The organism is Streptomyces sp. HUAS 31 (assembly GCF_028198125.1).
Classification (GTDB): Bacteria; Actinomycetota; Actinomycetes; order Streptomycetales; family Streptomycetaceae; genus Streptomyces; species Streptomyces chartreusis.
Window position 1 is genome coordinate 6,026,665 of the sequence record NZ_CP116353.1, and the last position, 115,086, is coordinate 6,141,750.

99 protein-coding genes (2 of these 99 cut by a window edge) are annotated in these 115,086 nt (G+C 70.3%); 55 read left to right on the plus strand and 44 right to left on the minus strand.

Going from position 1 to position 115,086, the window contains the following annotated elements; genetic code table 11:
• Both PGH47_RS27040 and PGH47_RS27045 read right to left on the minus strand, forming a co-directional pair.
• Positions 1–1,093: the 5' portion of a DUF6879 family protein gene (locus PGH47_RS27040; RefSeq protein ID WP_271665562.1), read on the minus strand. Its footprint begins 176 nt before the window's first position; only the first 1,093 of its 1,269 coding nucleotides appear in the window; it begins with the start codon at positions 1,091–1,093; the stop codon falls past the left edge of the window.
• A 135-nt stretch (positions 1,094–1,228) separates the two neighbouring features.
• Complete coding sequence (locus PGH47_RS27045) at positions 1,229–4,429, minus strand: tetratricopeptide repeat protein (RefSeq protein WP_271665563.1); 3,201 nt, start codon at positions 4,427–4,429, stop codon at positions 1,229–1,231.
• A gap of 223 nt (positions 4,430–4,652) precedes the next feature.
• On the opposite strand from PGH47_RS27045, the gene PGH47_RS27050 reads away from it, so the two are divergent.
• The 5 genes from PGH47_RS27050 to PGH47_RS27070 all read left to right on the plus strand — a co-directional run bounded on the left by PGH47_RS27050 (position 4,653) and on the right by PGH47_RS27070 (position 13,426).
• Positions 4,653–6,686 (plus strand): thioredoxin domain-containing protein, encoded by a 2,034-nt coding sequence (locus tag PGH47_RS27050; RefSeq protein ID WP_271665564.1) that lies wholly within the window; start codon positions 4,653–4,655, stop codon positions 6,684–6,686.
• Between the two features lie 190 nt (positions 6,687–6,876).
• Entirely contained in the window at positions 6,877–8,154 is a 1,278-nt protein-coding gene (locus PGH47_RS27055; RefSeq protein WP_271665565.1) for a glycosyltransferase, read from the plus strand.
• The gene (locus PGH47_RS27060; protein WP_271665566.1) at positions 8,151–9,800 is read left to right on the plus strand and encodes an ArnT family glycosyltransferase; all 1,650 of its coding nucleotides are present in this window, start codon (positions 8,151–8,153) and stop codon (positions 9,798–9,800) included. Before PGH47_RS27055 ends, PGH47_RS27060 begins: the two co-directional genes overlap by 4 nt.
• Positions 9,797–10,987 carry a glycosyltransferase gene (locus PGH47_RS27065; RefSeq protein WP_126897888.1) on the plus strand — a complete coding sequence of 397 codons (1,191 nt, stop codon included), beginning with the start codon at positions 9,797–9,799 and terminating at the stop codon, positions 10,985–10,987. The genes PGH47_RS27060 and PGH47_RS27065 overlap by 4 nt, the downstream gene beginning before the upstream one ends.
• 9 nt (positions 10,988–10,996) lie before the next feature.
• Positions 10,997–13,426 (plus strand): galactose oxidase early set domain-containing protein, encoded by a 2,430-nt coding sequence (locus PGH47_RS27070; protein WP_271665567.1) that lies wholly within the window; start codon positions 10,997–10,999, stop codon positions 13,424–13,426.
• Here the strand turns inward: PGH47_RS27070 and PGH47_RS27075 are convergent.
• The 4 genes from PGH47_RS27075 to trhA form a co-directional block, all read right to left on the minus strand.
• The gene (locus tag PGH47_RS27075; RefSeq protein ID WP_271665568.1) at positions 13,414–14,142 is read right to left on the minus strand and encodes a Mut7-C RNAse domain-containing protein; all 729 of its coding nucleotides are present in this window, start codon (positions 14,140–14,142) and stop codon (positions 13,414–13,416) included. The genes PGH47_RS27070 and PGH47_RS27075 overlap by 13 nt on opposite strands.
• Before the next feature lie 33 nt (positions 14,143–14,175).
• Positions 14,176–14,805, minus strand: coding sequence for a TetR/AcrR family transcriptional regulator (locus tag PGH47_RS27080; RefSeq protein ID WP_271665569.1), 630 nt, complete (start codon positions 14,803–14,805; stop codon positions 14,176–14,178).
• 5 nt (positions 14,806–14,810) lie between these two features.
• The gene (locus PGH47_RS27085) at positions 14,811–16,352 is read right to left on the minus strand and encodes a DHA2 family efflux MFS transporter permease subunit (RefSeq protein WP_271665570.1); all 1,542 of its coding nucleotides are present in this window, start codon (positions 16,350–16,352) and stop codon (positions 14,811–14,813) included.
• Between the two features lie 104 nt (positions 16,353–16,456).
• Positions 16,457–17,203, minus strand: a complete 747-nt coding sequence (gene trhA, locus PGH47_RS27090; RefSeq protein ID WP_271665571.1) for a PAQR family membrane homeostasis protein TrhA — start codon at positions 17,201–17,203, stop codon at positions 16,457–16,459.
• A gap of 341 nt (positions 17,204–17,544) precedes the next feature.
• On the opposite strand from trhA, the gene PGH47_RS27095 reads away from it, so the two are divergent.
• Positions 17,545–19,368, plus strand: a complete 1,824-nt coding sequence (locus PGH47_RS27095; protein ID WP_271665572.1) for a phosphoenolpyruvate carboxykinase (GTP) — start codon at positions 17,545–17,547, stop codon at positions 19,366–19,368.
• 302 nt (positions 19,369–19,670) lie between these two features.
• A complete protein-coding gene (locus tag PGH47_RS27100) occupies positions 19,671–21,404 on the plus strand; it encodes an Ig-like domain repeat protein (protein ID WP_271665573.1) in 1,734 nt (577 codons plus the stop codon).
• Here PGH47_RS27100 and PGH47_RS27105 read toward each other — a convergent pair.
• From PGH47_RS27105 to PGH47_RS27130, 6 genes are all read right to left on the minus strand, one after another.
• Positions 21,394–22,017: a hypothetical protein gene (locus PGH47_RS27105; protein WP_271665574.1), complete on the minus strand. Its 624-nt coding sequence runs from the start codon at positions 22,015–22,017 to the stop codon at positions 21,394–21,396. The genes PGH47_RS27100 and PGH47_RS27105 overlap by 11 nt on opposite strands.
• Complete coding sequence (locus PGH47_RS27110; RefSeq protein ID WP_271668167.1) at positions 22,004–23,542, minus strand: vWA domain-containing protein; 1,539 nt, start codon at positions 23,540–23,542, stop codon at positions 22,004–22,006. Before PGH47_RS27110 ends, PGH47_RS27105 begins: the two co-directional genes overlap by 14 nt.
• Positions 23,542–24,711 (minus strand): toxic anion resistance protein, encoded by a 1,170-nt coding sequence (locus PGH47_RS27115; protein WP_271665575.1) that lies wholly within the window; start codon positions 24,709–24,711, stop codon positions 23,542–23,544. The genes PGH47_RS27110 and PGH47_RS27115 overlap by 1 nt, the downstream gene beginning before the upstream one ends.
• A gap of 14 nt (positions 24,712–24,725) precedes the next feature.
• Complete coding sequence (locus PGH47_RS27120; RefSeq protein WP_271665576.1) at positions 24,726–25,790, minus strand: hypothetical protein; 1,065 nt, start codon at positions 25,788–25,790, stop codon at positions 24,726–24,728.
• Between the two features lie 267 nt (positions 25,791–26,057).
• Positions 26,058–26,480, minus strand: coding sequence for an SCO4983 family protein (locus tag PGH47_RS27125; RefSeq protein WP_271665577.1), 423 nt, complete (start codon positions 26,478–26,480; stop codon positions 26,058–26,060).
• 97 nt (positions 26,481–26,577) lie between these two features.
• Positions 26,578–27,789, minus strand: a complete 1,212-nt coding sequence (locus PGH47_RS27130) for a pyridoxal phosphate-dependent aminotransferase (RefSeq protein WP_271665578.1) — start codon at positions 27,787–27,789, stop codon at positions 26,578–26,580.
• A 249-nt stretch (positions 27,790–28,038) separates the two neighbouring features.
• Between PGH47_RS27130 and PGH47_RS27135 the strand changes: the two genes are divergently transcribed.
• Positions 28,039–28,698, plus strand: coding sequence for a hypothetical protein (locus PGH47_RS27135; RefSeq protein WP_271665579.1), 660 nt, complete (start codon positions 28,039–28,041; stop codon positions 28,696–28,698).
• A gap of 294 nt (positions 28,699–28,992) precedes the next feature.
• Positions 28,993–29,922, plus strand: coding sequence for a trypsin-like peptidase domain-containing protein (locus tag PGH47_RS27140; protein ID WP_271665580.1), 930 nt, complete (start codon positions 28,993–28,995; stop codon positions 29,920–29,922).
• A 25-nt stretch (positions 29,923–29,947) separates the two neighbouring features.
• Here PGH47_RS27140 and PGH47_RS27145 read toward each other — a convergent pair whose 3' ends face one another.
• The gene (locus PGH47_RS27145) at positions 29,948–31,558 is read right to left on the minus strand and encodes an N-acyl-D-amino-acid deacylase family protein (RefSeq protein WP_271665581.1); all 1,611 of its coding nucleotides are present in this window, start codon (positions 31,556–31,558) and stop codon (positions 29,948–29,950) included.
• Positions 31,559–31,570: 12 nt separating this feature from the next.
• Positions 31,571–32,842: an amino acid deaminase gene (locus PGH47_RS27150; RefSeq protein WP_271665582.1), complete on the minus strand. Its 1,272-nt coding sequence runs from the start codon at positions 32,840–32,842 to the stop codon at positions 31,571–31,573.
• Between the two features lie 201 nt (positions 32,843–33,043).
• On the opposite strand from PGH47_RS27150, the gene PGH47_RS27155 reads away from it, so the two are divergent.
• The 5 genes from PGH47_RS27155 (at position 33,044) to PGH47_RS27175 (ending at position 37,473) form a co-directional block, all read left to right on the plus strand.
• Complete coding sequence (locus PGH47_RS27155; RefSeq protein WP_435887826.1) at positions 33,044–34,084, plus strand: sugar kinase; 1,041 nt, start codon at positions 33,044–33,046, stop codon at positions 34,082–34,084.
• Positions 34,081–34,842, plus strand: coding sequence for an IclR family transcriptional regulator (locus PGH47_RS27160; protein WP_271665584.1), 762 nt, complete (start codon positions 34,081–34,083; stop codon positions 34,840–34,842). The genes PGH47_RS27155 and PGH47_RS27160 overlap by 4 nt, the downstream gene beginning before the upstream one ends.
• Positions 34,839–35,249, plus strand: a complete 411-nt coding sequence (locus PGH47_RS27165) for a RidA family protein (protein WP_269640333.1) — start codon at positions 34,839–34,841, stop codon at positions 35,247–35,249. The genes PGH47_RS27160 and PGH47_RS27165 overlap by 4 nt, the downstream gene beginning before the upstream one ends.
• Before the next feature lie 115 nt (positions 35,250–35,364).
• Positions 35,365–36,843: a GntP family permease gene (locus PGH47_RS27170; protein ID WP_126903509.1), complete on the plus strand. Its 1,479-nt coding sequence runs from the start codon at positions 35,365–35,367 to the stop codon at positions 36,841–36,843.
• A gap of 54 nt (positions 36,844–36,897) precedes the next feature.
• Complete coding sequence (locus PGH47_RS27175; RefSeq protein WP_271665585.1) at positions 36,898–37,473, plus strand: hypothetical protein; 576 nt, start codon at positions 36,898–36,900, stop codon at positions 37,471–37,473.
• 21 nt (positions 37,474–37,494) lie between these two features.
• Here the strand turns inward: PGH47_RS27175 and PGH47_RS27180 are convergent, their stop codons facing one another.
• Complete coding sequence (locus PGH47_RS27180) at positions 37,495–38,844, minus strand: M14 family metallopeptidase (protein WP_271665586.1); 1,350 nt, start codon at positions 38,842–38,844, stop codon at positions 37,495–37,497.
• Positions 38,845–39,208: 364 nt separating this feature from the next.
• Here PGH47_RS27180 and PGH47_RS27185 point away from each other — a divergent pair, with 364 nt between their 5' ends.
• The 4 genes from PGH47_RS27185 (at position 39,209) to PGH47_RS27200 (ending at position 44,662) form a co-directional block, all read left to right on the plus strand.
• On the plus strand, positions 39,209–41,869 hold the full coding sequence (locus tag PGH47_RS27185; RefSeq protein ID WP_271668168.1) for an ATP-binding protein: 2,661 nt from the start codon (positions 39,209–39,211) through the stop codon (positions 41,867–41,869).
• A gap of 62 nt (positions 41,870–41,931) precedes the next feature.
• Positions 41,932–42,855, plus strand: coding sequence for an anti-sigma factor RsbA family regulatory protein (locus tag PGH47_RS27190; protein WP_271665587.1), 924 nt, complete (start codon positions 41,932–41,934; stop codon positions 42,853–42,855).
• A gap of 76 nt (positions 42,856–42,931) precedes the next feature.
• Entirely contained in the window at positions 42,932–43,288 is a 357-nt protein-coding gene (locus PGH47_RS27195; RefSeq protein ID WP_107903569.1) for a hypothetical protein, read from the plus strand.
• Between the two features lie 51 nt (positions 43,289–43,339).
• Positions 43,340–44,662 (plus strand): Nramp family divalent metal transporter, encoded by a 1,323-nt coding sequence (locus PGH47_RS27200; RefSeq protein ID WP_271665588.1) that lies wholly within the window; start codon positions 43,340–43,342, stop codon positions 44,660–44,662.
• Here PGH47_RS27200 and PGH47_RS27205 read toward each other — a convergent pair.
• The gene (locus PGH47_RS27205) at positions 44,659–45,924 is read right to left on the minus strand and encodes a hypothetical protein (protein ID WP_271665589.1); all 1,266 of its coding nucleotides are present in this window, start codon (positions 45,922–45,924) and stop codon (positions 44,659–44,661) included. The genes PGH47_RS27200 and PGH47_RS27205 overlap by 4 nt on opposite strands.
• Positions 45,925–45,988: 64 nt before the next feature.
• Complete coding sequence (locus PGH47_RS27210; protein WP_271665590.1) at positions 45,989–46,501, minus strand: SigE family RNA polymerase sigma factor; 513 nt, start codon at positions 46,499–46,501, stop codon at positions 45,989–45,991.
• A gap of 135 nt (positions 46,502–46,636) precedes the next feature.
• Here PGH47_RS27210 and PGH47_RS27215 point away from each other — a divergent pair, with 135 nt between their 5' ends.
• Positions 46,637–47,056 carry a hypothetical protein gene (locus PGH47_RS27215; RefSeq protein ID WP_271665591.1) on the plus strand — a complete coding sequence of 140 codons (420 nt, stop codon included), beginning with the start codon at positions 46,637–46,639 and terminating at the stop codon, positions 47,054–47,056.
• Positions 47,057–47,097: 41 nt separating this feature from the next.
• Here PGH47_RS27215 and PGH47_RS27220 read toward each other — a convergent pair whose 3' ends face one another.
• Positions 47,098–48,801: a chitinase gene (locus PGH47_RS27220; protein ID WP_271665592.1), complete on the minus strand. Its 1,704-nt coding sequence runs from the start codon at positions 48,799–48,801 to the stop codon at positions 47,098–47,100.
• A 275-nt stretch (positions 48,802–49,076) separates the two neighbouring features.
• Between PGH47_RS27220 and PGH47_RS27225 the strand changes: the two genes are divergently transcribed.
• From PGH47_RS27225 to PGH47_RS27290, 14 genes are all read left to right on the plus strand, one after another.
• Positions 49,077–49,886, plus strand: coding sequence for a hypothetical protein (locus tag PGH47_RS27225; RefSeq protein ID WP_271668169.1), 810 nt, complete (start codon positions 49,077–49,079; stop codon positions 49,884–49,886).
• Positions 49,887–49,945: 59 nt separating this feature from the next.
• On the plus strand, positions 49,946–50,653 hold the full coding sequence (gene cpaB, locus PGH47_RS27230; protein WP_271665593.1) for a Flp pilus assembly protein CpaB: 708 nt from the start codon (positions 49,946–49,948) through the stop codon (positions 50,651–50,653).
• Positions 50,654–50,662: 9 nt separating this feature from the next.
• Entirely contained in the window at positions 50,663–51,934 is a 1,272-nt protein-coding gene (locus tag PGH47_RS27235; RefSeq protein WP_271665594.1) for an AAA family ATPase, read from the plus strand.
• The gene (locus PGH47_RS27240) at positions 51,931–52,302 is read left to right on the plus strand and encodes a TadE/TadG family type IV pilus assembly protein (protein WP_271665595.1); all 372 of its coding nucleotides are present in this window, start codon (positions 51,931–51,933) and stop codon (positions 52,300–52,302) included. Before PGH47_RS27235 ends, PGH47_RS27240 begins: the two co-directional genes overlap by 4 nt.
• 1 nt (position 52,303) lies before the next feature.
• The gene (locus PGH47_RS27245) at positions 52,304–52,666 is read left to right on the plus strand and encodes a TadE/TadG family type IV pilus assembly protein (RefSeq protein WP_271665596.1); all 363 of its coding nucleotides are present in this window, start codon (positions 52,304–52,306) and stop codon (positions 52,664–52,666) included.
• Positions 52,667–52,679: 13 nt separating this feature from the next.
• On the plus strand, positions 52,680–54,017 hold the full coding sequence (locus tag PGH47_RS27250; protein WP_269645322.1) for a CpaF family protein: 1,338 nt from the start codon (positions 52,680–52,682) through the stop codon (positions 54,015–54,017).
• Between the two features lie 8 nt (positions 54,018–54,025).
• Complete coding sequence (locus PGH47_RS27255; RefSeq protein WP_271665597.1) at positions 54,026–54,973, plus strand: type II secretion system F family protein; 948 nt, start codon at positions 54,026–54,028, stop codon at positions 54,971–54,973.
• A 16-nt stretch (positions 54,974–54,989) separates the two neighbouring features.
• Positions 54,990–55,883 carry a DUF5936 domain-containing protein gene (locus PGH47_RS27260; RefSeq protein ID WP_030961375.1) on the plus strand — a complete coding sequence of 298 codons (894 nt, stop codon included), beginning with the start codon at positions 54,990–54,992 and terminating at the stop codon, positions 55,881–55,883.
• Positions 55,884–55,916: 33 nt separating this feature from the next.
• Positions 55,917–57,293, plus strand: a complete 1,377-nt coding sequence (locus PGH47_RS27265) for a sensor histidine kinase (protein ID WP_333938106.1) — start codon at positions 55,917–55,919, stop codon at positions 57,291–57,293.
• Positions 57,290–58,039 (plus strand): response regulator, encoded by a 750-nt coding sequence (locus tag PGH47_RS27270; RefSeq protein WP_271665598.1) that lies wholly within the window; start codon positions 57,290–57,292, stop codon positions 58,037–58,039. Before PGH47_RS27265 ends, PGH47_RS27270 begins: the two co-directional genes overlap by 4 nt.
• Before the next feature lie 133 nt (positions 58,040–58,172).
• Positions 58,173–58,364, plus strand: coding sequence for a Flp family type IVb pilin (locus PGH47_RS27275; RefSeq protein ID WP_271668171.1), 192 nt, complete (start codon positions 58,173–58,175; stop codon positions 58,362–58,364).
• 50 nt (positions 58,365–58,414) lie between these two features.
• On the plus strand, positions 58,415–58,975 hold the full coding sequence (locus tag PGH47_RS27280; protein ID WP_333938107.1) for a pilus assembly protein TadG-related protein: 561 nt from the start codon (positions 58,415–58,417) through the stop codon (positions 58,973–58,975).
• A 33-nt stretch (positions 58,976–59,008) separates the two neighbouring features.
• Entirely contained in the window at positions 59,009–59,587 is a 579-nt protein-coding gene (locus PGH47_RS27285; protein WP_271665599.1) for a hypothetical protein, read from the plus strand.
• Positions 59,588–59,595: 8 nt separating this feature from the next.
• Positions 59,596–60,225, plus strand: a complete 630-nt coding sequence (locus tag PGH47_RS27290) for an OmpA family protein (protein WP_271665600.1) — start codon at positions 59,596–59,598, stop codon at positions 60,223–60,225.
• Positions 60,226–60,241: 16 nt separating this feature from the next.
• On the opposite strand, the gene PGH47_RS27295 is transcribed toward PGH47_RS27290, so the two are convergent.
• Positions 60,242–60,607, minus strand: coding sequence for a DUF192 domain-containing protein (locus PGH47_RS27295; protein WP_271665601.1), 366 nt, complete (start codon positions 60,605–60,607; stop codon positions 60,242–60,244).
• Between the two features lie 60 nt (positions 60,608–60,667).
• Between PGH47_RS27295 and PGH47_RS27300 the strand changes: the two genes are divergently transcribed.
• Positions 60,668–61,546: an LLM class flavin-dependent oxidoreductase gene (locus PGH47_RS27300; protein ID WP_271665602.1), complete on the plus strand. Its 879-nt coding sequence runs from the start codon at positions 60,668–60,670 to the stop codon at positions 61,544–61,546.
• A 67-nt stretch (positions 61,547–61,613) separates the two neighbouring features.
• A complete protein-coding gene (locus PGH47_RS27305) occupies positions 61,614–62,090 on the plus strand; it encodes a GNAT family N-acetyltransferase (RefSeq protein WP_271665603.1) in 477 nt (158 codons plus the stop codon).
• Here the strand turns inward: PGH47_RS27305 and PGH47_RS27310 are convergent.
• Positions 62,075–62,572, minus strand: a complete 498-nt coding sequence (locus PGH47_RS27310; protein WP_271665604.1) for a DinB family protein — start codon at positions 62,570–62,572, stop codon at positions 62,075–62,077. The genes PGH47_RS27305 and PGH47_RS27310 overlap by 16 nt on opposite strands.
• Positions 62,573–62,624: 52 nt before the next feature.
• Between PGH47_RS27310 and PGH47_RS27315 the strand changes: the two genes are divergently transcribed.
• Positions 62,625–63,410: a class I SAM-dependent methyltransferase gene (locus tag PGH47_RS27315; RefSeq protein WP_271665605.1), complete on the plus strand. Its 786-nt coding sequence runs from the start codon at positions 62,625–62,627 to the stop codon at positions 63,408–63,410.
• A gap of 125 nt (positions 63,411–63,535) precedes the next feature.
• On the opposite strand, the gene PGH47_RS27320 is transcribed toward PGH47_RS27315, so the two are convergent.
• Positions 63,536–64,723: a winged helix DNA-binding domain-containing protein gene (locus PGH47_RS27320; protein WP_271665606.1), complete on the minus strand. Its 1,188-nt coding sequence runs from the start codon at positions 64,721–64,723 to the stop codon at positions 63,536–63,538.
• 908 nt (positions 64,724–65,631) lie between these two features.
• Between PGH47_RS27320 and PGH47_RS27325 the strand changes: the two genes are divergently transcribed.
• From PGH47_RS27325 to PGH47_RS27340, 4 genes are all read left to right on the plus strand, one after another.
• Positions 65,632–66,405 carry an isoprenyl transferase gene (locus PGH47_RS27325; RefSeq protein ID WP_271665607.1) on the plus strand — a complete coding sequence of 258 codons (774 nt, stop codon included), beginning with the start codon at positions 65,632–65,634 and terminating at the stop codon, positions 66,403–66,405.
• A gap of 344 nt (positions 66,406–66,749) precedes the next feature.
• Complete coding sequence (locus PGH47_RS27330; protein ID WP_271665608.1) at positions 66,750–68,075, plus strand: PhoH family protein; 1,326 nt, start codon at positions 66,750–66,752, stop codon at positions 68,073–68,075.
• A 421-nt stretch (positions 68,076–68,496) separates the two neighbouring features.
• Positions 68,497–69,210, plus strand: coding sequence for a transglycosylase SLT domain-containing protein (locus PGH47_RS27335; RefSeq protein WP_093747157.1), 714 nt, complete (start codon positions 68,497–68,499; stop codon positions 69,208–69,210).
• Between the two features lie 158 nt (positions 69,211–69,368).
• Positions 69,369–70,745 (plus strand): AI-2E family transporter, encoded by a 1,377-nt coding sequence (locus PGH47_RS27340; RefSeq protein WP_271665609.1) that lies wholly within the window; start codon positions 69,369–69,371, stop codon positions 70,743–70,745.
• 54 nt (positions 70,746–70,799) lie between these two features.
• On the opposite strand, the gene PGH47_RS27345 is transcribed toward PGH47_RS27340, so the two are convergent.
• A complete protein-coding gene (locus tag PGH47_RS27345) occupies positions 70,800–71,333 on the minus strand; it encodes an alkyl hydroperoxide reductase (RefSeq protein ID WP_107905220.1) in 534 nt (177 codons plus the stop codon).
• Between the two features lie 4 nt (positions 71,334–71,337).
• The gene (locus tag PGH47_RS27350; protein WP_126901580.1) at positions 71,338–71,892 is read right to left on the minus strand and encodes a peroxiredoxin; all 555 of its coding nucleotides are present in this window, start codon (positions 71,890–71,892) and stop codon (positions 71,338–71,340) included.
• Between the two features lie 134 nt (positions 71,893–72,026).
• On the opposite strand from PGH47_RS27350, the gene PGH47_RS27355 reads away from it, so the two are divergent.
• The 4 genes from PGH47_RS27355 (at position 72,027) to PGH47_RS27370 (ending at position 74,892) form a co-directional block, all read left to right on the plus strand.
• A complete protein-coding gene (locus tag PGH47_RS27355) occupies positions 72,027–73,028 on the plus strand; it encodes a LysR substrate-binding domain-containing protein (protein ID WP_271665610.1) in 1,002 nt (333 codons plus the stop codon).
• A 154-nt stretch (positions 73,029–73,182) separates the two neighbouring features.
• Positions 73,183–74,019 carry a MarR family transcriptional regulator gene (locus PGH47_RS27360; RefSeq protein WP_271665611.1) on the plus strand — a complete coding sequence of 279 codons (837 nt, stop codon included), beginning with the start codon at positions 73,183–73,185 and terminating at the stop codon, positions 74,017–74,019.
• 53 nt (positions 74,020–74,072) lie between these two features.
• Positions 74,073–74,459 (plus strand): roadblock/LC7 domain-containing protein, encoded by a 387-nt coding sequence (locus PGH47_RS27365; RefSeq protein ID WP_030959166.1) that lies wholly within the window; start codon positions 74,073–74,075, stop codon positions 74,457–74,459.
• Between the two features lie 4 nt (positions 74,460–74,463).
• The gene (locus PGH47_RS27370; protein ID WP_107903512.1) at positions 74,464–74,892 is read left to right on the plus strand and encodes a hypothetical protein; all 429 of its coding nucleotides are present in this window, start codon (positions 74,464–74,466) and stop codon (positions 74,890–74,892) included.
• A gap of 62 nt (positions 74,893–74,954) precedes the next feature.
• Here PGH47_RS27370 and PGH47_RS27375 read toward each other — a convergent pair whose 3' ends face one another.
• The 5 genes from PGH47_RS27375 to PGH47_RS27395 all read right to left on the minus strand — a co-directional run bounded on the left by PGH47_RS27375 (position 74,955) and on the right by PGH47_RS27395 (position 79,808).
• Positions 74,955–77,291 carry an ABC transporter permease gene (locus tag PGH47_RS27375; protein ID WP_271665612.1) on the minus strand — a complete coding sequence of 779 codons (2,337 nt, stop codon included), beginning with the start codon at positions 77,289–77,291 and terminating at the stop codon, positions 74,955–74,957.
• Complete coding sequence (locus PGH47_RS27380; RefSeq protein ID WP_271665613.1) at positions 77,288–77,977, minus strand: ABC transporter ATP-binding protein; 690 nt, start codon at positions 77,975–77,977, stop codon at positions 77,288–77,290. Before PGH47_RS27380 ends, PGH47_RS27375 begins: the two co-directional genes overlap by 4 nt.
• Positions 77,974–78,498: a PadR family transcriptional regulator gene (locus tag PGH47_RS27385; RefSeq protein ID WP_030952544.1), complete on the minus strand. Its 525-nt coding sequence runs from the start codon at positions 78,496–78,498 to the stop codon at positions 77,974–77,976. The genes PGH47_RS27380 and PGH47_RS27385 overlap by 4 nt, the downstream gene beginning before the upstream one ends.
• Positions 78,499–78,603: 105 nt before the next feature.
• Entirely contained in the window at positions 78,604–78,849 is a 246-nt protein-coding gene (locus PGH47_RS27390) for a hypothetical protein (protein WP_271665614.1), read from the minus strand.
• Positions 78,846–79,808, minus strand: coding sequence for an SPFH domain-containing protein (locus tag PGH47_RS27395; protein ID WP_271665615.1), 963 nt, complete (start codon positions 79,806–79,808; stop codon positions 78,846–78,848). The genes PGH47_RS27390 and PGH47_RS27395 overlap by 4 nt, the downstream gene beginning before the upstream one ends.
• Before the next feature lie 268 nt (positions 79,809–80,076).
• Between PGH47_RS27395 and PGH47_RS27400 the strand changes: the two genes are divergently transcribed.
• Positions 80,077–82,458: a transglycosylase domain-containing protein gene (locus PGH47_RS27400; RefSeq protein ID WP_271665616.1), complete on the plus strand. Its 2,382-nt coding sequence runs from the start codon at positions 80,077–80,079 to the stop codon at positions 82,456–82,458.
• A gap of 116 nt (positions 82,459–82,574) precedes the next feature.
• On the opposite strand, the gene PGH47_RS27405 is transcribed toward PGH47_RS27400, so the two are convergent.
• The 4 genes from PGH47_RS27405 to PGH47_RS27420 all read right to left on the minus strand — a co-directional run bounded on the left by PGH47_RS27405 (position 82,575) and on the right by PGH47_RS27420 (position 88,923).
• Positions 82,575–84,740 (minus strand): SpoIIE family protein phosphatase, encoded by a 2,166-nt coding sequence (locus PGH47_RS27405; RefSeq protein WP_271665617.1) that lies wholly within the window; start codon positions 84,738–84,740, stop codon positions 82,575–82,577.
• A gap of 283 nt (positions 84,741–85,023) precedes the next feature.
• Positions 85,024–85,719: a cytidylyl-2-hydroxypropylphosphonate hydrolase gene (gene fomD / locus PGH47_RS27410; protein WP_271665618.1), complete on the minus strand. Its 696-nt coding sequence runs from the start codon at positions 85,717–85,719 to the stop codon at positions 85,024–85,026.
• Positions 85,720–85,791: 72 nt separating this feature from the next.
• The gene (locus PGH47_RS27415) at positions 85,792–87,177 is read right to left on the minus strand and encodes a class II fumarate hydratase (RefSeq protein ID WP_271665619.1); all 1,386 of its coding nucleotides are present in this window, start codon (positions 87,175–87,177) and stop codon (positions 85,792–85,794) included.
• A 78-nt stretch (positions 87,178–87,255) separates the two neighbouring features.
• Positions 87,256–88,923 (minus strand): fumarate hydratase, encoded by a 1,668-nt coding sequence (locus PGH47_RS27420; RefSeq protein ID WP_271665620.1) that lies wholly within the window; start codon positions 88,921–88,923, stop codon positions 87,256–87,258.
• Between the two features lie 170 nt (positions 88,924–89,093).
• Between PGH47_RS27420 and PGH47_RS27425 the strand changes: the two genes are divergently transcribed.
• Positions 89,094–89,777: a DUF1707 SHOCT-like domain-containing protein gene (locus PGH47_RS27425; RefSeq protein WP_107903494.1), complete on the plus strand. Its 684-nt coding sequence runs from the start codon at positions 89,094–89,096 to the stop codon at positions 89,775–89,777.
• Between the two features lie 173 nt (positions 89,778–89,950).
• On the plus strand, positions 89,951–90,328 hold the full coding sequence (locus tag PGH47_RS27430; protein WP_269643755.1) for a WhiB family transcriptional regulator: 378 nt from the start codon (positions 89,951–89,953) through the stop codon (positions 90,326–90,328).
• 85 nt (positions 90,329–90,413) lie between these two features.
• On the opposite strand, the gene glpX is transcribed toward PGH47_RS27430, so the two are convergent.
• Positions 90,414–91,451 (minus strand): class II fructose-bisphosphatase, encoded by a 1,038-nt coding sequence (gene glpX / locus PGH47_RS27435; RefSeq protein ID WP_271665621.1) that lies wholly within the window; start codon positions 91,449–91,451, stop codon positions 90,414–90,416.
• Positions 91,452–91,577: 126 nt separating this feature from the next.
• Between glpX and PGH47_RS27440 the strand changes: the two genes are divergently transcribed.
• Positions 91,578–92,099 carry a DUF4245 domain-containing protein gene (locus PGH47_RS27440; RefSeq protein ID WP_271665622.1) on the plus strand — a complete coding sequence of 174 codons (522 nt, stop codon included), beginning with the start codon at positions 91,578–91,580 and terminating at the stop codon, positions 92,097–92,099.
• Between the two features lie 87 nt (positions 92,100–92,186).
• Here the strand turns inward: PGH47_RS27440 and PGH47_RS27445 are convergent, their stop codons facing one another.
• The 3 genes from PGH47_RS27445 to xseA all read right to left on the minus strand — a co-directional run bounded on the left by PGH47_RS27445 (position 92,187) and on the right by xseA (position 94,454).
• Complete coding sequence (locus PGH47_RS27445; RefSeq protein WP_125526083.1) at positions 92,187–92,777, minus strand: malonic semialdehyde reductase; 591 nt, start codon at positions 92,775–92,777, stop codon at positions 92,187–92,189.
• A 189-nt stretch (positions 92,778–92,966) separates the two neighbouring features.
• Positions 92,967–93,212: an exodeoxyribonuclease VII small subunit gene (locus PGH47_RS27450; RefSeq protein WP_030948889.1), complete on the minus strand. Its 246-nt coding sequence runs from the start codon at positions 93,210–93,212 to the stop codon at positions 92,967–92,969.
• Between the two features lie 9 nt (positions 93,213–93,221).
• Positions 93,222–94,454, minus strand: coding sequence for an exodeoxyribonuclease VII large subunit (xseA, locus tag PGH47_RS27455; protein WP_126901598.1), 1,233 nt, complete (start codon positions 94,452–94,454; stop codon positions 93,222–93,224).
• Positions 94,455–94,690: 236 nt separating this feature from the next.
• Here xseA and PGH47_RS27460 point away from each other — a divergent pair, with 236 nt between their 5' ends.
• Both PGH47_RS27460 and ppgK read left to right on the plus strand, forming a co-directional pair.
• The gene (locus PGH47_RS27460; protein WP_271665623.1) at positions 94,691–95,707 is read left to right on the plus strand and encodes a 4-hydroxy-3-methylbut-2-enyl diphosphate reductase; all 1,017 of its coding nucleotides are present in this window, start codon (positions 94,691–94,693) and stop codon (positions 95,705–95,707) included.
• A 29-nt stretch (positions 95,708–95,736) separates the two neighbouring features.
• Entirely contained in the window at positions 95,737–96,486 is a 750-nt protein-coding gene (gene ppgK, locus PGH47_RS27465; protein WP_271665624.1) for a polyphosphate--glucose phosphotransferase, read from the plus strand.
• Here ppgK and PGH47_RS27470 read toward each other — a convergent pair.
• Complete coding sequence (locus tag PGH47_RS27470) at positions 96,483–97,088, minus strand: DUF6542 domain-containing protein (RefSeq protein WP_271665625.1); 606 nt, start codon at positions 97,086–97,088, stop codon at positions 96,483–96,485. The genes ppgK and PGH47_RS27470 overlap by 4 nt on opposite strands.
• 463 nt (positions 97,089–97,551) lie before the next feature.
• Here PGH47_RS27470 and ychF point away from each other — a divergent pair, with 463 nt between their 5' ends.
• Together ychF and pglW are read left to right on the plus strand one after the other, a co-directional pair.
• Entirely contained in the window at positions 97,552–98,640 is a 1,089-nt protein-coding gene (ychF, locus tag PGH47_RS27475; protein WP_107903241.1) for a redox-regulated ATPase YchF, read from the plus strand.
• Positions 98,641–99,127: 487 nt separating this feature from the next.
• Positions 99,128–103,546, plus strand: coding sequence for a BREX system serine/threonine kinase PglW (gene pglW, locus PGH47_RS27480; protein WP_271665626.1), 4,419 nt, complete (start codon positions 99,128–99,130; stop codon positions 103,544–103,546).
• Between the two features lie 27 nt (positions 103,547–103,573).
• Here pglW and PGH47_RS27485 read toward each other — a convergent pair whose 3' ends face one another.
• From PGH47_RS27485 to PGH47_RS27495, 3 genes are read right to left on the minus strand one after another with little or no spacing between them, the layout of a single operon-like run.
• Positions 103,574–105,034 (minus strand): hypothetical protein, encoded by a 1,461-nt coding sequence (locus PGH47_RS27485; RefSeq protein ID WP_271665627.1) that lies wholly within the window; start codon positions 105,032–105,034, stop codon positions 103,574–103,576.
• Positions 105,031–106,401: a KGGVGR-motif variant AAA ATPase gene (locus PGH47_RS27490; protein WP_271665628.1), complete on the minus strand. Its 1,371-nt coding sequence runs from the start codon at positions 106,399–106,401 to the stop codon at positions 105,031–105,033. Before PGH47_RS27490 ends, PGH47_RS27485 begins: the two co-directional genes overlap by 4 nt.
• 22 nt (positions 106,402–106,423) lie before the next feature.
• Positions 106,424–106,894, minus strand: a complete 471-nt coding sequence (locus PGH47_RS27495; protein WP_271665629.1) for a hypothetical protein — start codon at positions 106,892–106,894, stop codon at positions 106,424–106,426.
• A gap of 150 nt (positions 106,895–107,044) precedes the next feature.
• On the opposite strand from PGH47_RS27495, the gene pglX reads away from it, so the two are divergent.
• Positions 107,045–110,800, plus strand: coding sequence for a BREX-2 system adenine-specific DNA-methyltransferase PglX (gene pglX / locus PGH47_RS27500; RefSeq protein WP_271665630.1), 3,756 nt, complete (start codon positions 107,045–107,047; stop codon positions 110,798–110,800).
• A gap of 54 nt (positions 110,801–110,854) precedes the next feature.
• Here pglX and PGH47_RS27505 read toward each other — a convergent pair whose 3' ends face one another.
• Both PGH47_RS27505 and PGH47_RS27510 read right to left on the minus strand, forming a co-directional pair.
• The gene (locus PGH47_RS27505) at positions 110,855–111,043 is read right to left on the minus strand and encodes a DUF397 domain-containing protein (protein WP_271665631.1); all 189 of its coding nucleotides are present in this window, start codon (positions 111,041–111,043) and stop codon (positions 110,855–110,857) included.
• Entirely contained in the window at positions 111,040–111,891 is an 852-nt protein-coding gene (locus tag PGH47_RS27510) for a helix-turn-helix domain-containing protein (RefSeq protein WP_271665632.1), read from the minus strand. Before PGH47_RS27510 ends, PGH47_RS27505 begins: the two co-directional genes overlap by 4 nt.
• A 143-nt stretch (positions 111,892–112,034) precedes the next feature.
• On the opposite strand from PGH47_RS27510, the gene PGH47_RS27515 reads away from it, so the two are divergent.
• Entirely contained in the window at positions 112,035–112,481 is a 447-nt protein-coding gene (locus tag PGH47_RS27515) for an ATP-binding protein (protein ID WP_271665633.1), read from the plus strand.
• 24 nt (positions 112,482–112,505) lie between these two features.
• Here the strand turns inward: PGH47_RS27515 and PGH47_RS27520 are convergent, their stop codons facing one another.
• Both PGH47_RS27520 and PGH47_RS27525 read right to left on the minus strand, forming a co-directional pair.
• Complete coding sequence (locus PGH47_RS27520) at positions 112,506–113,834, minus strand: 7-cyano-7-deazaguanine synthase (RefSeq protein ID WP_271665634.1); 1,329 nt, start codon at positions 113,832–113,834, stop codon at positions 112,506–112,508.
• Positions 113,831–114,535: a hypothetical protein gene (locus tag PGH47_RS27525; RefSeq protein ID WP_271665635.1), complete on the minus strand. Its 705-nt coding sequence runs from the start codon at positions 114,533–114,535 to the stop codon at positions 113,831–113,833. The genes PGH47_RS27520 and PGH47_RS27525 overlap by 4 nt, the downstream gene beginning before the upstream one ends.
• Before the next feature lie 437 nt (positions 114,536–114,972).
• Between PGH47_RS27525 and PGH47_RS27530 the strand changes: the two genes are divergently transcribed.
• Positions 114,973–115,086, plus strand: the beginning of a protein-coding gene (locus tag PGH47_RS27530; RefSeq protein ID WP_271665636.1) for a PglY protein. It continues 3,816 nt past the right edge of the window; only the first 114 of its 3,930 coding nucleotides appear in the window; its start codon is at positions 114,973–114,975; its stop codon lies beyond the right edge, outside the window.

Here is a 115,086-nt window from a genome sequence, read left to right on the forward strand (position 1 = left end):
CGCCGGCGTCCCCCCACTGGGGAGGCCGGAGCTCGACGCTGACCGGCTCGATCAGCGCCTGGGTGAGCGGGGTCGCCGTGGCAACGAGCTGGGGACGGGCGGCTCCCGGCTCCGACCACCGGTGCAGCGGACCCGGCTGCACCCGAAGCTCGATTTCCGCGGGAATCCCCGAGGCCGGGTTGTCGTCCATGAGGACCAGCAGAAGCCGGCAGGCATCGGGGGCGAGCTCTTCGGGGAAGGACCTGATGGGACCCATGAGCTGGGGCTGCTCCGCCATCGCCCACAGCTCGTGGAACTCGGCGGCGCGGTCCTCGACATGCGCCGACTCGGCCTTCAGCCAGGTCCCGGCCGGTTGGGACCACGGACCCCACTCGGTCTCCAGGCACAGTGCCCCGTCGAAGATGACCAGGTCACTCACCCGGGGCATCGACGGCAGCTGTGACCGCACCGCGATGCGCACTGATATGCCATGCCGAAGGTGTTTCTCGCAGAGTGCTCTGAGCTCGGGTGTGACCTCGTCCGGATGCCGCACGACGAACAGGCGCCGGATCTCCACGCCTCGTCTGCTGACGGCCTTCTCCTGGGCGGCGAGATACCGGTCCCCGGGCCCGCCGAACCAGAAGTCCCGGTCCGCCACGGTGGTGACGGCGTCGACGGTCATCCTGGCGCATTCGGTGAGGGAGATCAGCCACTCGTGGTCCTCGCCCGGCCTGTGCGCGCTCCCACTGCCGAGGCCCGCCAGCAGCTCGGCCAGGCGGGTCAGCCGCCTCCCGGCGAAGGCCTGCGCAAGGTCGCCGTCCCGTTCACGGATCCTCGTGTACGCGAGGACCAGCCGGGTCACCTCGTCGGAGCGGACCGGCGAGGGGTCGGCCGGGCGGAACAGCTCCGTCGCTGTGAGGACTTCGGCCGAGCGCTTTTCGAACTGTTCCAACCGCTTCCCGAAGTCCACCAGGTACTGCACGACCAGTGCCGCGCCGCCGATGGCGATGGACGCCGTCCACGCCCACGCCCGGCTCAGGTCCTGGGCCAGGACGACCGTGAGGAAGAACCCGCCCGTCATCGCCGACGCGGTCACCAGTATCTTGCGCGGCACGGTCGATCGGCGTCGCCGCCGGTTCCATGGCGCGGTCCGACTCCATCCTGACCCAGGTCCATTCATTGCGGTCCCCCCGCCGGACATGCGCTTCGTGCCGCACCTCGCACGCTCTGCGCCGAAAACCGGACCCTCTCACCGGGGCGAAGCCGCGACCGGTACTCCCATGACTTCCCGCGCATGCCGGTTCGGCACCATCCCCAACCGCCAAGCCTGCCAGCCGGCTTCCAGGTTCACGCCCCTTTCCAGCAACAGGCGGTACGCCTCCACGTAGTCGTCCAGCTTCGCGTCCCGCAGCGGATGGCCGGCCCGGGACAGCTGGGCCAGTTCCTCCTGGGCCACCGCCGTGCCGACCTCCACCCCGCCGGGGGCGGCGTACGGCAGCAGGGTGGAGCGCAGGAAGCGGGCCCAGTCCTCGCCGCGCCGGTCGCCGTACGACGCGAACAGGCCGATCGCGTCGTCGCACAGCGTCAGCGCCTGCTGGGTGCGGGCGTTCCCGGCGTCCACGACCGCCAGCTCCAGGCAGGTCCACGCCTCGCCGTGCGCGACGCCGATGCGCTGGAAGTCGGCGCGGGCGTCCACCAGGAGCTGACGGGCGAATCCGGAGTTGCGCAGGGAGCCCGTCTGGGCCGCCCGCTGGTCGCGGGTCACCCGTGCCGAGTGGTGCCGGGCGCACGCCAGCCCGTACACGTCGCGCATCCGCGAGAACATCGTCCGCGACCGCTCCAGCTCCCGTACCGCGAGGTCGAGGTTGCCCGTCTCCTCCAGGGACTGGCCCAGGTAGTAGAGGGACCACGCCTCGCCGCGCGCGTCCTCGTTGTCGCGGTGGCGGGCGGCCGCCCGGCGCAGGCCGTCCACCGCCGGGGACGGGTCGCCGGCGACCAGCCGGGCCCGGGACAGCTGGGTCAGCGCCCAGGCCTCGCCGCGGGCGTCGCGGGTGCGGCCGTACAGGTCCAGGGCCGCCCGCAGGTCCTCGTCCGCCCGCGGTACGTCGCCCATCCGCAGGCCCAGCTGGCCCAGCTGGAAGTGGGCCCACGCCTCGCCGTGCAGGGACTCGCCGGCCCGGTGCAGGGACAGGGACTCGGTCAGCAGGTCCAGGGACTCGGCGACATGGCCCCGGTCGCGTTCCACCGCCGCCAGCGCGTGCATCGTCCAGGCGCGGTCCGTCGACAGCTCGGGCGCCGACTGGAGGTCCAGGGCCTCGCGGAGCTTGGCGGCCGCCTCGGTGAGGTTGCCCTGGTGGTGCAGGGTGATGCCGAGGGAGCACAGGGCCCGGGCCGCGCCCGCGTCGTGCTGGGCCTCCATGTAGAGCTCGACCACCGAGGTCAGCGTCGCGCGGGCCTTGTCGAGTTCGCCGAGCTGCCGGGCCGCGATGCCGGTGCGCCACTGCACCGAGCGGACCAGCAGGCCCTTGTCCACGGCCTGCGCCAGCTCGCTGATCTCACCGAGCCGGTAGAGGTCGCCGCGCAGCAGGCAGTAGTCGCACAGGGCGCCCAGCAGGTTCAGCACCGCCGCCTGGTTGGCGTCCTCCGCGTGCCGCAGGGCCGCGGTGATGAAGCTCGACTCGTCGTCCAGCCAGCGCAGCGCGTCGTCCAGCGAGGTGAAGCCGTGCGGGCTGAAGCGGTCGGAGCGGGTCGACATGTTGCCGTCGACCAGCCGCAGCACGGAGTCGGCGAGGTCGGCGTAGTTCACGATCAGCCGCTCCTGCGCCGCCGTACGCTCCGCGGGTTCCTCCTCGTCGAGGAGGCGGGCCTGGGCGAAGGCGCGGACCAGGTCGTGGAGCCGGTGGCGGTTGCCGCGGACATGGTCGATGAGGCCCGACCTGGCCAGCTCCTCCAGATGACGCGTCGCCTCCGCCTCGTCCGTGGCGAGCAGGGCCGCCGCCGCTGCCGCGCCCAGCGAGGCCCGGCCCGCCAGCGCGAGCCGGCGCAGCAGCCGCCGGGCCGCCTCCGACTGGTCGGTGTAGCGCAGCCACAGCACCCGCTCGATCGGCTCCACCGGGCCGTACGCGCCCAGGTCCGTCGCCAGTGTGCGCGGTGAGCGCGGGCCCAGCGACGAGCCGGCGACGCGGAGCGCCAGCGGCAGGCCGCCGCACAACTGCCGGATCCGGTCGGCCGATTCGGCGTCGTAGGGGCCCGAGGCGTCCTGTGCCGCCGCGGTCAGCAGCTCCTCCGCGCCGGCCGCGTCCAGCGCCTCGACCGGGAGGTGGTGCACCCAGGCGGCGAGGTCGGGCAGGTCGAGGGGTTCGCGGGTGGTGACCAGGACCAGGCTGTCGGAGCGTTCGGGGACGAGGGTGCGGACCTGCTCGGCGTCCGGGGCGTCGTCCAGGACGACCGTGACGGGGAGGCCGGTGAGGTGCTGATGGTAGAGCTCGCCGAGCCGCTTGACCTGCTGCTCCGCCGACGAGCGCTCACGGAAGAGGAGTTGCTCGCGCGGGGCGCCCAGCCGGTTCAGCAGGTGCAGCAGCGCGTCTCGTGTCGACAGCGGCGGCTCCTCCGTGGTGTCGCCGCGCAGGTCCACCACGCACGCGCCGCGGAACTGGTCCTTCAGCTCGTGGGCCGCGCGGACCGCCAGTGCGGTACGGCCGCTGCCGGGCGGGCCGTGCAGGACGACGACCGTCGGCCTGGTCTCCGTACTCGCGCGTGCCGCCTGCACCCACTGCCCGATGCGGGCCAACTCCTGCCTGCGGCCGGCGAACGGGCCCGTCGGCTCGGGGAGTTGGGCGAACGACTGCTCCAGTACGTTGCGGCCGCGCGCGGCGGCGCTCTTGTCGGCGCCCCGCAGCCGCGGGCCCGTCTTCTTCGGGCCGGTGGACGCGCTGAGCACCCGCTGCTGGTCGAGGAAGGGGCGGATGCCGCGGACCTCCAGCGCCGTCAGCCATTGCAGGCGCAGCTGTTCCGGGCCGCCGGGCTGGCCGACGGCGCCCGCGCGCTGGTGTGCGGCGGGCAGATGCGTGCCGGCGACCTTGGCGACGGTGGCCGCGGCGCCGACGACGCCCACGGTGACGCCCGCGCCCACCGCGGTGCTCGCGCCGGTGCCGAGCGCCAGGTCGGACACGGCGGCCGCGACCGCGGCGACGCCGGCCACCATCAGGGGGGTGGCACCGCCCTCGCGTGCGAAGCGCTGCCCGAAGGTGAGCCGGCCGGCGTCCGCCTCGTCCAGTGCCCGGGTGTACGCCTCGTACTCCTCGGCGGCCGCCCCGGCCATGGCGTCGAGCGCGCCGCGCGCCCGTGACAGCAGCACCTGCCCCTCGATGCGGCCGCCCGAGCGCCGCACCTCCTCCTCGACGGCCCGAGCCAACAGCCTCTCGGCCTCAGTCCGATGGCTGTCCCGCATGTCACGTCCCCCTCCGGCAGCGATGGCGTTCTTGGTCAAGTGTGCTGCGGACGGGGCGTTGTGGGGAGAGGGCCGGGTGACGGGTACCGGATGCTGCGGTGAAGGATGCGGCGCCGGCAGCCGCGGCCAGGGGCCCGTGGCCGGGGGACCGGGGGGAAGTGACGTCGCCGTCCGGTGGACGCCTGACGCATGCCGGCGGGGGTACTGCGGCAGGATGGACCCCATGTCGAACCGACTGGCTCACGAGACGTCCCCCTACCTGCTCCAGCACGCGGACAACCCGGTCGACTGGTGGCCGTGGTCGGCCGAGGCCTTCGAGGAGGCCCGTAAGAGCGACAAACCGGTCCTGCTCAGCGTCGGTTACAGCAGCTGTCACTGGTGCCATGTCATGGCGCACGAGTCCTTCGAGGACCAGGAGACCGCCGACTACCTCAACGCCCACTTCGTCAGCGTCAAGGTCGACCGCGAGGAGCGGCCCGACGTGGACGCCGTCTACATGGAGGCCGTGCAGGCGGCCACCGGGCAGGGCGGCTGGCCCATGACGGTGTTCCTCACCCCGGACGCCGAGCCCTTCTACTTCGGCACCTACTTCCCGCCCTCGCCCCGCCAGGGCATGCCGTCCTTCCGCCAGGTCCTGGAGGGCGTGCGCGGCGCCTGGACCGACCGGCGCGACGAGGTCTCCGACGTCGCCGGGAAGATCGTGCGCGACCTCGCCGGGCGCGAGATCTCCTACGGCGGCCCCGAGGCCCCCGGCGAGCAGGAGCTCGCGGCGGCGCTGCTCGGGCTCACCCGCGAGTACGACCCGCAGCGCGGCGGATTCGGGGGCGCGCCGAAGTTCCCGCCGTCCATGGCGATCGAGTTCCTGCTGCGCCACCACGCGCGCACCGGCGCCGAGGGCGCGTTGCAGATGGCCCAGGACACCTGCGAGCGGATGGCCAGGGGCGGGATCTACGACCAGCTCGGCGGCGGGTTCGCGCGCTACTCCGTGGACCGGGACTGGGTGGTGCCGCACTTCGAGAAGATGCTGTACGACAACGCTCTGCTGTGCCGTGTCTACGCCCACCTCTGGCGTGCCACGGGCTCCGAGCTGGCCCGCCGCGTCGCCCTGGAGACCGCGGACTTCATGGTGCGCGAACTGCGCACGAACGAGGGCGGGTTCGCCTCCGCGCTCGACGCCGACAGCGACGACGGGACCGGCAGGCACGTCGAGGGCGCGTACTACGTGTGGACGCCGGAGCAGCTGCGCGAGGTCCTCGGGGACGAGGACGCCGACCTTGCCGTGCGGTACTTCGGCGTGACGGAGGAAGGCACCTTCGAGGAGGGGTCCTCCGTCCTCCAGCTCCCGCAGCAGGACGAGCTGTTCGACGCCGGGAGGATCGCCTCGATCCGTGAGCGTCTGCTGCGGCGGCGTGCGACACGCCCCGGGCCCGGCCGGGACGACAAGATCGTCGCCGCCTGGAACGGCCTCGCGATCGCCGCCCTCGCCGAGACCGGCGCCTACTTCGACCGCCCCGACCTCGTGGAGGCGGCCCTCGGCGCCGCCGACCTGCTGGTCAGGCTGCACCTCGACGAGCAGGCCCGTATCGCCCGTACCAGCAAGGACGGCCAGGTCGGCGCGAACGCGGGCGTGCTGGAGGACTACGCCGACGTCGCCGAGGGCTTCCTCGCGCTCGCGTCCGTCACCGGCGAGGGTGTCTGGCTGGAGTTCGCCGGGTTCCTGCTCGACCATGTGCTCGCCCGCTTCGTCGACGAGGAGTCCGGCGGCCTCTACGACACGGCCGCCGACGCCGAGCGGCTGATCCGCCGCCCGCAGGACCCCACCGACAACGCCGCCCCCTCCGGCTGGAGCGCGGCGGCCGGCGCGCTGCTGAGCTATGCGGCGCAGACCGGTGCCGAGCCGCACCGCACCGCCGCCGAACGGGCGTTGGGCGTGGTGAAGGCACTCGGTCCGCGCGTGCCCCGGTTCATCGGCTGGGGACTCGCGGTCGCCGAGGCCAATCTCGACGGGCCGCGGGAGGTCGCGGTGGTGGGTCCGACGACGGACGACGCCGCCACAAAGACCCTCCACCGCACGGCACTTCTCGGCACCGCGCCGGGTGCGGTCGTCGCCGTGGGGACTCCGGAGAGTGGCGAATTCCCGCTCCTCGCCGACCGCCCGCTGCGGCAGGGTCAACCTGCCGCTTACGTCTGCCGTAACTTCACCTGCGACGCCCCGACCACCGACCCCGAACAGCTGCGAACCGCTCTGACCAGGTAAAACGGTAGTGAGCAAAGGGCAGTTACGCAGCCTGTGTTCGAATTGTTCACTCTCGGGGCTCGTTGTGATGAAACGCGCTCTTCATCAAAACGGCCTGCGGGCTTCACAGATCCCTCTTAATGTCTACACAGTTCCGCGACAGGTGTGACTCGCTGTCGCGGCAGGGGGCATTGGGATCTGGGGGGATCTGTTGCTGACGTCTGTCTTCATAGCCGTCGTCTCGCTGGCCTTGTTCTGGATGGCGGCTTTCACCCTGTGGTGGCAGATGCACGCGTGGCGTACGCCCGAAGTGCTCGCCTCCACCCGGTTCAGCAGCCCGGACGGGGGCGAACACCTGTCATTCTCGCTGCTGCTACCGGCACGGCACGAACAAGCCGTGCTGGACCACACGATCCAGCGACTGCTGGAGTCCACACACACCGACTTCGAGATCATCGTCATCGTCGGACACGACGACCCGGAGACCACCGAGGTGGCCGAGAAGGCCGCCTCGCGTGATCCGCGCGTCCGCGTGGTCGTCGACACGCACGAGAAGAAGAACAAGCCGAAGGCCATGAACACGGCGCTGCCGCACTGCCGCGGCGACGTCGTCGGGGTCTTCGACGCCGAGGACCAGGTTCACCCGGAACTCCTCGCGCACGTCGACCACGCCTTCCGCACCACCGGCGCCGACGTCGTGCAGGGCGGGGTCCAGCTGATCAACTTCCACTCCAGCTGGTACAGCCTGCGCAACTGCCTGGAGTACTTCTTCTGGTTCCGCTCCCGGCTGCACCTGCACGCGCAAAAGGGGTTCATCCCGCTCGGCGGCAACACCGTCTTCGTACGGACGGCCGTGCTCAGGGAGGCCGACGGCTGGGACCCCGACTGCCTCGCCGAGGACTGCGACCTGGGTGTCCGTCTCTCCAGTGTCGGCAAGAAGGTCGTCGTCGCCTACGACTCCGACATGGTGACCAAGGAGGAGACGCCGGGCAGCCTGATGTCGCTGCTGAAGCAGCGCACCCGCTGGAACCAGGGCTTCCTCCAGGTCTACCGGAAGAAGGACTGGCGGCAACTGCCCACCTTCGGGCAGCGGTTGCTCGCCCGGTACACCCTCATGACACCGTTCATGCAGGCCTTCACCGGGCTCATCATCCCGCTCAACATCGCGATCGCGGTCTTCGCCGACGTGCCGGTGAGCGTCGCCTTCATCACCTTCCTGCCGGCCGTCACCGCGCTCGTCACGTTCGTCTTCGAGATCGTCGGACTGCACGACTTCGGCAAGCAGTACGGACTGCGCGTCCGCTTCGTGCACTACCTGAAGCTCGTCGTGGGCGGTCCCTTCTACCAGGTCCTCCTCGCCGGGGCCGCCGTCCGCGCCGTGTGGCGTGAGCAGCGCGGCCAGAACGACTGGGAGCTGACCAGCCACGTCGGTGCGCATCTCGCCGATGCCGAAGTGGCCCGAGACCTCCGAGAGGACGTCCCCGCGTGACCTCCACCCTTCCCGCGGTGACCGCTCCCGAGGTCCCCGCGCAGCGGCAGCCTGCGCCTGTGGCGCGTCCGACCGGTCGAACGACCCCACCGCTCCGGCTGCGTTCGTCCCGGCCCGACCTGATCCTGTGCGGCGTACTCCTCGTCGCGATCCTCGTCGTGCAGGGCTGGAACATCGCCGACTACCCGACCCTCAGCGACGACGAGGGCACCTATCTCGCCCAGGCCTGGGCCGTCCAGGAGGGCCGGGGCCTGGCCCACTACACCTACTGGTACGACCACCCGCCGCTCGGCTGGATCCAGCTCGCCCTGCTGACCTGGATACCGGCCGCGCTCAGCCCCGAGTCGATGACCGTCGGCACCATGCGCGCCGCGATGCTCGTGATCAGCGCCGCCGGCGCGGTCCTCGTCTATGTGATCGGGCGGCGGCTGTCGCTGCCGCGCTGGGCCGCCGGGCTCGGCATGGTCCTGTTCGGGCTCTCGCCGCTGTCCGTCGTCCTCCAGCGGGAGATCTTCCTCGACAACCTCGCGGTGATGTGGACGCTGCTGGCCTTCGCGCTCGCCGCCTCCCCGAGCCGTCATCTGTGGCACCACTTCGGAGCCGGGATCGCCGCCGCGACAGGGGTGCTGACCAAGGAGACGATGCTCTTCGTCCTCCCCGCGGTGCTCATCACCATGTGGCGGCACAGCCACCGCGACACCCGCAAGTTCGCCGTCACCGGCGCGGTCACCGCGTGTGCGCTGATCGGCCTGTCCTACCCGCTGTTCGCCCTGCTGAAGGGCGAGCTGCTGCCGGGCAGCGGGCACGTCTCGCTGTGGGACGGCATCAAGTACCAGATGACCAGACCCGGTTCGGGCTTCATCCTCGACCAGGGCTCCGGCTCCTGGGGCGTCCTGCAGTCGTGGCTCTACTACGACCGCGTCCTCATCGTCGGCGGCCTCGCGGGCGGACTGCTGCTCCTTCTCACCTGGCGCTGGTCGGTGACTGCCCGGGCGCTGGCCGGCCCGTCGTTCACGGTGGTCATCCTCGCCCTGGTGGCCATGCGCCCCAGTGGCTACCTGCCCGCGATGTACGTCATCCAGGCGCTGCCGTTCCTCGCCCTGGTCCTCGCCGGAGGCACCGCCTCCGTCGCCCACGCCGTGCTGCGGCGATGGCGCTCCGAGGCCGAGCACCGGTACCTGACCGGCGGACGGTACGCCCTCGCGGCCGTACTCGCGATCTCCGCCGGCGCCTATGTCGTCCCGCGCTGGTACGACGGTGACCGCACCGCGGTCACCGCCGACGCCAACGCGCCCTACCGGGCCGCCTCGAAGTGGCTGTCCACGGAGGTGCCGGACCCCGGGGACACCCGCGTCCTCGTCGACGACGCGCTCTGGCTGGACCTGGTGCACGCCGGGTACGAGCCCGGACTCGGCGTCATCTGGTTCTACAAGGCCGACCTCGACCCGGCCGTCACGAAGACGATGCCGCGCGGCTGGAAGGACCTCGACTACGTCGTCGCCTCCCCGACGGTCCGGCGCGACGCGGTCGACCTGCCCAACGTCAAGGCGGCCATCGAGCACTCGAAGCCGGTCGCCGTGTTCGGCCGCGGCGAGGACCGCATCGAGATCCGCCAGATCCAGACCGCCTCCGGAGGCGTCCGATGACCCAGGAATTCACCGCCCCCGGACAGCTCGGCGAGCCGTCCGTCGAAGCCGTCGAGGTGCCCGAGCCGGGCGCCGTCACCATCGTCGTGCCGACCTTCAACGAGTCGGCGAACGTACGGCAGTTGCTGCATCAGATCACCGAGTCGGTGCCGTCCCGGCTGCCCTGCGAGGTGGTCTTCGTCGACGACTCCACCGACGACACCCCGCAGGTCATCGAAGAGGCCGCGCAGGACTGCCCGTTCCCGGTCACCGTCATCCACCGCGACGAACCCGTCGGCGGGCTCGGCGGCGCGGTCGTCGAGGGGATGAAGGCGGCCGGCTCGGACTGGATCGTCGTCATGGACGGCGACTGCCAGCACCCGCCGTCCCTCGTCCCGGAGCTCGTCGCCACCGGCGAACGCGCGAACGCCGGGCTCGTCGTCGCCTCCCGGTACATCAAGGGCGGCAGCCGGGCCGGGCTCGCGGGCAGCTACCGCGTGGCCGTGTCGCGAATGGCGACCTGGCTGACGAAGTCCCTCTTCCCGCGCCGGCTGCACGGCATCAGCGACCCGATGAGCGGCTTCTTCGCGATCCGCCGCAGCGACATCGCCGCGGAGGCGCTCAAACCGCTCGGCTACAAGATCCTGCTGGAGCTGGCCGTCCGCAGCCGCCCGCGCGCGGTGACCGAGGTGCCGTTCGTCTTCCAGGAGCGGTTCGCGGGGGAGTCCAAGTCCACGGCGGCGGAGGGCCGGCGCTTCCTGCGGCACCTCGCCGGGCTGCGTACGGCCGACCCGCTGTCCCGGATGGTGGTGTTCGGGCTCATCGGGCTCACCGGGTTCGTGCCGAACCTGGCCGCGCTGTGGGCGATGACGCACATGGGGCTGCACTACCTGCCCGCGGAGATCGTCGCCAACCAGTTCGGCGTGGCCTGGAACTTCCTGCTCATCGAGAAGCTGCTGTTCCGCGACCGGCGGCAGCACCGGCACTGGGCCGACCGCACCGCCCGGTTCGCGCTGCTCGCCAACGCCGACCTGGTGCTGCGCATCCCGCTGATCGCGCTGCTGGTGGGCCAGTTCGGTCTTGCCGTGCTGCCGGCGACCGCGCTGGCCCTGGTCATCACGTTCGTCCTGCGCTTCGTCGGTACCGAAGCGCTGGTCTATCTGCCGCGCCGCCGTATCGGTCGGCAGCGCGGTAGCCGCACCGCATAGGAGAGCCGCATGGACAAGCGCCTCGTCAGCAGACACCGAAGAAGGACCGCACTGGTCGGGGTGGGCGCCCTGACCGCCGGTCTGCTCCTCACCTCGCCCCAGTCCGCCTCCGCCGCCAACCTCATCAAGAACCCCGGCTTCGAGACCGCCGGCAGCGACGACATGCCCTACTGCTGGAAGAAGTCCGGCTGGGGCGACAACGACTTCACCTTCGAGACCGTGGCCGACGCCCACTCGGGCTCCAAGGCCATGAAGGTCACGCTCACCCGCCGGGTCGAGGGCGACCGCAAGGCGCTCATCACCGAGTCCGCCGAGTGCGCGCCGGTCGTCACGCCGGGCAAGCAGTACGACCTGGGGCTCTGGTACAAGTCGACCACCCCCGACACCTCGGTCACCCTGTTCCGGCACGACGCGACGGCGGGCTGGCAGTACTGGACCGACCTCAAGACGCTGGAGATGGCGGCCGGCTGGGCCGAGGCGACCGTACGCACCCCCGAGGTGCCGGCCGGCACCGACCGGATCGCCTGGGGCGTCTCCGTCTACGGCACCGGCTCGGTCACCACCGACGACTACACGATGGACCAGGTCGCCGACCCCGTCCCGGACCCGGTGTGCACGGGCACGGCCGAGGAGTGCGCGAACGGCCGCTGGGACGTGCTGCCCACGCAGAACCCGGTCCGCTCCATGCACTCCGTCGTCCTCAACAACGGCAAGGTGCTGCTGATCGCGGGCTCCGGCAACAGCGAGCAGATGTTCGAGGCGGGCACGTTCACCAGCGCGGTCTACGACCCCGAGAACGGCACGTACAAGCAGATCCCCACGCCGAAGGACATGTTCTGCGCCGGGCATGTGCAGTTGCAGGACGGCCGGGTGCTCGTGATGAGCGGCAACAAGGGCTATCCGTCGGCCGACGGCACGATCGGCTACCAGGGGTACAAGGACTCGTACATCTTCGACCCGGTCACCGAGGCCTACAGCAGGACCAATGACATGAACGACGGCCACTGGTATCCGTCGGCCACCGTGCTCGGCAACGGCGATGTGATCTCCTTCGGCGGTCTGAAGGAGGACTCGACCGGTTCGGTGACCGCCGAGCTGTGGTCGGACGCCGAGCAGAAGTGGCTGGAGCTCTGGAAGGTCAACCAGACCTGGTCGTACTGGGGCCTGTATCCGTCGATGATCCTCATGCAGGACGGCCGCCTCTTCTACTCCGGCAGCCATGTCTTCGGCAACAACATCCCCGGCACGGGCTCGGCGATCTACGACTACGGCGCCAACACCGTCACCCAGATCCCCGGCCTCCGGAACAAGGACCAGCGCGACCAGTCCGCGAGCGTGCTGCTGCCGCCCGCCCAGGACCAGAAGGTCCTCACCATCGGCGGCGGCAACATCGACTCCAACCCGGACGCGAACCGCCTCACCGACGTCATCGACCTCAAGCAGCCCAACCCGTCCTACGTCGCGGGACCGCCGCTGCCGCAGGGCACCGTCGACCTCGGCAACGGCAAGGTCCCGCAGACCGGCAACCAGGGCAAGATGTACGTCTCCGCCGTGCTCCTGCCCGACGGCAAGGTCCTGGAGACGGGCGGCGCGCTGCACAACCGGGCCGACCCGGTGTACGAGTCGTCGATCTACGACCCGGCGACCGGCACCTTCGACCCGGTGGCCGCGGACCCGGAGGAGCGCGGCTACCACTCCTCGGCGTTCCTCCTGCCCGACGGCCGGGTGATGGCGACGGGCGACAACCCGGGCAACGGCAGCTGGAACCACGACGTGTCCATCTACACCCCGCCCTATCTCCTCAAGGGCCAGCGCCCGAAGATCACTTCGGTGATCGACACCGAGTGGACGTACGGCGACACCCAGCGCATCACCGTCGACCGCCCGATCGCCAAGGCCGAGCTGATCCGCCCGGCGGCCGTGACCCACTCCTCGGATCCCAACCAGCGGTTCGTGGATCTGCCCCTGTCCGTCGACGGCGACAACGTCGACCTGAACGTGACGAGCAACCCCAACCTGGCCCCGCCCGGCTGGTACATGCTCTTCGCGGTCGATGCCAACGGGGTGCCGTCGGTGGCCAAGTGGGTCCATCTGCAGGGTCCTTCGGCGCTGAGCGCCACGGACTCATCCGCGCACGTCCATGACTTCGCCGACAACCTCAAGGGCAAGGTCACGGGCCCCGGCAAGAAGCGCACCTCGCAGAAGGTCGGCCCGACCGTCTCCGGCTGCGACCGCCACTACGGCTCCGTCAACGTCTGTGTCCCGACGGACTTCCCGCCGACCGTGAAGGCGACGACGAAGTCCCGCTGCGACTGGCTGAAGAAGAACGACTACGGCCGTCTGAAGGTCAACGGCAAGGACGACCCGCTGCGCCTTGACCCGGACAAGGACGGAGTCGCCTGCGGGAAGGGTGATGTGACCGGGCGTCAGCTCGGGTAGTCGGCGAGGGCGCGCTCCACGATGGCCACCAGCTGCTCGTGGTGCGCGCCCTTCCAGTACGCCCGCTTGCACTGGGTGCACTGCGCGAACACGTCGTACGACCGCTGAGTCCCGCCCTGCAGCTGCTCGGCGACCTCCTCCTTGGTCACCTCCTTGAGCAGCCCGTTGCACGCGGTGCAGCGGGTCCAGGGGCGCAGCTCGGGCCGGAACCGGTCGAGGATGTCGTGCAGTTGCTCCTCGGGCCGCGTGCTGTACACATACGCGCCGGCCCACAGCTCACGGCGCCGCAGCAGCCCCCGGTCACGGCTCAGCATGACCCGCTTCTCGGCGGCCGACAGCGAGGCGAGCGCGGGGTCGCCGATGTCGGTCGACTCGTAGGCGGTGTCCACGCCGAGCAGACGCAACCGCCGGGCGAGGGTGCCGAGGTGGACGTCGAGCAGGAAGCGCAGGGGAGCGCCGGGGACCCGCTGGGGGCGTGCCACGGGCCGTACCGAGACGGACCCGCCGGACGCGGGGACGTACGACACCGGCATCTCGCGGCCGTCCACGACGACGGCACCGACCTCGGTGAGCGGGACGCCGAGGGACTCCACGACATGGCCGAGGGTCGAGACGCCGTCGGTGGTGATCCGGGCGGCACCTTCCTGGCGCCGGCCGTTGGGCAGGAACACCCGCAGCTCGGGGGCGAACTCGACATGGATCTCGGGACCGTTCACCCGGCCAGGATGACACGGGCCGGGGCGGGTGCCTCAGCTCTTTTTCGCGGGGAGGCCGTGCTCGATGACGTCCAGGGCCCGGTCCACCAGATCGCGGAGCTCGTCCTGGCAGTCGTTCTCCGCCCAGGTGATGTTGGCCTCCATCAGGCCGCCGACCAGGGACATCGCGTAGACCCGCACTTCGAGTGAGTCCGCGTCCAGACCGTGGCGCTCGGCGATGGCGCCCCGCAGCAGGAGTCCGGTGGCCGACATGCTCTCGATCATCCGGGCGCGGACGGCGGGGATCTGGACCGCCAGGTGCGCCCGGATCCGGACCGCCTCGGGATCCACGGCGAGCAGCTCGTCCATGGACCGGTGGAGCACGTACCGCACCGAGTCCAGCCAGGACTCCGACGCGGGCCGGGCACGCAACTCCTCCAGCATCAGAGGGTCGTACTCGTCCGTGAGGACGATGTCCTCCTTGGTCGGGAAGTAGCGGAAGACGGTGGACGGCGACACCTCGGCGCGCTCGGCGATCTGCTCGATCGTGGTGGCGTCGTAGCCCTGTTCCTTGATCAGTGCGTACGTCGCGTCGCGGATCGCCGTCCGGGTCTTGATCTTCTTCCGCTCACGAAGCCCCAGCTGGGGAGGGTCGGTCGGGGGAGAGGACTGTGCGGGGGTCATGGGTGTCATTGTCGGGCATCGGCCCCCTCGGCAGCCATGTGCGGGGTCCCGGGCCGCTCCGCATCCGGTGTTCCCGGCAGGAACGCCGCCGCGAGCAGGGCGGAGACCAGGGCCGCGATCCCGCACACCAGCAGCACGATGCCCATGCCGTGGACGTACGCACTGTTCGCGGAGGCCGCGAGCTCGGCCGAGCCCGCCCGCTCGGCGACGAGGTGCGCCGCGACCACGGACTCCCCGGCGGTGTCGGCGGCGCCCGCGGGCAGCCCGGTGACGTCGAGCCGGTCCCGGAAGGCGCCGGCGAGCAGGCTGCCGAGCAGGGCGATACCGATCGCGCCGCCCACCTGACGCAGGGTCATCAGCAGCCCGGAGCCGCTGCCGGCCCGGTCCCGGGGCAGGGCGCTCAGACCGCCGTTCATGGCGGGGATGAGCGAGAGGCCGAAGCCGAGGCCGGTGATGGTGAGCCACAGTGCGACGAATCCATAGCCGGAGTCCACCGTCGTACGGCTGCCGAGGAACCCGGCGAAGGCCAGCACGACCAGGCCCGCGCTCACCGCGGCACGCGCGCCGAAGCGGGCGACGACCTTCGGGGCGAGGCGGGAGGCGACCAGGAGTCCGCCCATCATCGGCAGCAGTCGCACGCCGGTGCCCAGGGCGTCGTGGCCGAGGACGGCCTGGAGGTAGGGCGGCAGCACGAACAGCAGGCCGGTCAGGATGAACGTCACCAGGGTGGCGGCGACGGTGTTGAACAGGAAGCCGCGGTGGGCGAGCAGCTTCATGTCGAGCATGGGGCGCTCGACCCGGCGTTCGCGCACCACCAGCGCGGCGATCAGGAGCACGGCCGCCCCGAGAGTGCCCAGGACCAGCGGGTCGCCCCAGCCCCGGGTGGGTGCCTCGATGATCCCGTAGACGAAGGAGCCGAGCCCGGTCGCGGCGAGCGCCGTGGAGACGGTGTCGACCTCGGGGGAGGCGGGGTCCTTGGTCTCGGGGAGCAGGAAGAGGCAGGCGGCGATGCCGATCGCGGCCATCGGGACGTTGATCAGGAAGACCGAGCCCCACCAGAAGTGGTTCAGCAGCCAGCCGCCGATGATCGGGCCGAGCGGCAGGCCGAGCGCGGAGGCGGCGGAGGCGATGCCGACGGCCTTGGTGCGCTCCTCGGGGCCGAAGAGCGTGGGCAGCACTGACAGCGAGAGCGGGGTGACCAGGGCCGCGCCGACGCCCATCACCGCGCGTGCGGCGATCACCGCGTTCACGTCGCCGGCCAGCGCGCCGACGAGCGAACCGGCGAGGAAGACGCCGAGCCCGGTGACCAGCATCCGCCGCCGCCCGAACCGGTCGCCGAGCAGGCCCGCCGGAAGCATCAGCGCGGCGAAGACGACGACGTACGCGTCCGCCATCCATTGCTGCTGGCCGGTGGTGGCGCCGAGGTCGGCGGCCATCGTCGGCAGCGCCACATTGAGGATCGTCATGTCGAAGCCGAGCGTGAGCATGCTCGCGACCAGGGCGCCGAGCGCCCACCAGCGGCGGGTATCTGTAGTGGCAGTAACCATGAAATGAGAGTAGCTCTCAAAAGGGAGTTGCTGTCAACGTGTAGAGGGCGTGAAAAAGGGCCACGGCTCGGAAGCCGTGGCCCTCGAAGGCGCTGTGCGGTGGGCTATGCGTGCTGGTAGGCCACCAGGGAGATCCCCACGTAGTGGACGACGAACGCGGCCAGCGTGAAGGAGTGGAAGACCTCGTGGAAGCCGAACCAGCGCGGTGACGGGTTCGGCCGCTTGATGCCGTAGATCACGCCGCCCGCGCTGTAGAGCAGGCCGCCGACGATCACCAGGACCAGTACCGCGATGCCGCCGGAGCGCATGAAGTCCGGCAGGAAGAAGACCGCCGCCCAGCCCATCGCGATGTAGCAGGGGGTGTACAGCCAGCGCGGGGCGCCGACCCAGAAGACCCGGAAGACGATGCCGGCCGCGGCGGCCGCCCAGATGCCCCACAGCAGCCACTGCCCCTTGGCCCCCGGCAGCAGCAGCATCGTCAGCGGCGTGTAGGTGCCCGCGATGATCAGGAAGATGTTGGCGTGATCCAGTCGGCGCAGGACCCCGTCCATGCGCGGACTCCAGTTGCCCCGGTGGTACAGCGCGCTCACGCCGAACAGCAGGCAGGCGGTGAGGGCGAAGATCCCGCAGGCGATACGGCCGCGCGCCGAGTCCGCGAGGGCGGTGAGCACCAGGCCCGAGACGAGTGCGGCCGGGAACATGCCCAGATGCAGCCAGCCCCGGAGTCTGGGCTTGATCTCCTCCGAGAGCTGCTGGGCGTGGTGCGCGATCTGGTGCGGCAGCGAGGGCGCGCCGGAACCGCGGCCGGCGGCCGGCGTGTCCGTTGGCGCGTCGGGGACGGGCGCAGTCATGCGGGCATCGTACCTACGGAACCGTAAGTTACGCGTCAGAGCGGCCAGATGGGCGCCCTTAAGTGGCCATCGTCTCACGGGGTACCCGCAATGGACCCACCCGGGGTGAAGCGGTGGTGACCCATCGAAAACATCTGGATGAGTGGCGATGCTCACGCCGCTCACCTGTGACGCCCTCTGGACATATGGGCGGACGCGTCGGATGATCAAATGAGTGCGGTCGGCACCGGATGAGCGCGGAAGATCGGAACGCCGATCCGATCCGCGAAGCATCCGGGTCGTGGCCCCCGCGGGGCACACAAGGGCATATTCAGGACAAAATCCCTCTTTTAGGAGCAACCGTGGCGCGCGACATCGCGGCTCCCCCCGTCGTCCCCACCAACCACCGCGAGCTGGTCTCGTGGGTGAACGAGATCGCAGAACTGACGCAGCCGGACAGCGTGGTCTGGTGTGACGGATCCGAGGCCGAGTACGAGCGCCTGAGCGAGGAACTGGTCGCCAAGGGCACCTTCAAGAAGCTCGACCCGATCAAGCGCCCCAACTCCTACTACGCCGCCTCCGACCCGACCGACGTCGCGCGCGTCGAGGACCGGACCTTCATCTGCTCCGAGAAGGAGGAGGACGCCGGCCCGACGAACCACTGGATGGACCCCGCCGAGATGCGTGAGGTCTTCGCCGGCGAGAAGGGCGTCTTCCGCGGCTCGATGCGCGGCCGGACCATGTACGTGGTCCCGTTCTGCATGGGTCCGCTCGGCTCGAAGCTCTCCGCGATCGGCGTGGAGATCACCGACTCCGCCTACGTCGCCGTCTCCATGCGCACCATGACCCGCATGGGCCAGGCGGTCCTCGACGAACTCGGCGACGACGGCTTCTTCGTGAAGGCCGTGCACTCCGTCGGCGCCCCGCTGGCGGAGGGCCAGGAGGACGTCCCCTGGCCGTGCAACCAGACCAAGTACATCTCCCACTTCCCGGAGAGCCGCGAGATCTGGTCCTTCGGCTCCGGCTACGGCGGCAACGCGCTGCTCGGCAAGAAGTGCTACGCCCTGCGCATCGCCTCCGTCATGGCCCGCGACGAGGGCTGGCTCGCCGAGCACATGCTGATCCTCAAGCTGACGCCGCCGCAGGGCGAGTCGAAGTACGTCGCCGCCGCCTTCCCGAGCGCCTGCGGCAAGACCAACCTCGCCATGCTGGAGCCCACGATCTCCGGCTGGACCGTCGAGACCATCGGCGACGACATCGCCTGGATGCGCTTCGGCGAGGACGGCCGCCTCTACGCGATCAACCCCGAGGCCGGCTTCTTCGGCGTCGCGCCCGGCACCGGTGAGCACACCAACGCCAACGCGATGAAGACCCTGTGGGGCAACTCCGTCTTCACCAACGTCGCCCTCACCGACGACAACGACATCTGGTGGGAGGGCATGACGGAGGAGACCCCGGCCCACCTCACGGACTGGAAGGGCAAAGACTGGACGCCCGCCTCCGGCGTCCCGGCCGCCCACCCCAACGCCCGCTTCACCGTCCCCGCCGCGCAGTGCCCGATCATCGCGCCCGAGTGGGAGGACCCCAAGGGCGTGCCGATCTCGGCGATCCTGTTCGGCGGGCGCCGCGCCACCGCCGTACCGCTGGTGACGGAGTCCTTCGACTGGAACCACGGCGTGTTCCTCGGCGCCAACGTGGCCTCCGAGAAGACCGCCGCCGCCGAGGGCAAGGTCGGCGAGCTGCGCCGCGATCCGTTCGCGATGCTGCCCTTCTGCGGCTACAACATGGGCGACTACATGGCCCACTGGGTCGACGTGGCCAAGGACAAGGACCAGTCCAAGCTGCCGAAGATCTACTACGTCAACTGGTTCCGCAAGAACGACGAGGGCAAGTTCGTCTGGCCCGGCTTCGGCGAGAACAGCCGCGTGCTGAAGTGGATCGTCGAGCGCCTGGACGGTAAGGCCGAGGGCGTCGAGACCCCGATCGGCGTCCTGCCGGCCAAGGGCGCCCTGGACACCAAGGGTCTCGAACTGTCCGAGTCCGAACTCGACTTCCTGCTCACCGTCGACAAGGAGATCTGGCGCGAGGAGGCCGCGCTCGTCCCCGATCACCTCAACACCTTCGGCAACCACACGCCGAAGGAGCTGTGGGACGAGTACAACGCGCTGGTGCAGCGCCTGGGCTGACAACTGCCCCCAATAACGCCGCGGCCGGCTCCGATCGTGCCCTGACCAGCAGTATCGTCACGGCCGGCCGCGGTGACAGCACCACAGACCGGCGAGGTTCCGTACAACGGCGTACGGGGCTCTGGGCCTGTCGTGGTCATCCCGTCCGCCCCGATGGGAAGGCCGCGGCAGGCCCTCGCCTGTATTCGCTCGCCTGTACGGTCGCGCCGCCTTGATCGCGGTATACGCACCACTGTTACATGGTCTCCACAGGAGCGTCACTCATCGCAGTGGACGCTCAATTCAGCCTGTGGGGGGCACAGTTGAATACTGCACACCGCTCCAGACGTCTCGCGGCCACGCTGCTCGCCGCCGCACTCGCCGGGACCGGCCTGACCGTCGCCGCCGCGCCCGCGGCCCACGCGGCGGCCTCCGAGGCGGTGGCCAAGCTGCCGATCACCTCGTACTCCGCGCTCGCGGTGGACTCCGCGCACCAGCGGGTCTACATCGCCGACAGCAACATGGGCAGCTACAGCAACCCCGGTCAGATCGCCGTCTACAACTTCCAGGGCGAGCGGATCACCACGATCGGCACCACCCAGCACATCTCCGGCCTCGCGCTGAACGCCGACGGCTCCACGCTCTACGTCGGCGGCCGCGAGGTCATCTGGCGCTACGACACCAGCACCTACACCTCGAACGGCCTGTACGTCTCCACCGACACCTGCGGCCGCAGCCTCGCCTTCTCGGGCGGCCAGGTGTACTACACGACGCCGTACTCGTACTACACCTCGCAGTGCGACACCACGCTGACCTACCTGGACGCCTACGCGCCCGCCACCAACACCGTCGCGCGCACCGACTGGCAGGACTCCGGCAAGCTCCAGCTGGAGGCCGGTCCCGGCGACCGGATGCTGATGGGCCAGCCCCTCAACTCCTCCGCCACCAACCCGTTCCTGACGGTGTACGACGCCGGCGGCGGCTCGCTCGTGCGAGGCGCGGCCCGGCGCTTCGCCGACGCCGACGGCACGGGCGCCCTGAACCTGAAGGACATGGCGTTCTCCGCCGACGGCAGCAAGGTCGCCGTCGCCGACGCGAGCGCCGGGACACGGCTGCTGAACACCGGCGACCTGTCCGACGCGGCCGAGGGCTACCGGGCACTGCCCGCCGGAGCCGTCGCCAGCGCGGTCGCCTTCGGCGGCGACGGCAAGTACATCGCGCGCGGCGCCTCGGCCACCGGCTCCACGCCGGACCTGCTGGTGCAGCCCGCCGACCCGGCCGACGCCACCGCCCCGCTGGAGTTCGCCTTCGAGGGCAGCCTCGACGGCGACCGGGTCGCGGCGCGCGGCCTGGAGTGGGCGGCGGACGGCTCCCGGCTGTTCGCGGTCACCACCAACGCGGCCGGCAACCAGTACTGGCTGCACATCATCCAGCCCCCGGCCGTCCAGTACGACACCCGCTTCACCGGCGGCCTCACCCACAGCCCCGCCCAGGCCGCAGCGGGCGAACCGCTCGCCGTGCGCGGCAAGCTGGAGCAGGACGGGCCCGCGCCCGCCGAGCCCCTGAAGGTCAGAGCGACCCGCACCGACGCGAGCGGCACCCACGATCTGGGCACCTTCACCGTCAAGGACGACGGCACCTTCACCGTCCTCGACGAGCCCGGCCTCGTGGGCGACGCCACCTACAAGGTCTCCTACCTCGGCGACCTGACCCACCGCCCCGCCGAGGACATCACCACCACGGTGTCCGTCGGCAAGGCGCCCACCTCGATCGCGCTCACCGCGCCCGAGGAGGGCTCGCTGAAGACGGGCGTCGAGATCACCGGCACGTTCACCGCACAGGGCAAGGCGCTGCCCGAGCGGGCGGTCCTCAAGGTCACCCGGACCGACCGGCTCGGCACCGGGACGCTGTCGTCGGTGACGGTCGCAGCCGACGGCACCTTCACGATCAACGACCTGCCCCGCACCCGCGGCGACGCGGACTACACGGTCAGCTGGCCGGGCGACGACCTGCACAACGCGTCGTCCGCCTCGGCGACGGTGTACGTCAGGCGGTAAGTCCGCCCCCGGTCCCGCCCCGGTCCTCCAGGTACCGGGTGTGGGTCTCCTGGCGGCGGGCCTCCACCTCGCGCAGGCCCGCCGCCAGCTTCTCGGCGTCCTTCCTCAACAGACCCAGCTGCCGTTCCAGATGCAGCTCCGGCGACTCGCTCCCCGGCGACATCCGCGTCCACCACCGCGTCCGTACGAAGCTGTCGACGGCCTCGGGCAGATCGCGCCGCACGATCCGGGAGAGCACATGCACGCCCTCCGGGTCGTGCGCGAGCAGCTCGGCGACCCAGCCCTTGTCGAGCAGCGCCGTCAGCAGCTCGGTGAGCTCACGCAGCCGGGCCGCGGCCGTCACCGACAGCTCGACGTCCGTCAGATAGCCGCGCACCCGCTCGAAGTCGCCCCGCAGCTCGTCCAACTGGGCCGAGGGGTCGGGGAATTCGGGCGGCGCGGGCCGCTCCGGCGGGGCGATCAGCGCGCCCGCGCCGTACAGCCCCACGACCACGGCCGGCCAGTACGGTCCCGCCACCCCCGTGAAGGTCAGCACCAGGCCGACCAGTCCGCACGCGCTCCCGGCGATGTTCTTGCGGGACTCCAGGTACGCCACTGCCCTACTGGTAGCCACGGATCTCCTCGAAGGCGCCGTCCAGCGAACCCTTCCGGGCGTCGAAGAGCCGGCCGCCGGTCAGCTCGGCGATGTTCTCCAGCTCCGACCTGCTGGAGTCGCCGAAGAGGATGGGGAAGACGGGCGTCGCGCGCCGCTCGCGGTCCAGGCCGGCGTAGAAGGCGTGGAAGCCGGCCGAGTCGGCGCCCGCGGTGTTCTCGCCGTCCGTCATCAGCACGATCGACGTGAACGTGTCCCTGCCGGAGCCCAGATGCTGGTACGCCGCCTGCAGCGAGGTGTAGATCGCGGTGTCGCCCTCGGCGGTGAGCGCGTCGGTCTCCTCGCGGATGCCCGCGAGCCCGGCCTTCGGGTCGGCCGGATCCACGACATGGGTGGCCACGCTCTTCACGCCCGACCCGAACGGCATCAGCGTGACCTCCTCGCGTTCGCGGAAGTCACCGGTGAGGTCGCTGAGCGCCTTCTTCAGCTGCTCCAGGCGGTCGCCCTCCATCGAGCCCGAGGTGTCGAGGACGTAGACCGTCCTGGACGGGCGGCGCAGCTCGTTCTCGTACGACTCCAGCAGGCCGTCGGCGACGGAACGGGTGCCCGGGAAGGGCAGTTCGCGCCGCCGGCCGGTGTCGAGGCCGGGAGCGGGGTCGACGGAGCTGACGACCGGGCGGCGATGGGTGCGCTCGGTGATCAGCCGCTGGATGCCGTCGCCGCGCAGCGCCTCGGTGAGGCGGCGGACGTCCTCGCGGGTCGCGGTGTTCGTCGACGCGAGGGAGGAGAGCGGGTAGTCGGCGGTGACGACGCCGTCCTTGGGGCGGATCACGGTCAGGCCCGGGATGCCCTTGAGGACGGACTCGTAGTTCAGCAGCGCGTCGACGTTCCCGCGCCGCTTGTACGCCGTCGCCAGCCAGCCCGACGAACCGGACGTCAGCTTCTGCCCCTTGAAGAACTCCTTCAGCCGGGGCGTGGCCTTGGCGACGTCCGCGTCCGTCAGGGCGGACTGCGCGCCGGACAGGGCCGAGGCGACGGAGACCAGGGTCGCGAAACCGGAGTTGGAGCGGGCCGGGTCGGTCATGCCGTAGGTGAGCCTGCCGTCCTGGACGGCCTGCTCGATCTGCGACCAGGTGACGTCGTCGGGCTCGAAGCCCAGCTTCCCGAGCTGCGTCGACCTGATGCCGACGGCGACCGGGCTCGACATGACCGGCGTCTCCGAGACGACCTTCCTCGCCGCCTCGGGCCGCAGCCGCAGATAGTCGTTCGAGGACAGCCACAGCGCGTCGTACCGGCCGTCCGCCTTGCCCTTCGCCAGCAGTTCCACGGCGTCGAGGGTGCCCATGTAGGTGGGCCGGACCTCGATGCCGGTGTCGTCGGCGATCCGGTCAAGGACCGGGGCCATGTCGCTGAGCTCGCTGGAGGCGAGGACGCGCAGGGACCCCGGTCTCGGGGCGTTGTCGGGTTCGTCGGACGCCTTGTGCGAGGTGCAGGCGGTCAGGAGCGCCAGGGCGGCGAGCGCCGGCGCGAGGACGCGTGCTCTCATCATCCGAGACCGCCTTCCAGCGCGCCCTGCGAACGGCTGCGCTCCAGGTAGCCGCTCGCCTGCTGGAGTTCGGCGGTGAGGTTCTCCACTGTCGCCGCCATCGCCTCGGTCGCCTGGACCTTGTAGCTGTCGATGGTGTCGAGGGTGCGGTAGATCTGCTGGAAGGCGTTACGGAGCGTCTCCGCTCCCACCGCCGGATCGGCGGCGATGCGCTGGATCTCGCCGCTCTGCGTGGCGAGCATCTCGGCGTTGCCGCGGATGAGGTCCTCGGTCGTGCCGCGCAGGGCGTTGACCTGCTCGATGACCTTCTTCTGGTTGTCGAGCGCGGAGGCCAGCATCACGGAGATCCGCAGCGCCGAGACGGTGGTCGTGGCCGCCCGGTCGACGCCCTTGACGAGCTCCTCGTTGTTGCGGCGTACGACGTCCATGGCGAGGTAGCCCTGCGCGCACACCGCGAGCTGGGTGAGCAGGTCCTGGTGCTTCTGCCGGACCGGGAAGAGGATGTCGGCGCGCAGTCCGTCGGCCTGCTGCGGGTCGGCGACCTGGCCGATGTGCTGCTCGACCGCGGTGTCCAGGGCCTCCGTCAGCACGACGTACTCCTGGAGCTTGCCCATGGTCTCCCACAGCCGCACCCGCTCGCTCTGGAGCGCGGCGTTGTCGCGCCGCAGCTCGTCCTGCCCGCCGCGCAGCGACCCCACGATCCTGTTCAGGGTCCCTTGTGCGGAGGCGTACTTCGCGACGTGGTCGCGCAGCTTGTTGCCACCGGGCAGCCTGGAGAGGAACTTGCGTCCCCTGGAGGCCGGCAGGTCCCGCGGGTCGAGGTCCTCCACCACCCGGCGCAGCTCGACCAGCGAACCCGCGACCTGCGACTGGGCGTCACCGCCCTTGTCCGGCAGGCTCCGGATCGTCCGCTCCAGCATGCGGTTGGACTGCGCGGCCGCCGTCCGCATCTCCCCGGCGCCGAGCGCAGTGATCTCACCGACCTTGCCGGCGAACTCGGGGGAGCGGGCGTCGAGTCCGGCGAGCCCCTCCACATAGGCGGTCGCCTTGCCGGCCATGTCGCTGCGGACCCCGTCGTCGACCGGGACGAGTCCGCCGGCCTTCTCGCGCGGCACGGCGGCAACCGGCTCCGGCGGAGTCAGGACGAAGGTGTCGTCGTTGGTGCTCATGTGCTGTTGCCCCCTTATCCGCGCGCCCGTCGGGCCAGCTCGTGCAGCACCCCGGAGGTGGGCACGGCGGCTTGGTGGACGCCGGTCAGTTCCTGCTTCAGGTAAGTGGTGTCCGAGGCGAACCCGGCGGCCTCGCCCTGCGGACGGAACCCGTGCCGGACCTCCAGCTTCCGCAACGCCGGGTCCGAGGACAGGAGTTCGGCGACGGCCTTGCCGTCCTCGGTCAGCGGTACGGCGGTGTGGTCGCTGTTGACCGTGGTGTCCGGGTAGAGGACGACCAGGTCCTCGGGCTGCTCTCCCCGGGCCAGCAGGGAGGCGACCTGGGACTCGTAGACCACGACCAGCGGATTGCCGGCGCCGCTGACGAAGTCCCGGAACACGGCGTCGCTGCCGGACTGCTGGGCGCCCTGCACGCTCACCAGCTTGTGCAGCAGCGGTGCGGTGCGGTCGACCTCGGCGGCGCCGGCGACGACCTTGCCGCCGTTCTCCACGTAGGAGGCGGCGGCCAGGTACAGCGCGCCGGAGTTGGAGGTCTCGGGGTCGGTGCTGGACAGGTAGACCGTGCCCGTCAACTCCCCGTACTTCCTGGCGCCCTTGAGCTGCTGCCAGGTACGGTCGGCGCGCGCCGCGTCCAGATAGGCGGCCATCTTCAGGGTGCCGCGGTGGGCCTCGTCCAGCGTGGCCAGCCCGTTGCCCGCGAGCACCTCGGCGGCGTTCTTGTGCGCCACTACGACGAGGGGCGAGTAGAAGGGGCGGGGGAGTGTCCCCGTCACCTCGTACTTCGCGGCGAGTTCACGGGCGGGCGCCTGGCTCGACGGGAGCGCGAGGTCGTACCCCTTGAGGTCCAGCCCTTCCATGGCCCAGGACCCGGAGGTCTCGGCCTTCACGGTGTAGCCCTTGGCGGCGAGGGCCTTCACCACGTCGGGATCGGCGAAGAACTCGGCCTTCTCCGATCCGATCACTGCCTGCACGGTCTTCGTTGCCGTGCCCTTGTCCTCATTGCTGCGGCCTGCGACGACGGCGACCACCACGCCACCGATCAGCAGCACCGCGAGGACGATTCCTGCGATACGTCTCACGGGGTGGAGAGTGCTCGCGGAATCCAACGTTCCCCGTCAGAGGGGATGAACGGCAGGTGTCATACCGGTCCCGTTACAGCACGGGGTCGGGGGGCGCCCCTCCAGGGGCGCGGGGAACTGCGCGACCAGCCACGACGAACGGGCGGCCGCGAGCACGACGCGAACCCTTGCGGCGAGGCGACAGTCGGCCCGAGCCAACGCGGTGCTGTGGCGCCCGGTCCGCGCGTCGCTGCGGGTGCACGCGGACCGGGGCCGTTCAAAGGGGCTTCAGCTGACGCCGGTGAGTTCCTGCGGCTCGGCCTGCGCGGCGGCGTGCGCGTCCATCCGCTCGGCGGCGAGGATCGCGGCCGCGGTGTCGGCACGGGACGCGGCGACCACCAGCGCCCGCCCGGCAAGGGCATGCGCACGCCGGTGCAGTGCCGTGAGCTTCGTCTGACCGCCGGAAGCCACCGAACGGGCCGGCTTACGGCCTTCCCGCAGCCGGGCGACCTGGTCCGCGAGCCGGTCGCCCGCGACGTCCAGGTCCTCCGAGGGCGCCGTCGCGCGCAGCTCGTCCGTGACGGCGAGCAGCGCGGCGAGATGGCCCGCGAGCTGGATGTCCAGCTCCTCCTCGCGCGAGCGGTGGGGGAAGTCGGTGGTGCTGCCGGCCATCGTGCTGTGGACCGACTTGGTACGGATCGGTTCGTACATGGGGATGGCCTCCTGTGCGCTGACAGGAAACCATCCTAGCTTAGATTCTGTCTAAAGTTGAGCGGTTCACAAAGGCGGACCGCTTGTACACGCAGGGTCACGGCTGGCCGTAGCCGTCGAGGAACCGCCCGATCCGGCCCACCGCGTCCCGCAGGTCCGTGACCGTCGGCAGGGTGACCACCCGGAAGTGATCCGGCTCCGGCCAGTTGAAGCCCGAGCCCTGGACGACCATGATCTTCTCGCGCCGCAGCAGGTCGAGGACCATCTGCCGGTCGTCCTTGATCTTGAACACCTTGGGGTCGAGGCGCGGGAAGAGATACAGCGCGCCCTTCGGTCGTACGCAGGTCACGCCGGGGATCTGCGTCAGCAGCTCGTAGGCGACATCCATCTGCTCCTTCAGCCGCCCGCCCGGAAGCACCAGGTCGTTGATGGTCTGCCGGCCGCTGAGTGCTGCCACGACCCCGTGCTGACCGGGCATGTTCGCGCACAGCCGCATGTTCGCGAGGATGGTGAGGCCCTCGATGTAGGAGTCGGCGTGGGCGCGCGGGCCCGAGATCGACATCCAGCCCACCCGGTACCCGGCGACGCGGTACGCCTTCGACATGCCGTTGAAGGTGAGCGTGAGCAGGTCGGGGGCGACGGCGGCGGTCGGGGTGTGCGTGGCCCCGTCGTAGAGGATCTTGTCGTAGATCTCGTCGGAGCAGACGAGGAGGTTGTGCCGGCGGGCGATGTCCGTGAGCCCCCGGAGCATGGCCTCGTCGTACACCGCACCCGTCGGGTTGTTCGGGTTGATGATGACGAGGGCCTTGGTGCGGTCGGTGACCTTGCGCTCGATGTCGGCGAGGTCGGGCATCCAGTCGGACTGCTCGTCGCAGCGGTAGTGGACGGCGGTGCCGCCGGACAGCGACACGGCGGCGGTCCACAGCGGGTAGTCGGGGGCCGGGACCAGTACCTCGTCCCCGTCGTCCAGCAGGCCCTGCATGGCCATGACGATCAGCTCGGAGACGCCGTTGCCGATGAAGACGTGCTCGACGTCGGTCTCGACGCCCAGGGTCTGGTTGTGCATGACGACGGCCCGGCGCGCCGCGAGCAGGCCCTTCGCGTCGCCGTAGCCATGGGCCGACGACACGTTGCGGAGGATGTCCTCCAGGATCTCGGGCGGGCACTCGAAGCCGAACGCGGCCGGGTTGCCGGTGTTCAGCTTGAGGATCCGATGCCCCGCCGACTCGAGCCGCATCGCCTCCTCGAGCACCGGGCCCCGGATCTCGTAACAGACGTTGGCGAGCTTCGTCGACTGGATCACCTGCATGTCAAGGAGCTTACGGCCCGGTAACGGACCCTGGGTCGTGTTTTCCGACACGTGAGACGCGGGGGTTTGAGCTGTTATCAGCGGTAACTGTCCCAGGGGTCTCTCCCGTCCCTAGAATGCGCGCTCATGTCCAGCCCTTCTGAGCGCGAAAACGGGATGTACGGAGCGAACGGCGTGAATCACCCCGCCGCCACTCCCCCCGTTCAGGGTGTGGGCCGGGAGGGCGATGGGTTCCAGGCTCCTCCGAACGTGTATCACCCGTATGCCGAGTCGAATGCCGTGTACGAGGAGTACATGGACCCCGCGGCCGCACACGGCTGGCAGAACGCCTACGACGAGACGACCGAGCTGCCCGCGGTGGTCGAAGGGGCGACCGGCGCCCGTGAGGGCGACGGCTACGGCTACGTCTACGAGGACGGCCACGACTACGCCGACGACCCGGACAAGGGACGCGGCCGACGCCGGGCCCGGCGCAGGCCCGGTGTCTGGCGTTCGCCCCGCTTCGTGGTGGCGGCCGGTGCGGTGGGCGCGGTGTCGGCGGCGGCGCTGATGGCCGGGTTCGCCCTGTCCGGGTCCTCCTCGGAGGGTGGCACGCGGACCAAGAGCGATCGCACGAGCCCGACGCCCGACGGCTTGCCGACACCGGGAGGGGCCTCCGGGGGCGCGTCGGCAGGTGCCCACGCGTCCGGGAGCGCCGCCGCTTCCCGAAGCCCCTCTCCGAGCGACTCGGCGAGCCCGTCCGCGTCGGACGGCGCCGCCTCCGACGGTGGCACCGCAGAGCCCTCGGCCGATCCGACCGCCACGGGCACCGGCCCGTCCGCGCCGACGGTCACCCCGACCGCGAACGGCCCGGGCAACTCGGGCAACAAGCCGGGGCGGGGGCAGGGCAACTCGAAGAAGCCCGGTTGAAGGTCGGGCGGGGGAGAGTAGCGCTCGGGGCGTGACGCGCTGTACGGCTGCTCCCGCAGGAGCGGGTGCCGAGGCGGCCGGCGCCGACTGTGGTGATCTCGGCATCCTCTCGTGAACGTCCTGCGCCGCCGGGCCGGAGGCCCTCACTCACCGTGATAGGGAAACCCCTACGGCCCGAACTCGCCGGTAATCAACTCCTTGTCCGCACTCCCCTCTTGCGTGACAATGCGCATGACAAAAGTGCGGGTGGCCGGAGATTCTTCGGTCACCCTCCTCGTATGAGGGGACCCCCACATGAGAAAACCGCTCGGCGCCGCCCTCCTCGCCCTGGCGATAGCCGGGGCCGGCGCCGCACCCGCGGCCGCGGCTGACGTGGACACGGCCCAGTCCTTCGGCAAGGGTGTCGACACGAACTCGGTCACCTCCGTGGTCCAGGACACCGTCAACTCCGCCACGGAGAGCCTCGGCCAGGTCCTGAACCCCAAGGTCAAGGCCGTCAACTTCGCGGGTACCGTCTCGCTCAGCAACTGCTCCGGCTCGGTCGTCCGGTTCCCCGCCTCGGAGGACAACGACCCCGCGCTGGTGATGTCCAACGGCCACTGTCTGGAGACCGGCATGCCGGGCCCCGGCGAGGTCGTCGTAGACCGGGCATCCAGCCGGACGTTCGGTCTGCTCAACGCCAACGGCAGCCGGGTCGGCACGCTGCGCGCCAGCAAGATCGCCTACGGCACGATGACCGACACGGACGTGTCGATCTATCAGCTCACCACCACGTACGCGCAGATCAAGAGCTCGTACGGGATCAACGCGCTGACCATGGCCGACAGCCACCCGACCGCCGGCACGGCCATCACGGTCGCCTCCGGCTACTGGAAGCGGCTGTACAACTGCAACATCGACGGGTTCGCCTACCGCCTCAAGGAAGGCGACTGGACCTTCAAGGACTCGGTCCGCTACACCTCCGCCTGCAACACCATCGGCGGCACCTCCGGCTCCCCCGTCATCGACCAGGCCACCAACAAGGTCGTCGCCGTCAACAACACCGGCAACGAGGACGGCCAGCGCTGCACGGTCAACAACCCGTGCGAGGTCGACGAGAGCGGCAACGTCACTGTTCGCCAGGGCATCAACTACGCCCAGGAGACCTACCAGATCCCCGCCTGCTTCGGCGTCGACAACAAGCTCGACCTGAACGCGAGCGGCTGCGTGCTGCCCAAGCCGTAACACCTGGCGGCGGGCGGTCCGCACGTCACCGAGTCGTCCTGCGGACCGCCCGCCCCGCCAGCACATCCGTCCTGCGGCCGTCCTCCATCACGAAACGGCCGTCGACGAGGACGTACGGGATGCCCGTCGGCAGTCGCCGCGGTTCCTCGAACGTCGAGCCCGCCGCCACCGTCCGCGGGTCGAACAGCACCAGGTCCGCCCGGTACCCCTCGCGGACCAGGCCCCGGTCCGGCAGCCGCAGCCGCGCCGCCGGGCGCGAGGTCAGATGGGCCACGCACTCCTCCAGCGACAGCACCCCCAACTCCCGCACGTAGTGGCCGAGGTAGTGCGGGAAGGTGCCGTACGCCCGTGGATGGGGCTTGGTGCCCTGGAGGATGCCGTCCGAGCCGCCCGTGTGGACGCGGTGCCGCATGATCGTGCGCACGTTCTCCTCGTGCCCGACATGCTGGAGGATCGTCGAGCCGAGGCGGTCCTGAAGGAGCAGCCGGCGGGCGGTCACCCAGGGCGCCTCGCCGCGCGCGTCCGCCGACTGCCGCACGGTCCGGCCCACGTGGTCCACCAGGTCCGGGTCGCTCACCCCCGAGATCTCGATCGTGTCCCACTCGATGGGCACGCCGTGGCAGCCGTCCGCGCCGATGACCTCCATGTGGTGGCGGATCCGCTCGGCGGTGTCGTCGTCCGCCAGCCGGGCCAGGATCGCCTCCGGACCGCCCTCGCTCGCCCAGCTCGGCAGCATCGCGACGAGCGTCGTGCAGCCGGGCGTGTAGGGGTAGGTGTCCAGGCTGATGTCGGCGCCGTCGGCGAGCGCCTTGTCCAGCAGGGACAGCAGCTCCGGCGCCCGGCCCTCGTTCACGCCGAAGTTCATGGTGGCGTGCGCCAGGTGCAGGGCGCAGCCCGCCTCCCGGGTCAGGGCCACCATCTCCTCGTACGCCTGAAGGGCCCCGGCCCCGTAGGAGCGGTGGTGCGGGCAGTAGTAGCCGCCGTAGGACGCCACCACCCGGCACAGCTCGGTCAGTTCCGCGTCCTTGGCGTACATGCCCGGTGTGTACGTCAGCCCCGACGACAGGCCGACCGCGCCCTGCTCCAGGCCCTCCGCGACCAGCCGGCGCATCCGGTCGAGCTCGTCCGGCGTGGCCTCCCGGTCCTCCCAGCCGACGGCGAGCGCACGGACCGTGCCCTGGGGGATGAGGTATGCCGCGTTGACCGCGATGCCCCGGTCCAGGCGGTCCAGGTACTCACCCACGGTCCGCCAGTCGAAGTCGATGTCGTCGCCGAAGCCGTTCCAGCCGGTGATCGCGCGACGGACCTCGGCGAGGGTGCGGTCGTCGACCGGGGCGTACGACAGGCCGTCCTGGCCGATGACCTCCAGGGTGACGCCCTGCGCGGCCTTCGCGCTGTGGTCGGGGTCGCGCAGCAGCGCCAGATCGCTGTGGGCGTGCATGTCGATGAAGCCGGGGGCGAGGACCAGTCCCTCGGCGTCCAGCTCCCGGCGCGCCTTCGGCCGCTGGCAGCCGGCCGCGGCGGCCTCCTGCACGATCGAGACGATCCTGCCGCCGTCCACGACGACATCGGCGCGGTAGGACGCACCGCCGCTGCCGTCCACGACCTCCGCGTCCCGGATGACGAGCTCTTCCACGACCGCCCCCTCCTAGAAGAACGTACGGATGTAGTCGACGACCGTCCCGTCAGCCTCGGCGACGGGGATCAGCTGCCACTTGTCGAACGACGTGCACGGGTGCGACAGCCCCATCCCGACCCAGTCCCCGACCTCCAGGTCCGCCTCCGCGGTCGTCGCCAGCCACGCGTGCTGGTCGGACAGGGCGGTCACCGAGATGCCGGTCGCCGGGCGCTCGGCGCCGTCGCGCCGGACCACCTGCGCGAACGGCAGGTCGAGGTCGTAGGCCGCGTCCCGCTTGCCCGCGTTGACGAAGGCCTGCTCGGGCGAGGGACGGGAGACGACCTGGGTCCACAGCCGGAAGGCGGGTTCGAGGGCGCCCTCCTGCGGGACCCGGTTGAACGGGGTCAGCTTGCGGTAGTGGCCGTCGTCGTGCGAGACGTACGCGCCCGAGCGCAGCAACTTCAGCACGGGTACGGAGAGTTCGGGGATCTCGGCGAACACGTCGGCCACCGCGTCGAACCAGGCGCTGCCGCCCGCGCTGACGACGATCTCCTCAAGGCCCGCGAACCGGCCCGCCTTGTCGAACTCGACGGCCAGCGAGACCAGCCGGCGCAGCCATGCGTGCACCCGCTCGGGGTTCGCCTGCGGGACCTCGCCCTCGTACCCGGCGACACCGGCCAGCCGCAGCGTGGACACACCCGCCACCGCGTCGGCGACGGCGGCGCACTCCGCCTCCGTGCGGACGCCCGTCCGGGCGCCCTCGCCGGCCGCCAGCTCCACCACGACGTCCACCGGCCGACTCGCGCCGGCGTCGCGCAACGCCGCGTCCATCAGCTCCACGCCGCGCACGGAGTCGACGTAACAGACGAGACGGAAGGCCGGGTCGGCGGTGAGCTCGGCCGCGATCCAGCGCAGGGCCGCGGCGTCGACCAGTTCGTTCGCCAGGAAGATCCGCTCGGTGCCGTACGCCCTTGCCACCCGCACCTGGTGCGGCACGGCGAGCGTGATGCCCCACGCGCCGTGCTCGATCTGCCGCTGGAAGAGCTGCGGCGCCATGGAGGTCTTGCCGTGCGGCGCGAAGGCGAGGCCGTGCCGGGTGGCGTACGTCTCCATCAGGTCGAGGTTGTGCTCCAGGCGCTCGGCGGAGAGCGCGAGCACGGGCGTGGCGAAGCCGCCGGTGAAGAGGTTGCGGCGCTGGGCCGCGAGCTGCGCGACGGTCAGGCCGTCGGCGTCCGGGGGGAGGCCCTTGAAGCGGTGGTCGACGCGTTCCTCGGCCAGACCGGCGAGCGCCTCGTTGCTCATGGAACCTCCCTGATCTGTGGTGTTGCATTTGCTGCAACGCCCATTGCGTATATCGCTTACCGCTGTCTAACATCTCGGCCAACCGCGGGTCAACGGAGCCGCCGTTCCACCCGCACAAGCCCTGGAGCTACGACGATCGTGACCATCACCGGACCCTGCAATGCCCCCGACGGCGTGGATGTCGTCGCGCTCGGCGAGTCCATGGTCACGTTCCTTCCCTCACGACCCGGACGCCTCGCCGACGTACCGTCGTTCGAGCGCGCGATCGGGGGCGCGGAGTCCAACGTCGCCTGCGGGCTCGCCGCCGCGGGGCACGCCGTGCGCTGGGTGAGCCGGGTCGGCGCCGACGGGTTCGGTGACCATCTGGTCGAGGCGATCGGGGCCCACGGCGTCGATGTCTCGGCCGTGGGGAGGGATGCCGCGCGGCCGACCGGCGTGTACTTCCGCACGGCGGGCGACCGGGCGACGGACACGCACGAGGTGGCGTACTACCGGGCGGGTTCGGCGGCGTCGGCGATGTCCGTGGAGAACGTGGACCTGGCCGCGGTGCGTTCGGGGCGGGTGCTGCATCTGTCGGGAATCACGGCGGCGTTGTCTCAGGACTGTCTCGGCCTGATGCGGGAGCTCATGGCACCGCGTGCGGGGCGCCCGCTCGTGTCCTTCGACGTGAACCACCGATCGGGGCTGTGGCGTGACGCCGACGGTCCGCGGGTGCTGCTGGAACTGGCGCGCGGCGCCGACGTCGTGTTCGTGGGCGAGGACGAGGCGGAGGAGGCCTGGGGGATCACGGGGGGACCGGACGCGGTGCGTGCGGCGTTGCCCGAGCCGCATGTGCTGGTGGTCAAGCAAGGGGGAGTGGGGGCTACCGCATTCGTGTCGGCTGCGGGTTCGTCGTGGCTGGTCGCGCAGTTCCCCGCGCCCCTGGGAGCGGCCCCCGCCCGGGGCACTTTCGAACCCGCCCTCGCTGTTGACGTCCTGGCGAGCACCGGTGCGGGCGACGCCTTCGCCGCCGGGTTCCTCTCCGCCACCCTCCGCGGCCTGCCCGTTCGGGACCGTCTCCGGCACGGCCACCTCTGGGCCGCCGCCACCCTCACCGCCCCCGGCGACCTCGCCGCACCCCCCGCCCGCGACACCGCCGACCGCCTGGCCGCCCTCGACGACGCCGGGTGGGAGAAACTTCGACTCGGCCCCGGCTGGACGCAAGCCATCGAGCGGGCCGACGAGGAGGTACGTACGCCATGAGCCAGACCGTCGACCGGGCGCTCAGCATCCTGCCGCTGCTCGCCGAGGGCCCCGCGGACCTGGGCCAGGTCGCCGACCGCCTCGGCGTCCACAAGTCCACCGCGCTGCGCCTGCTGCGCACCCTGCACGAGCACGGCATGGTCTACCGCCAGTCCGACCAGCGCTACCGCCTCGGCGCCCGCCTCATCGCCCTCGCCCAGGAGGCGATGGAGAACCTCGACATCCGCGAGATCGCCCACCCCCATCTCGCACGGCTGAACGAGAGCTGCGGGCACACCGTCCACCTCGCCGTGTACGAGGAGGACGAGGTGCTCTACATCGACAAGGTCGAGAGCCGCTACCCGGTGCGGATGTACTCACGGATCGGCAAGCCCGTCGCCATCACCGTGGCCGCCGTGGCGAAGCTGCTGCTCGCCGACCTGCCCGAGCACGAGCGCCGCCCGCTGGCCGAGAAGCTCGACTACCCCATGTACACGGCCCGTTCGACACCGAATCCGGAGGCCTTCCTCAGGGAACTGGCCAAGGTGCGCGAACAGGGCTGGGCCACCGACCTCGGTGGCCACGAGGAGTCCATCAACTGCGTCGCCGCGCCGATCCGCGGCGCCGACGGCCGTGTCGTCGCCGCGATGTCGGTCTCCGCCCCGAACGTCGTCGTCACCGCCGACGAACTCCTCACCCTGCTCCCGCTGGTGCGCCGTACGGCGGACGACATCAGCGGCGAGTACTCCGGCAGAAACTCAGCGAAGGGCACGGCATGACCGAGAAGACCGCACTCACCCCGAAGACCCACACCACGCCCCCGGCGAAGTTCTCGCACGGCGTGAAGAAGGGGAACATCCTCCAGGTCGCGGGCCAGGTCGGCTTCCTCCCCGCGGTCGAGGGGCAGCCCCCGACGCCGGCCGGTCCCACCCTGCGCGAGCAGACCCTCCAGACCCTCGCCAACGTCAAGGCGATCCTTGAGGAGGGCGGTGCCTCCTGGGACGACGTGATGATGATCCGCGTCTATCTGACGGACGTCGCCCACTTCGCAGAGATGAACGACATCTACAACACCTACTTCGAGGAGCAGGGGCTCACCCAGCCGCCCGCCGCCCGCACGACCGTCTACGTCGGTCTGCCCGCGGGCCTGCTCATCGAGATCGACGCGCTGGCCGTACTGGGCTGACGCCTCCTCAACCCCCCGCACCCCGTGAACGGCATGGCGGCCCGCACCCCCTGGGCGCCGTGCCGCGATCCCCCCTGCCCGAAAGCTCCATGTACTTAACCAGAGGACCCCCCAAATGCCCCATCCGCTCGCCGCGGCCGCCACCCCCGAGACCCCACCCCACACCGGCGGCCTGCTCCTCCTGATCGACGGTACGGCCGGTCTCCTCACCGTCGCCGCCATCGGCATCGCCCTGCTGCTCTTCCTGATCATCAAGACGCGCCTCCAGCCGTTCGTGGCGCTCCTCGCGGTCTCCATAGTCGTCGGCCTGATGGCCGGTCTCTCCGTCACCGAACTCTTCGGCACCGTCCAGCGCTCGGACGCCGTGTCCACCATCGAGTCGGGCATGGGCGGCATCCTCGGCCATGTCGCGATCATCATCGGCCTGGGCACCATGCTCGGCGCGATCCTCGAAGTCAGCGGCGGCGCCGAGGTGTTGGCGTCCCGACTGCTCAACCTCTTCGGCGAGAAGCGCGCGCCGCTCGCGATGGGCCTCACCGGCCTCATCTTCGGCATCCCGGTCTTCTTCGACGTCGGCATCTTCGTCCTCGCGCCGCTCGTCTACGCCGCCGCCAAGCGCTCCGGCAAGTCCGTCCTGCTGTACTGCCTGCCGCTGCTGGCGGGCCTGTCGATGACCCACGCCTTCCTGCCCCCGCACCCCGGCCCGGTCGCGGCGGCCGGCCTGCTCCACGTCGAGCTGGGCTGGGTCATCCTCATGGGCATCGTCTGCGGCATCCCGGCGGTGCTGGCCGCGTGGGTGTTCTCGGCCTGGATCGGCAAGCGCATCTTCGTCGCCGTGCCGCAGGACATGGTCGAGGCGGCGGACGAGGCGAAGCAGGCCGTGCTCGACGAGCAGCGGGCGGCCGGGGTCGAGCCCCAGGAGAAGCCGGTCCCGCTCGGCACGGTCCTCGCCATCATCGGTACGCCGCTGGCGCTGATCCTGGCCGCCACGTTCTCCTCGATCGCCCTGGACCCCTCCACCCCCCGCTCGGTGATCGAGTTCTTCGGCAACCCGTTCGTGGCCCTGACGATCGCCCTGCTGCTCGCCTACTACCTGCTGGGCATCCGCCGCGGCTGGTCCCGCAAGTCCCTGGAGACGGTGTCGACCTCCTCCCTGAAGCCCGTCGGCAACATCCTCCTGGTGGTCGGCGCGGGCGGCGTCTTCGGCGCCGTCCTCAAGGCCAGCGGCGTCGCCCAGGCCCTGTCCGACACCTTCAACGACGTGGGCCTGCCCGTCCTGGTGCTGTCGTACCTGATCTCGGTGGTCCTGCGGGTCGCCCAGGGCTCGGCGACGGTCGCCATCGTCACCACGGCCGGCATCGTGGCTCCCCTGCTCACCGGGGGCGACCACTCCCAGGCCTTCGTAGCGCTGGTGATCATGGCCATCTCGGCCGGCTCGATCTTCGCCTCGCACGTCAACGACGGCGGCTTCTGGATAGTCGCCAAGTACTTCGGCATCAGCGAACGTGACACGTTGAAGACGTGGACCGTGCTCGAAAGTGTCCTGTCGGTGGCCGGGTTCGTCGTGGCGGCGGTGCTGAGCCTGTTCGTGTAACGATGCGGGGGCTGGTTGCGCGGGACACAGGGTTGTCGACCATACTGCTCGGCTGTGGAGCAGCGCATAGGTTCAGGCAGCCAGCCCCTGGAGGGCGCCGGGTTCGACCCGGCCTTCATCCCCGGTCTCACCTCGCCCGCGTCCGTCGCGCCCAAGGGCGCGAAGAAGGAGGACGCGGCCGGCGAGGCCGACTCGGAGGAGACCGCCCTCGACGACGCCGACGAGCCCGGGACGGAGGCCGCCGACGGCATCGACGACATCGACGACGCCGATGACGACGCGGAGGACGCCGTCGACGAGGCCGATGAGGCGGACGACGAGGACGACGAGGAGGACGCCCCCGTGGACGGCCCCGTCTTCGAGGCCGCCGACCGCCGGGCCCGGATCGCCGTCGACCACAAGGGCGTTCGGCTCACCCTGGACGACCAGGAGTGCGAGTTCCGCTGGGACGAGATCGGCGCGATCGAGACCGAGTCCCCGCGCTTCGGGAAGCGCTACACCATCACGGTGCACACTCCTGACCGCCGCTGGTACCCGATCGAGATCGAGGCGACGGCCAGGGCGCGCTTCAAGGAATGGGACGAGCAGTTGGACGCAGTGCTGGACGCCTACTTCGAGGAATCCGACTGAGGGGCGCGGGGAACCGCGCACCTAGCTGCAGTACTGGGTTTCCTTCCCGATCGACCTGTACATGCAATCGGCGTTCTCCAGCAGCTGCAGCACCGCATCCCGGTTCCGGGACGTCTCCCGCTCGATGACCTCGTCGGGCGGGTAGAACCCGCCGCCCCCGGACCTCGGGTACATCTCGAAGGTGTACGAGAAGATCTTCTGGTTGCCCCACAGCCAGTCGTCGATCGACCCGTCGGTGATGTACAGATCGCTGGCCTGCTCCGGCGTGTAGCCGTTGCTCGCGGCCATCTTCTGCCCGACCGCGGCGAACGCGTTGCGGTCGTCGGCCGTCATCCCGGTCGCGGTGTCCGAGTACGTGTACCCGAACGGCCACAGCACCAGTTCGCTGTAGGTGTGGAAGTCGATCCCGGCCGTGATCTGCTGCTTGCCGCCGACGACCCGGCTGCGCACGAAGTTGGCGACCACCTTGACCTCGGGCGCCGACTCGGCGGACGCGCCACGGTACGTCTCCGAGGACGTCGAGCCCGACGAACCGCCGCAGCAGCCCCAGCGGTAGGCCCAGTTGCGGTTGAGGTCGGTTCCGACGGCCGACGAACCGGAGTTGGGCTGGCGGTTCTTGCGCCACGACCGGTAGGAGCCGGTGGCGATGTCGTACTCGCCGCCGTCGGGGTTGAGGTCGGGCACGATCCAGATCTCACGGTTGTTGACCAGACCCGTGACCCGGGAGTCGCTGCCGTAGTCGGAGGTGAGCTCGCGCAGCAGATACAGCGCCATCTCGACGGTGAGGTGCTCACGGGCGTGCTGGTGATGGGTGAACAGCACCTCCGGCTCGGCCTCGTCGGTGCCGACGTTGTCGCTGATCTTGATGGCGACGATGTTGCGGCCCTGGTACGACGTGCCGATGACGCGCTGGCTCGCGATGGAGGGGTTGGCCGAGACGATCGAGTTGATCTCGCTCGTCATCTCCGCGTAGTTGTGATAGCGCGAGTCGCCGGACGGGAAGTCGTAGAGCCGGACGTCGTCCTCGCCGGCTGACCGGTCGGGGACCGCGCCGAGCGGGGTGACGTCGTAGCCGAGCGACCTGAGCTTCTTGATCTGGTCGGCCCGGCCGGAGACGACGACGCCGTGGTCGTCGGTGGCGTCCACGGTCACGCCGGTGCGTTGAAGTGCCGTGCGGGCCTCGGCGCCGCCGTGCAGCCGGACCTCGTACTGGCGGATGTCGTCGGCCGAGGAGGCCGCCTTGGGGGCGCTGTCGGCGTTCGCGGACACGTTCGCCGAGATCGGCGCCGCGAGGGCGAGGGCGAGCAGTCCGGCGAGGGCGGCGGTTCGTCTGCCGCTCCGGCCGCCTGAGCCGCGTATGCGAAGTCGCATGAATTCTCCTTGTGGGAGTGGGGGGTGGGGTTCAGTGCGACGTACGTACTTGGTGCGGGTGTGGCGCTCATGGTGCGGCGGTGGCATGGACAGGTCAAGGGCGCGAGGGGGTTCGGGGGCGTGAACCATCCGAAAATCGGCCGCGCAGTGTACGCGCGCGGCCTTGGTGCCGAGCGGTCCCCGGGGAAGTCCACCCGGGGGTGTGAGCCGGGCGTGCGGGACCGTGCCGGGTGGGGGGAGTGTGGTGATCCGCGCAAGGGGGGAACGGCGGGAGCGGCGGCTTGGCGGGGACCGGCGCACCCGCCGCCTCCCGGGCCGCGGACTTCAGGCTCCCTTCGACATCACCCCGGAGGAACGGCTGATCATGGGCGGATCGGCGCCTGGACCGGATCGGCAGTTGCCGGTCGAGACGACCAGCTTCGTCGACCGGCGCGGCGAACTCGCCGCCGGACGCGAGCTGTTGGCCAGGGCCCGGCTCGTCACCCTGACCGGACCCGGCGGCGTCGGCAAGACGCGACTCGCCGCACGTCTGGCGGCCGGCCTGCGACGCACCTTCCCGGACGGCGTACGTTTCGTGCCGCTCTCCGGCCTGGACGACCCGGCGCTCGTGCCGCTCGCCGCAGCCGACGCGCTCGACCTGCCGGACCGCTCCGCGAGGCCGCCGCTCGACGCGCTGGTGGAGCAGCTGAAGGACCGCCGGCTTCTCCTGCTCGTCGACAACTGCGAGCACCTGCCGACCGCCTGCGCCGAACTCGCCGCGGCCCTGCTGCACGGCACGACCGGCGTACGGATCCTCGCCACCAGCCGCCACCGCCTCGGCCTCACCGAGGAACACCTCCTGGAGGTGCGGCCCCTGCCGGTCCCCGACCCGGACGGCGACCTGTCCGCGCCCGAGGGCTCCCCGGCGCTCGCCCTGTTCGCCGACCGGGCCGCCGCGGTGGTCCCCGGCTTCCGGCTCACCGCCGCCAACCGGGCCGCCGCGGCCCGCCTGTGCCGGCGCCTCGACGGGCTCCCCCTCGCCATCGAACTCGCCGCCGTGCGGATGCGGGTCCTCGACGTCGACCAGCTCCTCGACCGCCTCGACGACCGCTACCGCCTCCTCACCGGCGGCAGCCCCGCGTCCCTGCCCCGCCACCAGACCCTGCGCGCCGCCGTCGACTGGAGCCACGAACTGTGCACCGGGCGGGAGCGGTTGGTGTGGGCACGGCTGTCGGTGCTGGCGGGGAGCTTCGACCTGGAGGCGGCGGAGGCGGTGTGCGCGGCGACCGGCGGAGCCGACGGGGGTGAGGAGGAGCGGGCGGCCGTCCGGCCCCACGACGTCCTCGGCCTGGAGGCGGCGGAGGCGGTGTGCGCGGCGACCGGCGGAGCCGACGGGGGTGAGGAAGAGCGGGCGGCCGTCCGGCCCCACGACGTCCTCGGCCTGGAGGCGGCGGAGGCGGTGTGCGCGGCGACCGGCGGAGCCGACGGGGGTGAGGAAGAGCGGGCGGCCGTCCGGCCCCACGACGTCCTCGGCCTGGAGGCGGCGGAGGCGGTGTGCGCGGCGACCGGCGGAGCCGACGGGGGTGAGGAGGAGCGGGCGGACATCCGGCCCCACGACGTCCTCGACGCCGTCGCCGGCCTCGTCGACAAGTCCGTACTGTCCCGGGAGTCCGGCCCGGACGGCATCCGCTACCGCCTCCTCGACACCCTCCGCCACTACGGCCTGGACCGTCTGCGCGCGCTGCCCGGCGAGGAGCCCGCCGCACGCCGGCGCCAGCGCGACTGGATGCTGCGCCGCGCCGCCGCCTGCGAGCGGGCCTGGTTCGGACCGGGCCAGCGCGACATGGTCGCCCGGCTCCGGGCCGACCAGGACAACATCCGTACCGCCCTCGACTTCAGCCTCACCACCCGGGGCGAGCGTCTCGCGGGCCTGCGGCTGGCCGGCACCCTCTGGTTCTACTGGCACGCATGCGGTGCCCCGCGCGAGGGCCGGCACTGGCTCGACCGCGCCCTCGCCGCCAACCCGGAACCCACCCCCGAACGGGCCCGCGGCCTGTGGATCGCCGGCCTCCTCGCCGCCGGCACCCACGCCCTCACCGCGGGCCTCGCCCTCGCCCGCGACGCGCACCTCCTGGCCCAGGACCTCGACGACGCGGCGGAGACGGCGCACGCCGAGTACGTCATCGGTGTCATCACCCTGTTCATGGACGACCTGCCGACCGCGCTCAGGCACTTCGAGGCGAGCGTCGCGCGCGGCCCCGTACCCGGCCAGCACCTCAGCCTGCACGGCCTCGACCAGGTCGAACTCGCCTGCGCCCTCGGCTTCCTGGGCGAGGCCGACCGTGCCGTGGAGGTCTGCGAGGGCGCCCGCAGGATGTGCGAGCGGCATGGCGAGGAGTGGGTGCACTCCTACGTCCTGCGGATGCTCGCCCTCGCCCACACCGTGTGCCGCGACTGGCCCCGCGCCGAGCACCACGCCCGGCAGGCCCTGCGTCTGAAGATCGCCGTGCACGACGTCATCGGCATCGCCCTCACCCTCGACCTCCTCGCCCGCACCGCCGTCGAGCAGGGCACCCACGAGCGTGCGGCCGCCCTGCTCGGTGCCGCCGACCGCACCTGGACCGCCATCGACCGCGACCGCTGGGGCTCGGCGACCCTCACCTCCGCCCGCCGCGACAGCGAGGCCCGGGCACGTGCGGGACTGGGCCCGTCCGACTACGGGCGGGCCTACGAGCGCGGCGCCGCGCTCGACCTCGCCCGGACCGTCGAGTACGCCGTCGGCGACACCGTTCGGCCCCGCCGGCCCACGGCCGGCCGACGGACGAACGGCCGCCACAGATCCACCCCGTCGACGCCCGGCGTCCGCCTCACCCGCCGCGAGAGCGAGGTCGCCGAACTCGTCGCCCAGGGCCTCGCCAACCAGCAGATCGCCGACCGCCTGGTCATCGCCCGGCGCACCGCGGAGGGCCACGTCGAACGCGTCCTGCGCAAGCTCGGCTTCAACAAGCGCAGCCAGATCGCCGCCTGGGTGGCGGCGCAGCGCTGACACCCACGGCCCACAGCGCCGTCCCGACGCATCGACTCGCAATCCGAGGGGAGTCCGTACCGATGACCACCCGACCCGACCCGTCCACCCCGCCGCAGGACTGCTTCGACCACCGCATGGCGGTCTTCCGCAGCGACGACGAGTTCCTCGCCGCCGCCCTGCCCTTCCTCACCGAGGCTCTCGCGGCGCCCGACGAGCCGCCGCCGGTGGCCATCGCCGCGCCCGGCAACCTGGACCTCCTGCGCGACGCCCTCGGCGACGGCGTGAAGGACGTCGTCCTCGTCCCGCACACCGAGTGGTACACCGGCTCCGCCGCCAACGCCATCGCCCGCAGTGCCGGCCACCTCGCCGCCAACGCCGGTCCCGGCGGCCGTATCCATCTGCTCATGGAACCCGTGTGGGGCGGGCGGGCCGGACGCTCGCCGCGCGAGACCGCCGAGTGGATCCGCTACGAGGCGCTCGCCAACCTCCTGTTCGCCCCGCTCGCCACGACCGCCCTGTGCGCCTACGACACCCGGGTCGCCGGCCACGCCATCGTCGCCGCCGCCCGCCGGGCCCACCCCGACACCGGCGTCTACGTGGACCCGGTCCGGCTCGCCTCCGAGCTCGACGCCGTACCGCTGCCCGCGCCGCCCGTCGACGCCGAGTACCTGTCCGGTCCGGTCCCCGCCGCGGACGCCGTGCGTACCTGGGCCACCGTCCAGGGACTGTCCGCGGCGGACGGGGAGCTGTTCGCCACGGCCGTCACCGAGGCGGCCGCCACGCTCGGCCCGCTGGAGGGCGCCCTGCTGTGGGGCGAGGCCCCGGCGTGCGTGTGCGAACTGCGTGCCGTGCGCCCCGTCGACGACCCGCTGGCCGGGTTCGTACCGCCGCAGCGCCTGGAACCGGAACCCGGGCAGGGACTGTGGTTCGCCCGCCAGGTGTGCGCATATGTCGACGTCCGCGACGACCGGGAGGGTGCGAGCGTACGGCTCCAGTACGGGTAGCGGAGTCCGCACGCAGGTATGGAATCGGGTATTTCTCCCCCTGCGGCCGCGCCCTCGCACCCGTCACCCTGGACCCATGCTGTACGGCTCCTATCCCCAGCCGCCCCTGGGCGCAGGTCATCTGAGCGTCGAGTACGAGCCCCGCCCCGCCGCGGTCGGCGAGGCCCGCGCGGCGGTCCGCCGGCAGCTGGAGGGATGGGGGCTCGCGGACCTCGACGACCTGGTGGACATGGCGGAACGTCTGGTGAGCGACCTCGCCGCGAACGCCCTGCGGCAGGCGGCGACCCGCTTCCGGCTCACCCTGTCCGCCGCGCACGGGATCCTGCGCTGCGAAGTGCGCGACGGGGTGGGCAAGACGGTGTGGTTCGAACTCGGCACATGCCGGTGCGCGCCGGGACTTGTCGTGGGCGGGTCGTTCCGCGGCGCGGACTGATCCGGTCCCGCCCCCTTGCCGGGTCCGCCTCTTTACGCTTTCTTGATCTGCATGGCGGACACCACAGGAAACCCCACGGACACTGAGGCATCCTCCGACTCCGACACCCCCTCGGGTAAGTCCCGTTGGCGCTACATCGGACCAGGCATCGTCGTCGCCGCGACCGGCGTCGGCGCCGGCGACCTGGTCGCCACCCTCATCGCGGGCAGCAACTTCGGCTACACCCTGCTGTGGGCCGCCGTCATCGGCTGCCTGGTCAAGATCTCCCTCGCCGAGGCGGCCGGACGCTGGCATCTGTCCACCGGCCGCACCCTGTTCGACGGCTGGGCGAGCCTCGGCCGCTGGACCATCTGGTTCTTCGGCGTCTACGCCGTGATCTGGGGCTTCGTCTACGGCGCGGCCGCCATGTCCTCCAGCGCGCTGCCGCTGCAGGCCCTGTTCCCGGACGTGATGGACCTTGAGTGGTGGGCCATCGCCTGCGGTCTGCTCGGCCTGGTCTTCGTCTGGTTCAACAAGTACGCGGTCTTCGAGAAGGTCATGACGGTCCTGGTGGGCGTCATGTTCGTGGTGACGGTGTATCTCGCGATCCGCGTCACGCCCAACCTCGGGGACGCCTTCGCCGGACTGCTGCCCGTCCTGCCCGACGAGAAGGACTCCGTCCTCAACACCCTGGGCCTGATCGGCGGCGTCGGCGGCACCATCACCCTTGCCGCGTACGGCTACTGGGTCAACGCCAAGGGCTGGACGAACACCGGCTGGATGAAGGTGATGCGGCTCGACAACCGCGTCGCGTACATCACCACCGGCATCTTCGTGGTCGCGATGCTCTTCGTCGGCGCGGAGCTGCTGCACTCCGCGAACGTGGCCATCGCGAGCGGCGACAAGGGGCTGCTCCAGCTCAGCGACATCCTGGAGGAGGAGTACGGCACGGCGACCGCCAAGTTCTTCCTGATCGGCTTCTTCGCCACCTCCTACACCTCCCTGATCGGCGTCTGGCACGGCGTGAGCCTGATGTTCGCGGACTTCGTGGCCCGCTTCCGCGGCGAGGGCGAGCTGAAGGGCGAGGAGGTCGCCTCCGGCGCACGCGAACGGTCCTGGCCGTTCCGCGCGTACCTGCTGTGGCTGACCTTCCCGCCCATCGTCCTGCTCTTCCAGGGCGAACCCTTCCGCCTGATCATCATCTACGGCGTCCTGGGCGCCGCCTTCCTGCCGTTCCTCGCCGGCACCCTGATCTGGCTCCTCAACTCCTCGCGCACGCCCGCGCCATGGCGCAACGGCCCGCTGAGCAACCTGATGCTGGCGGTCGCCGGGCTGCTGTTCCTGGTGCTGTGCGTGAAGCAGGTCTGGGACCAGCCGTGGTCGGAGTTCTTCTAGCGGTACCGGTCCCACTCGGGGCTCAGGGCGATCTCCCGGAGCTGTTCCTTGCTGAGGGCGGGGGTCTTCCGGGTCGGGGCGTCGTGCTGGGTCCCGGCGTTGAGGGTGCTGACGACGACCCGGAAGCCGTCGGTGCGCAGGGTGTCGACGGTCCACATCACGGCGCCCGCGACGCCCTTGTCGCCGCCGCTCTCACGGAAGGCGACCTTCGTGCCGTCGGGCAGGGTCTCGGAGTCGCCGCCGAACAGTTCGTCCGCCACGTCGCCCATGCCGTGCTGGACGTCGATCTGGACATAGCTGCGGCCCTTGCCGTCGTCGAGGACGAGGTAGGTGTAGTCGCTGCCCTTCTCGACGACCTCGATGCCCTTGGGCAGGAGCGGCCGCAGGGTGCCGAGGACCGCCTCGGTGCTCGGCTCCTCGGGGGCGTCGCCCGGCGTGGCCGTCGCCGTGGGCTTCGTGGGCTTCTTCGGGTCCTCGGGGATGGAGTCGGCGATCGTGCGCCACACCTGTGCCGTCACCAGCTCCTTCAACTCGGCCGTGGACAACGGGGGTGCGCTGCGGCTGACCGGGGCGCCCTTCTCGGCGGCGGCGTTCCACTCGCTGACGGAGATGTGCCGGCCGGTCGGGGTGAGAAGGTCGGCGGACCACAGCTTGGTGTCGACGCGCCGGTCGGGATACTCGTAGCCCTGGAACAGCTTGAGCAGGGATCCGTCGGGCAGCCGTTCGGTGACGCAGCTGTCGTGCGGGACCAGCGCCTTGTCCGGGCAGTCCGTCGTCTCACGGGCCCGGTCGCTGCCGGGCTCGATCCGGTCGAGGCTCACGCCCACGGCCGCGGGGCCCTTTCCGTCGTCGAACACGAGCCGGACGTACGGCAGCATCAGCGGGCCCTCGTCGGTGCCGCGGGCCTCCTGCCCGCTGAACTCGCCCTCGGGGAGCAGCCCTTCGAGCGCCTTGACCAGCCGACTGCCCTGCACGGGGGGCGCGGTCGGGGTGGCCGAGGACTGCTGCGCCACGTCGGAGCTCGACGGCCGCGGGGCCGGCGTGCCGTTCCAGGGCACCAGCAGCGCGCCGCCCACCCCGACCAGGGCGATACCGGCGGCGCCGCCGGCGACCGCGGCCCGGCGCCTGAGCCGCAGCCGGCGTCCCCGTGCCCGGCCGGCGTCGGCGAGCGCGGTGCGGTCGGCCTCGAAGCGGTCGCCGAGGTCGTGCAGGGCGTGACCGAGTTGCCCTTCGAAGTGTTCCTCGTCGTGTTCCACAGGCATGGCAAACCACCGTTCGTCGGGGTCGGGTCGTCGGGAGGGGGCCGTGGGGCCGGCAGGGCGTGGGTCAGGAGGTCGCGTACTCGCCGAGGTCCTCGCCGAGCAGCGCGCGCAGCCGCCCGAGCGCCCGGGTGCACCGCGTGCGCACCGCCGCGGAACTGGAGTTCAGCGCGTCCGCCGTCTCCTCGACCGAGCGGTCCTCCCAGTAGCGCAGGACGACGACCGCCCGGTCCTTCGCGGGCAGCCTGGCGAGCGCCTGGAGCAGCGTCAGCCGCAGCGGTACGTCACCGGGCCCGCCCTCGACCGCGTGCTCCGGCAGCACGTCGGTGGCCCGTTCGGTGCTGCTGCGCCGCCGCTGATGGGCGAGGAAGGTCCGGGTGAGGACGGTCTGCGCGTAGCCGGCGGGGTTCTCCGCCCGGGAGACCCGCGCCCAGCGGACGTACAGCCGCCCGAGGGTCTCCTGCACCAGGTCCTCGGCGAGATGGGTGTCCCCGGCGGTCAGCAGACAGGCCGAGCGGTACAGGTGCCCGGCCCTGGCCACCGCGAACTGCGCGTAGTCGTCCGCGCGGGCCTGGCTCATGCGTCCCCCTGCTGCTGTGCGCCGGCTGTTCGTGAGGTCCCCACCTCACTGATGCGGCGGGACGGGGAGAATGTTTCACCGCAGCACCGAGAAGTTCACCGCGAGCACGAGAGACCAGGACTCAGGACCCGACGGATGACCCAGCAGCCACCCCCACCCGGCCCGGGCTTCGGCCCACCCCCACCGCAGTACGCGCCGCAGAACGCGCCCGCGCAACCCCCGTACGCCCCCGCACCGCCCGGGTATGCCCCGGTCCCGCCCCAGCCGGTGCCGGCGGGCCCGGAGTTCCTGGCCGTCGACAAGCGCAACGCGGTCGTCGTGGACGCGTCCGGCGTCGTCTTCGAGATGTCGGCCTTCACGATGGAGTTCCGCTGGCCGGAGATCCAGGGCGTGCACTACAAGGCGAGTCCGGACGGCAGGGCCCTGATGGTGGCCGTGGTGCATCTGGACGGCCGGTTCTTCGAATGCGTGGTGGAGGCCAAGCCGCGGGCGCGGCTCCAGGAGTGGTTCCAGCAGCTGGCCTGGGTGCTCGGCCACTACCGGCCGATGGGGTGAGGGGCCGCCGCGCCTCACCCCACCGGGGTTGAGCGCGGTGGTTACGGCAGCGCGTGCACGTGCGGCCCCACCGCGTTGGACCAGGCGTTGCCCGCCGTCGCGTCCCAGTTCGTGGACCAGGTCATCGCGCCCCGGAGGTCGGGGTAGGTCCTGGACGGCTTGAACGAGCCGCAGTTGGTGCCCTTGGCCAGGCAGTCCAGGGCGTTGTTCACGACCGACGGCGCCACGTACCCGCTGCCCGCGCCCCGGGTCGAGGCCGGCAGACCGAGGCCGACCTGGGACGGGGCCAGGCCGCCCTCCAGCTGGATGCAGGCCAGGGCGGTCAGGAAGTCCACCGAGCCCTGGCTGTAGACCTTGCCGTCGCAGCCCAGCATGGAACCGCTGTTGTAGTACTGCATGTTGACGACCGTGAGGATGTCCTTGATGTTCAGGGCCGTCTGGAAGTAGGAGTTCGACGTCGACTGCATGTCGATGGTCTGCGGCGCCATCGTGATGATCAGCGACGAGCCGGCCTTCGACGACAGCGAGCGCAGGGCCTGCGTCATGTAGGTGGCGTTGAGGCCGTTCTCCAGGTCGATGTCGACGCCGTCGAAGCCGTACGTCTGCATCAGCGAGTACACCGAGTTCGCGAAGTTCGCCGCCGAGGCGGTGTCGTTCACGGCCACCGTGCCGCGCTCGCCGCCCACCGAGACGATGACCTTCTTCCCGGCGGCCTGCTTCGTCCTGATGTCCGCCTTGAACTGGTCGACGGTGTAGCCGCCCAGCCCGGCCGAGTCCAGGTTGAAGGTCACCGCGCCCGGTGTCGAGGTCGCGTCGGCGAAGGCGACCGCGATGATGTCGTACTGCGACTGCACGTCGGCGAGCTTCTGGACCGTGGCGCCGTTGTTGAAGTTCTGCCAGTAGCCGGTCACCGCGTGCTTGGGCAGCGCGGGACCCACCGGCCCGGCCGTGGTCGTCCCCGTCACGGCCGCCGACTTCGGCGACTCACCGGCCGAGTTGGTCGCCGTGACCTGGAACGAGTACGACGTCGAGGCGGCGAGCCCGGTCACGGTCGCGGACGTGCCGGTCACCGCGGTCACCTTGGTGCCGCCGCGGTAGACGTTGTAGCCGGTCGCACCCGAGACGGTGTTCCAGGCCAGGGACACCGACGAGGAGGACGTGCCCGACACCGCGAGCCCGCCCGGTGCGCCGGGGATCGTCGGGGTGGGGTCGGTGCCCCCGCCGCCGTCCGGGCCGAACACCGACAGGTCGTCCGCGTAGTAGGCCGCCTGCCCGTACCAGCCGTGCGTGTACACCGACACCGAGGTCGTCGACGCGCCGGTGGTGAAGGTGGTCGACAGCTGCTTCCAGGACGACGAGTCCGGCGTCCAGGTCGACACGTCGGTGGTGCCGGTGCCCGTGACGCCCAGGTAGGTGTAGCCGCCCTGGACCCAGGCGCTCAGCGTGTACGTCGAGTTGGGCTTGACGGCCACGGCCTGGGTGCAGCGGGCGTTGTCCTGCCCGGCCGGGGTCGCCTTCAGCGCGGTGGCGCCGCCGTGCACCGGGGAGGAGACGGTCGTGCCGCTGTTCGCGGAGCACGTCCAGTTGCTCAGGCCGGACTCGAAGCCGGCGTTCTTGGCGTTGTTGACGTCCGCGGCGGACGCGTGGCCCGCGCCGAGGAAGGTCAGGGAGAGGGCGGAGGCGACGGCCGCAGCCCAGAGGCGTGCCGGTCTGCCACGGCGCCCCTGTCGTCTAAGTATGAACATGTCAACCAAGTTGGTCCAGACCAATCCGGGTGTCAAGAGATTCCGGTCATGGAGAATTGGTGTGCGCAACCTGCCCCGTTTTGCCGTGAGTTGTGCGCAGAGAGTTCCTTCCCGGCTGCACAAACGCTGTTCTCCGGTCATCAACCCGTGGATACAGTGCTGAGATAGTCACGCAATGAAGTCATTCCGGTGCACCGCAGTAACACCGGTGCACCGGACCGGGCGGGAACGGGGAGCGACGCGTGCCAACTGCCATCGCCGTGACCAGCGCCGACATGGCGCTGCCGGCGCAGGACGAGCGAACCGTGCCCGCCGTCGTGCTCCAGGACCTCGACCGCGAGCCGCTGGAGCGGTCGTTGGCGGGCATGCAGACACTCGTCGAGCAGCACGGCCATGTGATCGTCCTCTGCTCGACCGCCGTCTCCCGGGGCGTGCGGCAGCGGCTGCACACCGTACGGTCCCTGCTGGAGAGCGACCGGATCGCCGTCTTCCGTCCCGAACTGCCCCCGCTCGGACTGGCCGTCCTGGCCCGCCAGCTGCGCCAGCTCGCCTCCTGCGACCTCAGCCCCGGCGTCCTCGCCTCGGCCGGCCGGCTGCTCACCCACTACATACACGCCGGGGCGCTCCTCGGCTCCGTCACCCGGCTCGACCGCGTCCCCGTCGACCTCAAGTCGCACGCCAAGTCCTGGATGCCCGGCAGCCAGTTCGGCGTCCTCGCCCACCCCGCCCCGCAGCTTGTGCGCATCGCCCCCGGAGTCACCCTCCCCGGCCCGGAGTTCGGCACGTCGATGCTGGTCGCGCAGGGACAGCTGCAGTCCGACTGGGTCACCGCGACCCTGGCCAAGTCCTGGAACGCGCAGGGTCTGCGCGAGGTCGTCCTGCCCGCCGAGTCGGCCACCTGGTGGGGGACGGGCAAGCTCATCGAGTTCTGCGCCTACCTGCCCGAACTGTCGGTGCTTTACCAGCTCGTCACCTCGGTACGGCAGAACTCCTGTCACTGGTGCGGCATCGACGTCATCGGCGACCGCTGCGTCTTCTGCTCCGCCACCCCGCCCGTACACGAGCAACCGGCCCGCGCAGGCTGACCGGACCGAGCCCGATCCGACCGCCCCCGACCGATTCCCCCAATGAGGTTGCACGGTTCATGAACTCCCGTCAGCGCCGCGGCGTGATACTCCTGCTCCTGTCGCTCGTCTGCGCCCTCGGCGCCTTCGCCGGTGTCCTGTCCGTCATCAACGACGTGCAGTCCAAGGTCGGCCCGGAGGTCGACGCATACCGGCTCAAGAGAGACGTGGCGCCCTACACACCGCTCAGCGCGGGCCAGTTCGAGAAGATCGAGATGCCCGAGCGGTGGCTGTCGAAGAACGCGGTCACCAGCCTCCGCGAGATCCAGGGCAAGATCGCCGTCACGACCCTCAAAGCGGGCTCCCTGCTCCAGAGCGACATGATCGTCGACCAGCCGGCCCTGCAGACCGGCGAGCAGGAGCTCGCCATCATGATCGACGCCGCCACCGGTGTGGCCGGCAAGATCACCGCGGGCGCCAAGGTCAACGTGTACGCCACCTTCGAGGGCGCCCGTGACTCGGACCCCGACCAGTCCCGACTGATCGTGGAGAACGCCCGCGTCATCGACGTGGGCGAGCTGACCTCGCTCAAGCCCGACGAGGACGGCCGGCGCCGGGAGCCCACCGAGGCCGTGCCGATCACCTTCGCGCTGGAGCCGATCGACGCCCAGCGCCTGACGTACGCCGAGTCGTTCGCCGACGAGGTCCGGCTCGCCCTGGTGGCGCCCGGCTCCGACTCCGACATCCCCGCGACGAACCGCACGTACGAACTCGCCAAGGACAAGTGAGAGGCCCCCATGCCCACGAGGATCCTCCCGGCCGTCGGCGACGCGGACGCGGTCCGGTCCCTCACGACGCTGCTCAGCCAGCTCCCCGACGCCGAGCCGGTCGCCCCGGTCACCGACTCCACCCAGCTCGTCGACACCCTGGCCCGCCTGGCCGCCGAGTCCATCGACGAACTCCCCGAGGTCGTCGTCGTCCACGAACGCATCGGCCCCGTCCCGGCCCTGGAGCTCATCCGCGAGGTAGCCCTGCGCTTCCCCGCCGTCGGCGTCATCCTCGTCACCTCCGACGCCGGCCCCGGCCTCTTCCAGGCCGCCATGGACTACGGCGCGCGGGGCCTGGTGGCCCTGCCCCTGAGCTACGAGGAACTGGCCAGCCGGGTCAACGCGGTGGCCCAGTGGTCCATGGGCGTACGGCGCCATCTGGGCGCCGGCGGCGATGTGTTCAGCGGCGTCGGCGGCACCGTGGTCACGGTGAGCGGCGCGAAGGGCGGCGTCGGGGCCACCCTCGCGGCGATCCAACTGGCCCTGGCCGCCCAGGCGTCGGGCCGCAGCACCGCACTGCTCGACATGGACCTCCAGACCGGCGACATCGCCTCCTACCTGGACATCCAGTTCCGCCGCTCGGTCGTCGACCTCGCCGCCATCAACGACATCACACCGCGGGTCCTGGCGGACGCCGTGTTCCGGCACGACACGGGCGTGGCGCTGCTGCTCGCCCCCGGCGACGGCGAACGCGGCGAGGAGGTCACCGACCGGGCCGCCCGCCACATCGTCAGCGCCCTGCGCTCGCGCTACGAGGTCGTCGTCATCGACTGCGGCTCCCAGCTGTCGGGCGCGAGCGCGGCCGCCGTGGAGATGGCCGACACCGCCCTCCTCGTCACCACCCCCGACGTGGTCGCGGTGCGCGGCGCCAAGCGCACCGTGCGGATGTGGGACCGCCTCCAGATCCGCAAGGCGGAGGAGACCATGATCGTCGTCAACCGCCACACGCGCAGCGCCGAGATCCAGCCCGCCCTGATCCAGCGCATCACCGGCACGGCCATCGCCGCGACCGCCGTCCCCGCCGGCTTCAAGGAGCTCCAGGGCCCCGTCGACGCCGGCCGGGTGCACGAACTCGACCCCAAGAGCACGGTCAAGCAGGCGCTCTGGGCGCTCGCGGGGGAGCTGGGGCTGGTCAAGGGCACCGAGGCCGCGGTCCAGCCGCGCCGCAACGGCCGGGCGCGCGGCAGCGGCGGCGACCGGGCGGCGCTCACCTTCCGCAGGCGGAAGGAAATAGGGCGGTGAGGCGCAGCCGGGGCGACAGGGGTCAGGTGGCGGTCGAGTTCCTCGGGATGCTGCCGACGATCGTCATCACCCTGGTGCTGATGTGGCAGTTCGTGCTCGTGGGGTACACGTTCACGCTCGCGGGGAATGCTGCGGACGAGGCGGTCAGGGCGGGGACCGCGGCGGAGGGGCAGGCGGGCTGCGAGGAGGCGGGGCTGCAACACCTTCCGCAGGCGTGGCAGGGGGACGCCTCGGTGCAGTGCGGAGCGGGCGGCGGCTATGTCACGGCCGATGTGACGCTCCGGGTGCCGGTCCTCTTCCCCGGCGCGATCGGCTTCCCGTTCACGGTCGAGGGCCACGCCGGGGCCGTACAGGAGGAGAAGGACTGAGATGCCGTACCGACTCTTCCCCCGCCGTGCGGGCCGGGACCGCGGTCAGGTCGCCCTCGAATACCTCGGGTTCATCCCGGTCCTCATCCTCGTCGCGATGGCCGGTGTGCAGGTCGGGCTGATCGCCTACACCGCCCAGCAGGCGGGGACGGCGGCCAGGGCGGGGGCACGGGCCGCCTCCCTCGACGACAGCGCGCAGGACGGATGCGTCAACGCGATCAGCGACTGGCTGACCGTCGCCTGTTCCGAGGCGCAGGGAGGCGACGAGGTCACCGTCACCGCCACCGTCGACATCCCCTCGATCGTCCCCGGCTGGGACTTCGACCCCGCGCAGAAGACCGCCACCATGCCGCTCGACCACTGAACGAGGTACCCCCATGAGTCTGCGGTCCCGCATCAACACCCCGGAGGAGAACACCGGCCGGGGCGAGGACGGCCACCTGGTCTCCTCCTACCGGGCCAAGCTCCTGGAGGAGATCGACCTCGCGGAGATGAGCTCGCTGGCCGCGGCCGAGCGCCGGGCCCGCCTTGAGCGGGTGCTCGGGCACATCATCAGCCGCGAGGGCCCGGTGCTCTCGACCGTCGAGCGCTCGCAGCTCATCCGCAGGGTCGTCGACGAGGCACTCGGCCTCGGCATCCTGGAACCGCTCCTGGAGGACGCGTCGATCACCGAGATCATGGTGAACGGCCCGGACGCGATCTTCGTCGAACGCGCGGGCCGCGTCGAGCAGTTGCCGCTGCGCTTCCCCTCCCACGACCAGCTGATGCAGACCATCGAGCGGATCGTCTCCACGGTCAACCGGCGGGTCGACGAGTCCAACCCCATGGTGGACGCCCGCCTGCCCTCCGGCGAGCGCGTGAACGTCATCATCCCGCCGCTGTCCCTGACCGGCGCGACCCTCACCATCCGCCGCTTCCCGCGCTCCTTCACCCTGCACGAGATGACCGGCCTCGGCTCCCTCGACGAGCCCATGGTGTATCTGCTGGCCGGGCTCGTGCAGGCGAAGTTCAACATCATCGTCTCGGGCGCGACCGGCACCGGGAAGACGACCCTGCTGAACGCCCTGTCCGGGCTGATCCCCGAGTCCGAGCGCATCATCACCATCGAGGACTCCGCCGAACTCCAGCTCCAGCAGTCCCATGTGATCCGGCTGGAGTCCCGCCCGCCGAACGTCGAGGGCAAGGGCCAGATCACCATCCGCGACCTGGTCCGCAACTCCCTGCGCATGCGGCCCGACCGGATCGTCGTCGGTGAGGTCCGCGGCGGCGAGTCCCTCGACATGCTCCAGGCGATGTCGACCGGCCACGACGGCTCGCTGGCCACCGTCCACGCCAACAGTGCCGAGGACGCCCTGATGCGGCTGAAGACCCTCGCGTCCATGTCCGACGTCTCCGTCCCCTTCGAGGCGCTGCACGACCAGATCAACAGCGCCGTCGACGTGCTCATCCAGCTGACCCGGTTCCCGGACGGCGCCCGCCGGATCACCGAGATCGCCATCCTCGACAGCCACGGGGCGGAGCCGTACCGGCTGGCGACGGTCGCCCGCTTCCACGCCCAGCCCATGACGCCGGACGGCCGCGTGCACGGCGCCTTCGCGTACTTCCCGCTGCCCCGCCGCACCGCCGACCGCCTCTACATGGCGAGCCAGCCGATCCCGCAGGCCTTCGGCGTCGCCCAGTCACCGCTCGAGCTCGCCACCCGAGAAGCCAGGTAGGACCCCCCATGGACCTCCAGACCCGCATCACGCTCACCACCGGCGTCGCGCTCATGACCTGCGCGCTCGCCGTGGTGGGCGTACACGCCTACGCCGCCGGCCGGGCCCAGCGCCAGGCCCTGGTCGACCGGCTCTCCGCGACCGGCCAGCTCACCGGGGCCGGCGGCCGGCGGCGCCGCTTCGCCGACCTGGACCGGCGGCTGCGCCGGACGCGGCTGGGCAAGCAGCTGGAGCTGCGGCTGACGGCGACGGGCCTGGACGTCACCCCCGGCGAGTTCTTCGTCTACATGCTGGCGACGGTGGCCGGCCTGTGGCTGATCGGACAGGCCGCGCTGGCCCCCTTCTTCGGCCCGATCGCCGGCCTGCTGGGCGTGTGGGCCGCCGTCCAGTTCCTCAACTGGCAGCGGCAGAAGCGCATCGAGCAGTTCATCAACCAACTCCCCGAACTCGCACGCATCCTGGCCAACGCCGCCCATGCCGGACTCGCCCTGCGCACCGCGATCGGCCTGGCGGCGGAGGAGCTGGAGGCGCCGGCCGGCGAGGAACTCGCCAAGGTCTCCAACCAGCTCGCGCTGGGCGCCTCGATGGACGACGCCCTCGGCGAACTGGCCGAACGCCTCCCCTCCCGCGAACTGGTCGTCCTGGTGACCACGCTGGTGCTGTCCAACCGGGCCGGCGGCCAGGTGGTCAGCGCCCTGCGCAACCTCACCGAGACCCTGGAGGAACGCAAGGAGACCCGGCGCGAGGTCCGCACCCAGCTCTCGCAGGTCAGCATGACGTCGTACGCCGTCCCGGTCCTTGGCATCGGGTCGTTGTTCCTGATGAACGGGGTGAAGGACGGCGCCCTCGACCGGATGACCGGCTCGCCGCTCGGCCAGGCGGCGGTGCTGATCGCGTTCGGCCTCTACGCCGTGGGCTTCATCCTGATCCGCCGCATGTCGCGGATCGACGTCTGAGGGGCGGGGACGACTGATGGGAATCGGAATCCTCCTCGCGACGGTCATGGCCCTGGGCGTCTGGGGCGTCTTCGCCGCGATCCGCCTGTACCGGGCGGAGACCAGGCTGCCCAGCGACCTCGCGCTGGCCCTGGAGGTCGGCGCGACCCGCACCGGCGCCGTCGACTCGCTCGTCGACCGCATGGGCATGCGCTACGCGCCCGCCGTACTGCGCCTGATGGGCCCGAAACTGGTCGCCAGGTACCGCCGCAAGATCGACCTCGCGGGCAACCCCGGCGGCCTGACCATCGACCGCTACGCGGCCCGGCGCGCGGTGTACGGCTTCCTCGGCGCGGTCGGCTTCCTGGTGTTCCTGCTGCGCGGCCAGGTCCTGGTCGCACTGCTGCTCCTGGCGTTCGGCGCCTTCTGGACGGAGGTCGGCATCTGGTCGGCGATCCGGATCAGGAAGGACGAGATCGAGCGCACCCTGCCGGACTTCCTGGACGTCCTCGCGGTCGTCGTCAGCGCGGGCCTGGGCTTCCGCCAGGCGCTCGACCGGGTCGCCTCCAGGTACGAGGGCCCCTGGGCCGACGAACTGCGCATCACCCTGCGCCAGATGGACCTCGGCATGAGCCGCCGCCAGGCCTTCGCGGAACTGCGTCGCAGGAACGACTCCGAACAGGTGGCGATGTTCGTGACGGCGCTCCAGCAGGGCGAGGAGCTCGGCGCGCCGATCGTGGACACCCTGGTCGCCCTGGCCAAGGACATGCGCCGCACCGACGCCCAGAACGCCCGCCGGAAGGCGGCCCGCGCGGTCCCCAGGGCCACGCTGATGATCACGACGTTCATGGTCCCGGCGACGATGATCCTGCTGGGGGCGGGGCTGCTGCTGGGGTCGGGCACGGACTTCGGGTCGCTGACGGGGGAGTAGAGGGGAGGGGCCGTGGCGGGCATGCCGTTGAGGATGAGGACCGGGACGGGAGCGGGGCCGGACGCGCGGACGTCGCGGTTCGGCCTCGGGTTCCCGCGCGGGGGCCGGCTGTCCCGGCGCTCCGGACATGCCGCGCGCGGCGAGCTCCCCGGGCGGACCGAGCCGGCCGTGACGATACCGCTCCAGGTCAACGCCCTTCAGGCGATGTGCCGTCAGGTCTTCGGCTTCCGGCTCGCCATGATCGCCCTCTCGGCGCCGGCCGCCCTGCTCAACGCGGCGCCGGGGCTCGGCACCCGGCTGATGGGCGCGGCGGTCGTGGTCACCTTCATGGGCTCCTACGCCCTGTTCCGTGACTGGGAACGCTTCGGCCCGCTCCTCCTGCGCCACCCCACCCTCCTGGCCGCCGACACCCTCTTCACCTCCCTGCTGCTCGTCTCCGCCGGCCCGGACACGACCCTGGCCTACGTCAGCGTCTGCACCCCGCTCCTGGCCGGCATCGTCTACGGCTACCGGGGCGCCGCTCTCTTCGCGAGCGTGCAGTCCCTGATCCTGCTCCTTGCCTACGCCATCAACACCGACGCGAGATCGGCGAGCCTCGCGGACAAGCTGCTCCTGCCGGGCCTGTGCGTCATCACGGGCGCGCTGGGTTCGACCCTGCGCAACCTCATGCTCCGCTTCGGCACGGCCACCCAGGCCCTGACGACGGTCCAGGCACGCCTCGCGGTCACCGAGGCGGTGGGCGCGGAACGGGCCCGGCTGGCCCGCGAGATGCACGACTCGGTGGCGAAGACCCTGCACGGCGTGGCCCTGGCCGCCGACGGCCTTGCGGCCTCCGCGGCGACGGCCCCGATGGACCCGGCCCGCATCCGGGAACAGGCGGAACTGGTCGCCCGCTCCGCCCGCAGAGCGGCCGCGGAGTCCCGGGAACTCCTCGCGGACCTGCGCCGCGAGTCCGACCCGGACCGGATGACGGACGTCACCCCCGAACTGACGAGACAGACCGACGACTTCACGGCCCGCACGGGCCTACCGGCGACGTACGGCCCGACGGGCGACGCCCCCGCGCCTCCCGTTCCGCCCGCAGTGGCCCGCCAGCTCCTCACCATCACGGCGGAGGCCATGGAGAACGCCCACCGCCACGCCGACGCCACGAAGGTGGAGGTGCGGGCCGGCGTCCAGGACGAGGTGCTCCGCCTCACCGTCCGGGACGACGGCCGCGGCCTGCCGCCCGGCACCACCCTCGAACAGCTCCGCCGTACCGGCCACTTCGGCCTCCTCGGCATGGCCGAACGAGCCTCCTCGATAGGCGCCCGCATCCACTTCGGCAAGGGCATCCACGCCCGCGGCACGGAGGTCCGCCTGGAACTGCCGCTGGCGGCCCTCACGACGACGAAGGCGACCAACCCATGAAGACGGCCCAGTCACCCCCGCCCGCCACGCCCCTGCGCCTGGTGGTGGCCGACGACAACCCCGTGGTCCGGGCGGGCCTGAGAGCCCTGCTCTCCGCGCACGCCGACATAAGGGTCGTGGCCGAGGCGACGAACGGCCACGAGGCCTACGAGGAGGCCCGCCACCACCGCCCCGACCTGATCCTCCTGGACGTACGGATGCCGGGCACGGACGGCATCACCGCCCTTCCGCATCTCGTGCGGATCGCGCCGGTGATGATGCTGACGTACAGCGGGGAGTCGGAGACGGTCCGCGAGGCGCTGCGGCTCGGGGCCTCCGGTTATCTGGTCCACGGCGAGTTCACGGCGGACGAACTGATCGAGGCCGTACGGGAGATCAGGGCGGGCAGGACCCGGCTCACACCCACGGCGGCGGCTGCGGCAACGGCTTCGCTCGCTCAAGCAAACGATGAACTCCCAACTGTTACAGGGAATTCCCTCGAATCGCTTTCGCAAGTGCAATCAAATGTGGGACAGTCGTCCCCGTACCGGTCACGGTTCCGGCTGAGCAGGAGGGAGGCGGAGATCATGGACCTCATCGCGGCGGGCATGAACAACCAGCAGATCGCCGCCACCTGCTTCATCAGCGAGAAGACGGTCAAGAACCACATCAACCGGATCTTCGCCAAACTCCACAGCACGAGCCGAGCGGAGGCCGCCGCCAAGTGGCTCGGCACGGCTCCTGGTTCACACCAGGGACGGAGCTGACCGGCGATGACGGAGCGACGGTTTTCGGCCGAGGCCCGGAATTGGGCCCAGGGACCCTCTGGTGTTCGGGGAATTCCCGCTTACTTTTCTCCAGAGACTTCTCACAGCACTTTGGAGCCCAGAGGGGAACACCATGAGCAACTGGATCAACACCACCGTCACCTACCTGCGCTCGCGCACCGCGCGCGACGACAAGGGGCAGACGGCGGTGGAGTATCTGGGCATCATCGCGGTGGTGGTGGCGATTGTGTTGGCGATTACGGGGACGGACATCGGCGAGACGATCTACGAGGCCATCGTCGACAAGATCGACGAACTCACCTGATCAGGCGCCGCACGCACGGCGACGCAGGGCAGGCTTTCCCCATCTACATCATGGTGGTGGCGGGCCTGCTCTTTCTCGCGTTCGCGTACCTTGCGGTCGGTCAGGCGGCGGCGAACAGGAACGGTGCCCAGACAGCCGCCGACGCGGCCGCGTTGGCGGCGGCACAGGAGACCCGGAACCAAATGGCGGGGGACTGGTTGGAGGTCGTGGACGACCCCACGAAGTGGCAGGACATCCTCGACGGCGACGACGCGGTGTTCGACGCGTGCTGGCGGGCGTACGAGCTGGCGGACCAGAACGACGCCACTGTCGAGGGCTGTGTGGAATCGGAGCTGTTCGGCTACACGGTGTCCGTGGAGACCAACAAGTCCGTGGGCGAATCCATCGTCCCCGGCACGGAGGACTTCAAGTCGACGGCCTCGGCCACCGCCGTGATCGAGCCTCTCTGCGGGTTCGACCTCCCCGACGAGGACACCGACGGAGGCGACGGCAACGACACACTGCCGTTGCCGCAACTCACCTGTGACGACGGGAACTGGGAACCGGATCCTGATGACCCGGCCACCCTGCCGAAGCCCGAGGATCTCTTCGACGTCCATCTGGCCGACTGACCGCGAACGACGAATGACGAAGGAAGCAGAGGCATGAGCATTCGGTTCACCACGAAGGCCCGCAGGGGGATGGTCGCGATGACCGTCGCGGCCGGACTGGCCCTCGGCGTGGCCGGCTGCGGCAGTGGGGACGACGGCGGCAAGAAGCCGCAGAAGTCGGCGTCGGCCTCCAAGGACGACGGCTCCAACCCGAGGGTCCAGGAGGGATCGGATGATCCCCTTGCCGAGCTCAAGGGCGAGGACGGTCTGATCCTCACGATCACCTCTGCTCAGCGTGACTCAGGGGGCTTCGTCACTGTGAGCGGCGAGATCAAGAACGACGGCGCCGAGGCCGTTCGGGTCCCGATCCAGACACGGGGCGACGAGACCGAGATCACCCGGCACGGTGATTCGCTGGGCGGGGCCACGCTCGTCGACTCAAGCAACAAGAAGCGGTACTACGTGCTGCGCGACACCGACGGCCGTCCCCTGGCGACCACGGACATGCCGAGGATCAAGCCGGGTGCCTCCGTCCCGGTGTTCATGCAGTTCCCTTCGCCGCCCGAGAAGACGGCCGAAGTCACTTTCCAACTGCCGACGTTCGCCAGCGCCCCGATCACGATCTCCGGGTGAGGCTCCCCATGACCCGCACCCCCCGCCTCACCCTGACCCTCACCGCGGCCACGATCATGGTCGCCGCCAACGTTCTCGTGGCCACCACGGCCGACGCGGCCGACGATCCCAGCGTGCCGCCCGGGACCGAGGCGAGCGCCACCGCGCCCGTCGAGGTGGACGCCAACGACCCCGACCTCAAGCTGCCGGAAGGCGCGACGCTGGCCGAAGCCAAGGTTCTCGACATCAAGCAGGTGGTCGAGGACCAGGCCGGTGAGGAGCGCCGCGAGGACACCAACGCGGATGTGAAGTTCGCGCTCCAGGCCGAGGTCCTGTTCCCCAAGGACAGCGCGAAGCTGACCGGCGAGGCGAAGGCCCGTATCGCCTCCATCGCGGAGGAGATCGGGAAGCAGAACGCCACGAGGATCCGCGTCTTCGGCTTCACGGACAACCTGGGCTCCTCGGCCCATGGCGACGTCCTCTCCCGGAAGCGCGCCAACGCCGTACAGGGAGTCCTGGAGTCCGAACTGGAGGACTCCTCGGTGACGTACGAAGTGCGTGGGTACGGCGAGCAGTACCCGATCTCCTCGAACGAGACGGAGTCGGGCCGCAAGAAGAACCGACGTGTGGAGGTGTCCTTCCCGCGCTCGGACGGGTGACCGGCGATCCGGCGCCTCACTCCTCCGTCACGCTCACCCGGACACCCGCCCCCAGCCCCCACCCCGCCATCGCCCCGGCCTCCGCCTCCAGCACATGTCGTGAGCGCAGCCGGGGCAGGCCCAGCCGCCCCGGCGCCATGGTGCGTACGGCGATGACGCGCAGCCCGCGGTCGAGGTACGCCACGTCGATGGGCATGCGCATCCGGAACGTGTGCACCGAGCCGGCCGGCGTGAGCAGCATCGCGCCGTCGATGCCGTCCCGCCCGAGCAGCCCCTTCGTCCGGGCCCGGTACGACGCGGCGATCTCCAGCGGTACCCGCACCTCACCGTGCTCCCCGTGGACGACCAGCACCCCCCGCCCGTCTCGCAGGCGTCGCCCCATCCTCAGCCACCTCCAGGATTTTCTGTTGTCCGCCGAGTGCTACCCGGGTAGGAAGGCACCATGACCGGACTCGGCGCAGTATTCCGTCCCCAGCTGGCCCCCGAACGACTCCGATCCGTCGCCCGGCTCGCCGACGAGGCGGGACTCGAGGAGCTCTGGCTCTGGGAGGACTGCTTCCGGGAAGGAGGGATCTCCACCGCGGCCGCCGCCCTCGCCTGGACAGAGCGGATCAGGGTCGGCGTCGGACTGCTGCCGGTGCCGCTGCGCAACGTCGCGATCACCGCCATGGAGGCGGCCAGTCTCTACCGGATGTTCCCGGGGCGGCCGATCCTCGCCGTGGGGCACGGCGTGCAGGACTGGATGGGGCAGGTCGGCGCGCGGGTCGAATCGCCGGTGACGCTGCTGCGCGAGCATCTCGAAGTGCTGCGGGCCCTGTTGCGCGGCGAGCGGGTGACCGTCGAGGGCCGGTACGTCAGGCTCGACGACGTCGCCCTCGACTGGCCGCCCGCCGAAGCGGTGCCGATCATCGCCGGAGTCACCGGGCCCCGCTCGCTGCGACTGGCCGGTGAGGCGGCCGACGGGACGCTGCTCACCGCGTCGACACCGCCGGACGGCGTGCGCAAGGCGCGGCAGCTCGTCGACGAGGGCCGTGCGGCGGCCGGACGCGACGGCGCCGAGCCGCACGAGATCGTCGTGTATCTGCTCGCCGCCACCGGGCCCGACGCGTCCGCCCGGCTGAAGGCCGAACTCACCGCCGAAGGCGACGCGTCCGTGCCCGACCTCGGGGTCGCCGGGGACTCGGGAGCCGTGGCGAAGGCCGTGCAGCGGCTCGCGGACGCCGGCGCGGACACCGTCGTGCTCCAGCCGACGGGCGACGAGCCCGACCCGGAGGGATTCGTGCGGTTCGTCGCGGAGGAAGTACGGCCACTGGTGCCGTAGCCGCGTGCCCGCCGGGGCGCGGGCTGCTTCGGGGGCGTTGTCAGTGGTGCCTGCCAGACTCCGGAGGATGAGCGACGACACCGCCGACGTACGCATCCGAGCCGTGCTGGATTCCGACCTGGAGGCGTTCCTCGCCTACGAGCACGACCCGGAGGCCCTGCGGCGGTCGAGGTTCACGCCCCGGCCGCGGGACGCTTTCATGAAGCACTGGCGCACGAGCGTGCTCGGTGACGAGACGTGCCTCGTGCGGACCGTCCTGGCCGGGGACGAGGTGGCCGGCAGCGTCGTCTCCTGGTGGGACGGCGACCGCCGCTTCCTCGGCTACTGGCTGGGGCGGCCGTACTGGGGAAGGGGCGTCGGCACCAAGGCGCTGGCCCTCTTCCTCGACACCGAGCGGACCCGCCCCCTGTACGCCGACCCCTTCCACGCCAACACGGCCTCCGTACGCCTCCTCGAACACCACGGCTTCCAGCGGGCCGGCGTCGTCCACCACGGCGACGACGAGCACGTGCTGCTCGTGCTGGGCGCTCAGCCCCGCGGCTGATCCCCCGTCACCCCGTCGATCAGTTCCCGCAGGATGTCCATGTGGCCCGCGTGCCGTGCCGTCTCCTCGATCATGTGGACCAGCACCCAGCGCAGCGACACCTCACCGTCGCGCCAGTCCGGCCGCCCCAGATCAGTCAGCGCCCGCTCGGCGATCACACGGTCGGCCGCGGCCCGCGCACGGCCGTAGAACTCGACGATCTGCCGGGTCGTCTCCCCCTGGTCGGCACGCATGTCCTGGTCGGTGTACGGGTCGAACCACAGCGGCTCCACCTCGCCACCGAAGCTCGACACGAACCAGCCGTACTCCACCGACCCGAGGTGCTTGACCAGGCCCAGCAGATTCGTGCCGGTCGGCGTCATCGGCCGGCGCAGCCCCTCGTCGTCCAGGCCCCGAAGCTTCCACAGCACCGCGTCCCGGTGCCGGTCCAGGCTCGCCCGGAGCGTTTCCTTCTCACCCGCTGTGTACATCGCGTCCGTCATGGCGCCGAAAACTAGCAGCGGCCACCGACAACGCCCTGAGATCATCAGCCGCATGGGACAGGACAGCAGGGCCTTCGAGGAGCTTCTCGCCGAGGGCGCCGCCGTGCCCACCGAGGGCTGGGACTTCTCCTGGTTCGAGGGACGGGCCACCGAGGCGCGGCCCAGCTGGGGATACGCCGACTCACTGGCCGACCGGCTGGCCGGCGCGACCGCCGCGCTGGACCTGCAGACCGGGGGAGGGGAGGTCCTGGACTTCGCCCTCGGCCGGGCCCCGAAGGCCCCCGTGCTCACCGTCGCCACCGAGGGCTGGCCCCCGAACGTCGCGAAGGCCACGGCCCTGCTCGCCGCGCGCGGCGTCGCGGTCGTCGCCTCGCCCGAGGAAGCGCCGCTGCCGTTCGCCGACGCGGCGTTCGACCTCGTCACGAGCCGCCACCCGGTTCGGGCCCACTGGCCGGAGATCGCCCGGGTGCTGCGCCCCGGCGGCACCTACTTCGCCCAGCACGTCGGGCCGCACAGCGTCTTCGAACTCGTCGAGTACTTCCTCGGTCCCCAGCCCGAGGAGGTCCGCGGCGGCCGTGACCCCGAGCGGGAACGGGCCGACGCCGAGGCGGCCGGCCTGGAGATCGTCGACCTGCGCGCCGAGGAACTCCGCATCGAGTTCCACGACATCGCCGCGGTCGTGCACTTCCTGCGCAAGGTCGTCTGGATGGTCCCCGGCTTCACCGTCGAGGCCCACCGGCCACGGCTTGAGGACCTGCACGAGCGGATCGAGTCCGACGGCCCCTTCGTCGCCCACAGCACCCGCCACCTCTTCGAGGCCCGCAAGCCGGAGGCGTGAGCCCGGCGCGAGCAGGACGCCTGAGCGCCCCGCAGGGCCGGACATCGCAGCGTCCCGCAGGCCGGACATCGCAGCGCGCCCGGGCCGGACGGGCTGAGCCGCCCGCGGCCTCCGGGCGCCTTCCGCTACGCGTGCGCGCCGACGGTCACCTTCCCGATCACCAGCTCCGCCTTCGCCTCCAGCACCTCCCCCACCCGCTCCACCTGCTCGCCCAGCTCCCGCTCCTGCCGGGCCGTCAGCCCCCGCCCGACCGTCTCCACCGTGACGGTCGTACGACGCCCCTGCCGCCGCTGGTGCCAGACCCCGGCCACCACGCCGTCGACCAGCAGCACCGGAAAGTTCCCCGCCTGCCCGCCCGCCAGCGCCCGCTCGTACGCCTCCCCGGGGAACAGCGTCCGACGCGGCTGCGCTGCGATGGCGTACGCGTCGAAGTACGGCAGCAGCCGCACCCCGCGCACCCGCCCGCCCGGGAACTCCGTGTCGCCCGCCGCCACCCAGGCCGCCGCCCCCTCGAAGGCGATCTCCTCGATCTCCCCGGCCCCTGCCAGTTCGGTGAACAGGGAGTTCGCCCAACCGGGAGGTGCCGCCAGCCACTTGGCGAAGTGCTGGGGCGTGGCCGGGCCGTACGCGCGCAGATAGCGTCCGACGAGCTCGCGCAGGGCGGTCCCGCCCGGGGCCGGCGCGGCGGACGGCGGGCGGGTGTACGTCACCTTCCGGCCCCGGTTCGGGCCGAAGCACAGCGCGCCCGACTGCCCTGCCCGGTGCACGACCTGCCGCCAGCGCGGCCACAGGTCCTGGAAGGCGGGCATCACCAGGTCGCCGGCCCACGCGCCGGTGCGCGCCACGACCTCCTCGCCCAGCTCCTCCACGGTCAGGCACACCCCGTCGAGGGCGTCCGCGATCGCCGCCACGATCTGCTCCGCCTGCTCCTCCGTGACCCGGATGCCCGGCGGGAACGGGCTCGGGCCCGTCGGGATCGCCGTCAACGCCCCGCACCATCGGGGCAGTTCGGCGGCCGGGAGCAGATGCACGGTCCCGCGCGGCCCGAACGTCTTCACCAGCGATCGGTCCTCCCACAGCGCGGCCCGTACGTCCGCCCGCGTCACTCCGGCGGCCCGCACCCCCACCGACACCTCGGCCGCCGACAGCACCTGGGCGTGCGCGCCCAGCATCGCCCCGACGACCTCGGCGACCGGAGTGCCCGGTGCGGCGGGACGGGTCAGGAACTGCCGCTCCAGCCGTCGCGCACTCACCTCGTCCCAGGTGACCGCCCTGCCCGCGCCGCCCGTCCCACTGCCCGACTTCGCTGTCATGGACCGACCGTAGGCGGGATATAGGTCAGATTCTGTCCGCCGACCCGGGCCCGTGTGTCCACAAGGTGCAAATCGTGCATCCGTGAGCGAACGCCTCTGACTCCCTGCGCATCCAAGGAAGGCTCACCTTTTCCACATTGTTATGGCGGCCGACTCGATTTACTCCCAACCCTCACGTAAGTTCAGACCAAGGTAATTCGCGTACGCAAAGCTGCGCGGCGGCACCGCGCAGAGGAGGGGGCTGCGCGGTGCCATGCCCCGAGGTGCCCCTCCTGATGGACGCGCGTCGCATCGAAACCGCTTCCCCGCCACCGCCCGCCGAGGGCCGTCAATAGGGCGTTCGCGGTCGGGGTCACCCGCGCGGGGGAAGGCCGGACAAGTCGCCAGTTCCAGCCCCAAGGAGCGGCAAACCCTCCGGATCCATCCGCATCCCGCGCGTTTCCCCTGGAAATCAGGCCCGATCTCGCCACGAATCCGCCACGAAAGAGCCCTCTGACGGCCACCGGCCCGTCGCCGAGCGACTTCGGAGAGTAGTTGTGGCACGCCGATGCACGCAGCATCACTTACGAAGGGTTATGGTGGAAACCCCCCCTCGGGCCGGTCCGTCTCCCCCCCACGGACCGGCCCGTTTTATTTCCCGCGCCGACTCCGTGGGAGCAGCGGGACTGCCACACCCTCAGGGGCGCGGGGAACGCGCGACCGGCCCCCACCGAATCCGCACTCGCCAACGCGCCCCCGCACACCCCCACCCGCGGCGCCCCCACCCACCGCACCCCACAACCACGGCCCAGGCCCCGCAGGGGTAGGCTTCGCCCCCGGGGACCGCCATACGGACAGGAACCGCACTCGACTGCGCCGCGCGCAGCGCCACGCGCCTGTCCGATCCGTACGGAGGGGCTGACGAACACGTGAACCTGCGCGACAAGCTGCGCGGCCTGCTGGTCAGGCTGTACGCACGCCGGGTGGAAGGTCACCTGGACCACGCTCAGGTGCCGAAGCACATCGGCGTCATCATGGACGGCAACCGGCGCTGGGCGAAGGCCGCGGGCTCCACCACCATGCACGGTCACCGGGCGGGTGCCGAGAAGATCGAGGAGTTCCTCGGCTGGTGCACCGAGACCGACGTCGAGGTCGTCACCCTGTGGCTGCTGTCGACCGACAACTTCGACCGCCCGCAGGAGGAGCTCGGCCCGCTCCTCGGGATCATCGAGGACGTCGTGCGCTCCCTCGCCGCCGACGGCCGCTGGCGGGTGCACCACGTCGGCACCCCCGATCTGCTGCCCTCCCCGATGCAGATGACGCTGAAGGAGGCCGAGGAGTCCACCGCGCACGTCGACGGAATACTGGTCAACGTCGCCATCGGCTACGGCGGACGCCAGGAGATCGCCGACGCCGTGCGCTCGATGATCGTCGACGCCCACGACAAGGGCACCTCGATGGAGGACCTCGCCGACTCCGTCAGCGTCGAGCTGATCGGGCGCCACCTCTACACCGGCGCCCAGCCCGACCCCGACCTCGTGATCCGCACCAGCGGTGAGCAGCGGCTGTCCGGATTCATGCTGTGGCAGACGGCCCATTCGGAGTACTACTTCTGCGAGGTCTTCTGGCCGGCCTTCCGCAAGGTGGACTTCCTGCGTGCCCTGCGCGACTACGCGGCACGGCACCGGCGCTACGGCGGCTGAGCCCCTTCCGGCGCGGTCGCGGCCGTATACCGGCGCGACAAAACCAACCTTCTCCGGGACAGAAGTAACAAGGAGTTCACCAGCGCGCCGTCATATGCGCTGGCATGGCACCGCTTGTTCGAGGGCATAAGCCAAGCAGGTCGACACCCGAACCACGGGTGTCGTATCTCAGCGGGCGGCGCCGGAGCCGTCCGCCCGGGAGGCCCTTTGCACCAGCCCCACCGTGCGGTCACGGCACGGAAGAAGACGCGGGGGGCCGGTTTTCGGCCCGTGCACAGCGGCCGACGACCGGTCCAGCCCCACTCCGTCGCTCCCCGACCTCATCCGAGGGGGTACGTCCTTCCGTGGTGACCAGCACAAAGCGCCACAAGCCAGACCGGCGCACCTACGTTCTCGACACCAGCGTCCTGCTGGCCGACCCGAACGCCCTGAACCGCTTCGACGAGCACGAGGTCGTGCTCCCCATCGTCGTGGTGACGGAACTGGAGGCCAAGCGGCACCATCCCGAACTCGGCTACTTCGCCAGGCAGGCGCTGCGTCTGCTCGACGAGTTCCGGGTGAAGAACGGCCGACTCGACGCCCCCATTCCGATCGGGGACCTCGGCGGGACCGTCCGTGTCGAGCTCAACCACTCGGACCCCAGCGTGCTGCCCAGCGGCTACCGCCTGGGGGACAACGACTCCCGCATCCTCGCGGTCGCCCGCAATCTGCAGGCCGAGGGCTACGACGTCACCGTCGTGTCGAAGGACCTGCCGCTCAGGATCAAGGCATCGTCGGTCGGTCTCCTCGCCGAGGAGTACCGCGCCGAGCTCGCCATCACGGACTCCTCCGGCTGGACCGGAATGTCCGAACTGACCCTGTCGGGCGAACAGGTGGACATCCTCTTCGAGGAAGGGCATGTCCACGTCCCCGAGGTCGCCGACCTGCCCGTGCACACCGGACTGACGATCCACTCCGAGCGCGGCAAGGCGCTGGGCCGGGTCACGCCCGAGGGCAACGTCCGGGTGGTGCGCGGCGATCGGGAGGCGTTCGGCATCAAGGGCCGCAGCGCCGAGCAGCGGATCGCGCTCGACCTGCTGCTCGACCCGGACGTCGGGATCGTGTCGATGGGCGGCCGGGCCGGCACCGGCAAGTCGGCACTGGCACTGTGCGCGGGTCTGGAGGCGGTGCTTGAGCGCCGTCAGCACCAGAAGGTGATGGTCTTCCGGCCGCTGTACGCGGTGGGCGGGCAGGAACTCGGCTATCTGCCCGGCAGCGAGGCCGAGAAGATGAGCCCCTGGGCGCAGGCCGTCTTCGACACGCTGTCCGCGGTCACCAGCCGCGAGGTCATCGAAGAGGTCACCGCGCGCGGCATGCTGGAGGTACTGCCCCTCACCCATATCCGCGGACGCTCGCTGCACGACGCGTTCGTCATCGTGGACGAGGCGCAGTCCCTGGAGAGGAATGTTCTGCTGACCGTTCTGTCCCGAATTGGTGCTAACTCGCGGGTGGTTCTGACCCATGACGTGGCCCAGCGGGACAATCTGCGGGTCGGTCGCTACGACGGTGTCGTCGCCGTCGTGGAGAAGCTGAAGGGACATCCCCTCTTTGCCCATGTCACGCTGACAAGGTCCGAGAGGTCCCAGATCGCCGCCCTTGTGACCGAAATGCTGGAGGACGGCCAGATCTGACGGGTCTGTTAGGCCCTGCGGAGGGCTGCCCAACTTCATAGCGGTTACGCAGCAGTTGGCGTCGTCCGGAAAGGCAGAGAGCCTATCCGGGCGGCGCCTCGGCGTGTGCGGCTTTCCGAAAAACCCTAGGGACAAACAAGGTGTGAGCTTTCACACGCAACACAGAATTGCCTTGCGACGTCCGGGTGCGGCAGAGTCTCACTCCTGTCAGGCCCCGCATACGACACCCCTGTACCCCCAGCGGTACGGAACCACAGCAGCAACACCATCAACTGCATAGCGACGTCGTATGCCGCCCGAGTCACCACGCGGCGCTCCCCTCGCGGGAGTTGCCCACCGGGTCCGCGCCTCCCGTGACCGCGCAGTTGGGAGGCCAGAGCCAGGGGCACGATTGCGTCCGCCAGGGTCACCGAAGCGGGCGATGCTGGAAGGAAACCGTGTGAGTCCGATTTCGGTCAGGGGATTCGCAGTGGCCTCTGCCACCGCGGTCACCGCTGTCGGAAGCGTCGTCGGCGTTGCCTCGGGCAGCACCGCGCAGAACAACGACGCCGAGGCGACGGCTGCCGATTCGACGCTCCTCGCGGACATACCCGCGGGCCAGCAGGCCCAGGTGCAGACCGAGTCCCTGTCGGCGCAGGCGGATGTCCAGGCCATCGCCGCGGACGTGAGCGCAAAGAAGGACGCCGAGGAGGCCGCCCGCAAGGCTGCCGCCCAGAGCGCCATCGAGAAGAAGGAAGCCGCCGAGAAGGCCGAGAAGGCGGCGCAGGAAGCCAAGGAGCGCGAAGAGGCCGAGGCCAAGGCCTCCCGGTCCTCCGCGGCCGACTTCCCGGTCCAGAGCTCGTACAGCATCTCGCAGATCCAGTCGATGGCGCGTTCGATGGTGCCGAGCGACCAGTTCCAGTGCTTCAGCAACATCGTGGACCACGAGTCCGACTGGAACTACCAGGCCGTGAACCCCTCCTCCGGTGCCTACGGCCTCTTCCAGGCCCTGCCCGGATCCAAGATGTCGTCGGTCGGCGCAGACTGGCAGACGAACCCCGCCACGCAGATCAAGTGGGGCCTGAACTACATGAACGACCGCTACGGCAGCCCCTGCGGCGCCTGGGACTTCTGGCAGGCCAACAGCTGGTACTAGAGACTCCGCCGGGAACCGGCGGCGCTTCTCAACCCTGCATTGCCCCTCACCGTCTTTGGGTGAGGGGCTTTCGCGTTTCCCCGTGCGGTGCCATGTACGGTCGGATTCGACGACTCCAGGGGGGAGTGGTGGGGAAAGACGGGGGAAGAGGACGGATCATGTCGCGAATGCCAGGGTGGCTCGGCCGGGTCGGTGCCGGTCTGACCGAGATGAGTGAGCGGTTGGACGAGCGCCGGGCCGCGGTGGAACGGGAGAGCGACCGACCAGAGCCGGTGGGGCGGACCGCCGTCGCGACCGAGCCGCCCCCTGCCGCCGACCCGCCATCCGTGGACCACGTGCCACGGCCCCCCGACTACGCGCCCACGGCTCCGGCACCGCGCCCCGACCCCGCACAGGTCGTGCCGTGGGGCGTACGGGTCGCCGCGGAGGCCGGCTGGCGGCTGCTGGTGCTCGCCGGCACCGTCTGGGTGCTGATGCGGGTCATCAGTGCCGTCCAACTCGTCGTGCTGGCCTTCGTCATCGCCCTGCTGCTCACCGCGCTGATGCAGCCCTCGGTGGCCTGGCTGACCCGGCGGGGCGTGCCGCGCGGGCCGGCTACCGCGCTGACCGCGATCCTCGGCTTCGTCGTCATCGGGCTGATGGGCTGGTTCGTGACCTGGCAGGTCATGGAGAACATCGACAACCTCTCCGACCAGGTCCAGGACGGCATCGACGAACTGCGCAACTGGCTGCTCAACAGCCCCTTCCACGTCACCGACAAACAGATCAACGAGATCGCCGAGAACCTCCGGGAGGCGATCGGCGCCAACACCGACGAGATCACCTCGGCCGGCCTCGAAGGCGTCACCGTCATCGTCGAGGCGCTGACCGGCATCCTGCTGGCGGCCTTCTCGACGCTGTTCCTGCTCTACGACGGCAAGCGGATCTGGCAGTGGACCCTCAAGCTGGTCCCGGCCGCCGCCCGTCCGGGAGTCGCCGGCGCCGGGCCGCGGGCCTGGGCGACGCTGACGGCGTACGTGCGCGGCACGGTGGTGGTCGCCCTGATCGACGCCGTGTTCATCGGCATCGGCATCTACTTCCTGGACGTCCCCATGGCCGTCCCGCTCGCCGTCTTCATCTTCCTGTTCTCCTTCATCCCGCTCGTCGGCGCGGTGGCCTCAGGCGCCCTGGCGGTCGTGGTGGCCCTGGTGACGCAGGGCGTCTTCACCGCGGTCATGACGCTCGTCGTCGTCCTCGCCGTGCAGCAGATCGAGGGCCACATCCTCCAGCCGTTCATCCTCGGGCGCGCGGTCCGCGTGCATCCGCTGGCGGTGGTGCTGTCGGTGGCGGCCGGCGGCATGGTGGCCGGGATCGGCGGCGCGGTGGTGGCCGTGCCGCTGGTGGCGGTGTCGAACACGATCGTCGGATATCTGCGGGCGTACTCGCAGGAGGCGGCGCTGCGCCAGGCACCCGAACCCAGGGGCGCGACCGCGGTGGAGGTGGCTCCCGTGCAACCACCGCCCGCCGCCAAGGAGCCGGAGCCTTCGGAGCGATGACAAAGGGCCCGTTCACCTTCGAGGTGAACGGGCCCTTCGTCGTGCGGGGAAGCGCTACTCCGCCAGAACGGCCTCGGCGTCGAGCGTCACGGCGATCGCCTGGATCACCGACGCGATCTTGAACGCCTCCTGGACCGTCTCCCGGTCCACGCCGGCCTTGCGCAGCACCTGCTCGTGCGAGTCGAGGCACAGACCGCAGCCGTTGATGGCGGACACCGCGAACGACCACAGCTCGAAGTCGACCTTGTCGACGCCGGGGTTGCCGATGACGTTCATCCGCAGACCGGCACGCAGGTTGCCGTACTCGTGGTCGGACAGCAGGTGCCGGGTCCGGTAGAAGACGTTGTTCATCGCCATCACGGCGGCCGCGGACTTCGCCGCGGTGTACGCCTCGGGCGAGAGATTCGCCTCGGCCTCCGGCGCCAGCTCGCGCAGCACGATCGGGGAGCGCGCGGCGATCGCCGTGGCGAGCACCGTGCCCCACAGCTGCTGCGCCGGGAGGTCCGAGTTGCCGATGACCGAGCCCAGGTTGAGCTTCAGGTCCTTGGCGTAGTCCGGTATGCGGGACTTCAGGGAGTCGAGCGACATGTGGTCACTCTCCCGCGAGCAGCTTGACCGGGTCCAGGGTGTCCTCGCCCTTGCTCCAGTTGCACGGGCAGAGCTCGTCCGTCTGGAGGGCGTCCAGGACCCGCAGGACCTCCTTGGGGTTACGGCCGACGGAGCCGGCGGTCACCATGGAGAACTGGATCTCGTTGTTCTGGTCGACGATGAAGACCGCGCGCTTGGCGAAGCCGTCCTCGCCCTCGATGCCGAGGTCGCGCATCAGCTCGTGCTTGGAGTCGGCCATCATCGGGAACGGCAGGTCGCGCAGGTCGTCGTGGTCCTTGCGCCAGGCGTGGTGGACGAACTCCGAGTCACCGGAGAAGCCGAGGACCTGGGCGTCACGGTCGGCGAACTCCTCGTTCAGCTTGCCGAAGGCCGCGATCTCGGTCGGGCAGACGAAGGTGAAGTCCTTCGGCCAGGCGAAGACGATCTTCCACTTGCCCTCGTAGGTCTTGTGGTCGATCGTCTCGAACTCCTTGCCCTTCTCCAGCGAGACGCAGGCGGTCAGTTCGAACGCGGGGAACTTGTCACCGACAGTGAGCACAACTCTCCTTGCAGCGAGAAGACACCGATTCGGTACAGGTGTCTCCCTTGGGTTGGACCTTACCGATCCTGGCACAGGCTGCATTGATACGGGAAATAGCTACACTCGGTCAGGTTGATCGGAGCGTGCTATCAGTGACCGTGAGTAAGAGGAGACAGCCGAGTCTCGCCCAGCTACGGGCCTTCGCGGCCGTCGCCGAGCACCTTCATTTCCGGGACGCGGCCGCCTCGATCGGCATGAGCCAGCCCGCCCTGTCCGGTGCCGTCTCCGCCCTGGAGGAGTCACTCGGAGTGACACTGCTGGAGCGCACCACCCGCAAGGTGCTGCTGTCGCCCGCCGGTGAGCGCCTCGCCGTACGGGCGAAGGCCGTGCTGGCGGAGGTCGGGGCGCTGCTGGAGGAGGCCGAGGCGGTACGGGCCCCGTTCACCGGCGTGCTGCGGCTCGGTGTCATCCCCACCGTCGCGCCGTACCTCCTGCCCACCGTGCTGCGGCTCGTGCACGACCGCTATCCGCAGCTCGACCTCCAGGTGCACGAGGAACAGACCGCGAGCCTGGTCGACGGGCTCACCACGGGCCGCCTCGACCTGTTGCTGCTCGCCGTCCCCCTCGGGATGCCCTCGATCGCCGAACTCCCGCTCTTCGACGAGGACTTCGTGCTCGTCACCCCGCTGGGCCACTGGCTCGGCGGCCGCGAGGGCATCCCGCGCGAGGAGCTCAGGGCGCTCAACCTGCTGCTCCTGGACGAGGGACACTGCCTGCGCGACCAGGCGCTCGACATCTGCCGGGAGGCGGGTCGCGAAATGAAAGGGGTGGGGCGAAGCCCTTCGGTTGAGGGTGGTGGCGGGAGACGGGAGGGCGCTCCCGTGACCACGACGGCCGCCGGTCTGTCGACGCTCGTGCAGCTCGTCGCGGGCGGCCTCGGCTGCACACTGCTGCCGCGGACCGCCCTCAAGGTGGAGACGACCCGCAGCAGCCAACTGCTCACCGGCTACTTCGCCGAGCCCGCCCCCACCCGCCGGATCGCCCTCGCGATGCGGGCCGGAGCGGCGCGCGGAGCGGAGTACGAGGAGCTGGCGGCGGCCCTGCGAGAGGCGCTTCGGCCGTTGCCGGTATCGGTGTGCCAATCGGTCAAATGAGCGCCGAACACAGTTCTTTGAGTTATCCGGAAACTCAACTTCCGTCAACTAGCGACAGGTCGGATATCCCCCTCCGGAATATGCGCGCGGACTGATACACATTCCCCCCTCAGCGCTATGCGTCAGGCGTGTGTGCGAAACGACGAGGGGTGTGATGTCGGGCTACGAACACCTGGCACGGGCCCTGGCCGTCTGCGCGCGTGACGGCTTCACCGGAGAGCTCAGGGTCAGCGGAACGCCGGGCGGCACCTTCCACCTCGGCGACGGCCGGGTGGTCGCCGCCGAGTCCCCCGGCGCACCGGGCCCCGAGGCGCTGCTGCTGCGCTCCGGCCGGGTCAGCGGCGAGCAGTGGGCCGAACTGATGAGGGAGTCCGGGGGCTCGCGCTGGCCGGCGACCGCCCTCGTCGCACGCGGGTACGCGGGCGCCGCGCAGCTGCGGGTCGTGTGCGCGATGGCACTGCACGACGCCGTGTTCGCCATCGCCGCCGGCCGCGTCGACGACTGCGAACGCGTCCCCGCCTTCGAGCCGTTCGCGCAGGTCCCCGTGGGGGAACCGCCGCTCGGCCTGCTCCAGGGGGCGGCCCGCAGACTTACCGCGCTCACCGAGCTGCCGCACCCCGTCCACCCCGACCGTGAGCGGCCCGTGCCCGCACCGGCGCCCGCCGACAGGGACACCCCGCTCACCGTCCTGCGGCGCGAGCTGCTCGCCCACGCCGACGGCCGCCGTACCGCCCGGGACCTCGCCTTCCGGATCGGGCGGGGCGTGTACGCCGTGACGGTCGAGGTCGCGCGGATGCTCGGCGACGGACTGCTGGTCTGCGCCGAGGCGCCCGCGCCGATCCCCGTCCGCCCCTTTCCGGACGGCCACGCGCTGCGCCCGCGGGAACCCGCGCCCGTCGAGCCGCCGCCGCACCCGCCCTCGACCCCGACAGCTCTGCCCCGCCGAAAACCCGGCAGCTTCTTCCGCCTGCGGAACGGAATTACGAGATGAGTCCGAAATGAAGCAGCCGATCAGATGTGAAAAGAAATAGGAGAGTCGCGTACATGGATCACAAGGCCCTGGCACTGGAAATGCGTGGCCTGCGCGAACAGGTCACCGGGATCACCGACACCGCGGTCGCCGCCGCCGACGGCCTCCTCATCGCCGCGGACACCGCCGACACCATCGACCCGGAGGGCCTCGCCGCCCTCGCCGCGGCCGGTCTCGGTCTCGCCAGGCGCACCGCCGACGCCACCGCCCGCGGCACCCTGCGCCGCACGGTCACGTACGGCAGCCATGGCTGTGCCGCCTTCTTCGCCGTCGGTGACACCGCCCTGATGGTCGTGCTCGGCGACGAGGGCATGGACGTGGACCACCTGAACCGGGCGACGCAGTCCGCCCTGCGACGCATCGATCTGATCCTCACCGACAAGGCACCAGAGGGAGTTTGAAGGGATGGCGACGAAGCGCATGACCTCAAGTTTCTCCGACCAGGTGATGAGCCTGGTCAAGCACCTTCGCACCGACGCCCCGGACTGCGTGGCCTCCGGGGTGGTCGACATGTCCACCGGGATGCTGCTGTCGTACGAGACCGTCGAGAACCATCCGCCCGAGGTCCTGGACCTGCTGGCGGGCGCGACGCTCGACCTGTTCCAGGGGCGCACGGTCGTGATGATCGAGGACGTCTTCAAGGAGCGCCGCGGCATCAGCAGCGACAACCACTTCTTCCAGGAGATCCTGGTCAACAGTGAGAACCTCACGCACCTGTTCGTGCGGCTGACCGAGCAGCAGGACGTGGTGGCCGTCGTCGTCTGCCGCAAGTCGGTCAACGTGGGCATGCTGTTCGCCCAGGTCCGGCGGGTCGTACGGGAGTACAGCCTCTGAACGCGACGGCGGTGGGGTTCCCCGAAGGGAGCCCCACCGCCGTCAGCCGTGCGCCGTCCGTCCTACTCGGTGCGCAGCCCGTCCGGCCGCATCAGGCGCAGCAGCGGCGGCAGGCTGAGGACCGTCACCGCCAGGACGATGCCGGCGCCGACGCCCGTCATCGACAGCACGCTCGTCCAGTCCACGACGACCGGAGTGTTCGTCATCTTCAGCAGGACCGTGCCCAGGGTCATCCCCACCACCGAGGCCAGCAGCAGTCCGAGGGCGATCGGGATCGCCGTCTGCCACAGCACCGACAGGCTCAGCGTGCGGCGCCGGGTGCCGAAGGCGACCAGCGACGACAGCAGTTTCTTGCGGTCGCGCAACTGCTCCAGCTGGGAGACCAGCAGGCTCGCGCCGATCAGCGCCATGACACAGACGGCGCCGACGAACAGGCCGGTGCGGATGGTGCCGTAGCGTTCGGAGGTCTGCGTGGAGTACCAGTTCATCGGGTACGACAGCGGGTCGGCGGCCGTAGCGGTGTTCCGCACCAGGTCGTGCACGTCCGGCACGGAGCTGTCGAGCTGCAGGTACAGCTGCCCCCGCAGCGCCGGCTCGGCCGACGCGGGCAGCGCCTTCGGTGTGACGAGGAAGCCGCCGCGCTCCCGGCCCGTCAGGTCCTCGCGGGAGCGGGCCTCCTTCATGCCCTGCGGGATCTTCCAGGCGATCTCCTGCCGCTTCGGACTGCCCTCGTACGACGGGTCGAGGTACACCGTGCGGCCCGCCTCCTTCGCCAGCTTCGGGGTGTCCTCGTCCCACTCGGCGTTCGACACGTAGAAGATGTCGCCGTCGCGGCACGAGGGCAGCTCGGCCGCCTCGCGCAGGGACGCGCAGTCGCCGACGGTCATCTCGACGCCCGTCTCGGGGTCCTTGCGCCGCTCGCCCAGGTAGCCCTCGGCGTACGCGTAGACCCCCTCGACCCCCTTGGTGTCCCGGAACTTCTCCACCGCCGGGTCGAGCTGGGCATTACGGGACAGCGACACCTGCATCTGCGCACGCTCGACGTCCTTGCCGGAGGACTTCGTGTAGTCGCTCTCCACCCCGGCGAACAGCATCTGGAGCGCGATGGCACCGGCCACCGCCACCGCGACGCCGTTCACCATGCGGGCCGCCGTGCCGCTGCTCAACTGGAGCCTGCGGACCGCGAGCTGCCAGGCCACGCCGCCCGAGCCGAGCCGGGCGACGACCGCCTCGACGATCCACGGCAGCAGCGTGGTCACGCCGATGAGCAGCAGGAGCACACCGCCGATGACGAGGTACTCGTTGAAGGTGCCGTTCTCACGGCCCTGGCCGATCATCGGCCACAGCATCGCGAGGCCGCCGATCGGCAGCAGCAGCCGCCACCACAGTCGGCGTCGCGCGGGCTTCGCCGTACGCACCACGCCGAGCGGCTCGATCACCACGCCGCGCATCGCGAACAGCGTCACCAGCACGGCCGCCGCCGGGACGGCGAGGCCGACCAGCAGGGCCAGCGCGGGGGAGGGGTCGAGGTAGCTCGGGAACACACTGACCTCGAACACCTCGACCGAGCCCGCGATCTGGCGCCCGATCATGAAGAAGGCGGTGCCGAAGCCCAGGCCCAGCACGGCGCCCGCCAGTGCCTCGCCGGCTGCGACGCGGCGCACCATGCGCCCGTCGGAGCCGACCAGCCGCAGCGCCGCGAGCCGCCGGTCGCGCCGCTCGCCGCCGAAGCGCACGGCCGCGGCGATGAAGACGGCGACCGGCATCAGCAGCACCACGAAGATCACGATGACCAGCAGGAGCAGTACGGGGTCGGTCTCCGTCTCGGTGGGGCTGGTGTCCCCGAACCGGTCGATACGGGCGACCCGGGCTCCGTCGATGTGCTGCGCGAGGCCCTCGCCGCCCCGGAAGAAGGCGAGTTCGTGCGAGCCGATCAGCCCGCTCTCGCCGATGGTGCCGACGATCCGCTCCGGCAGCCGCTGGCGCAGCAGCTTGGCGTCGTCCGACTCCAGAAGCCGCTTCAGGGCGGGGGAGACCACCATCTCGCCCGTCGCGGGGAACTTCTCCAGCCCCGGCGGCAGCGGTGCCTTCGCGCCCTCGCGCTCCAGCGCCCGGCCGCGGATGTCCTTCTCGCGCCAGTCCGTGTCGACGTCCGCGATGAGCAGGCTGCGGTCGGAGCGCTCGAGGTCCAGGTGGCTGTAGTCGATGTCGGCGCGGGCGCTCTCGCGTTCGTGCCGGACCGACTGCATGTTGGGGACCGCGGTGGTGAGCAGCAGCAGCGCCACCCCGAGCCCCACGCCGACGGCCGTCAGCAGGGCACGGACCCACCCCTCACGTCCGCCCACGAAGGCGAACCGGACCCCCATTCCGAGGTCCCTGGCCCACTGACCTACGTTCATACGACCCGCTCCATGTCCCGGGACTTGCCGTCGCGTACGACGATCTCGCGGTCGGAGTACGCGGCGACCCGGGCCTCGTGCGTGACGAGGACGACGGCGGCGTTGGTGGATCGGGCGGCGTCCGTCAGCAGCTCCATCACGCGCTCGCCGTTGAGGGAGTCCAGCGCGCCGGTCGGCTCGTCGGCGAACAGCACGCGCGGGCTGGTGACCAGCGCACGGGCGACGGCGACGCGCTGCCCCTGACCGCCGGAGACCTCGCCGGGCCGCTTCTTGCGCAGGTCGTCGACCTCCAGTCGCTCCATCCAGGTGAGGGCGGTGCGCTCGGCCTCCTTGCGGGAGGTGCCGTTGAGCCGCAGCGGCAGGGCGACGTTCTCCACGCAGGTCAGCTCCGGCACGAGCTGCCCGAACTGGAAGACGAACCCGAACTCCGAGCGCCTGAGGGCACTGCGCTGGGCGTCGCCCATGGTGGCCAGCTCACGCCCGTTGTAGGTGATGGACCCCGAGTCCGGCGGCACGATGCCGGCGAGGCAGTGCAGCAGCGTGGACTTGCCGGAGCCGGAGGGCCCCATGACGGCGACGACCTCGCCGGGGTGGATGGAGAACTCGGCGCCGTCGAGGGCGAGGGTCGGGCCGTAGGCCTTGCGCAGGTCCTCGGCCGCGAGCAGGGAACCGGGAGGCGGAGTCACTTGGTCACCACCTCGGCGAGCTTGTCGAGACGCGCGGCGGTCAGCTCCAGCCAGCGCAGGTCGGCCTCGAGGTGGAACAGGGCGTGGTCGCAGATCAGCTGGTCGGCCAGGTCCCCCTTCCGCTTGCGGTCGGTGAGGATGCGCATCATGCGCAGGTGCTCGGCCCGCTGGGTGTCGAGGATGTCGGCGGCGTCGCGCCGGGTGAGCAGAGCCAGGACGACCTTGGTGTACAGGGTCGACTGGAGGTACGGCTCCGGCTTCTCGGGTGTCGCGAGCCACCGCTGGACGTCGGTGATACCGGCGTCGGTGATCGCGTACCGCTTCCGCTCGGGCCCGCCGCCGGGCTCGATGCCGTCGACCTCGACGAGACCGTTCTTCAGCAGCCGGGACATCGTCGAATAGACCTGGCCGTAGTGCAGCGGCCGGTCGTGACCGAACTTCTCGTCGAAGGCCCGCTTCAGGTCGTAGCCGTGACGGGGGCCCGATTCCAGGAGCCCTAGGAGGGTGTGACCGATGGACATGTCCAGGACTCTACACGGGGTGTATACGCCCTATGTATACGCGGAGTGTGTAGATCATGGCAGCGGGTGTGAAGGCCCAGGTGGGGCCCGATTGTCACGGTTCTGCTACTGAGGCTCGGGCGGCTTCACCGGCGGACGGCCCCTGCGGGGGATCGGCTTGGTGTCGCCCGGCAGCCGGCCCGCCTCCGCGAGGGCGCGCCGCAGCAGGAACTCGATCTGCGCGTTGGCGGACCGCAGTTCGTCGCCCGCCCAGCGCGCGAGCGCCTCGTACACGGCCGGGTCGAGCCGCAGCAGCACCTGCTTGCGCTGCGGCCGACCCTGAGGGGCCGAGCCCCCGGAAGGATCCGTCACTGGTAGAGCGTCCCGGTGTTGAGGACCGGCTGCGGGGCCCTGTCGCCGCAGAGCACCACCATCAGGTTGGACACCATCGCCGCCTTGCGCTCCTCGTCCAGTTCCACGATGTCCCGCTCGGAGATCCGGGCGAGCGCCGCCTCGACCATGCCCACCGCACCGTCGACGATCTGCCGCCGGGCCGCGACGACCGCCCCGGCCTGCTGGCGCTGGAGCATCGCGGAGGCGATCTCGGGAGCGTAGGCGAGATGCGTGAAGCGCGACTCGATGATCTGCACCCCGGCCGCCTCCACGCGCGCGTGCAGTTCGACCGCGAGCTTCTCGGTGATCTCCTCGGCGTTGCCGCGCAGCGAGAGGCCGCCCTCGTCATGGGCGTCGTAGGGGTACTCGATGGCGATGTGCCGCACGGCCGCCTCGGTCTGGGTGGAGACGAACTCCAGGAAGTCGTCCACCTCGAACGTGGCCTGCGCGGTGTCCTCCACCTTCCATACGACCACCGCGGCGAGCTCGATCGGGTTGCCGTAGGCGTCGTTGACCTTCAGTACGGCCGTCTCGTGATTGCGGACCCGGGTCGAGATCTTCGTGCGGGAGGTGAAGGGGTTCACCCAGCGCAGCCCGTCCTCGCGGATGGTTCCCCGGTAGCGCCCGAAGAGCTGGACGACCCGCGCCTCGCCCGGCGCGACCATGTTCAGTCCGCACATGGCCAATATCGCCGCGATGGCGACCAGGATGCCGACGATGATCAGGGCCGCCTTGGCGCCGCCGTCGGAGACCGTGCCGCCGGCGGCGATCAGCCCCGCGCCGACGAGCAGTCCGACCAGGCCCAGCAGCAGGGCGAGACCGCCGCCGATGCTGTGCGCCGTGAACTCCCGCACGCGGGGCGCGGGCATCTCGGGCACGTCCGCGGTGGCGGACGTGGTGTCGGCCCTGTCGTCGGGTGTGTTCGACGTGTTCGACATGGGTGATATCCCCCGTTTCCTTCGGAAGCCGCAGTGGGTCTCCACTAGCTTCGGTCTAGCTAAGTGATAACACTTTACCCCGCCCGAGCAACCCTATGCACCCTCCAGTCGTCGGTTCCGGTGGGACAGGTGCTGATTGTCACGTCCGCAAAAGACCGGATCGGCCGGGCTTTGTCACATCTTCCGGTGTTAGCTTTCTGAGCTGACCTGAGCGGCGAACCTGTGTGACAGCAGCGCACACAAGAACGAAGCGGAGCGGAACGGACCCATGGGACGAGCGGAAGAGAGACGAGCACGGCAGCGCGGCGGCCGCCGCGCTGCGCCCCGGCGTTCGTCCGGGACGCCGTCGAACACGGGGGCCGGCGAATCGACCACCGTCATCGGGAGCCCGTCGGCCGGCGGCCGCGCCGCGGCGCGCCGCGCCGCCAAGGGCGGTGACGGCAAGGGCCGAATACGCCGGCTGTTCACCTGGAAGAAGATCGTCGGCACGTTCCTCGGCTTCTGCCTGCTCGGCATCGGCGCCTTCATCGCGCTCTACCTCGCCGTGGACGTCCCCGAGGACAACGCCGCGGCCCAGGCCGCCCAGCGTCAGAGCAACGTCTACAAGTACAGCGACGGCTCCACCCTGGCCCGCGACGGCGAGGTCAACCGCGAGATCGTGGACCTCTCCAAGGTGCCCAAGGAGGTCCAGAAGACCTTCGTCGCCGCCGAGAACAAGACGTTCTACGACGACCACGGCATCGACCTGAAGGGCACCGCCCGCGGTGTGCTCAACACCCTGATGGGCAAGGGCGCGCAGGGCGGTTCGACGATCACCCAGCAGTACGTCAAGAACTACTACCTCAGCCAGGAACAGACGGTCAGCCGCAAGCTCAAGGAGATGGTCATCTCCCTGAAGGTCGACCGCCAGATGTCCAAGGACGACATCCTCGCCGGCTACATCAACACCAGCTACTACGGCCGCGGCGCCTACGGCATCCAGGCCGCCTCCCAGGCGTACTACCGCAAGGACGCCGAGAAGCTCTCCGTCGCGCAGGGCGCCTACCTCGCCGCGCTGCTCCAGGCACCGAGCCAGTACGACTGGCATGCCGCCTCCGACACCGGCAAGCGGCTGGTCACCAACCGCTGGAACTACGTCCTGGACAACATGGTCGAGGAGGGCTGGCTCGACCGGTCCGAGCGCCAGAAGCTGACGAAGCTTCCGGAGCCGAAGGAGCCCAAGCCCACCGCCGGTCTGGAGGGTCAGAAGGGCTATCTGATAGCGCTCGCCAACCGTCAGCTGGAGGACCAGCTGATGCAGCAGCAGGGCATCACCCGCTCCCAGGCCGAGGCCGCCGTCGTCGACCAGGGCTGGACCATCACCCTGAACGTCGACAAGAAGAAGCAGGCCGCGCTGGAGAAGGCCGTCAAGGCGCAGCTCACGAGCAAGCTCGACAAGAAGAAGCGCAAGGTCGACGCGAACGTCCAGGCCGGCGCGGTCTCCGTCGATCCCGAGACGGGCAAGGTCGTCGCCCTGTACGGCGGCGAGGACTACTTCAAGCACTACACGAGCAACGCGACCCGCCCCGACTACCAGCCCGCCTCCACGTTCAAGCCGGTCATCCTGGCCGCCGCCCTGGAGGAGAGCGCCGAGACGCAGTCCGGCAAGCCGATCGGCGCGAACACCGTCTACGACGGCACCAGCAAGCGTCAGGTCGTGGACGCGAACGGCGACAAGGTCGGGTTCGCGCCCGAGAACGAGGACGACCAGAACTACGGCGACGTCACCGTCCAGACGGCGATGAACAAGTCCATCAACTCCGTCTTCGCGCAGATGGGCGTCGACGTCGGCATGAAGGACGTCATGGACGTGGCCGGCAAGCTCGGCATGAACACCGAGAACGAGCAGGCCGTTCCGGCGCAGACCCTGGGCACCATGGGCGCGAGCCCGCTCCAGATGGCGGGGGTGTACGCCACCCTCGACAACCACGGCAAGAAGGTCACGCCCGGCATCCTCAAGAAGGCCGAGCACAACAGCCGTACGGTCGAGATCCCGAACCCGATCGGCGAGCAGGTCATCAGCCCCGAGGCCGCGGACACGGTGACCTCGGTGCTGACGGGCGTGGTCGACGACGGTACGGCCCGCCAGTCCGTGGCGAACAACCCCAAGCGCAACGGCCAGAAGGTCGCCGGCAAGACGGGTACCTCCGACGACAACAAGTCGGCCTGGTTCACCGGCTACACGCCCGACCTGGTCACCTCGGTGGGCCTGTTCGGCGAGGACGCCAAGACCCACGCGCAGACCAAGATGTACGGCGCCGGCGGCTTCGACCGCGTCAACGGCGGTGGCTTCCCGGCGCAGATCTGGGCGTCGTACATGTTCGGGGTGACCGACCCCGACGCCCGGTTCGACCTCGACACCGACCAGGGCGCGGCCGTCCGGCCGACGTTCACCCCGACCCCGTCCGAGGAGCCGACGACCGAGGAACCGACGGACGAGCCGACGACGAAGGAGCCCACGGAGGAGCCGACGACGGAGGAGCCGACCGAGGAGCCGACGACGGAGGAGCCCACGGAGGAGCCGACGACGGAGGAACCCACGGACGAGCCGACGGACGAACCGACGGGCGACATCACGCTGGACCCGGTCCGCCCGGGCAACGAACAGTAGGGGCAGCAGCGCCCCTTTCAGGGGCGCGGGGCTGTGTTGAATATGCGGCTCCGCCGCAGGGGCGCGATCAGCCACCGAACATCCGCACTCGGCGACGCGCAGTTCCCCTACGGCACTCAGCCGCGATTCAACTCGAACCAGACGACTTTCCCGGTGCTCAACCGGGTGGCCCCCCACCGCCGAGCAAGCCGGTTGACGAGATACAGCCCCCGCCCACCCTCATCCGTGGCGCGAGCCTGCCGCAGCCGCGGCAACTGCGGCACGTCGTCACCGACCTCGCACCGCAGCACATCGGTCCGCAGCAGCCGCAGCGTCACCGGCCGCGAGGCGTACCGCACGGCGTTCGTGACGACCTCGCTGACCAACAGCTCGACCGAGTCGGTCAGTTCCTCCAGGCCCCAGCGGGCCAGCGCACGCCGCGCCAACCGCCGGGCACGGCCCGGTGCCGCGTCCTCGGGCTCCAGGAACCAGTACGCCACATCGCTCGGCGCGATGCCGTCGAAGCGGGCGGCGAGCAGCGCGATGTCGTCGTCCCGGTCGCCCGGCCCGAGCATGTCGAGCACCTCGTCGCACAGGGCCTCGAGCGGCGGCGGATGGTCGGGCCCGGTGAGCTGGGCGGTCGCGGCGAGCTTCTCACGCAGCTGTTCTATGCCGGTCCAGACGTCACGCAGCCGCGACTCGACCAGGCCGTCCGTGTAGAGCAGCAGGGTCGCCCCGGCCGGTGCGTCCAGCTCCACGGCCTCGAAGTCGACGCCCCCGACGCCGATCGGCGCGCCGGCGGGCACCCGGAGCACCTCGGCCCGGCCGCCCAGGTGCAGCAGGACGGGCGGCGGATGACCGGCGTTGGCGATGGTGATGCGGTGCGAGACCGGGTCGTAGACCGCGTACAGGCAGGTCGCCATGCGGTCGGTGCCCAGGCGCTGGGCCTGCTCGTCGAGGTGGTGCAGGACCTCCTGCGGCGGCAGGTCCAGGCCGGCGAGGGTCTGGGCCGTGGTCCGCAGCTGGCCCATGATCGCGGCCGACGTCATGGAGTGGCCCATCACGTCACCCACCACCAGCGCCACCCGGCTGCCCGGCAGCGGGATCGCGTCGTACCAGTCGCCGCCGACCCGGGCCGTCTCGGCCGCCGGGAGGTAGCGGGAGGCAAGTCGCACGCCGGTCGGGCGGGGGAGCGTCTCGGGCAGCATGGTGCGCTGGAGCTCGTCGGCGATGTACGCCTCACGGCCGTACAGCACGGCCTTGTCGATGCCGAGCGCGCTGTGCGTGGCGAGCTGGGCGGCGACCAGGAGGTCGTCCGGCTCGAAGGCGAGGCGCTCCGGACGACGCAGGAAGACCGCGGCGCCGATGACCCGGCGGCGGCCGCGCAGCGGGGCGAGGATCGCGCGCTGGCCGTCCGGGATGATCAACTGGCCGTCGTCGCCGAGCAGTTCCGGCAGGGCGGCGCGGGCGGCGGGCGCGTCGGCGAAGACGGGGCGTACCCCGCGCAGCACCTCGGCGAGCGCGCCGCCGGGCCGTACCTCGCACAGTTCGGCGGTCAGCGAGGACAGTTCGGACAGCTCGGTCGGCTCCGGCTGCTGCTGTGCGGGCAGGAAGCCGTTCTCGCTGTCCCGTTCCTCCGGGATGCGGTCGGTGCGGCGCAGCCGCAGCACGACGGGCCCGGTGGGCCGTTCGTCGCCGACCGGCAGCGGGTCGCGCAGATAGACGAGGATCGCGTCGGAGAAGGTCGGCACGGTCGCCCGGCACAGCCCCATCACGATCTCGTCCAGGTCGATGCCGCGGGCGATGCGCCTGGTGGCGGCGCCCACGAAGCGCAGCCGGTCGCCGTCACGCCGCATGGGCGTCGGCCGGCCGGGCTGCACGGCCCCTCCGGTGCGCCGCTCGGCGGAGGCCGACGGCTGCTCGGCGCCGGGCTGGGGCGGGATGGCCTCCGAAACGGGCCGCGGCCGGTGCTCCCCCAAGTTCTCGGCTTCGCTGGAACTGGGAGGTGCCCCCATGGGCTCGGCGGCGACGGAGGGCTGCGAGTGCTCGGGGCCGTTGCCGGCGATGTCTGGGTGCTCCTTGCTCGGGCCGGACGGGACGGTGGTGCCCGGCGTGGAGGGGGTGTCACCGGTGCGCGCCTGCGCGGGTAAGGCGGTGCCGCCGCCAGGGGGGTGGGGCGCCGTGGAGTGCGTGGTCGACGGTGTCGAGGCACGCACGAGCGCCCCGCGGGACTCCGCGGGGTCGACGCCCGTCTCGGGGCGTTCGAAGGAGGTCGGCTGCTCCGTCACGCCTTTCGAATCCATCCGTCCGGGGCTGCGCGCCGCGCGTGCAGTTCGTCCCGCCGAAACTCCGATACCCGGAATACGTGCCCCAGGAACGGAATCCCCGCGTGGCCAGAGGCAGTTCCTGTGCCACCGGTGCAGGACCGCCTCCGGTCCGACCCGGCATTGCCCTGGTAACCCTCGCTCACGTCCTGCCGCCCCTCGGTGACGATCGGTCAAGCCCGGCGCGCACTCCGGTAGTTGCCCTTGCGCGCCCTTGCGGAGGACGATCCTACGTTTGTAGCCCGGGGGCGCATCAAGGGTCTCATGAGGACATGTGCGCGGGCGTGCGATCCCAGTCCTCAGGCAAAGAAGGTACAGCCCAGGCGGGATCGGGGCGCCAGTGCTGCCATCCGTCGGCGAACGGAGGCCCCCAGGCGCGGATCACCTCCACCGCGTCACGGCCCGCCCGGCGCACCCGCGCGGCCAGCTGATCGTCCATCAGTCCGTCCCGCTGGGCCTGCGCGAACTCGTCCTCGTCACGCCAGTGCCAACTGCGGTCCGGATGCACGGAGATGTCGAGGAAGTGGTCCTCGGAATCCACCCCGCCCGACCAACGGGCCAGCGGCTCCTCAAGGTTCACGTACCAGTTCTTGAACTGCCACCCCGGCTCCCAGAACAGCCACACCGACCACGGCTCACCGGGCCGTGCGAGCTTGAGCACACCGGTCCCGAACCACCGGTCGCGCTGTACGGAACGCGGCTTGGTGTAACGGGTGCCAAGGGGTTCCTGGTGCACTGATGTGCCATCGGCGAGCACCGGCTTGACGCACTCGGTGCCCGGCGCGAGCCACACGGCGAGGATCTCCTCGTCGTCGCGGACGACTGTGACGGGGCGCACGATGTGGAAGCGACGGCCGGCGTTCTCCCGGTACCGCCACAGGATCCGCGTCCCGGGCGCCCAGCGGACCGGCGATCCGCCCGCTGCCACTTCCGTCGTCATCGCTCCACCGTCCGCCATGAACAGATATTAGGTGCCACGGGCATACGACGCTGCGGCGCCCGTCACGGTTCACACCACCGTGATCATCGGTTACGGCCGTGTCATCCTCAGCACGTCGAGGGCCTCGTCCAACTGCTCCAGCGTGAGGTCGCCGCGCTCCACGTATCCGCCGTCCAGGACGACTTGGCGGATCGTCCTGCGCTCCGCGAGGGCCTTCTTGGCGACCTTGGCGGCCTCCTCGTACCCGATGTACTTGTTGAGCGGTGTCACCACGGAGGGTGACGACTCGGCGTACTCGCGGGCCCGTTCCCGGTTCGCGGTGATGCCGTCCACGGTCTTGTCGGCGAGCAGCCGGGAGACGTTCGCGAGCAGCCGGATCGACTCCAGGACGTTCTTGGCGATGACCGGCAGCATCACGTTGAGCTCGAAGTTGCCGGCCGCGCCGGCGGCGGCGACCGTGGCGTCGTTGCCGGTGACCTGGGCGGCGACCATGAGCACGGCCTCGGGGATGACCGGGTTGACCTTGCCGGGCATGATCGACGAACCGGGCTGGAGATCGGGCAGGTTGATCTCGGCGAGCCCGGTGCGCGGCCCGGACGCCGCCCACCGCAGATCGTTGGCGATCTTCGTCAGGCCCACGGCGATGGTCCGCAGCTGCCCGCTGGTCTCGACGATGCCGTCCCGCGCGCCCTGCGCCTCGAAGTGGTCGCGGGCCTCGGTCAGCGGCAGCCCCGTGACGCGGGCGACCTCCTCGATGACCGCGGCGGAGAAGCCGGGCGGGGTGTTGATGCCGGTGCCGACGGCGGTGCCGCCCAGGGGCAGCTCGGCGAGGCGGGGGAGGGAGGCGTAGAGCCGCTCGACGCCGTAGCGGATCTGGGCGGCGTAGCCCCCGAACTCCTGGCCCAGCGTCACGGGCGTGGCGTCCATGAGGTGGGTGCGCCCCGACTTCACCACGTCGGCGAACTCCTCGGCCTTGCGCTCCAGGGAGGCGGCGAGGTGCTCCAGGGCCGGGACGAGGTCGCGGGTGACGGCGGCGGTGGCGGCGATGTGGATCGAGGACGGGAAGACGTCGTTGGACGACTGCGAGGCGTTGACGTGGTCGTTCGGGTGGACGTCCCGGCCGAGCCGCTCGGTCGCGAGCGTGGCGACGACCTCGTTGGTGTTCATGTTCGACGAGGTGCCGGAACCGGTCTGGAAGACGTCGATCGGGAAGTGCGCGTCCCAGTCGCCGCGGGCGACCTCCCCGGCCGCCTCCTGGATCGCCTCGGCGATGTCCTCATCGAGCACGCCCAGCCGCGCGTTCACCTTGGCCGCGGCGCCCTTGATACGCGCGAGCGCCTCGATGTGGGCACGCTCGATGTGCTGGCCGGAGATCGGGAAGTTCTCGACGGCACGCTGGGTCTGGGCCCGCCACTTGGCGTCCGCCGGGACGCGGACCTCGCCCATGGAGTCGTGCTCGATGCGGTATTCGCTCATGCCCGGTACAGCGACCGAGGGGCCCCGGATGTTCCGGACCTTGCGCCGATCGCGCGATCGGCGCAAGGTCCGGGGCGCCTACGCCAGACCGGGGCCGCGCACCGGGATGCTGGTGAACGTCGGGGCGGGCGCCGGGTCCTGGAAGAAGTCGTTGCCCTTGTCGTCGACCACGACGAACGCCGGGAAGTCCTCGACGTCGATCTTCCAGACGGCCTCCATGCCGAGCTCCTCGTACTCGACGACCTCGACCTTCTTGATGCAGTCCTGGGCGAGGCGGGCGGCGGGGCCGCCGATGGAGCCGAGGTAGAAGCCGCCGTGCGTGTCGCACGCGTCGGTGACCTGCTTGCTGCGGTTGCCCTTGGCGAGCATCACCTTGGAGCCGCCGGCGGCCTGGAACTGCTCGACGTAGGAGTCCATGCGGCCGGCCGTCGTCGGACCGAAGGAACCGGAGGCGTAGCCCTCGGGGGTCTTCGCGGGCCCGGCGTAGTACACCGGGTGGTCCTTCAGGTACTGCGGCATCTCCTCGCCCGCGTCCAGGCGCTCCTTGATCTTGGCGTGCGCGATGTCACGGGCCACGACCAGCGGGCCAGTGAGCGAAAGCCGGGTCTTGACCGGGTACTTGGTCAGCTCGGCGAGGATGTCGTCCATCGGCTGGTTGAGGTCGATGCGCACGACGTCCGAGGACTCGTCGAGGTGCTCGTCGGTCGTCTCCGGCAGGAAGCGCGCCGGGTCGGTCTCCAGCTGCTCCAGGAAGACACCCTCCGCGGTGATCTTCGCGACGGCCTGGCGGTCGGCGGAGCAGGAGACGGCGATGGCGACCGGGCAGGAGGCGCCGTGCCGGGGCAGGCGCACCACGCGCACGTCGTGGCAGAAGTACTTGCCGCCGAACTGCGCCCCGATGCCGATCTTCTGCGTCAGCTCGAAGACCTTCTCCTCCAGCTCCTTGTCCCGGAAGCCGTGCCCGAGCGGCGAGCCCTCGCCCGGGATCTCGTCCAGGTAGTGCGCGGAGGCGTACTTGGCGGTCTTCAGCGCGTACTCGGCGGACGTGCCGCCGACGACGATCGCCAGGTGGTACGGCGGGCAGGCGGCCGTGCCCAGCGAGCGGATCTTCTCCTCCAGGAACTTCATCATGGAGGACTCGTTCAGGACGGCCTTGGTCTCCTGGTACAGGAAGGACTTGTTGGCGGAGCCGCCGCCCTTCGCCATGAACAGGAACTTGTAGGCGCCGCCGTCGGTGGCGTACAGCTCGATCTGCGCGGGCAGGTTGGAGCCGGTGTTCTTCTCCTCCCACATGGTGAGCGGAGCCATCTGCGAGTACCGCAGGTTGAGGTTCAGGTAGGCGTCGTAGATGCCGCGGCTGAGGGCCGCCTCGTCGCCGCCCTCGGTCAGCACGTTCTGGCCGCGCTTGCCCATCACGATCGCCGTGCCGGTGTCCTGGCACATGGGCAGCACGCCCGCCGCCGCGATGTTCGCGTTCTTCAGCAGGTCCAGCGCCACGAACTTGTCGTTGCTCGACGCCTCGGGGTCGTCGATGATCCGGCGCAGCTGGGCGAGGTGGGCCGGGCGCAGGTAGTGCTGGATGTCGTGGATCGCCTCCTCGGCCAGCTTGCGCAGCGCCTCCGGCTCCACCTTGAGGAACGTCCGCCCGTCGGCCTCGAAGGTGGAGACACCCTCGGCGGTCACCAGCCGGTAGGGGGTGGTGTCCTCTCCCATGGGGAGCAGATCGGTGTACGCGAACTCAGGCATCTCGCCCATTCCTCACTCGACAGACAGCGCGGCTGACCTCCATTGGCAGCGTCCACCAGCGTAGGACCTGCCACCGGCGCCGAGCTTGTGAGGTAAGGCTCAGTTCGACGGCCGTCGTAGGATCCCGTGAGGGGCTATCGCGATCTATCGTGTTTGGGTACCCTGCTGCCGTGGACCTTCAGAAGCGCACCGCACCCGCTCCCGCCACCGAGCTCCGGGCGTCCGACGCCGACCGCGACCGGATCGCCGACATCCTGCGCGACGCCCTGGGCGAAGGGCGCCTGACCGCCGATGAGCACGCCGAGCGGGTCGAGGGTGTCCTGGCCGCCAAGACGGTCGGTGAACTGGAGGTGTTCATCCGGGATCTGCCCGCCGCACAGCGGCGCCGCGACCCGTACGTCGCCGCCCCCAGCCGCCCGGCCCCGGGCGCCATCCCGGTCGAGCCCGACGACAACGTGGTCGCGGTGTTCAGCAGCGCCGTCCGCAAGGGCCGCTGGCGCGCGGGCCGCCGGATCCACGCGTACGCGATCTTCGGCAGCGTCGAGATAGACCTCAGCGAGGCGCTCTTCCAATACCAGCACGTGATGATCCGGGCGATCTCGGTCTTCGGCAACGTCGAGGTCCGCGTCCCGGAGAACGTCTCGCTGCGCGGCGCCGGCGGCGGTGTGCTCGGCAACTTCGAGGTGGACCACCTCGACGCGGAGGACCCCGAGGCGCCGGTCGTCCATGTCGACGGCTGGGCCGTGCTGGGCAACATCGAAGGCAGGCCGAAACGGGGCAAGCTCGTGGCGGACATACTCGATCGCGTTCAGCGCAAGGTCGACAAGAGTTTGCGCAAGCATCTGGATCGTTGACGGTTGTGAATCGGACCGCCCAACTCCGGCTTCAGGGCCGCTGAAGTGCCGTGCCGCGGCGCGCGGGACCACCCGAAATCCAGCGGTTCGGAACTCACTGCATAGGCGCGCGCACAGCGGGTAGACCTTGCTGCATCGTCTCTCGCTCGCGAAGCCGTCGTCAGGAGTAGACCGTGCTGCAACCGCCGCATTCGTCCATGCAGGTAGCTGCCGTTCCGGCCCAGCGGGTGCCAGCGCGAGACAGGGACCAAGACGCCCCGTGGCATACGGAGGCCGTGTGCCGCCGTGACGAGGCCGGCCTGTTCTTCGCCCCCTCCAAGGAGCCCACCGCGGCCCGACTCTCCCGTGAGGAGGCGGCCAAGCGGGTCTGTGCCCGTTGTCCGGTCATGGTCGAGTGCCGTGAACACGCCCTGCTCCAGCCCGAGCCGTACGGCGTCTGGGGCGGCCTCACCGCGGCCGAGCGCCGCGTGGTCCTGGCCAGGCGCCGCCGCCGCGACATGGAGCTGAAGAAGGCGGCGCGGGCGGCGAACCGGATAGCGCAGGCGGGCTGACAAACGAGAAACAGGGCGCCCCCTCCGCACCGGGGGCGCCCTGTCGGCTGCGCGGATCAGCTGGGGGCGGGTGACCGCCCCGCGCTCACTTCGCCCTGTCGAAGTCGATCGCGCTGTAGGCCCGCAGCTTGCTCAGCCGGTGCTCGGAGTCGATCCGCCGCACCGTCCCCGACTTCGACCGCATCACGATCGAGTCGGTCGTCGCGTTCTCCGACCGGTAGCGCACGCCGCGCAGCAGCTCGCCGTCGGTGATGCCGGTCGCGACGAAGAACACGTTGTCGCCGGAGACCAGGTCGTCGGTCATCAGGACCCGGTCCAGGTCGTGTCCGGCGTCGATTGCCCGCTGCCGCTCCTCGTCGTCCTTCGGCCAGAGCTTGCCCTGGATGGTGCCGCCGAGGCACTTCACGGCACAGGCCGAGATGATGCCCTCCGGCGTACCGCCGATGCCGAGCAGCATGTCGACGCCGGTGCCCTCGCGCAGCGCGTAGATCGAACCCGCGACATCGCCGTCGGAGATCAGTTTGATGCGCGCGCCGGCGTCCCGGATCTCCTTGATGATGCCCTCGTGCCGGGGCCGGTCCAGGATGACGACGGTGACGTCCTCGGGCGTGGAGCGCTTCGCCTTGGCGACCCGGCGGATGTTCACGGCCACGGGCGCGTCGATGTCGACGAAGTCGGCCGCCTCGGGCCCGGTGACCAGCTTGTCCATGTAGAACACGGCGGACGGGTCGAACATGGAACCCCGGTCGGCCGCGGCGAGCACGGAGATCGCGTTGGGCATGCCCTTCGCGGTCAGCGTGGTGCCGTCGATCGGGTCGACGGCGATGTCGACCTCGGCCCCGGTTCCGTCGCCGACCCGCTCCCCGTTGAAGAGCATCGGCGCCTCGTCCTTCTCGCCCTCACCGATGACGACGACGCCGTTCATCGACACGGTGTGGACGAGGGTCCGCATGGCGCGCACCGCGGCACCGTCGGCGCCATTTTTGTCGCCGCGCCCCACCCAGCGACCGGCGGCCATGGCCGCCGCCTCGGTCACACGGACCAGCTCAAGGGCGAGGTTGCGGTCGGGGGCTTCGCTGGGTACTTCGAGTTCGGACGGCAGATGATGATGATTCTCGGTCATCGAGGCGCACCTTTCTGATACGACGACGGCCGGATGAGGGTTCGACCCCGACTCTATCCTCGGGCGCGCAGGATGAGCAGGGGGCCCCACGGATGAGCAGCGGGGGCACCTGCGACGATAGGGGGCGTGGCAGGTTCGAACGGTAAGCAGAAGTCGGTCCGCAACATGGTGCTCTCGCTCGGAGTGACCGTGCTCGCGGCAGGAGTCATCTATCTCTTCGTCCCACGTGACGACAGCGCTCCCGACCTCCCGCGGATCGACTACCGCGTCGAGCTGCTGACGGCCCGGCGCGCGGCGTCCTACCCGGTGGCCGCGCCCGTGGGCCTGCCGGAGAGCTTCAAGGCGACGTCCGTGCGCTTCAAGGGCGACGACTTCGACGCCTGGCACCTCGGCTTCCACACCGCCGGCGGGGAGTACCTCCAGGTCGAGCAGTCGGCCGAGAAGCCGGCGACGTTCCTGGAGAAGGTCACCCAGGGCGGACGGGCCAGCGAGGTCACCGAGAGGATCGGCGACCGGACCTGGACGCGGTACACGGGCGGCCGTTACGACGCGCTCGTGCACGAGGAGAAGGGCGCGACGACCGTGGTCGCCGGCACCGGTTCCTTCGAGCAGCTGTCGCAGATGGCGAAGGCGCTCAAGTCGCAGTGACGCCGCCCCCGCGAGGGCGCGCACGCACCACGCATGACGAAGGGCCCCCGGCCGGAAGCCGGGGGCCCTTCGTCATACGCGGTCGGGTCAGACGGTGGTGACGACCTGGTCGAAGTCCAGGCGCGGGGAGCGCGGGTACCAGGCGTCGGCGCCGGGCTTGCCGATGTTGACGACCATCAGCGGGGTGTGGTCGTCGTCCAGGAACTCCTTGCGGACGCCCTCGAAGTCGAAGCCGGTCATCGGGCCGGCGGCGAGCCCCGCGGCGCGGACGCCGACGATGAAGTACGCGGCCTGGAGGGCGGCGTTCATCCCGGCGGCGTTCTCGCGGGCCGGGCGCTCGCTGAAGAAGACGTCCTTGGCCTGCGGGAAGGCCGGGAACAGGGTCGGCAGCTCCTCGTGGAACTCGTTGTCCGCGGAGAGGATCGCGACCAGCGGGGCGCTCGCGGTCTTGGCCTGGTTGCCCTCGGACATGTGCTGCACCAGACGCTCACGGGCCTCGGCCGAGCGGACCAGGGTGATGCGCAGCGGGGTCTGGTTGAAGGCGGTGGGGCCGTACTTGACCAGGTCGTAGATCGCCTGGACCTGCTCCTCGGTCACCGGCTCGTCGGTGAACGTGTTCGCGGTGCGGGCCTCGCGGAACAGCAGGTCCTGGGCGGCGGGGTCAAGAACGAGAGACATCGTGAACCTTCTCGGGTTGTGCGTATGCGTCGTGGGCCGTACGTAAACGGACCGTGGACCGTTTACGCTGAAGACAGTACGCCGAACATGTTCAAGGTTCAACAAAAAGCGGGGCGTGGTGATCCGCTTCACAGCCTGATCAGGTGTGACGGACCTCAGTCGCCCCGCTGCTCGCCTCGCCGACCGGGCCTAGGACTCGTCCCCGGCGTTCTCCTGCGCGGCCTCCGCCTCGGCCTCCTCGGCCAGGGCAGCGTCCAGCCGCGCCCGTGCCCCGTCCAGCCAGCGCCTGCAGACCTTGGCCAGCTCCTCGCCGCGCTCCCAGAGCGCGAGGGACTCCTCCAGCGTCGTACCGCCCGCCTCCAGCCGCCGGACGACCTCGATCAGCTCGTCCCGGGCCTGCTCGTACCCGAGCGCTTCTTCCACCTTGCTGGTCATTCGCCCACCCTATGCATCGGCTTGTGCGTCGACAGAGGCGTCGACCCGTACGGAGAACTCCCCCTCGGCGACCCGCGCCCGCAGCGCCTCGTCCGCGGTCACCTCGCCGGGGTCGCGGACCACATGCCCGTCGGCCCGCTGGAGCACGGCGTACCCCCGCTTCAGGGTCGCGGCGGGGGAGAGGGCCACCACGCGCGCGTGCGTGTGCGTCAGTTCGGACTCGGCGCGGTCGAGGTGATGGCCGAGGCAGCGGCGGCCGCGGTCGAGCAGCGACGCCACATGGTCGGCCCGCTCGTCGATCATCCGGTGCGGATCCTCTATCGACGGCCGCGCCAAAGCGTGCGCGAGCCCGCGCTCCTCGCGCTCGACGAACGCCTCGACGCACCGCCGGGCCCGGTCGCGCAGCATCCGCACCCGCTCGTACTCCTCGCCCACGTCCGGCACGACCTTCTTGGCGGCGTCGGTCGGGGTGGAGGCACGCAGGTCGGCGACGTGGTCGAGGAGCGGATTGTCGGGCTCGTGCCCGATGGCGGACACCACCGGCGTACGGCACGAGGCGACGGCCCGCACGAGCTGCTCGTCGGAGAAGGGCAGCAGATCCTCCACGCTGCCACCGCCGCGGGCGACGATGATCACGTCCACGTCGTCGATGTCGTCGAGCTCCTTGACCGCCTGCACGACCTGCGGCACGGCGTGCACGCCCTGCACGGCGACGTTGCGGACCTCGAAGCGGACGGCGGGCCAGCGGTGGCGGGCGTTCTCCAGGACGTCCCGCTCGGCTGCGGAGGCGCGTCCGCAGACCAGGCCGATGAGCTGGGGAAGGAAGGGGAGCGCCTTCTTCCGCTCCGGTGCGAAGAGCCCCTCGGCGGCCAGGGCCTTCTTCAGCATCTCCAGCCGGGCGAGCAACTCGCCGACGCCGACCGGCTTTATCTCGGTGGCCCGCAGGGAGAGCTGGCCGCGCGGGGCGTACCACTCGGGCTTGGCGAGCACGACGACCCGGGCGCCCTCGGTCACCACGTCGGCGACGGCGTCGAAGACCTGCCGGTAACAGGTCACGCTCACGGAGATGTCGTACGAGGGGTCACGCAGCGTCAGGAACACCACGCCGGCGCCCGGCCGCCGCGACAACTGCGTGATCTGCCCCTCGACCCACACCGCCCCGAGCCGGTCGATCCACCCCCCGATGAGCCGTGACACCTCACCGACGGGCAGGGGGGACTCCGGGGTCGTGTTCACAGCCATGCGGCGAGCGTAACGGCCGCCACCGACAACGCCGACCAGCCGAACGGGGCGGGGCGCGGAGCGTCCCGGCCGGGTGCCCTCCGTCGTCCGGCGTACCCCCCGTGGTCCCGCTCCGTGACCCGCCGCATCCGCCCGCCCCGCGCGGCGACCCGTTCCCCACCCTTCACATCGCGGTGCCGGTCTCCTCGTCAAGCCGTCACCCTCGCGATCTCCGAGCCCCCGAACGCACCCTTACGATGGGACGCATGACTGCTTCGCCTGGCCGCCGTGTCCTGCTCGCCGCCCCCCGTGGCTACTGCGCGGGTGTGGACCGCGCCGTGATCGCCGTCGAGAAAGCCCTGGAGCAGTACGGCGCTCCGGTGTACGTCCGGCACGAGATCGTCCACAACAAGTACGTCGTGCAGACCCTGGAGAGGAAGGGCGCCATCTTCGTCGAGCGCACGGAGGAGGTCCCCGAGGGGAACATCGTGATGTTCTCCGCGCACGGCGTGGCCCCCGTCGTCCACGAGGAGGCCGCGCGCGGCAAGCTGGCCACCATCGACGCGACCTGCCCGCTCGTCACCAAGGTCCACAAGGAAGCCGTCCGCTTCGCCAATGAGGACTACGACATCCTGCTGATCGGGCACGAGGGCCACGAGGAGGTCATCGGCACCTCCGGCGAGGCCCCCGACCACATCACGCTCGTCGACGGGCCGGAGGACGTCGCCAAGGTCGAGGTCCGCGACGAGTCGAAGGTCGTCTGGCTCTCCCAGACCACCCTCTCCGTCGACGAGACCATGGAGACCGTCGACGCGCTGAAGGAGAAGTTCCCGCAGCTCATCTCCCCGCCCAGCGACGACATCTGCTACGCCACGCAGAACCGTCAGCTCGCGGTGAAGCAGATGGGCGCCGAGGCCGAGCTGGTCATCGTGGTCGGCTCGCGCAACTCCTCCAACTCCAAGCGGCTGGTCGAGGTCGCCAAGCTCGCCGGCTCCCGCGAGGCCTACCTTGTGGACTTCGCCAGCGAGATCGACGAGGCCTGGCTGGAGGGCGTGACCACGGTCGGCGTCACCTCCGGCGCCTCCGTCCCCGAGGTCCTCGTGGAGGAGGTCCTGGAGTGGCTGTCCCAGCGCGGCTACGGAGATGTGGAGCTCGTGAAGGCCGCCGAGGAGTCGATCACCTTCTCGCTGCCCAAGGAACTCCGGCGTGACCTGCGTGAAGAGGCGGCTGCGCTGATCGCCGGGCGCACCGGGGCCGGCGACTCCGGGGAGTGACCGTCAGTCGTCCGTCGTAACGTAGGGCCATGCAGATCTTCGGCTTGGACATCGGTGGATCCGGGATCAAGGGCGCCCCGGTGGATCTGGACAGGGGCGACCTGGCCCAGGAGCGCTACAAGGTGCTCACTCCGCAACCGGCCACACCCGACGGGGTCGCCGACGGCGTGAAGGAGGTCGTCGAGCACTTCGGCTGGACGGGCCCGGTCGGGCTCACCTTCCCCGGTGTGGTCACCGACGGCTCCACGATCCGTACGGCGGCCAACGTCGACAAGAGCTGGATCGACACGGACGCGCGGGCGCTGTTCAGCGACAGGCTGGGCGGCCACCCGGTGACGGTGGTCAACGACGCGGACGCGGCCGGCGTCGCCGAGATGCACTTCGGCGCGGGCCGCGGCCGCAAGGGCACCGTGATCCTGCTCACCTTCGGCACGGGCATCGGCAGCGCACTGTTCGTCGACGGCCGCCTGGTCCCCAACACCGAGCTGGGCCACCTCGAACTCCACGGCCACGACGCCGAGAAGCGTGCGTCCAGCAAGGCCAAGGAGGACGAGGACCTGTCCTGGGAGCACTGGGCGCACCGCGTGCGGAAGTACCTCGCGCACGTCGAGATGCTGTTCTCGCCCGAGCTGTTCATCATCGGCGGCGGGGTGAGCCGCAAGGCCCAGAAGTTCCTGCACTACATCGAGGACATCAAGGCGGAGATCGTGCCCGCCCAGCTCCAGAACAACGCCGGGATCGTCGGCGCCGCGATGCACGCGGCGGAGCGGGACGGCTAGCCGCCGCTCACCCCCGCCCGGCGGCGTGCCGCCACCCGCCGGGCGATCAGGCGCACTCTGCGCACGAGCACGACGAGACCGGCGATCAGCGTCCCGCCGTACAGCCATCCGGCCTCCGTGGCGAGGGCGCTGACGAGCCCCATCAGCCGGCCGCTGAATCCGCCGCCGCTCTCGGCCACCGGAAGCAGCCCCACCGCGAACGCGATCGGTACGACCACCGGCGCAGTCAGCAGATCGCCCTCGCGTACCCAGAGGGCGGTCAGCGCGCACACCGGCAGGAACAGCACGCTGTACAGCGTCAGCGACTCGAACATCAGCGAGTCGAGACAGCCGAGCACCAGCATCACGGCCCCGCAGAACAGACCGCTGCCGAGTCCGGTGAGCCGGGGGTCGGGAAACCGGCGTGCGGGCGCCGGCTCCGGGGCCGGCCGCCGTACCGCCGCGGCTTGTTCCGAACGCGGCCGGCGCTGCGGGCCGGGGCGGGTGGAGCGGGCGGGCCGGGGGGACGCGGCGTCGCGGGAGGCCCGGGCCTTCGCGAGCCGAGCGGCTCTGGCGGCACGGGCGGCGGCCTTGGCGTCGTCGGCGGCACCGGCCCGGGACACTCGGGCCGGCCACTCACCGGACGGCCCCGAGCCGCCCCGCCCGCTACCGCTGCTGTCACCCTCCCTCAGGAATCGGCCCTCGCCGCGCCTCGTACGACTCTCGCCCCGCTCCACACTGTCCCCGTCCGGCGGAAGACCGCCATCGCCCGGCGCGAACCGGCACCGCTCCGGCGCGGCCCGGCCCTCACCCCACGCGACCCCACGCCCGCTCCATGGCCGGCAGGTCGCGCCCTGTCCTGCTGCTCTTCTGCACCAACCTAGGTCGGATCATGTGGCCGATCGGCCCTCAGACACGCCCGGGGGCGGACCTTGGCCACGTGTTCGACGGGGCGCCGGGGCCGGGCCCGGTACGCCGTAGACTGGTGGATCGGCCCGTGCATCTGCGTCATCTGCATCGAAGATCGAAGAAGGACCGGGCCCCAGCCCAGCCCCAGAAGTCCTCTCACGTACGGGAAGTCGCAACGTGTCGCTCACGATCGGAATCGTCGGTCTGCCGAATGTCGGCAAGTCGACCCTGTTCAACGCCCTGACCAAGAACGACGTGCTGGCGGCCAACTACCCGTTCGCCACGATCGAGCCCAACGTCGGCGTGGTCGGCGTCCCCGACGAGCGCCTCACGAAACTGGCCGAGATCTTCTCCTCGCAGCGCGTCCTCCCGGCGACCGTGGACTTCGTCGACATCGCCGGCATCGTGCGCGGCGCCTCCGAGGGCGAGGGCCTGGGCAACAAGTTCCTCGCGAACATCCGTGAGTCCGACGCGATCTGCCAGGTCATCCGTGCCTTCAAGGACGAGAACGTCGTGCACGTCGACGGCAAGGTCTCGCCCAAGGACGACATCGAGACGATCAACACCGAGCTGATCCTCGCCGACCTCCAGACCATCGAGAAGGTCCTGCCGCGCCTCCAGAAGGAGTCGCGGATCAAGAAGGACATCGCGCCGAAGGTGAAGGCCGTCGAGGAGGCCAAGGAGATCCTGGAGAAGGGCGACACGCTGTTCTCGGCGGGCATCGTCCAGGGCTCCGGCAACGAGGAGCTGCTGCACGACCTGCACCTGCTGACGACGAAGCCGTTCCTCTACGTCTTCAACGTCGACGAGGACGAGCTGGTCGACGACGACTTCAAGAACGAGCAGCGCGCGCTGGTGGCCCCCGCCGAGGCGATCTTCCTGAACGCCAAGCTGGAGGCGGACCTCGCGGAGCTGGACGAGGCGGACGCGATGGAGCTGCTGGAGTCGGTCGGCGCGGAGGAGCCCGGCCTCGCCACCCTCGCCCGCGTCGGCTTCAACACCCTCGGCCTGCAGACGTACCTCACGGCCGGCCCCAAGGAGTCCCGCGCCTGGACGATCAAGAAGGGCGCCACCGCCCCCGAGGCGGCCGGCGTCATCCACACCGACTTCCAGAAGGGCTTCATCAAGGCCGAGGTCATCTCCTTCGCCGACCTGGTGGAAACCGGCTCGGTGGCCGAGGCCCGCGCGAAGGGGAAGGCGCGGATGGAAGGCAAGGAGTATGTGATGCAGGACGGGGACGTGGTGGAGTTCCGCTTCAACGTTTAGGTGCATTTCCACCACGTCGGCTTTGTTGATTACGCAGGTCAGGAGGGCTCGACTCTTCGGAGTTGAGCCCTTCGCTCGTTCCCGTGCTGGGATGGTGCTGAGAAATCTGACGCTCTGTCACCTCGTTTGGCAACCGTCCCTGGCGTGGCTCCCTTGGAGCGGACCGACTGCGCGTATGGGTTCACAGCTACTGCTGGCGCGCGCCGAACTCGGCCCCGTTTCCGGGACAAGTGGCGAGGCTGCCGTTTACGAAGGCTGGTGTCTGTGACCGCGAGGCCCTCAAACGATTCGGGTGGCTGACCGGTGAGCGGCGTTCGATCAAGGCTGCTCTCGTGCCGGATCGGAGAACGCCGCTTCCCTCTTGTGGCGGGCACGGTAGGCTCGACCAGGCATGATGCGGCCCTGCTGGCGTGGGCGACGCGGGAGGACGGGGACAGTGACCGCAGTGGGAGGAACCCCGGCGTCCGGGGTGCCGAAGCCTGGCCCGGTGAGGCCGCCCCGGCAGTGGTCGCAGGAGAGGGTCTCTCCGTACCCGTGGGAGCAGGAGGCATTGGATCACGTCCGGCAGCTCATGCCGCACGCCGAGCCGTATCGGGCCTGGGCCACCTTCTCTTTTACTGCGCAGTCCGGACGCGTCAATGAATGCGATCTGCTGATCGCAGTTCCGGCCGGCCTCTTTCTCGTCGAGATCAAGAGTCACCCCGGTGAACTCCGTAACACCGGTTCCACGTGGAATTTCCGTGGCCAGGACCGTATGCGGACCCTCACCAACCCTCTGCACTTCAACGACTTGAAGTCCAAGGAGCTGAAGAGCCAACTCCAGTGGGCAGCACGCAAGCTGGGTATCAGCGACCGCGTCGTGCCGCGTATCGAGCCTGCCGTGTTCCTCTCCGCCCCGGATCTGGAAAGCCACCTGGACGAGGTCCAGCAGATCAAGGTCTACGGCCGTGACGACGGCGCGAGCGGTCTGAAGCGTATCTGGCAGGATTTCCTGGGACTGCCACCGGACCGCCCTGAGCGGCGCATTACTCCGGAGTTCTCTCGCCATACCCTCCCGCAGTTGCTGAAGGCCATTGGTATTCGTCAGTCCGCCGCCCATCTGCGGTTCGGCGAGGCATGGAAGATGGAGCCCCATCCGCTGGACGCCGGTCCGTCCTGGGAGGACCGGCTCGCGTCTCGCGATGACGGGATGGTCCAGGAAGAGGGACGGGTCCGTATCTATCTGGTCAGCCAGATGGCGACCGAAGCGGCTCGTAAGGCCACCGAACGTGCCGCGCGCCGTGAGTACCAGGTGCTCCAGGGCATCAACCACCGCGGGATCGTCGACGCAGTCGAATTCCGTGAGCATCAGGGCGGGCCGGCGATTCTCTTCCGCCATCGCCACACGGATCTGCGACTCGACCAGTACCTCGATGTCTACGGCGGGAAGCTGACTCCCGAGACCCGCCTCGACCTGGTCCGACAACTCGCAGAAGCCGTCCGCTACGCACACAACCGTTCCCTGTACCACCGGGCTCTGGCGGCACGCTCGGTGTACGTCTCCTTCAAAGAGGGCGGGTCCCATCCCGAACTGCGGATCACGGACTGGCAGACCGCGGCCCGGGATTTCGACTCCAACGCCACCTTCTTCCGCTCCATCGGTGGTTCCGCCCTCGACGCGGCACTCATCGAGGACGCGGCCCGCGTCTACCTCGCCCCGGAGACGGATCAGCCCTACGCCGACCCCGGGGACCTGGACGTCTTCGGTCTCGGAGCGGTGGCCCATCTGATCCTGACCGGGCTGCCGCCGGCCGCTCAGCGCAGCGCGCTGAGCGACCGTCTGCGCACGGACTCGGGCCTGCGTCTCTTCGCGGTGGCGGATGGGCTGCCCGATGCCCTGGACGATCTCGTTTTCCAGGCGACCCGGACCGATGTCAATGATCGCCTCGGCTCGGTGGAGGCATTCCTCGACCTCCTCGACGAGGCCGAACGTGCCAGCGTGCTGCCGGACTCCCCGGCCTCGACCGGTGTCGACCCGTTGGAGGCGCTGCCCGGTCAGTCACTCGACGCCGAATGGTCGGTCCGGCGGGTTCTCGGCACCGGGGCCACTGCCCGTGCGCTGCTCGTGGAGCGGGCAACCGAGGACGAGGACGGACACGTCCAGATCGACGAGCACGTCTTCAAGGTGGCGCTCGACGAGGAGCGTGCGGGCAGACTGCGGGCCGAGGAGCGGGTGCTCGGCACGGTCGGTGGTGGAGCGGTCGTCCAGTTGCGCGGACAGGGCCTGCGGGAGATCGGCGGGCGCACGGTTCTGGAGCTGGAGTACGCCGGCGAGCAGTCTCTCGGTGAGCGACTCCGAGGCCAGGGCCGTCTCACTTACCACGAGCTGGAACGCTTTTCGGACGATCTGTTCCACGCCCTTGACCAGCTCGCCGGTCATGGGGTGCGCCACCGTGACATCAAGCCGGACAATTTCGGTGTCCAGCGACGCAAGGACCGTACCTGGCAGCTGAAGCTCTTCGACTTCTCACTCACCGATGCCTCTGACCGGGACATCAAGGCCGGTACCCGTAACTATCTCGACCCGTTCCTCGGGTCGATGCGCCGCGCCCACTACGACGATCACGCCGAGCGTTACGCGGCGGCCGTCACCCTTCACGAGATGGCCAGTGGCGAGCGACCGGTGTGGGGCGACGGGCAGAACGACCCGCTCACCAACGAATCGGCAGTCCTCCGCATAGCGGTCGAACTCTTCGAACCGGCATTGAGCGAGGGGCTCGCACGCTTCTTCCGTAGAGCCCTGCACCGCGACACCGAGCACCGCTTCGAGACCCTCACGCAGATGCGGGACGAGTGGCGGCAGGTGTTCCGCACCGCGGACTCGACCGGCCCCACCACCACTCCGACCACGGTCGGCACCACCTCCGAGGACCCGGAGAGCGACCGGGACAGGGCAGCGGCAGCCGCCGACACCACGACACTCCTGGAGGCCGCCGGTCTGTCTCCCCGGGCGGTGTCCGTCGCGAACGACCTGCACGCCTACCGGGTCGGCGATCTGCTGAACCTCCAGCCGTACGTCATCTCCCGGGCGCGCGGCGCAGGTGCGCTGGTCCGCAAGGAACTGAACCGGCGGCGCAAGCAATGGGCGGCAGCGCTCCTTCCGGCCTCCGACGGAAGGTCTCCGCGGACCGCGTCCGTCGATCGCGCGGTGGTGGACGTCGTCACGGCGGACGGCTCGGCTCCGGAACGGATCCTGTCGATAGACGAGATGGCAGCCCTGCTCACGCCCGAGCCGGGACGCAGGGGTTCGCACCGCGAGGGAGTGGTCCGGCTCACGCTCGGGCTTCCGCTCGAGGAGGGCGGGCTGTCTCCGCTGGGAGCCTGGCCGGTGCAGGCACGCATTGCCGAGCACCTGGGTATCAAGCAGCCGCCGGTCTCGCGGCACCATCGGATGGAGATCAAACAGTGGGCCGAGGCGGCCTGGCTCGCACCGGTACGGGCTGAGCTGGTCGACATCGTCACTGCCGCCGGGCGCGTCATGACCGCTGTGGAGGCTGCCGCCGAACTGCGTGCCCGCCACGGAGCGGACAGCGACACCAGTGAGCGGATCCTGGCCAGATCGCTCGCTGTGGTCCGGGCCGCCGTCGAGGCCGAGACCGCAGATGTGGTGGGAGGGGGCGACAGCGCGGGGACCGAGAGCGCGGTACCGCATGAGCCCCGGCTCGCGGTGCACCGGCGTGGCGAAGCGATCCTCATCGCGGCCGAGTCGCTTCCCGGAACCGAGGATCCGAGCCCCCGTGAACTGGCCGACTACAGCGCTCTGTTGGGGGCTTGCGCCTATCAGTCGGCCAGGCGTGACCCATTGCCCAGCCGTACCGAGGTCCTGCGTGATCTGCGTGCGGTACCGGTTCCCGACGGCTTCGCCCCACTCGCGGACACCCGCCTTGTGGCGCTGGCCGCCGCGGTCGCCACTCGGACCGCGGTCACCCCGCGTCTGGAGCTGTACCCGCAGGATCTGAGTCTGGAGCGGGCACTTCGCATCTCCCAGGCGGGAGCCGGGGTCCGGCACGACCGGGGCATCATGGTCCCTGGTCTGGTCGCGCGGCTGCGGGCACGGTTCCCCGACCTCGACCTCCTCGTGGGCGGCCGCGAGCCCACCCATGTGGAGCTCGAGGACGCGCTCGAAGCGGCACGCTTCGACCTGCGGTACGACCACACGACCCTGACGTTCTTCCCGCGCAGAACCGCACCGCCCGCCGCCCGCACCTCAACCGGCGTCCACACCAGCTATCTTCCACCCCGCCCGATCTCCCGCTCGGACCGGGAGGACCCGCACGGGGCGTCTCGTGCCCGGCTCACCGAGCGGGCCGCGCGCGGCGGCTTCCTCGCCTTGACGGTGAAGCGCGACGTACTCGTGGGGACGGCGGAGCGGGTGGCGGCGACCTTCGAATCCGAGGGTGTCGTCGCGGTTGACGTCGCGGGCATGTTCCTGCGTACGCTGCGGGAGTTGGCGGACGAGAAGGGCCAGGACTGGCAGAAGTTCCTGCGCGCCGACAGCAGTTCGGCTCCCGGCCGCATCAAGCCCGGCCTTGCCTCTTTCGCACGCGTCGTCTGGCAGCGGATGGAGGACGCCCTCCTGGAGCGGGCCGCCGAGCCCCGGACGATCCTCTTCCTTTACGACGCCGGCCTCGTCGCCCGCTACTGGGACGAGGGCGGCCATGGCTTCCTGACCCGTCTTCAGAGTGCGGCACGCCGACCGGCGACCGTCCCGTACGGCCTGTGGCTGCTGTGTCCGGTCGAGACACGGTCGCAGCAGCCGCGCCTGGACGGGCGGACGGTCGAGGTGATCGGGGGCGACGGGGAGCGGGAGCATCTGGATGCGGAGTTCGTGAAAGCGCTCGGGGAGCTGCTCGGTCAGGACGGCTGACCTGTCCGGTGCCCGGCTCGGGAGCGCTCAGACCTTGCTGCGTTTGACGCCGCCCTTGCGGCCGATGTCGAAGGCCAGCCGGTAGATGTCGGGGAGGTCGACGGAGCCGTTGGTGCGGTAGGTCACCACGCCGAGTTTCTCCAGTTCGGCGAGGAGCGCGACAGGGTTGTCGGGGTGTTGGGGCCCGCTCCCTGCTTTCTCACCTTCCAGTACTTTGCGGAGTTCGGCCGAGAAACCTCCCGAGCTCCATGCGTACTGGACGGTGGACGGTTCCATCGGTACCTGTGTACCGGCGAGAAGCTTGATCGACAGTGCTGCCCAGGCGAGGTCGTCCTCGAGTTCCCGGACCCGGGTGTTGGCCGCATGGCTGAGGCTCTCGCGGATGGCTTCGTAGTACAGCGGCAGCGGGTGGGTGGCATGTGCTTCGGCGGTGATCTGAGCTGCTTTCCGTAGCGTGGAGAGCAGGGTGCGTGGACTGATCCGGCCGAGACCGTCCTGAAGATGGTTCGGGATCCAGGTGTAGGTGTGTCCCTTGCGGCGGTCCGTTCCCATGAAGGGGCCGGCCAGCGTGACGAAGAGGCGTTCCTGCGCCTTCTGGTCGGCGAGCACCTCGACCGGGGCGATGTGGCGGCCTTCCTCGAAGCGCCAGGTTCCTTCGGTGGAGTCCCTGAACGCCTTGGCCTGGTCCGAGGTGTGGTTGCCGAGCTGGTGGAAGAAAAGGCCGTAGAGGTTCTCCCGGCTCCAGGAGAGGTCGGCGGCGTTCGCGTCCAGTTTCGAGGCGTCGGCGAAGTGGCGAGGTGCGCTGGCGTACATGTCGGGGCGTACGAAGATTTTGGCGCGCAGAGCGGTGGTGGAGAGGCGGAGTTCCAGGGCGACCTCGAACAGTCCGGAAAGGAGCAGATCGATGTGCCGGCGTTCCGAATGGAGATGGTCCAGGTCGTCGAAGAGGAGGATCAGGGTCTTGTTCTGCTCACGGGCTTCTCGGTCCGCCTTGCGCAGCGCGCTCTCGTACGCGTCTCCGTTTCGGGCGGTCCATCGGATGCGCTCGATCCAGCTGTCGAGTGCGACGACCTGAGGCACCTTCAGTGCCATGAGGACGACCGCGGACCACAGGTCCTTCGGCTCCAGGTTGTCCGCCTTGCCGAAGTCCTGGACGAGGGAGGCAATGGCACGTTTCCCGGGGAAGACCGGCTCGTCACCTCCGTTGAGGCCGAAAGCGGTGAGGACCTCGGTGTGGCTGAGCCTGGGCATGATGTAGGAGCGGGCGGCCACTTCGCGAAGTACGGGGTCGGTCAACGCCTTCGCCCAGTACGTCTTGCCCGTTCCGCGTGCTCCGCGCACCACGGTGACATCCGGGGCCAGCGCCTCCCGGTGGGACGACGGCGTGAACATGGTGTGCAGGTCAGGGGTGGTGGTGTTCGCGTCCGGTGCGCCGCGAAGCGCCTCGACGATGAGGTTGCGGCGGGCCAGGGTCTGCGGGTCCGTCATGCGAGATCCTCGTACGGGTCGTGGACCAGTTCTTCCACTGCGCTGAGGAAGTCCCGATAGGCGGCACGGACGAACGGGAGCTTCGTCCAGTGGGGGCTGCGCTGCGGATCGAGCCCCACGAGGTCGTTGCCGAACAGGATGGGGACGGGGGCGTACGGCTTGTCGTCCACGTCGCCCTCGACCGGGAGGTACGGCTCGGGGGTGTCGTCGTCGGGCAGGTCGTACAGGGTGGCCACGAACGCGTCGTAGGCGTGCCGGCGCAGCGTGTTCAGACGGTCTATGTCTCCGGCGGAGTGGAACATCGCTGCCACGATGTGCAGGCGGTCCCGCATGGCGCGCGCCTGGTCGGGCTGTTTCTTCCACTGTTCGAAGAGCATGCGGTAGCCCTCCCAGGTGGAAGGGTTGTCGACCGCGAAGAGCAGGGCGTGGTCGCAGAGCCGGGTCAGTGTCACGGCAGCGATGTCGTGGATTCCTGCCCTGCTGTCGAGGAGCACGACGTCGGGAAGACGACCGTTCTTCTTCTCGGTCTGCTGCTCGCAGGCGGCGATCGCATCCTCAAGACGCTGTGCGAAAGGTCTGGGCTTGGCGCCCGGAACCTCGGGAGGGAGGTCGCTGTAGATGCGGTTGAGCTTGGCGAGGTAGTCGTACGGTTCCGCGTTGCGCGGGGTGCCCGAGGCCGAGGCGAGCCAGATTTCTCCGTTGCCGTCCTTCGGGGTGAGGGAGGATTTCGCGAGCAGATCGAGTCCGTCCGCGTTACCGACTGCCGACTCTACCAAGTGGTCCACGATGCCGTGCCGGGAGGCCGCACCCGGGTCGGCGAGCAGGTTCGAGACGCCGGGTGATTCGAGGTCGAGGTCGACCACGAGCACGCAGTTGCCCAGTTCGGCCAGGTGTCGGGCCAGCACTGCGGTCGCGGTGGACCGGCCCACCCCGCCTTTGAACCCGTACAGGGCGATACGGGGCCATGCTCGCGAAGAGACCGGCTCCGGGCCTGTGCCGGGGCCGGACCAGTCGGCACCGACAATGGTGCGCTCCAGCACGCCGACGCGGCCTTGAAGGTCCTCCCCCCGCTCCTCGAGGACGATCAGTTCGGGTGCGTCGAAGAACGTGTCCGCGGAGAACATGGCGGCGGCCGTCTGTACGGGATTGTGCGCGGCGAAGGGACCGAGCTGCTCACGGAACGCCTGTCGGAGCTGAGTGAGGTGGTCGGAGTCCGGTGCGAGCTCGTCGTCCCGGTCGTCGATCAGCAAGGTGGAGCGGCCTGACAGGTCCCGTACGAGCACGACGTCGTGACCGTCCGCGGCAGTGGTTCGGGCGAGAGCGCACGCCTGCTCCCACGCGTCGTCGAATCGGGTGGATTCCGTCATGACGTCCTGTCGCTTTCTTGGGTCACTTCGCCGAGTCGTAGGCATTGATCAGGCCGAGCACAGTCGCCAGATGGCGGGGAAGCCGCCCCGAGGGGAAGCCGTCACCGTCACGGTATCGGTGGTAGACGTCCCATTCGTCGGACGGGGTGCTGAACGGGTTCTGGGCCGGAAGCTGCTGACGGATCAGGCTTCCCCGATGGCCCGACGCTATGAGCTGGAGATGGTCCCAGACCTTGGGCATGTGCTCGTGCCAGGTGCGCTTGTCCTGCGGAGTCTTCTGGGAGTACGGCTTCCCGTACGGGGTGTCCTGCTTTGCACCGAAGAAATCCATCAGCATCGCCTTGACCACGCACTCCGCGGCCAGGCCGGCGAGGTGGTCGGCGGGACCGGTGAGCTTCGCATCCTTCGACAACTGCAGCGCTGCCTTGTAGTGGTCGTGTCCCGCCTTGAGGAAGGTGTGCGGGGGAGGCATCGGGATGGTCGGGGCCGTCACGGCGATCACTTTAATGGTGAGGGCAGAGGGTACGGGGAGGTTTTCCGCACGTGGGGCACCTGGCCCGTTATCAAGGCTGGCAGGATTGAAGGGCCTGGCCGCGGGATGCGCGGCGGGCAATGATGCGGTGCAGTGAGAAAGAAGCGGAACGTGACTGTGGAGACGGCGGGTACGGCGGGCCTGGACAAGGAGGCCCTGGTCAAGGATCTCAAGCGGCAGGTCCTCGACCTGGAGGACGACCTGCGTGCCCGCAGCGAGACGGTCGACGAGTTCCGCGAACGCCTGGAAGAGGAGTACCAGCAGGCCAAGAAGGCCAAGCGGATCGCGGCCCCCTACGCCGCCTGGCGCGACGAGCGGGTCACCCAGGCAGCGGCGGCCTGGGTCCTCGCCTGCGTCTTCGTCCGCTTCTGCGAGGACAACCGGCTCATCGAGGAGCCCTTCCTCGCCGGCCCCGGCGAACGTCTCGCAGAGGCGGAGGCCCGCCACGACCACTTCTTCCGCGAGAACCCACACCTCAACGACCGCGACTGGCTGATCGACTCCTTCCGTCATCTCGCCAAGACGAACGCCGCCGCCGCCGGCCTCTTCGACGAGAACCACAACCCGCTGTGGAGCATCACCCCCAGCTACGACGCGGCGACCAAGCTGCTCACGTTCTGGCGCAGGTGGGGTGCGGCGGGCAAGATCCGTTACGACTTCACGGACCCGGACTGGAACACCCGGTTCCTCGGCGACCTGTACCAGGACCTGAGCGAGCACGCCCGCAAGACGTATGCGCTGCTCCAGACCCCGGAATTCGTCGAGGAGTTCATCCTCGACCTGACCCTGGAACCGGCGATCGAGGAGTTCGGCCTCAACGCGGTACGGGAAGACCCACTGGACCCGAAGGGTGAGCCGCTGCGCGGGCTGCGGACCATCGACCCGGCGTGCGGGTCCGGGCACTTCCTGCTCGGCATCTTCCACCGGTTGTTGGACAAGTGGCGCATCGTGGAGCCGGGTACGGACGACTGGACCCTGGTACGGCGCTCTCTGGAATCCGTCCATGGCTGCGACAAGAATCCGTTCGCGGCGAGCATCGCGCGCTTCCGGCTGCTCGTCGCCGCGATGAAAGCCGCGGGCGTGAGTCGTCTCGCGGAGATGCGGCCCTTCCCGATCAACGTGGCGGTTGGTGACTCGCTGCTGCACGGGCGGGGAGCGGCCGGCATCCAGACCGAGATCGACCTGGACTCGCTGTTCGCGGAGGCGGTCGTGGGGCGCGAGGACGGAGAGGCGTACGCGTACGCGACGGAGGACGTGTGGGAGTACGCGAAGCGGGCGGATCTGCTGGGGCGGGGCTCGTATCACGTGGTGGTGGGGAACCCGCCGTACATCACGGTGAAGGACAAGCAGGAGAACGAGAACTACCGGGCGGCGTACAAGGATGTGTGCGCGGGGACGTACGCGCTGTCCGTGCCGTTCGCGGCGCGGTTGTTCGATCTGGCGGTCAGGGGGCCAGGCGGGCGGCTCGGAGGGGGCGGGTTCGTCGGGCAGATCACGGCGAACTCCTTCATGAAGCGGGAGTTCGGCAAGAAGCTCATCGAGGTCTTCTTCCGGAACCGGGCCGAACTGTCGCATGTGATTGATACGTCGGGGGCGTACATTCCGGGGCATGGCACACCTACGGTGATTCTGGTGGGGCGGAACCGGATTCCTAGTCCGGAGCGGACGGTTCGGGCGGTGTTGGGGGTTCGGGGGGAGCCAGTGCAGCCGAAGAAGGGGAAAGAAGCGGAGGGGCACGTATGGCGGGCCATTGAGGAGCAGGTGGGGCGGCCGGGGAGTGAGTCGGACTGGGTTTCGGTAGAGAACGCGGTTGCGGCGAGTTTCGTGACTCACCCGTGGTCGGTGAGCGGGGGAGGAGCCGGACCTTTGCTGGACTGGCTGGCTGCTGGCGCGATGCCTCTGGAGGAGAAGATCTCGAAGCCGATCGGTCGCGCCATTCGCGCGGGTGCCGATGAGGCATACATGAGGCCGCTGCGGAAGACCTACAAGCCCCGAGCAGACAAGCGAGCCCTGCGGCCGCTGCTTCTCGGGGATGTGGTTCGGGACTGGCGGGCCGAGCCGGATGTTGCCATCTGGAGGCCTGACGCGAAGGCAGTGAATGCGGGCCGTCTTGGAGAGGAACTGTGGCCTTGGCGGGCGACATTGGCGGCGCGGAGGACATTCCAGGGCGATATGGCGGACGCGGGTCTCGAATGGTGGGACTACATGCAGTACACCGCATCTGCGTACTCCACGCCGTTGTCGATCGCGTTTGCTTTCGTGTCGACACATAACCACTTCGTGCTGGATCGGGGTGGGAAGGTGTTCAACAGGTCTGCGCCAGTTATCAAGCTGCCGGAGGGGGCGGATGAGGACGCGCACCTGGAGTTGTTGGGGTTGCTCAATTCGTCGACGGCTTGCTTCTGGTTGAAGCAGGTTAGTCATGACAAGGGGAGCCAGTCAGGAACTGGTGGGTTCATGCATGACGAATGGGAGCGGTTCTACGAGTTCACTGGAACCAAGCTTCAGGGGTTCCCCCTTCCAAGAACTCTGCCGCTTGAGCTGGGGCGCTCCCTGGACCTTTCGGCGAGCGAGCTAGCGGACAGCGAGCCGGATGCTGTAGCTGGGCGCGAGACTCCACTTCGCGCCAACCTTGATCAGGCGCGTCGGGGTAGCGAAGCTGCCAGGGGGCGGATGATCGCACTTCAGGAAGAGCTCGATTGGACTGTCTACGGCCTCTACGGCTTGCTAACTCCGGCTGAAGTGGACCGGGTGACTCTGCCCGCCTCCTACGAGGTTCCTGAAGTCGCCTTGGGCGAGCGGGCTTTTGAGATCGCGCTTGCCAAGCGCGTAGCTGAAGGAGAGACGACAACCGTTTGGTTCGACCGCCACGGTGCGACCCCGATCGTGGACATCCCTGGGCATTGGCCAGACGAGTACAAGACTGTGGTGCAGGCGCGGCTTGACATCATCGCCTCGCGAACCAAGGACATTGGCCTGATCGAGCGGCCTGAGTGCAAGCGGCGGTGGGCCGCCGAGTCGTGGGAGAAGAAGGAGCGAGCCGCACTGCGGACCTGGTTGCTCGACCGGTGCGAGAGCAGTGAGCTCTGGTACGAGCTGAGGGATGGGATTAAGCAGCCGCGGTCGATGACGGTCAATTACCTCGCTGACCGGTTGAGTTCGGATGCGGACTTCGTGTCTGTCGCGGCTCTGTACGCCTCTGAGCATCTCGGCATGCCGGATCTCCCGCTTGCGCAGGTGCTCACTGAAGTCATCGCTGATGAGCACGTGCCGTTTCTCGCGGCCTTGCGCTACAAGGACTCAGGGCTGCGCATCCGCGCACAATGGGAGCAGGTCTGGGCGGACCAACGGGAAGAGGACAAGGACGGTGTGCGAAGGGACATTGACCCACCGAGCAAGTACAAGACGTCCGACTTCCTGCGGTTCTCGTACTGGGCGAACCGCGGCAAGCTAGACGTGCCGAAGGAGCGTTTCATCTCGTACCCCGATGCGAGCCCGGACGGGGATCCGACGCTGATGCTCGGGTGGGCCGGGTGGGACCACAAGGATCAGGCGCAAGTGCTGTCGCAGTTGATCGATGCCCGGACCAAGAGGGACGGCTGGGGCACCGAGCGGATCGTTCCGCTGCTCGCGGGGCTGCGGGAGGTCATGCCGTGGGTGAAGCAGTGGCACGGGAAGCCGGACGCGGAGTGGGACGACGAGGTGCCGGCCGAGGTGCTTGAAGCCGACTATGAGGCGCTGTTGCGCAGGCACGGTGTGGGTGAGGCGCAGTTGGAGGCGTGGCGGCCGGTGAAAAAGCCGCGCGGACGGAAGGCTGCCGCGCCGAAGAAGGAGCCCGTCGAGCAGGTCGAGTTGGGCGAGGAGTAGGGGAGCAGGAGCCCCATGAGGCGGCAGGGATCTGCCGCCTCACCTGCCCAGGCGTCAGGATCCGGACGCATACGTGATGAAGGCAGACCAGGTATCGGGCGTCACGGTGAAGGGGCAGAGGGCGGTGTCCTTGGAGTCGCGGACGTGGACCACGTCCAAGCGGACGGCGATCTCGATGCAGTTGTCGCCCTCGCTTCCGCTGTAGCTGCTCTTGAACCAGTCCAGGTCTTCAGTAGTGCTCATAGCGCTCCTCGCATCTGTTCCAGCAGGCTCACCGTAGCCCTGCAATCCAGGGCCTGGGAACGCAGCTTGCCATAGCGTTGGAGAAGCACGCTCACGTCGTCTGGAGCAGTGATCAGGCTGCTAGAGCGCTGGCCTTCGACGTAGCCGATCCACTGGTGGCCAGGCCGCTCTGCCAGGTACATCTGACCGTCGACGCCAGTGTGGTCTTCCTGGCGAAGCGGCATGACTTGGATCTCCACGTTGCGTTGGCTGCCAACGTTGAGCAGGTGGTCGATGACATTGCGTGTGACCTCGGCTCCTCCCAAGTGACGTTCGAGGAGCGCTTGTTCGATGACGAAACTGAAGGCAGTGTTCGGCCGCTGAGCGAGAAGCTGTTGACGGTCCAGCCGAGCGGCGACCTCGCGTTCGAGCTGCTCCTCGGTCACAGGTGGCAGCCTGCGGTCGAAGATCGCCCGGATATATCCCTCCGGCTGCAACAACCCCGGAATCCCCCGGCACTCATACGCGTACAGCGTGATCGCTTCCTCCTCGATCCCCGCCCACTGCAGGAACCACGACGCCAGCCCGGCCTTCCTCCGCAGGCTCCTCGCCGTCGCCGTCAGGACCTTCTCCGCGACCGGTCCCAGCACCTCGCCGGCCCGGCATGGCAGGTTCTCCGGCGGGAACCGCTTGCCCTGCTCAAACTTGGCGATGTACGCCGCCGAGTACCCCACGCGGGGTGCGAACTCCTCCTGGGTGAGGCCCCCGGCCTCTCGGAGGGCTTTCAGCGCGGCCCCGAACGTCTTGAGGCCGTCGGACAGTTCGGGTCCACCGCCTGCCGATGTGCCGCTGTCGTGGTCCGCCGTCATCGCCGCCCCGCCTTTCGCGCCCGGTCAACCTGTCCATGGTTACGGGGAGTTACCCGACCGGTCCAGTGTGTGAACCCATACAGATGGATCTGTACCAGTGGCGTTCCTGTCACCTGCGGCGCAGCGGCCGGAAGGCTGGGCCCATGACAGCTCCGCAGGCTCAACCGCCCGTAACCGTACGTGTGTTCACCCAAGCGTTCCCCGCGACTTCCCTCGGCGCGAGCCTCGCGCGCCGGTTCGCCCTGGTGCGGCTCGACGACTGGGGTATCCCGCCCGGCGCTCCGCTCCGCGACACCGTCGCCCTGCTCCTCGCCGAGCTCGCGGCCAACGCCGCCCGCCACGGGCGGGTGCCGGGGCGGAACTTCGAGCTGCGCCTGCTGTACGAGCGCGAGACCGCCGTCGTACGGATCGAGGTCTCCGACACTCATCAGCGGCGGCCCGATCCCTCGGCCGTCGGCATGGCCGACCTGGATGCCGACGGCGGCCGGGGGCTCGCCCTCATCGAGGCCGTCGCCCACCGCTGGGGTGTCGACGACCGGACGGGGCCGGGCAAGACCGTATGGGCGGAGACCGAGCCGGTCGGGTCGTGAAGAGCGACAACGACAGGGAGCGGATCAGGCGGACCGCCGCACCGCGGGCGCCTGTGCGACCAGCGCCCGCAGTTCCTCCCGCCCGCTCTCGACGACGGTCAGGAGTTCCGCGGGACGGACCTCCGGCGGCAACGGGACATCGGCCACCAGGTCGAGCACCGTGCACGGCGTGTCCAGCCAGCGCCTGAGGGCCAGCCAGTGCTCGGCGAGGTCCGAGTCCAAGGACGGGTCCCAGGGGTCGGCCGCGTACGGAGTGCGGTCCTCGCCGTATGCGTGCAGCAGGCCGGAGCGGCGGACCAGGCAAGGGAAGCAGAGGCCGCAGTGCGGCAGGCGACGCAGCCGGGACCGCCCGGGTTGCCGCACGGGAGAGGTGCCGCAGCTCAGCGTCGCCTCCAGGATCTCCTGCGGCAGGCCGGCGTCCCGGGCCGCTTCGCACACCTGGCCCTTGGTGAGTGCCGCGAAGGGGTTGACGACCCGGACCGCCTGCTCCGGCCGGTCCGCGATCGTCTCGATGATCCGGTTGAGATGGTGCAGCGTCCACGGATGCACCGAGCGGGTGGAACAGGCGCCCCAACGAGCGGCGGACAGGGGCGGGTTGAGGGCGAGCTGGCCGTTCTCCGGGATGTGGACGAGAGGGACGCGCTCGGCCGCGGCCGCATGTACGGCCGTGGTGGCGTACAGAAGACCGCGTGAGCGAGTGGAGCGTTCGAGGGCGAAGGTGGCGTCCTTCGGCTTGCGTACGGTCTGGCTCTGCTCAAGGCGACGCAGGTCGCGCTCGCGCCGCCGGAACACCGCTTCGTACACGGTGTCCTGGAGCGACTCGAAGTTCCGCTCCTCGAACGTGACCAGGAGCAAGGCGCGCGGGCTGCGTACCGTGGCGCGCTGGGCCGCCCACCCGAGGGAGTCGAGGCCTCCGGAGAACAGGGCCACCTCACCGGTGTACTCCTCGGGGCCGAACGGGAGCGGGCGGGATCGGGGCCGCGCGTCGGCGTCGTGAGGGCGGAACTCGACCTCCCAGCGGTCGCCCGTCACCGTCGTGAGCAGCGCGATGAGGGGCGGGAGAGCGCGGGTCCACGCGTCGGGAGCGGTGACCGGGACGGAGAGGCGAATGTGCCGGGTCCAGCGGTCGAACGTCTCCTCCCGCGAGGTGCAGCGGTCCGCGGCGAAGACGGCACGGGCGACGCGCTGGAGGTCGTCCGCCCAGTCCGGGGCGGGAGCGAGGAGGTGGCGGCGGTCGGGCGCCCGGGCAGGGGACTCCCAGTACAGGGCATCGCTCAGCGGCTGCCAGCCGGGGCCGGGCGCCAGAGCACCAGGGTGGGGGAGCCAGAAGTGGCAGGCCGGTGTCTCGGTCATGCGGCAGGTGTCCCCTCGCTCGGTGCAGCGTCCGGAACCTCTTCCAAAGCGGAGCCGGACGGGAGCAGCAGGCCGAGCGCGGCGCCCACCGCACGTGGGACGAGGCCCCGCGCGACCTGCGCGAGTGTGTCGACCGCCGGATCCTCGAAGGCGGTGACCGCGTCCTCGGCCTGCTCCACCACGTTCTTGAGATGCTCAGCCTCCTCGCACGGATTCGGCACCAGGTGCAGCACCTGTTCGGCCACCCAGTCCGCGACGTGGTCCTCGGGGTCGGCCAGCGGCAGCACCGGGACCACGATTTTGATCTTCTCGGCGATGACGCCGCGCAGGAACTCGGCGACGACGTCCGCGAAGAACCACTGGTAGATCAGGCAGAGCAGGTCGCCGGACCAACCAGTGCCGTCCGCGGCGAGCGCCTCTGGATGCTGTGCGGCCAGCCGGTCCGCGGTCGCCGCGGCCGCCCGCCGTACTGCCGCGTCGGCGACCGTGCCGCCCTCACCGCCCACGGCTCGGACGAGCCGGGCCGCGAAGTCCGTACGGGCGTCACTCCCGTCCGGATCAGGCAGACCCTCCGCGGGGGTGTCCCGTCCCGCCGCAAGGGCGTCCATGACGGTCGTCAGCCGTTCACCGGCCGCGCAGGCGGCGTCCCGCAGACCGAAGGCGGACGGGTCCGCTCGCAGAGTGCGATGCAGGACGCCCAAGCAGTCCTCGGCTATCGCCTCCAGGTCCTCAAGGCGGCCAGAACGCCATGCCGAGAGACGCCTTCCGACACGGCTCCACTCGCCGGCCGGCGTACCAGGGTTCCCTCTCGGCCCCGGCCACCGTGACGACGTACCCATCAGCACTCCCCCTCGTAGGGCGCCGACAGCCCTTCTCCAGGGGAGCAGCAAGATGGAGCGCCAGGTAGGGCGCGACTCGGCCATGGCTGATGAGCGGGTCCTGGCACCCGAGTGCAACGCTGGGTGAGGTGAAGGGGCCTCCGGGGTGCGAGAGGTCGCGCAGAGTGATCGACCGGTGCGTGAAGGGTACGAAGGGCCGGTTCCGCACACGTATGGCCTGGCAAGATTGGCGGGGGCGCGCAGCAGCAGCGTGTCACCGGTGCAGCCGGGGTCCAGCCGAGTGAGGGAATGATCGCCTGATGTCGACCAGAGAGCTCGTCCTGCGTGACGTCATCGCCGTCAAGGAAGACGTCCACGCCGGAAACTTCAAGGTCGACCTCTCTCAGGGCTTCAGTGAGACCGATGAGCGGGTG

Bases quoted from the DNA above. Each gene is read 5' to 3' on its own strand.
- PGH47_RS27220 (WP_271665592.1), bottom strand. From the start codon at position 48,801: ATGTTCATACTTAGACGACAGGGGCGCCGTGGCAGACCGGCACGCCTC.
- PGH47_RS27215 (WP_271665591.1), top strand. From the start codon at position 46,637: ATGACCCAGCAGCCACCCCCACCCGGCCCGGGCTTCGGCCCACCCCCA.
- PGH47_RS27320 (WP_271665606.1), bottom strand. From the start codon at position 64,723: ATGACAGCGAAGTCGGGCAGTGGGACGGGCGGCGCGGGCAGGGCGGTC.
- PGH47_RS27310 (WP_271665604.1), bottom strand. From the start codon at position 62,572: ATGACGGACGCGATGTACACAGCGGGTGAGAAGGAAACGCTCCGGGCG.
- PGH47_RS27085 (WP_271665570.1), bottom strand. From the start codon at position 16,352: ATGGTTACTGCCACTACAGATACCCGCCGCTGGTGGGCGCTCGGCGCC.
- PGH47_RS27485 (WP_271665627.1), bottom strand. From the start codon at position 105,034: ATGACGGACCCGCAGACCCTGGCCCGCCGCAACCTCATCGTCGAGGCG.
- PGH47_RS27345 (WP_107905220.1), bottom strand. From the start codon at position 71,333: ATGTCGCTCGACTCCCTGAAGTCCCGCATACCGGACTACGCCAAGGAC.
- PGH47_RS27180 (WP_271665586.1), bottom strand. From the start codon at position 38,844: ATGCGACTTCGCATACGCGGCTCAGGCGGCCGGAGCGGCAGACGAACC.
- PGH47_RS27420 (WP_271665620.1), bottom strand. From the start codon at position 88,923: ATGCCTGAGTTCGCGTACACCGATCTGCTCCCCATGGGAGAGGACACC.
- PGH47_RS27335 (WP_093747157.1), top strand. From the start codon at position 68,497: ATGCTGGAAGGAAACCGTGTGAGTCCGATTTCGGTCAGGGGATTCGCA.
- PGH47_RS27080 (WP_271665569.1), bottom strand. From the start codon at position 14,805: ATGACCCCCGCACAGTCCTCTCCCCCGACCGACCCTCCCCAGCTGGGG.
- PGH47_RS27445 (WP_125526083.1), bottom strand. From the start codon at position 92,777: ATGTCTCTCGTTCTTGACCCCGCCGCCCAGGACCTGCTGTTCCGCGAG.
- PGH47_RS27490 (WP_271665628.1), bottom strand. From the start codon at position 106,401: ATGACGGAATCCACCCGATTCGACGACGCGTGGGAGCAGGCGTGCGCT.
- PGH47_RS27250 (WP_269645322.1), top strand. From the start codon at position 52,680: ATGAGTCTGCGGTCCCGCATCAACACCCCGGAGGAGAACACCGGCCGG.
- xseA (WP_126901598.1), bottom strand. From the start codon at position 94,454: ATGGCTGTGAACACGACCCCGGAGTCCCCCCTGCCCGTCGGTGAGGTG.
- PGH47_RS27315 (WP_271665605.1), top strand. From the start codon at position 62,625: ATGGGACAGGACAGCAGGGCCTTCGAGGAGCTTCTCGCCGAGGGCGCC.
- PGH47_RS27260 (WP_030961375.1), top strand. From the start codon at position 54,990: ATGGGAATCGGAATCCTCCTCGCGACGGTCATGGCCCTGGGCGTCTGG.
- PGH47_RS27365 (WP_030959166.1), top strand. From the start codon at position 74,073: ATGGATCACAAGGCCCTGGCACTGGAAATGCGTGGCCTGCGCGAACAG.
- fomD (WP_271665618.1), bottom strand. From the start codon at position 85,719: ATGGCGGACGGTGGAGCGATGACGACGGAAGTGGCAGCGGGCGGATCG.
- PGH47_RS27165 (WP_269640333.1), top strand. From the start codon at position 34,839: ATGACCGAGAAGACCGCACTCACCCCGAAGACCCACACCACGCCCCCG.
- glpX (WP_271665621.1), bottom strand. From the start codon at position 91,451: ATGACCGAGAATCATCATCATCTGCCGTCCGAACTCGAAGTACCCAGC.
- PGH47_RS27050 (WP_271665564.1), top strand. From the start codon at position 4,653: ATGTCGAACCGACTGGCTCACGAGACGTCCCCCTACCTGCTCCAGCAC.
- PGH47_RS27125 (WP_271665577.1), bottom strand. From the start codon at position 26,480: ATGTACGAACCGATCCGTACCAAGTCGGTCCACAGCACGATGGCCGGC.
- PGH47_RS27515 (WP_271665633.1), top strand. From the start codon at position 112,035: ATGACAGCTCCGCAGGCTCAACCGCCCGTAACCGTACGTGTGTTCACC.
- PGH47_RS27510 (WP_271665632.1), bottom strand. From the start codon at position 111,891: ATGACGGCGGACCACGACAGCGGCACATCGGCAGGCGGTGGACCCGAA.
- PGH47_RS27045 (WP_271665563.1), bottom strand. From the start codon at position 4,429: ATGCGGGACAGCCATCGGACTGAGGCCGAGAGGCTGTTGGCTCGGGCC.
- PGH47_RS27400 (WP_271665616.1), top strand. From the start codon at position 80,077: ATGGGACGAGCGGAAGAGAGACGAGCACGGCAGCGCGGCGGCCGCCGC.
- PGH47_RS27235 (WP_271665594.1), top strand. From the start codon at position 50,663: ATGCCCACGAGGATCCTCCCGGCCGTCGGCGACGCGGACGCGGTCCGG.
- PGH47_RS27210 (WP_271665590.1), bottom strand. From the start codon at position 46,501: ATGAGCCAGGCCCGCGCGGACGACTACGCGCAGTTCGCGGTGGCCAGG.
- PGH47_RS27460 (WP_271665623.1), top strand. From the start codon at position 94,691: ATGGGACGCATGACTGCTTCGCCTGGCCGCCGTGTCCTGCTCGCCGCC.
- PGH47_RS27405 (WP_271665617.1), bottom strand. From the start codon at position 84,740: ATGGATTCGAAAGGCGTGACGGAGCAGCCGACCTCCTTCGAACGCCCC.
- PGH47_RS27290 (WP_271665600.1), top strand. From the start codon at position 59,596: ATGACCCGCACCCCCCGCCTCACCCTGACCCTCACCGCGGCCACGATC.
- PGH47_RS27385 (WP_030952544.1), bottom strand. From the start codon at position 78,498: ATGTCCATCGGTCACACCCTCCTAGGGCTCCTGGAATCGGGCCCCCGT.
- PGH47_RS27280 (WP_333938107.1), top strand. From the start codon at position 58,415: ATGGTGGTGGCGGGCCTGCTCTTTCTCGCGTTCGCGTACCTTGCGGTC.
- ppgK (WP_271665624.1), top strand. From the start codon at position 95,737: ATGCAGATCTTCGGCTTGGACATCGGTGGATCCGGGATCAAGGGCGCC.
- PGH47_RS27155 (WP_435887826.1), top strand. From the start codon at position 33,044: ATGGTCACGTTCCTTCCCTCACGACCCGGACGCCTCGCCGACGTACCG.
- cpaB (WP_271665593.1), top strand. From the start codon at position 49,946: ATGAACTCCCGTCAGCGCCGCGGCGTGATACTCCTGCTCCTGTCGCTC.
- PGH47_RS27340 (WP_271665609.1), top strand. From the start codon at position 69,369: ATGTCGCGAATGCCAGGGTGGCTCGGCCGGGTCGGTGCCGGTCTGACC.
- PGH47_RS27375 (WP_271665612.1), bottom strand. From the start codon at position 77,291: ATGAACGTAGGTCAGTGGGCCAGGGACCTCGGAATGGGGGTCCGGTTC.
- PGH47_RS27300 (WP_271665602.1), top strand. From the start codon at position 60,668: ATGACCGGACTCGGCGCAGTATTCCGTCCCCAGCTGGCCCCCGAACGA.
- PGH47_RS27285 (WP_271665599.1), top strand. From the start codon at position 59,009: ATGAGCATTCGGTTCACCACGAAGGCCCGCAGGGGGATGGTCGCGATG.
- PGH47_RS27205 (WP_271665589.1), bottom strand. From the start codon at position 45,924: ATGCCTGTGGAACACGACGAGGAACACTTCGAAGGGCAACTCGGTCAC.
- PGH47_RS27160 (WP_271665584.1), top strand. From the start codon at position 34,081: ATGAGCCAGACCGTCGACCGGGCGCTCAGCATCCTGCCGCTGCTCGCC.
- PGH47_RS27170 (WP_126903509.1), top strand. From the start codon at position 35,365: ATGCCCCATCCGCTCGCCGCGGCCGCCACCCCCGAGACCCCACCCCAC.
- PGH47_RS27225 (WP_271668169.1), top strand. From the start codon at position 49,077: ATGGCGCTGCCGGCGCAGGACGAGCGAACCGTGCCCGCCGTCGTGCTC.
- PGH47_RS27275 (WP_271668171.1), top strand. From the start codon at position 58,173: ATGAGCAACTGGATCAACACCACCGTCACCTACCTGCGCTCGCGCACC.
- PGH47_RS27190 (WP_271665587.1), top strand. From the start codon at position 41,932: ATGACCACCCGACCCGACCCGTCCACCCCGCCGCAGGACTGCTTCGAC.
- PGH47_RS27270 (WP_271665598.1), top strand. From the start codon at position 57,290: ATGAAGACGGCCCAGTCACCCCCGCCCGCCACGCCCCTGCGCCTGGTG.
- PGH47_RS27450 (WP_030948889.1), bottom strand. From the start codon at position 93,212: ATGACCAGCAAGGTGGAAGAAGCGCTCGGGTACGAGCAGGCCCGGGAC.
- PGH47_RS27265 (WP_333938106.1), top strand. From the start codon at position 55,917: ATGAGGACCGGGACGGGAGCGGGGCCGGACGCGCGGACGTCGCGGTTC.
- PGH47_RS27110 (WP_271668167.1), bottom strand. From the start codon at position 23,542: ATGAGAGCACGCGTCCTCGCGCCGGCGCTCGCCGCCCTGGCGCTCCTG.
- PGH47_RS27360 (WP_271665611.1), top strand. From the start codon at position 73,183: ATGTCGGGCTACGAACACCTGGCACGGGCCCTGGCCGTCTGCGCGCGT.
- PGH47_RS27395 (WP_271665615.1), bottom strand. From the start codon at position 79,808: ATGTCGAACACGTCGAACACACCCGACGACAGGGCCGACACCACGTCC.
- PGH47_RS27370 (WP_107903512.1), top strand. From the start codon at position 74,464: ATGGCGACGAAGCGCATGACCTCAAGTTTCTCCGACCAGGTGATGAGC.
- PGH47_RS27150 (WP_271665582.1), bottom strand. From the start codon at position 32,842: ATGAGCAACGAGGCGCTCGCCGGTCTGGCCGAGGAACGCGTCGACCAC.
- PGH47_RS27415 (WP_271665619.1), bottom strand. From the start codon at position 87,177: ATGAGCGAATACCGCATCGAGCACGACTCCATGGGCGAGGTCCGCGTC.
- PGH47_RS27065 (WP_126897888.1), top strand. From the start codon at position 9,797: ATGACCCAGGAATTCACCGCCCCCGGACAGCTCGGCGAGCCGTCCGTC.
- PGH47_RS27505 (WP_271665631.1), bottom strand. From the start codon at position 111,043: ATGAGCACTACTGAAGACCTGGACTGGTTCAAGAGCAGCTACAGCGGA.
- PGH47_RS27245 (WP_271665596.1), top strand. From the start codon at position 52,304: ATGCCGTACCGACTCTTCCCCCGCCGTGCGGGCCGGGACCGCGGTCAG.
- PGH47_RS27070 (WP_271665567.1), top strand. From the start codon at position 10,997: ATGGACAAGCGCCTCGTCAGCAGACACCGAAGAAGGACCGCACTGGTC.
- PGH47_RS27195 (WP_107903569.1), top strand. From the start codon at position 42,932: ATGCTGTACGGCTCCTATCCCCAGCCGCCCCTGGGCGCAGGTCATCTG.
- PGH47_RS27200 (WP_271665588.1), top strand. From the start codon at position 43,340: ATGGCGGACACCACAGGAAACCCCACGGACACTGAGGCATCCTCCGAC.
- PGH47_RS27185 (WP_271668168.1), top strand. From the start codon at position 39,209: ATGGGCGGATCGGCGCCTGGACCGGATCGGCAGTTGCCGGTCGAGACG.
- PGH47_RS27255 (WP_271665597.1), top strand. From the start codon at position 54,026: ATGGACCTCCAGACCCGCATCACGCTCACCACCGGCGTCGCGCTCATG.
- PGH47_RS27140 (WP_271665580.1), top strand. From the start codon at position 28,993: ATGAGAAAACCGCTCGGCGCCGCCCTCCTCGCCCTGGCGATAGCCGGG.
- PGH47_RS27130 (WP_271665578.1), bottom strand. From the start codon at position 27,789: ATGCAGGTGATCCAGTCGACGAAGCTCGCCAACGTCTGTTACGAGATC.
- PGH47_RS27305 (WP_271665603.1), top strand. From the start codon at position 61,614: ATGAGCGACGACACCGCCGACGTACGCATCCGAGCCGTGCTGGATTCC.
- trhA (WP_271665571.1), bottom strand. From the start codon at position 17,203: ATGACTGCGCCCGTCCCCGACGCGCCAACGGACACGCCGGCCGCCGGC.
- PGH47_RS27115 (WP_271665575.1), bottom strand. From the start codon at position 24,711: ATGAGCACCAACGACGACACCTTCGTCCTGACTCCGCCGGAGCCGGTT.
- PGH47_RS27295 (WP_271665601.1), bottom strand. From the start codon at position 60,607: ATGGGGCGACGCCTGCGAGACGGGCGGGGGGTGCTGGTCGTCCACGGG.
- PGH47_RS27520 (WP_271665634.1), bottom strand. From the start codon at position 113,834: ATGACCGAGACACCGGCCTGCCACTTCTGGCTCCCCCACCCTGGTGCT.